The 112,126-nt window shown below is 67.5% G+C and carries 106 protein-coding genes and 5 pseudogenes (2 of these 111 running past the window's edge); 63 read left to right on the top strand and 48 right to left on the bottom strand.

Annotated elements, in window-relative coordinates; genetic code table 11:
* Window positions 1-1,437: the 3' portion of a YadA family autotransporter adhesin gene (locus ABD05_RS22945; protein WP_047902355.1), read on the top strand. Its footprint begins 291 nt before the window's first position; the window shows 1,437 of its 1,728 coding nt (coding positions 292-1,728); the start codon falls outside the window, past its left edge; it ends in the stop codon at window positions 1,435-1,437.
* A 361-nt stretch (window positions 1,438-1,798) separates the two neighbouring features.
* On the opposite strand, the gene ABD05_RS22940 is transcribed toward ABD05_RS22945, so the two are convergent.
* Genes ABD05_RS22940 through ABD05_RS22915 form a run of 6 tightly spaced genes read right to left on the bottom strand, consistent with a single transcriptional unit; the run spans window position 1,799 to window position 8,034 of the window.
* The gene (locus tag ABD05_RS22940; RefSeq protein ID WP_047902354.1) at window positions 1,799-3,010 is read right to left on the bottom strand and encodes an acyl-CoA dehydrogenase family protein; all 1,212 of its coding nucleotides are present in this window, start codon (window positions 3,008-3,010) and stop codon (window positions 1,799-1,801) included.
* On the bottom strand, window positions 3,007-3,858 hold the full coding sequence (locus ABD05_RS22935; RefSeq protein ID WP_047902353.1) for a hypothetical protein: 852 nt from the start codon (window positions 3,856-3,858) through the stop codon (window positions 3,007-3,009). Before ABD05_RS22935 ends, ABD05_RS22940 begins: the two co-directional genes overlap by 4 nt.
* Before the next feature lie 54 nt (window positions 3,859-3,912).
* Window positions 3,913-4,569, bottom strand: coding sequence for a methionine ABC transporter permease (locus tag ABD05_RS22930; protein ID WP_047902352.1), 657 nt, complete (start codon window positions 4,567-4,569; stop codon window positions 3,913-3,915).
* Window positions 4,562-5,740, bottom strand: coding sequence for a methionine ABC transporter ATP-binding protein (locus ABD05_RS22925; RefSeq protein ID WP_047902351.1), 1,179 nt, complete (start codon window positions 5,738-5,740; stop codon window positions 4,562-4,564). Before ABD05_RS22925 ends, ABD05_RS22930 begins: the two co-directional genes overlap by 8 nt.
* An 18-nt stretch (window positions 5,741-5,758) precedes the next feature.
* Window positions 5,759-7,171 carry an LLM class flavin-dependent oxidoreductase gene (locus ABD05_RS22920; RefSeq protein WP_047903742.1) on the bottom strand — a complete coding sequence of 471 codons (1,413 nt, stop codon included), beginning with the start codon at window positions 7,169-7,171 and terminating at the stop codon, window positions 5,759-5,761.
* A gap of 11 nt (window positions 7,172-7,182) precedes the next feature.
* Complete coding sequence (locus ABD05_RS22915) at window positions 7,183-8,034, bottom strand: MetQ/NlpA family ABC transporter substrate-binding protein (RefSeq protein WP_047902350.1); 852 nt, start codon at window positions 8,032-8,034, stop codon at window positions 7,183-7,185.
* Window positions 8,035-8,501: 467 nt separating this feature from the next.
* On the opposite strand from ABD05_RS22915, the gene ABD05_RS22910 reads away from it, so the two are divergent.
* The 5 genes from ABD05_RS22910 to ABD05_RS22890 all read left to right on the top strand — a co-directional run bounded on the left by ABD05_RS22910 (window position 8,502) and on the right by ABD05_RS22890 (window position 14,658).
* On the top strand, window positions 8,502-9,866 hold the full coding sequence (locus ABD05_RS22910) for a 2-hydroxycarboxylate transporter family protein (RefSeq protein WP_047902349.1): 1,365 nt from the start codon (window positions 8,502-8,504) through the stop codon (window positions 9,864-9,866).
* A gap of 103 nt (window positions 9,867-9,969) precedes the next feature.
* Complete coding sequence (locus tag ABD05_RS22905) at window positions 9,970-11,853, top strand: sensor histidine kinase (RefSeq protein ID WP_047902348.1); 1,884 nt, start codon at window positions 9,970-9,972, stop codon at window positions 11,851-11,853.
* Window positions 11,843-13,204, top strand: coding sequence for a sigma-54-dependent transcriptional regulator (locus ABD05_RS22900; RefSeq protein WP_047902347.1), 1,362 nt, complete (start codon window positions 11,843-11,845; stop codon window positions 13,202-13,204). Before ABD05_RS22905 ends, ABD05_RS22900 begins: the two co-directional genes overlap by 11 nt.
* A 25-nt stretch (window positions 13,205-13,229) precedes the next feature.
* Window positions 13,230-13,559, top strand: coding sequence for a DUF3579 domain-containing protein (locus ABD05_RS22895; protein ID WP_047902346.1), 330 nt, complete (start codon window positions 13,230-13,232; stop codon window positions 13,557-13,559).
* Between the two features lie 247 nt (window positions 13,560-13,806).
* A complete protein-coding gene (locus ABD05_RS22890; protein ID WP_047902345.1) occupies window positions 13,807-14,658 on the top strand; it encodes an alpha/beta fold hydrolase in 852 nt (283 codons plus the stop codon).
* A gap of 93 nt (window positions 14,659-14,751) precedes the next feature.
* On the opposite strand, the gene ABD05_RS22885 is transcribed toward ABD05_RS22890, so the two are convergent.
* Window positions 14,752-15,192, bottom strand: a complete 441-nt coding sequence (locus tag ABD05_RS22885; RefSeq protein WP_047903741.1) for a PACE efflux transporter — start codon at window positions 15,190-15,192, stop codon at window positions 14,752-14,754.
* A gap of 98 nt (window positions 15,193-15,290) precedes the next feature.
* Between ABD05_RS22885 and ABD05_RS22880 the strand changes: the two genes are divergently transcribed.
* Entirely contained in the window at window positions 15,291-16,181 is an 891-nt protein-coding gene (locus ABD05_RS22880; protein ID WP_047902344.1) for a LysR family transcriptional regulator, read from the top strand.
* Between the two features lie 153 nt (window positions 16,182-16,334).
* On the opposite strand, the gene ABD05_RS22875 is transcribed toward ABD05_RS22880, so the two are convergent.
* Entirely contained in the window at window positions 16,335-17,270 is a 936-nt protein-coding gene (locus tag ABD05_RS22875; protein WP_034181756.1) for a LysR family transcriptional regulator, read from the bottom strand.
* A 378-nt stretch (window positions 17,271-17,648) separates the two neighbouring features.
* Here ABD05_RS22875 and ABD05_RS22870 point away from each other — a divergent pair, with 378 nt between their 5' ends.
* From ABD05_RS22870 to ABD05_RS22860, 3 genes are read left to right on the top strand one after another with little or no spacing between them, the layout of a single operon-like run.
* Entirely contained in the window at window positions 17,649-19,085 is a 1,437-nt protein-coding gene (locus tag ABD05_RS22870; protein WP_047902343.1) for an NAD-dependent succinate-semialdehyde dehydrogenase, read from the top strand.
* 12 nt (window positions 19,086-19,097) lie between these two features.
* Window positions 19,098-19,475 carry a carboxymuconolactone decarboxylase family protein gene (locus ABD05_RS22865; protein ID WP_047902342.1) on the top strand — a complete coding sequence of 126 codons (378 nt, stop codon included), beginning with the start codon at window positions 19,098-19,100 and terminating at the stop codon, window positions 19,473-19,475.
* On the top strand, window positions 19,472-20,467 hold the full coding sequence (locus tag ABD05_RS22860) for an NAD(P)H-quinone oxidoreductase (protein ID WP_047902341.1): 996 nt from the start codon (window positions 19,472-19,474) through the stop codon (window positions 20,465-20,467). Before ABD05_RS22865 ends, ABD05_RS22860 begins: the two co-directional genes overlap by 4 nt.
* A gap of 93 nt (window positions 20,468-20,560) precedes the next feature.
* Here ABD05_RS22860 and opcM read toward each other — a convergent pair whose 3' ends face one another.
* From opcM to ABD05_RS22840, 4 genes are read right to left on the bottom strand one after another with little or no spacing between them, the layout of a single operon-like run.
* Window positions 20,561-22,096 (bottom strand): multidrug efflux transporter outer membrane subunit OpcM, encoded by a 1,536-nt coding sequence (gene opcM / locus ABD05_RS22855; RefSeq protein WP_047902340.1) that lies wholly within the window; start codon window positions 22,094-22,096, stop codon window positions 20,561-20,563.
* Window positions 22,097-22,106: 10 nt separating this feature from the next.
* Window positions 22,107-25,307: a multidrug efflux RND transporter permease subunit CeoB gene (gene ceoB, locus ABD05_RS22850; protein ID WP_047902339.1), complete on the bottom strand. Its 3,201-nt coding sequence runs from the start codon at window positions 25,305-25,307 to the stop codon at window positions 22,107-22,109.
* 45 nt (window positions 25,308-25,352) lie between these two features.
* Window positions 25,353-26,570, bottom strand: coding sequence for a multidrug efflux RND transporter periplasmic adaptor subunit CeoA (gene ceoA, locus ABD05_RS22845; protein WP_047902338.1), 1,218 nt, complete (start codon window positions 26,568-26,570; stop codon window positions 25,353-25,355).
* 32 nt (window positions 26,571-26,602) lie between these two features.
* Complete coding sequence (locus ABD05_RS22840) at window positions 26,603-27,463, bottom strand: alpha/beta hydrolase (RefSeq protein ID WP_047902337.1); 861 nt, start codon at window positions 27,461-27,463, stop codon at window positions 26,603-26,605.
* A gap of 174 nt (window positions 27,464-27,637) precedes the next feature.
* Here ABD05_RS22840 and ceoR point away from each other — a divergent pair, with 174 nt between their 5' ends.
* Window positions 27,638-28,642 carry a putative multidrug efflux transcriptional regulator CeoR gene (gene ceoR / locus ABD05_RS22835; protein ID WP_021156406.1) on the top strand — a complete coding sequence of 335 codons (1,005 nt, stop codon included), beginning with the start codon at window positions 27,638-27,640 and terminating at the stop codon, window positions 28,640-28,642.
* A 24-nt stretch (window positions 28,643-28,666) separates the two neighbouring features.
* Here ceoR and ABD05_RS22830 read toward each other — a convergent pair whose 3' ends face one another.
* Window positions 28,667-29,494, bottom strand: a complete 828-nt coding sequence (locus tag ABD05_RS22830; protein ID WP_148669128.1) for a hypothetical protein — start codon at window positions 29,492-29,494, stop codon at window positions 28,667-28,669.
* Window positions 29,495-29,625: 131 nt separating this feature from the next.
* Complete coding sequence (locus ABD05_RS22820) at window positions 29,626-29,928, bottom strand: H-NS histone family protein (protein ID WP_047902334.1); 303 nt, start codon at window positions 29,926-29,928, stop codon at window positions 29,626-29,628.
* 329 nt (window positions 29,929-30,257) lie between these two features.
* On the opposite strand from ABD05_RS22820, the gene ABD05_RS22815 reads away from it, so the two are divergent.
* Both ABD05_RS22815 and ABD05_RS22810 read left to right on the top strand, forming a co-directional pair.
* Window positions 30,258-30,944, top strand: coding sequence for a response regulator transcription factor (locus ABD05_RS22815; RefSeq protein ID WP_047902333.1), 687 nt, complete (start codon window positions 30,258-30,260; stop codon window positions 30,942-30,944).
* Window positions 30,945-31,409: 465 nt separating this feature from the next.
* Window positions 31,410-31,703: a DUF4148 domain-containing protein gene (locus tag ABD05_RS22810; RefSeq protein ID WP_047902332.1), complete on the top strand. Its 294-nt coding sequence runs from the start codon at window positions 31,410-31,412 to the stop codon at window positions 31,701-31,703.
* A gap of 208 nt (window positions 31,704-31,911) precedes the next feature.
* On the opposite strand, the gene ABD05_RS22805 is transcribed toward ABD05_RS22810, so the two are convergent.
* The 3 genes from ABD05_RS22805 to selD form a co-directional block, all read right to left on the bottom strand.
* Window positions 31,912-32,991: a purine-nucleoside phosphorylase gene (locus ABD05_RS22805; RefSeq protein WP_047902331.1), complete on the bottom strand. Its 1,080-nt coding sequence runs from the start codon at window positions 32,989-32,991 to the stop codon at window positions 31,912-31,914.
* Between the two features lie 288 nt (window positions 32,992-33,279).
* The gene (locus tag ABD05_RS22800; RefSeq protein WP_047902330.1) at window positions 33,280-33,870 is read right to left on the bottom strand and encodes a LysE family translocator; all 591 of its coding nucleotides are present in this window, start codon (window positions 33,868-33,870) and stop codon (window positions 33,280-33,282) included.
* A gap of 72 nt (window positions 33,871-33,942) precedes the next feature.
* Window positions 33,943-35,007: a selenide, water dikinase SelD gene (gene selD, locus ABD05_RS22795; RefSeq protein WP_082146274.1), complete on the bottom strand. Its 1,065-nt coding sequence runs from the start codon at window positions 35,005-35,007 to the stop codon at window positions 33,943-33,945.
* Between the two features lie 105 nt (window positions 35,008-35,112).
* On the opposite strand from selD, the gene ABD05_RS22790 reads away from it, so the two are divergent.
* Entirely contained in the window at window positions 35,113-35,949 is an 837-nt protein-coding gene (locus tag ABD05_RS22790; RefSeq protein ID WP_047902328.1) for a DMT family transporter, read from the top strand.
* Between the two features lie 79 nt (window positions 35,950-36,028).
* On the opposite strand, the gene pdxR is transcribed toward ABD05_RS22790, so the two are convergent.
* A complete protein-coding gene (gene pdxR, locus ABD05_RS22785) occupies window positions 36,029-37,540 on the bottom strand; it encodes a MocR-like pyridoxine biosynthesis transcription factor PdxR (protein WP_047902327.1) in 1,512 nt (503 codons plus the stop codon).
* A gap of 126 nt (window positions 37,541-37,666) precedes the next feature.
* Between pdxR and ABD05_RS22780 the strand changes: the two genes are divergently transcribed.
* Both ABD05_RS22780 and gabD read left to right on the top strand, forming a co-directional pair.
* A complete protein-coding gene (locus ABD05_RS22780; RefSeq protein WP_082146273.1) occupies window positions 37,667-38,950 on the top strand; it encodes a 4-aminobutyrate--2-oxoglutarate transaminase in 1,284 nt (427 codons plus the stop codon).
* A gap of 82 nt (window positions 38,951-39,032) precedes the next feature.
* A complete protein-coding gene (gene gabD / locus ABD05_RS22775; protein ID WP_047902325.1) occupies window positions 39,033-40,502 on the top strand; it encodes an NADP-dependent succinate-semialdehyde dehydrogenase in 1,470 nt (489 codons plus the stop codon).
* Between the two features lie 115 nt (window positions 40,503-40,617).
* On the opposite strand, the gene ABD05_RS22770 is transcribed toward gabD, so the two are convergent.
* Window positions 40,618-42,162 carry a methyl-accepting chemotaxis protein gene (locus tag ABD05_RS22770; protein WP_047902324.1) on the bottom strand — a complete coding sequence of 515 codons (1,545 nt, stop codon included), beginning with the start codon at window positions 42,160-42,162 and terminating at the stop codon, window positions 40,618-40,620.
* Between ABD05_RS22770 and ABD05_RS37825 the strand changes: the two genes are divergently transcribed.
* From ABD05_RS37825 to ABD05_RS22755, 4 genes and pseudogenes are all read left to right on the top strand, one after another.
* Window positions 42,161-42,343 (top strand): hypothetical protein, encoded by a 183-nt coding sequence (locus ABD05_RS37825; RefSeq protein ID WP_141685100.1) that lies wholly within the window; start codon window positions 42,161-42,163, stop codon window positions 42,341-42,343. The genes ABD05_RS22770 and ABD05_RS37825 overlap by 2 nt on opposite strands.
* A 144-nt stretch (window positions 42,344-42,487) precedes the next feature.
* A pseudogene (locus ABD05_RS22765) lies at window positions 42,488-42,769 on the top strand (SAM-dependent methyltransferase); the annotation flags it as partial.
* A 50-nt stretch (window positions 42,770-42,819) separates the two neighbouring features.
* Complete coding sequence (locus tag ABD05_RS22760) at window positions 42,820-43,380, top strand: GNAT family N-acetyltransferase (protein WP_047902323.1); 561 nt, start codon at window positions 42,820-42,822, stop codon at window positions 43,378-43,380.
* Window positions 43,381-43,481: 101 nt separating this feature from the next.
* The gene (locus ABD05_RS22755; RefSeq protein ID WP_422389499.1) at window positions 43,482-43,982 is read left to right on the top strand and encodes a 2-thiouracil desulfurase family protein; all 501 of its coding nucleotides are present in this window, start codon (window positions 43,482-43,484) and stop codon (window positions 43,980-43,982) included.
* 108 nt (window positions 43,983-44,090) lie between these two features.
* Here ABD05_RS22755 and pcaF read toward each other — a convergent pair whose 3' ends face one another.
* Window positions 44,091-45,293 (bottom strand): 3-oxoadipyl-CoA thiolase, encoded by a 1,203-nt coding sequence (gene pcaF / locus ABD05_RS22750; protein ID WP_047902321.1) that lies wholly within the window; start codon window positions 45,291-45,293, stop codon window positions 44,091-44,093.
* A gap of 311 nt (window positions 45,294-45,604) precedes the next feature.
* Between pcaF and ABD05_RS22745 the strand changes: the two genes are divergently transcribed.
* Window positions 45,605-46,393 carry an IclR family transcriptional regulator gene (locus tag ABD05_RS22745; RefSeq protein ID WP_047902320.1) on the top strand — a complete coding sequence of 263 codons (789 nt, stop codon included), beginning with the start codon at window positions 45,605-45,607 and terminating at the stop codon, window positions 46,391-46,393.
* 220 nt (window positions 46,394-46,613) lie between these two features.
* On the opposite strand, the gene ABD05_RS22740 is transcribed toward ABD05_RS22745, so the two are convergent.
* Together ABD05_RS22740 and ABD05_RS22735 are read right to left on the bottom strand one after the other, a co-directional pair.
* Complete coding sequence (locus ABD05_RS22740) at window positions 46,614-47,729, bottom strand: succinylglutamate desuccinylase/aspartoacylase family protein (RefSeq protein WP_047902319.1); 1,116 nt, start codon at window positions 47,727-47,729, stop codon at window positions 46,614-46,616.
* A 65-nt stretch (window positions 47,730-47,794) separates the two neighbouring features.
* The gene (locus ABD05_RS22735; RefSeq protein WP_047902318.1) at window positions 47,795-48,568 is read right to left on the bottom strand and encodes a transporter substrate-binding domain-containing protein; all 774 of its coding nucleotides are present in this window, start codon (window positions 48,566-48,568) and stop codon (window positions 47,795-47,797) included.
* 136 nt (window positions 48,569-48,704) lie between these two features.
* Here ABD05_RS22735 and ABD05_RS22730 point away from each other — a divergent pair, with 136 nt between their 5' ends.
* Complete coding sequence (locus ABD05_RS22730) at window positions 48,705-49,625, top strand: LysR family transcriptional regulator (protein ID WP_047902317.1); 921 nt, start codon at window positions 48,705-48,707, stop codon at window positions 49,623-49,625.
* Between the two features lie 78 nt (window positions 49,626-49,703).
* Here the strand turns inward: ABD05_RS22730 and ABD05_RS22725 are convergent, their stop codons facing one another.
* Window positions 49,704-51,035 carry an MFS transporter gene (locus ABD05_RS22725; RefSeq protein WP_047902316.1) on the bottom strand — a complete coding sequence of 444 codons (1,332 nt, stop codon included), beginning with the start codon at window positions 51,033-51,035 and terminating at the stop codon, window positions 49,704-49,706.
* A gap of 53 nt (window positions 51,036-51,088) precedes the next feature.
* Window positions 51,089-52,279 carry a M20 aminoacylase family protein gene (locus ABD05_RS22720; RefSeq protein WP_047902315.1) on the bottom strand — a complete coding sequence of 397 codons (1,191 nt, stop codon included), beginning with the start codon at window positions 52,277-52,279 and terminating at the stop codon, window positions 51,089-51,091.
* A 218-nt stretch (window positions 52,280-52,497) separates the two neighbouring features.
* On the opposite strand from ABD05_RS22720, the gene acuR reads away from it, so the two are divergent.
* The 5 genes from acuR to zwf all read left to right on the top strand — a co-directional run bounded on the left by acuR (window position 52,498) and on the right by zwf (window position 56,771).
* On the top strand, window positions 52,498-53,136 hold the full coding sequence (acuR, locus tag ABD05_RS22715) for an acrylate utilization transcriptional regulator AcuR (RefSeq protein WP_047902314.1): 639 nt from the start codon (window positions 52,498-52,500) through the stop codon (window positions 53,134-53,136).
* 45 nt (window positions 53,137-53,181) lie between these two features.
* On the top strand, window positions 53,182-54,165 hold the full coding sequence (acuI, locus tag ABD05_RS22710) for an acrylyl-CoA reductase (NADPH) (RefSeq protein WP_047902313.1): 984 nt from the start codon (window positions 53,182-53,184) through the stop codon (window positions 54,163-54,165).
* Window positions 54,166-54,252: 87 nt separating this feature from the next.
* Entirely contained in the window at window positions 54,253-54,831 is a 579-nt protein-coding gene (locus tag ABD05_RS22705; protein ID WP_047902312.1) for a peroxidase-related enzyme, read from the top strand.
* A 75-nt stretch (window positions 54,832-54,906) separates the two neighbouring features.
* Window positions 54,907-55,035, top strand: a complete 129-nt coding sequence (locus tag ABD05_RS39315) for a hypothetical protein (RefSeq protein WP_261309944.1) — start codon at window positions 54,907-54,909, stop codon at window positions 55,033-55,035.
* A 260-nt stretch (window positions 55,036-55,295) separates the two neighbouring features.
* On the top strand, window positions 55,296-56,771 hold the full coding sequence (zwf, locus tag ABD05_RS22700) for a glucose-6-phosphate dehydrogenase (protein ID WP_047902311.1): 1,476 nt from the start codon (window positions 55,296-55,298) through the stop codon (window positions 56,769-56,771).
* Between the two features lie 100 nt (window positions 56,772-56,871).
* Here the strand turns inward: zwf and ABD05_RS22695 are convergent, their stop codons facing one another.
* The gene (locus ABD05_RS22695; RefSeq protein WP_047902310.1) at window positions 56,872-57,816 is read right to left on the bottom strand and encodes a LysR family transcriptional regulator; all 945 of its coding nucleotides are present in this window, start codon (window positions 57,814-57,816) and stop codon (window positions 56,872-56,874) included.
* Between the two features lie 101 nt (window positions 57,817-57,917).
* Between ABD05_RS22695 and ABD05_RS22690 the strand changes: the two genes are divergently transcribed.
* The 7 genes from ABD05_RS22690 (at window position 57,918) to ABD05_RS22660 (ending at window position 64,302) form a co-directional block, all read left to right on the top strand.
* Window positions 57,918-59,120: an MFS transporter gene (locus ABD05_RS22690; RefSeq protein ID WP_047902309.1), complete on the top strand. Its 1,203-nt coding sequence runs from the start codon at window positions 57,918-57,920 to the stop codon at window positions 59,118-59,120.
* Between the two features lie 31 nt (window positions 59,121-59,151).
* Complete coding sequence (locus ABD05_RS22685) at window positions 59,152-59,475, top strand: MoaF-related domain-containing protein (RefSeq protein ID WP_047903739.1); 324 nt, start codon at window positions 59,152-59,154, stop codon at window positions 59,473-59,475.
* Window positions 59,476-59,488: 13 nt separating this feature from the next.
* Window positions 59,489-60,445 (top strand): LLM class oxidoreductase, encoded by a 957-nt coding sequence (locus ABD05_RS22680; RefSeq protein WP_047902308.1) that lies wholly within the window; start codon window positions 59,489-59,491, stop codon window positions 60,443-60,445.
* 150 nt (window positions 60,446-60,595) lie between these two features.
* Window positions 60,596-61,402 (top strand): 2,5-didehydrogluconate reductase DkgB, encoded by an 807-nt coding sequence (gene dkgB / locus ABD05_RS22675; protein ID WP_047902307.1) that lies wholly within the window; start codon window positions 60,596-60,598, stop codon window positions 61,400-61,402.
* Window positions 61,403-61,471: 69 nt separating this feature from the next.
* Complete coding sequence (locus ABD05_RS22670) at window positions 61,472-62,587, top strand: alkene reductase (protein ID WP_047902306.1); 1,116 nt, start codon at window positions 61,472-61,474, stop codon at window positions 62,585-62,587.
* A 20-nt stretch (window positions 62,588-62,607) separates the two neighbouring features.
* Window positions 62,608-63,612 (top strand): aldo/keto reductase, encoded by a 1,005-nt coding sequence (locus ABD05_RS22665; protein ID WP_047902305.1) that lies wholly within the window; start codon window positions 62,608-62,610, stop codon window positions 63,610-63,612.
* Between the two features lie 171 nt (window positions 63,613-63,783).
* Window positions 63,784-64,302 (top strand): DUF3455 domain-containing protein, encoded by a 519-nt coding sequence (locus tag ABD05_RS22660; protein ID WP_053059966.1) that lies wholly within the window; start codon window positions 63,784-63,786, stop codon window positions 64,300-64,302.
* Between the two features lie 140 nt (window positions 64,303-64,442).
* Here the strand turns inward: ABD05_RS22660 and ABD05_RS22655 are convergent, their stop codons facing one another.
* Window positions 64,443-65,108, bottom strand: a complete 666-nt coding sequence (locus ABD05_RS22655) for an O-methyltransferase (protein WP_047902303.1) — start codon at window positions 65,106-65,108, stop codon at window positions 64,443-64,445.
* A 48-nt stretch (window positions 65,109-65,156) separates the two neighbouring features.
* Between ABD05_RS22655 and ABD05_RS22650 the strand changes: the two genes are divergently transcribed.
* The 3 genes from ABD05_RS22650 (at window position 65,157) to ABD05_RS22640 (ending at window position 68,537) form a co-directional block, all read left to right on the top strand.
* Window positions 65,157-65,834 (top strand): TetR/AcrR family transcriptional regulator, encoded by a 678-nt coding sequence (locus ABD05_RS22650; RefSeq protein ID WP_047902302.1) that lies wholly within the window; start codon window positions 65,157-65,159, stop codon window positions 65,832-65,834.
* A gap of 530 nt (window positions 65,835-66,364) precedes the next feature.
* On the top strand, window positions 66,365-67,753 hold the full coding sequence (locus tag ABD05_RS22645) for an NCS2 family permease (protein WP_047902301.1): 1,389 nt from the start codon (window positions 66,365-66,367) through the stop codon (window positions 67,751-67,753).
* A gap of 190 nt (window positions 67,754-67,943) precedes the next feature.
* Window positions 67,944-68,537 (top strand): hypothetical protein, encoded by a 594-nt coding sequence (locus ABD05_RS22640; protein ID WP_047902300.1) that lies wholly within the window; start codon window positions 67,944-67,946, stop codon window positions 68,535-68,537.
* 9 nt (window positions 68,538-68,546) lie between these two features.
* Here the strand turns inward: ABD05_RS22640 and ABD05_RS22635 are convergent, their stop codons facing one another.
* Together ABD05_RS22635 and ABD05_RS22630 are read right to left on the bottom strand one after the other, a co-directional pair.
* On the bottom strand, window positions 68,547-68,948 hold the full coding sequence (locus tag ABD05_RS22635) for a CopD family protein (protein WP_047903738.1): 402 nt from the start codon (window positions 68,946-68,948) through the stop codon (window positions 68,547-68,549).
* Entirely contained in the window at window positions 68,945-69,253 is a 309-nt protein-coding gene (locus ABD05_RS22630; RefSeq protein ID WP_047902299.1) for a DUF3817 domain-containing protein, read from the bottom strand. Before ABD05_RS22630 ends, ABD05_RS22635 begins: the two co-directional genes overlap by 4 nt.
* 107 nt (window positions 69,254-69,360) lie before the next feature.
* Between ABD05_RS22630 and ABD05_RS22625 the strand changes: the two genes are divergently transcribed.
* The 4 genes from ABD05_RS22625 (at window position 69,361) to ABD05_RS22610 (ending at window position 73,720) form a co-directional block, all read left to right on the top strand.
* Window positions 69,361-70,308, top strand: coding sequence for a GlxA family transcriptional regulator (locus tag ABD05_RS22625; RefSeq protein WP_047902298.1), 948 nt, complete (start codon window positions 69,361-69,363; stop codon window positions 70,306-70,308).
* A 142-nt stretch (window positions 70,309-70,450) separates the two neighbouring features.
* Entirely contained in the window at window positions 70,451-71,371 is a 921-nt protein-coding gene (locus ABD05_RS22620; protein WP_047902297.1) for a LysR substrate-binding domain-containing protein, read from the top strand.
* A 225-nt stretch (window positions 71,372-71,596) separates the two neighbouring features.
* Entirely contained in the window at window positions 71,597-72,379 is a 783-nt protein-coding gene (locus tag ABD05_RS22615; protein WP_047902296.1) for an ABC transporter substrate-binding protein, read from the top strand.
* Window positions 72,380-72,604: 225 nt separating this feature from the next.
* Window positions 72,605-73,720, top strand: coding sequence for a succinylglutamate desuccinylase/aspartoacylase family protein (locus tag ABD05_RS22610; RefSeq protein WP_047902295.1), 1,116 nt, complete (start codon window positions 72,605-72,607; stop codon window positions 73,718-73,720).
* A 148-nt stretch (window positions 73,721-73,868) separates the two neighbouring features.
* Here the strand turns inward: ABD05_RS22610 and ABD05_RS22605 are convergent, their stop codons facing one another.
* Window positions 73,869-74,675, bottom strand: coding sequence for a MetQ/NlpA family ABC transporter substrate-binding protein (locus ABD05_RS22605; protein WP_047902294.1), 807 nt, complete (start codon window positions 74,673-74,675; stop codon window positions 73,869-73,871).
* 307 nt (window positions 74,676-74,982) lie between these two features.
* On the opposite strand from ABD05_RS22605, the gene ABD05_RS22600 reads away from it, so the two are divergent.
* The 10 genes from ABD05_RS22600 (at window position 74,983) to ABD05_RS22555 (ending at window position 84,581) form a co-directional block, all read left to right on the top strand.
* Window positions 74,983-76,137 (top strand): porin, encoded by a 1,155-nt coding sequence (locus ABD05_RS22600; RefSeq protein WP_047902293.1) that lies wholly within the window; start codon window positions 74,983-74,985, stop codon window positions 76,135-76,137.
* 206 nt (window positions 76,138-76,343) lie between these two features.
* Window positions 76,344-76,604: a DUF2866 domain-containing protein gene (locus ABD05_RS22595; RefSeq protein ID WP_011353838.1), complete on the top strand. Its 261-nt coding sequence runs from the start codon at window positions 76,344-76,346 to the stop codon at window positions 76,602-76,604.
* A 124-nt stretch (window positions 76,605-76,728) separates the two neighbouring features.
* Window positions 76,729-77,112, top strand: a complete 384-nt coding sequence (locus ABD05_RS22590; protein WP_047902292.1) for a DUF6232 family protein — start codon at window positions 76,729-76,731, stop codon at window positions 77,110-77,112.
* 210 nt (window positions 77,113-77,322) lie between these two features.
* On the top strand, window positions 77,323-77,550 hold the full coding sequence (locus tag ABD05_RS22585) for a hypothetical protein (RefSeq protein WP_034181704.1): 228 nt from the start codon (window positions 77,323-77,325) through the stop codon (window positions 77,548-77,550).
* 245 nt (window positions 77,551-77,795) lie between these two features.
* Entirely contained in the window at window positions 77,796-80,066 is a 2,271-nt protein-coding gene (locus tag ABD05_RS22580; protein WP_047902291.1) for a TonB-dependent hemoglobin/transferrin/lactoferrin family receptor, read from the top strand.
* A gap of 49 nt (window positions 80,067-80,115) precedes the next feature.
* Entirely contained in the window at window positions 80,116-81,207 is a 1,092-nt protein-coding gene (locus tag ABD05_RS22575) for a hemin-degrading factor (protein ID WP_047903737.1), read from the top strand.
* Window positions 81,204-82,121: a heme/hemin ABC transporter substrate-binding protein gene (locus ABD05_RS22570; RefSeq protein ID WP_047902290.1), complete on the top strand. Its 918-nt coding sequence runs from the start codon at window positions 81,204-81,206 to the stop codon at window positions 82,119-82,121. The genes ABD05_RS22575 and ABD05_RS22570 overlap by 4 nt, the downstream gene beginning before the upstream one ends.
* A gap of 15 nt (window positions 82,122-82,136) precedes the next feature.
* Complete coding sequence (locus ABD05_RS22565) at window positions 82,137-83,225, top strand: FecCD family ABC transporter permease (protein ID WP_047902289.1); 1,089 nt, start codon at window positions 82,137-82,139, stop codon at window positions 83,223-83,225.
* A 19-nt stretch (window positions 83,226-83,244) separates the two neighbouring features.
* A complete protein-coding gene (locus tag ABD05_RS22560) occupies window positions 83,245-84,078 on the top strand; it encodes a heme ABC transporter ATP-binding protein (protein WP_047902288.1) in 834 nt (277 codons plus the stop codon).
* Window positions 84,079-84,197: 119 nt separating this feature from the next.
* Window positions 84,198-84,581, top strand: coding sequence for a VOC family protein (locus ABD05_RS22555; protein WP_047902287.1), 384 nt, complete (start codon window positions 84,198-84,200; stop codon window positions 84,579-84,581).
* A 21-nt stretch (window positions 84,582-84,602) separates the two neighbouring features.
* Here the strand turns inward: ABD05_RS22555 and ABD05_RS22550 are convergent, their stop codons facing one another.
* Window positions 84,603-85,214: a trimeric intracellular cation channel family protein gene (locus ABD05_RS22550; protein ID WP_047902286.1), complete on the bottom strand. Its 612-nt coding sequence runs from the start codon at window positions 85,212-85,214 to the stop codon at window positions 84,603-84,605.
* 8 nt (window positions 85,215-85,222) lie between these two features.
* Complete coding sequence (locus ABD05_RS22545) at window positions 85,223-87,340, bottom strand: penicillin-binding protein 1A (protein WP_047902285.1); 2,118 nt, start codon at window positions 87,338-87,340, stop codon at window positions 85,223-85,225.
* A gap of 316 nt (window positions 87,341-87,656) precedes the next feature.
* On the opposite strand from ABD05_RS22545, the gene ABD05_RS22540 reads away from it, so the two are divergent.
* Window positions 87,657-88,889 (top strand): molybdopterin-dependent oxidoreductase, encoded by a 1,233-nt coding sequence (locus ABD05_RS22540; protein ID WP_053059965.1) that lies wholly within the window; start codon window positions 87,657-87,659, stop codon window positions 88,887-88,889.
* A 10-nt stretch (window positions 88,890-88,899) separates the two neighbouring features.
* Window positions 88,900-89,244 carry a c-type cytochrome gene (locus ABD05_RS22535; protein ID WP_053059964.1) on the top strand — a complete coding sequence of 115 codons (345 nt, stop codon included), beginning with the start codon at window positions 88,900-88,902 and terminating at the stop codon, window positions 89,242-89,244.
* Window positions 89,245-89,487: 243 nt separating this feature from the next.
* Here ABD05_RS22535 and ABD05_RS22530 read toward each other — a convergent pair whose 3' ends face one another.
* Window positions 89,488-90,921, bottom strand: coding sequence for an aldehyde dehydrogenase family protein (locus ABD05_RS22530; protein WP_047902284.1), 1,434 nt, complete (start codon window positions 90,919-90,921; stop codon window positions 89,488-89,490).
* 133 nt (window positions 90,922-91,054) lie between these two features.
* Between ABD05_RS22530 and ABD05_RS22525 the strand changes: the two genes are divergently transcribed.
* The gene (locus ABD05_RS22525) at window positions 91,055-91,966 is read left to right on the top strand and encodes a LysR family transcriptional regulator (protein ID WP_082146195.1); all 912 of its coding nucleotides are present in this window, start codon (window positions 91,055-91,057) and stop codon (window positions 91,964-91,966) included.
* 166 nt (window positions 91,967-92,132) lie between these two features.
* Here ABD05_RS22525 and ABD05_RS22520 read toward each other — a convergent pair whose 3' ends face one another.
* From ABD05_RS22520 to ABD05_RS22505, 6 genes are all read right to left on the bottom strand, one after another.
* Window positions 92,133-92,969 carry a bifunctional allantoicase/(S)-ureidoglycine aminohydrolase gene (locus ABD05_RS22520; protein WP_034181695.1) on the bottom strand — a complete coding sequence of 279 codons (837 nt, stop codon included), beginning with the start codon at window positions 92,967-92,969 and terminating at the stop codon, window positions 92,133-92,135.
* A gap of 223 nt (window positions 92,970-93,192) precedes the next feature.
* Entirely contained in the window at window positions 93,193-93,480 is a 288-nt protein-coding gene (locus ABD05_RS38370) for a hypothetical protein (RefSeq protein WP_158361647.1), read from the bottom strand.
* 369 nt (window positions 93,481-93,849) lie between these two features.
* The gene (locus tag ABD05_RS22515) at window positions 93,850-94,305 is read right to left on the bottom strand and encodes a hypothetical protein (protein ID WP_034181694.1); all 456 of its coding nucleotides are present in this window, start codon (window positions 94,303-94,305) and stop codon (window positions 93,850-93,852) included.
* A 376-nt stretch (window positions 94,306-94,681) separates the two neighbouring features.
* The gene (locus ABD05_RS22510; RefSeq protein ID WP_047902282.1) at window positions 94,682-95,341 is read right to left on the bottom strand and encodes a methyltransferase family protein; all 660 of its coding nucleotides are present in this window, start codon (window positions 95,339-95,341) and stop codon (window positions 94,682-94,684) included.
* Between the two features lie 152 nt (window positions 95,342-95,493).
* On the bottom strand, window positions 95,494-95,658 hold the full coding sequence (locus tag ABD05_RS38650; RefSeq protein ID WP_167347856.1) for a hypothetical protein: 165 nt from the start codon (window positions 95,656-95,658) through the stop codon (window positions 95,494-95,496).
* Window positions 95,659-95,916: 258 nt separating this feature from the next.
* Window positions 95,917-96,336 (bottom strand): HIT family protein, encoded by a 420-nt coding sequence (locus tag ABD05_RS22505; protein WP_047902281.1) that lies wholly within the window; start codon window positions 96,334-96,336, stop codon window positions 95,917-95,919.
* Between the two features lie 285 nt (window positions 96,337-96,621).
* On the opposite strand from ABD05_RS22505, the gene ABD05_RS22500 reads away from it, so the two are divergent.
* Window positions 96,622-97,797 carry a YncE family protein gene (locus ABD05_RS22500; RefSeq protein ID WP_175804824.1) on the top strand — a complete coding sequence of 392 codons (1,176 nt, stop codon included), beginning with the start codon at window positions 96,622-96,624 and terminating at the stop codon, window positions 97,795-97,797.
* Between the two features lie 191 nt (window positions 97,798-97,988).
* Window positions 97,989-99,389 (top strand): serine hydrolase domain-containing protein, encoded by a 1,401-nt coding sequence (locus ABD05_RS22495; RefSeq protein WP_047902280.1) that lies wholly within the window; start codon window positions 97,989-97,991, stop codon window positions 99,387-99,389.
* Window positions 99,390-99,472: 83 nt separating this feature from the next.
* On the opposite strand, the gene ABD05_RS22490 is transcribed toward ABD05_RS22495, so the two are convergent.
* From ABD05_RS22490 to ABD05_RS22465, 6 genes and pseudogenes are all read right to left on the bottom strand, one after another.
* The gene (locus ABD05_RS22490) at window positions 99,473-100,096 is read right to left on the bottom strand and encodes a glutathione S-transferase family protein (RefSeq protein WP_047902279.1); all 624 of its coding nucleotides are present in this window, start codon (window positions 100,094-100,096) and stop codon (window positions 99,473-99,475) included.
* Window positions 100,097-100,168: 72 nt separating this feature from the next.
* Entirely contained in the window at window positions 100,169-101,668 is a 1,500-nt protein-coding gene (locus ABD05_RS22485; protein ID WP_047902278.1) for a TIGR01777 family oxidoreductase, read from the bottom strand.
* Window positions 101,665-102,111: pseudogene (locus tag ABD05_RS22480) on the bottom strand (DUF393 domain-containing protein); the annotation flags it as partial. The pseudogene ABD05_RS22480 and the gene ABD05_RS22485, both read right to left, overlap by 4 nt.
* A 120-nt stretch (window positions 102,112-102,231) precedes the next feature.
* Complete coding sequence (locus ABD05_RS22475; protein WP_047902277.1) at window positions 102,232-102,702, bottom strand: DUF2269 family protein; 471 nt, start codon at window positions 102,700-102,702, stop codon at window positions 102,232-102,234.
* Window positions 102,699-104,018, bottom strand: a complete 1,320-nt coding sequence (locus ABD05_RS22470; RefSeq protein ID WP_047903732.1) for an SDR family oxidoreductase — start codon at window positions 104,016-104,018, stop codon at window positions 102,699-102,701. The genes ABD05_RS22475 and ABD05_RS22470 overlap by 4 nt, the downstream gene beginning before the upstream one ends.
* An 88-nt stretch (window positions 104,019-104,106) precedes the next feature.
* Entirely contained in the window at window positions 104,107-104,640 is a 534-nt protein-coding gene (locus ABD05_RS22465) for a GbsR/MarR family transcriptional regulator (protein WP_047902276.1), read from the bottom strand.
* Window positions 104,641-104,800: 160 nt separating this feature from the next.
* Between ABD05_RS22465 and fabV the strand changes: the two genes are divergently transcribed.
* Window positions 104,801-106,003 carry an enoyl-ACP reductase FabV gene (fabV, locus tag ABD05_RS22460; RefSeq protein WP_047902275.1) on the top strand — a complete coding sequence of 401 codons (1,203 nt, stop codon included), beginning with the start codon at window positions 104,801-104,803 and terminating at the stop codon, window positions 106,001-106,003.
* Window positions 106,004-106,058: 55 nt separating this feature from the next.
* Here the strand turns inward: fabV and ABD05_RS22455 are convergent, their stop codons facing one another.
* Entirely contained in the window at window positions 106,059-106,763 is a 705-nt protein-coding gene (locus ABD05_RS22455; protein ID WP_047902274.1) for an SDR family oxidoreductase, read from the bottom strand.
* 348 nt (window positions 106,764-107,111) lie between these two features.
* Here ABD05_RS22455 and ABD05_RS22450 point away from each other — a divergent pair, with 348 nt between their 5' ends.
* On the top strand, window positions 107,112-107,696 hold the full coding sequence (locus ABD05_RS22450; protein ID WP_047902273.1) for a TetR/AcrR family transcriptional regulator: 585 nt from the start codon (window positions 107,112-107,114) through the stop codon (window positions 107,694-107,696).
* Between the two features lie 41 nt (window positions 107,697-107,737).
* Here the strand turns inward: ABD05_RS22450 and ABD05_RS22445 are convergent, their stop codons facing one another.
* From ABD05_RS22445 to ABD05_RS22435, 3 genes are all read right to left on the bottom strand, one after another.
* A complete protein-coding gene (locus ABD05_RS22445; RefSeq protein WP_047902272.1) occupies window positions 107,738-108,316 on the bottom strand; it encodes a membrane protein in 579 nt (192 codons plus the stop codon).
* Window positions 108,317-108,590: 274 nt separating this feature from the next.
* The gene (locus ABD05_RS22440) at window positions 108,591-109,376 is read right to left on the bottom strand and encodes a YhfC family intramembrane metalloprotease (protein WP_047902271.1); all 786 of its coding nucleotides are present in this window, start codon (window positions 109,374-109,376) and stop codon (window positions 108,591-108,593) included.
* 34 nt (window positions 109,377-109,410) lie between these two features.
* Window positions 109,411-109,941 carry a GNAT family N-acetyltransferase gene (locus ABD05_RS22435; RefSeq protein ID WP_047902270.1) on the bottom strand — a complete coding sequence of 177 codons (531 nt, stop codon included), beginning with the start codon at window positions 109,939-109,941 and terminating at the stop codon, window positions 109,411-109,413.
* Window positions 109,942-110,134: 193 nt separating this feature from the next.
* Here ABD05_RS22435 and ABD05_RS36550 point away from each other — a divergent pair.
* The 5 genes and pseudogenes from ABD05_RS36550 to ABD05_RS22420 form a co-directional block, all read left to right on the top strand.
* Window positions 110,135-110,284, top strand: a pseudogene (locus tag ABD05_RS36550) (ArsR/SmtB family transcription factor); the annotation flags it as partial.
* A 216-nt stretch (window positions 110,285-110,500) separates the two neighbouring features.
* Window positions 110,501-110,962, top strand: a pseudogene (locus tag ABD05_RS36545) (RNA-guided endonuclease InsQ/TnpB family protein); the annotation flags it as partial.
* Window positions 110,963-110,980: 18 nt separating this feature from the next.
* Window positions 110,981-111,199: pseudogene (locus ABD05_RS36540) on the top strand (transcriptional regulator); the annotation flags it as partial.
* The gene (locus ABD05_RS22425; protein ID WP_047902269.1) at window positions 111,171-111,656 is read left to right on the top strand and encodes an SRPBCC family protein; all 486 of its coding nucleotides are present in this window, start codon (window positions 111,171-111,173) and stop codon (window positions 111,654-111,656) included. The pseudogene ABD05_RS36540 and the gene ABD05_RS22425, both read left to right, overlap by 29 nt.
* 119 nt (window positions 111,657-111,775) lie before the next feature.
* On the top strand, window positions 111,776-112,126 hold the 5' portion of the coding sequence (locus tag ABD05_RS22420) for an SRPBCC family protein (RefSeq protein ID WP_047902268.1). The gene runs 126 nt beyond the window's last position; the window shows 351 of its 477 coding nt (coding positions 1-351); its start codon is at window positions 111,776-111,778; its stop codon lies beyond the right edge, outside the window.

The raw sequence follows: 112,126 nt of genomic DNA, 5'->3' as shown, positions 1-112,126 counted from the left end.
GAAACCGTCGCGATCGGCCGCATGTCGGCCGCGACCGGTGCCTTTGCGACGGCCGTCGGCGGAAATGCCGTGGCAACCGGCGACCAGGCGACGGCGATGGGTGCGGCCTCGAGCGCAGTCGGAACGCAGGCGACGGCAGTCGGTAACGGAGCCATCGCGAACGGCGCGACGGCATCCGCCTTCGGCCAGGGCGCGATCGCCGTCGACCAGTCGACGGCGGTCGGGCAAGGCGCCAGCGCCACCGCGACATTTTCCACGGCCGTGGGCAAGGGCAGCATTGCAGCCGGCGGTACGGCGCTCGGCTTTCAGGCAAACGCCGGCGCGAACGATGCGGTAGCGCTCGGCGTCGACAGTTCGGCCTCCGCTGTCGGGAGCATCGCCATTGCCCGTGCGACGGCATCCGCGGTGAATGCGGTTGCGATCGGCGAAGGCGCGAACGCCGCCGATGCGAATTCCGTCGCACTGGGCTCGAACGCGTCCACGCGCGCTTTCACCACCGTCAACAGCGTGACGCTCAACGGCGTCAGCTACGGCGGCTTCGCGGGCACGCCGGTGGGTGTGGTCAGCGTCGGCAGCAAGGGCGCCGAGCGTCAGATCGTGAACGTCGCGGCCGGCGCGATCAGCGCGACCAGCACGGATGCGGTGAACGGCTCGCAGCTCTTCTCGATCGCAAACCAGGTTTCCACGTTGACGGCGAATCTGGCAACGCTCACGACGACCGTCGGCAAAATTTCGTCGAGCGTCCCGAGCGGCACGGTGACGAGCGATACGGGCACCGCAATCGGCAAAAATACGCTGGTCAGCGTGCCGAACGGGACCGCGGTCGGCAACGGCTCCAATGTCTCGGGCGACAACGGTACGGGCGTCGGCGTCAATTCCACCGTCACGGCGACGAACGGAACCGCCATCGGCACGAATTCGAAAGTCACCGCACCGAACGGAACGGCGATCGGCGCAGGGTCGAATGTGTCCGGCAAGGACTCTACCGCGATCGGCACGAACAGCCGCGCAACCGCCAGCAATTCGGTCGCGTTGGGGGCGAATTCGATCGCCGATCGGGACAACACGGTATCGCTCGGCGCGCCGGGCGCCGAGCGTCAGCTCACCAACATGGCCGACGGCACGGCGCCGACGGACGGCGTCAACGTGCGTCAGTTGAACGGCGCAATCAATTCGGTTCGCGAAGAAATGTCGAAGTACCGCAAAGACGCGAACGCGGGCACTGCAAGCGCGATCGCGATGGCGAACATGCCGCAAGCCGTGCTGCCGGGTGAAAAGGTGGTCGCGCTCGGCGGCGGGACGTATGGCGGTCAAAGCGCCATGGCGGTCGGTCTTTCCGTCGCGACGGCGAAATGGCTGGTCAAGGGTTCGGTGACGACGGCGGTTTCCGGCCACGGCTCGTTCGGTGCGGGCGCGGGCGTCGGCTACCGCTGGTAAGCGTGCTCGGCCCGTGAAGCGTCAAGAGACGGTTGCTTGACGCCGCAAGGCAAGCCATCGGCGCCATCGCGCCGATGGCGCCACGATCTCACGCGGCACGCCGGTTTCCCGGTCGCCGCAGCAGGCTACGCCGCCGTATCCAGAAACGTCTCGGCCCGCCCTGCCGGCTGCCCGTTCAGCGCGCCGTCGCGCACGGCGACCCGTCTGCGCACGACCGTATGCACGGGCCAACCCGTGACCACGAATCCGTCGTAAGGCGTCCAGCGGGCGGAACGAACGATGTGTCGGTATAGGCGGCAGGCACCGGCGCTTGCCGGTCGGCGCGGAGCCGCCACGAAGCGCCCCCGCGCCTGCTCCGTCGTCACGTATAGAGCGACGCCGGCGGCAATTCTCCCGTCAGCGCGAACCGGCCCACGTCGCGCAGCCGGTAGTCGAGCGGATCGTGCAGCGTATGCGTACGCGCATTTCGCCAGAAGCGGTCGAGGCCGAGCGACGCGGCTGTCGCGCGTGCACCGCATGCATCGAACAGCGCCTCGCCGTTGTCGAGCGCCGCGCGCTGCGCGACGATCTTCGCGTCCGATACCGCGAGCGCCACTTCGGCTCGCTCGTCCGCCGTCAACGCATCGTGCCGCGCCCATGCGTGCTGCAACGCGCCGGCCGCGCGATCGGCCAGCGCCGCCGCGGCAACAGCCCGCACGCGCATATCGCCGAAGCGCTGCAATGTGTACGGATCGTCGCTCGCCTGTGCCGCGTCCGAGTGAATCCACGGCCGGCCGTGCTTCAGCACATAATCGCGCGCCTCAACCAGCGCGCCTTCCGCGAGCCCGACGAACAGGTTCGTCAGCACGAGCTGCGACACGAGCGTGCGCAGCGTCGCGCGCGGCGTCGGCGGCGCCTCGGAACGGTGCAGCACCTCGTCCGGCGCGAGCGTCACGCCGTCGAAGCGCACGCTGCCGCTGTCGGTCTGGCGCTGGCCGATCGGATCCCAGTCGTCGTTGACTACGATCCCCGGACGATCGGTCGGCACCACACCGAACACCGTGCGGCCCGTTTCCGGATCGTGCGCGGACACCGTCATCCGCTGCGAGCCGCGCGTGCCCGAACAGAAGCCCTTCACGCCGTCGAGCCGGTAGCCGCCATCCGGCGTCGCGGTGGCCACGAGCCGCGCGTCGAGCGGATTGACCGCGTTGCCCCACCACCAGCGCTGCTCGACCGTGCCGCGCAGATAGCGTTCGCGCTGCGCGGCGCTGCCCCACACGTCGACGCTCACCACCTGCAGGCACTGGAACCCGACGAGATGCGCGAGCGCGCTGTCGACGCGCGCGATCTGCCGGATCGCGTCGTAGATTGCCGGCCACGCGGCTTCCTGCCCGCCGAACGCGCGCGGCACCGCAAGCGTCAGCAGGCCCGCGTCGGCGAGCCACAGCTTCTCCTGCGCCGCGTGACCGCCCGCGCGATCGCGTGCGGCGGCGGTTGCGCGCAGCGCGTCGATGACGCGCGCAAGTGCGTCCGGATCGATTGCCGAGACATCCGTTGCCGCGGCGAGCGTCGCCGGGCCGCGTGGATCGTTCATGCGACGGCTTCCTGTTCCTGGGTCGAGACGGCTTCCGACAACGGCACGAGTTTCCCGAGTTGGCGCCTGCCGGTCAACCGCGACAGGATCTCGCGCCGCCAGTCGTCGTAGATCGCGCGGTATTCGTCGATATCCGCGCCGAACACGCGCGCGGTATGCGCGTACTCGTCGTGCAGATAACCGTCGAGCCGCACCTGCGTTTCCTCGTCGGCCGCGATCACGCGATCGATCAGCGCTTCGCGCTCGGCAGCCGGCAGCGCCTTCAACGTGTCGAACCACCACTGGACGATCTGCACGCGATGCCACTCCTCGTCCGGCCGGATCCGGTTCTCGCCGTGCTCGCGCATCGCGCTGTCGCCGATACGGCCGGTCTTGCGCTGGATCCACAGCTTCGCGAGGATGTGCAGCTCGTAATGCCATTCGAACGCGAGAAAACCCGCGACATCGCGCACCGCGATATCGCCGATACGCGCCCAGTGCGCGGCGACGAGCCGGTCGACTTCCGGCAGCGGATCGCGCCCCGTCAGTTCGGTCACGCGCTCGCGGCCGATCACCGCGTGCGCGCCGTCGTCGCCGAGCTGGCGCGACAGGATCAGCTGGAAATGCGGATCGTCGCGGAACAGCGTGTCGATCGCCTTCGCGACGACCTGCACGATGAACAGGTCGTGCGACGCCATCTTCGTGTAGTAGTCGGCGACGGCGGCCAGTTCGTCCGCGTTGTGCGGCTCGCGCGGCGGCGTGGCGAGTTTGTCGGGAAAGCCGGGACGATGGCGTCGCGCTACGTCGAGAAACAGCGCTTCCTCGAATTGTCCGTTCCATTCGCGCGGCGCGCCGATGGGCAAGGTCATGGGTAGGGTTCTCTCAGGGTCATGAATGAAGCGAGCGGACGCTCGTGGCGTCGCTCAGGTACGCCGGGTCACACGTCGGACCAGGCGGTCGCCCGTGATTTGCACGGCCGAAACGAGTGCGATCAGGATCACGATCACGGTCACCATCACCGTGGTATCGAAGCGCTGATAGCCGTAGCGGATCGCGAGATCGCCGAGCCCGCCCGCGCCGACGGCGCCCGCCATCGCGGTCGAGCCGATCAGCGCGACGACGGTGATCGTGAAGCCGCCGAGCATGCCGGGCAGCGCCTCCGGCAGCAGCACGTGCCACACGATGTGGCGGCGCTTCGCGCCCATCGCGAGCGCGGCCTCGATCAGCCCGCGATCGACTTCGCGCAGGCTCACTTCGGCGATCCGCGCGAAGAACGGGATCGCGGCGATCGACAGCGGCACGACGGCCGCCCATACGCCGATCGTCGTGCCGATCAGCACGCGCGTGAACGGCAGCAGCGCGACGAGCAGGATGATGAACGGCGTCGAGCGGAACACGTTGACGAGCGCGCCGAGCACCGCGTTCACGCCGCGCCGCGCGTAGATGCCGCCGGGTGCGGTCGTCACGAGGATCACCGCAAGCGGGATGCCGATCAGCGCCGCGATCGCGGCCGACGCGGCGACCATCGACAGCGTGTCGCGGATCGCGTCGAGCAGCTCGGGCCACCAGAGCTCAAACATAGCCGAGCACCTCCGCGTGATTCGCGTGGCGGCGCGCACGTTCGAGCAGCGCGGCGACCGCGCCGCCGCGAGCCGACGAATGACCGACTTCATCCACGCGCGGCGAAGCCGCGATCACAAGCCGCCCCTGCGCACGCCCCTGGATGCGCTCGATCCCGCCGTGCAGGAAACGCACGGAGCCGCCGAGCGCCGCCGCGAGCGCGCCGACGTCCGGCTCGCCGCCGCTTTCGCCCGTATAACGAACGTCGAGCACGACCTGCGCGCCGTCCGGCAACGCGGCCTGCTCGGGCAGCGGCTGCACGCGCGCGGCCAGTTCGGCCGGCAGGTCGTGCACCAGCGTGCTGAGCAGCGCGCGCGTCGCGCCGTGGCGCGGATCGCCGAACACGCGCCACACGGGGCCCGTTTCGACGACTTCGCCCTGTTCGATCACCGCGACCGTGTCGCACACCGCGCGGATCACCTCCATCTCGTGCGTGATCAGCACGATCGTCAGCCCGAGGCGGCGGTTGATGTCGGCGAGCAGCGCGAGAATCGACTGCGTCGTCTCGGGATCGAGCGCCGACGTCGCCTCGTCGCACAGCAGCACTTCGGGATCGTGCACGAGCGCGCGGGCAATGCCGACGCGCTGCTTCTGCCCGCCCGACAGGCTCGCCGGATACGCGTCGCGCTTCGCGGTCAGCCCGACGAGTTCGAGCAGCGCCTCGACCTTGCGCACGCGCTCGGCCTTCGGCACGCCGGCGATCTTCAGCGGCAGCGCGACGTTCTCGAACACCGTCTTCGCGGACAGCAGGTTGAAATGCTGGAACACCATGCCGGTGCGGCGGCGCAAAACGACGAGGCCGTCCTCGTCGAGCGCGCCGACGTCGACGCCCTGCACGCGCACGCGGCCCGAGCTCGGCCGTTCGAGGCCGTTCACGAGCCGCAGCAGCGTCGACTTCCCGGCGCCGCTGCGGCCGATGATCCCGAACACCTCCCCGCGCCGCACGTCGAGCGTCACGTCGCGCAGCGCGGCGGCCTGGCCGCGCGGCGTCGCGAACACCTTGCCGACCTGCTCCAGCGACACGGCAACTCCGCCAGTCGGCGCGGCCGCCGCTTCATGCGCCGTTGCGGCGGCACCGGCGCGCGCGGCCGATGCGTCGATGAAACCCAGCGTATCGAACAATTGCGTCATCGCTTCGCTCCGTCACGTTCAGGCATGCGCGGGATGCGCGGGTTCAGGCACGGCGGCCGGCCGATGCTGCGCGCCGGTGTGCCATGCAGGCAGGCGCGGACCCGCGCCGAACAGTTTCTCGCGCAGCGTCGGCGCGGGATCGTAGTCTTCCTTGTAGACGCCGCGGTTCTGCAGCTCGGGCACGACCCTGTCGACGAAATCCTCGAACGACTCGGGCATCACGGTGCGCGTCAGGTTGAAGCCGTCGATGCCCGTCTCGTCGATCCACGACTGCAACTCGTCCGCGACCTGCGACGGCGAACCGACGATCGGCGCATAACGGCCCCCGAGCGACATCTGTTCGAGCATCCGGCGCACGGTCCATGTGCCGGTCGTGCTCTTGCGCGAGATCGCGTCGACGGCCGACTGGATCGAATCGGTCTTCACGTACGAGATCGGTTCGTCGAGGCCATACTTCGCGAAGTCGATGCCGGTCGAACTCGCGAAATGCGCGAGGCCGGCTTCCGGGCTCGCGTAGCGCCGGTATTCGTCGAACTTCTCGCGCGCGAGCCGCTCGGTCTCGGCCGTCACGACGCTCACGCCCGCGAAGATCCGGATCGACGCCGGATCGCGCCCCTGCCGCGCGGCAGCCGCGCGGATGTCGAGCGCCGCCGCGCGCGCGGCGGCCTTGCTCTGCCCGTTCACGAACACGCATTCCGCGTGACGGCCCGCGAACTCGACGCCGCGCGCGGACGAACCGGCCTGGTACAGCACCGGCGTGCGCTGCAGCGACGGCTCGCTCAGGTGGATCGCGTCGACCGAATAGAACGGCCCGTCGTGCTTCACGCGCCGCACCTTGCCCGGCTGCGCGAACACGCGCGCCTGTGCATCGCGGATCACCGCGTCGTCGTCCCAGCTCTGTTCCCACAGCTTGTAGACGACGTCCATGTAGTCGTCCGCGCGCTCGTAGCGGTCGTCATGGCCGATCTGCTGCGCGAGGCCCATCCCGCGCGCGGCGCTGTCGAGATAACCGGTGACGATGTTCCAGCCCACGCGCCCTTTCGTCAGGTGATCGAGCGTCGACATGCGGCGCGCGAACAGGTAAGGCGGCTCGTAGGTCAGGTTCGCGGTCACGCCGAAGCCGAGATGCCGCGTGACCTGCGCCATCGCGGGCACGAGCAGCAGCGGATCGTTGACGGGCACCTGCACCGATTCGCGCAGCGCGGCGTCGGGGCCGCCGCCGAACACGTCGTACACGCCGACGATGTCCGCGAGAAAGATCCCGTCGAACTTGCCGCGTTCGAGCGTCTTCGCGAGATCGGCCCAGTAGTCGAGATCGGTGTAGTGCGCGGAGCGGTCGCGCGGATGCGTCCACAACCCGTGATTGATGTGCCCGACGCAGTTCATGTTGAACGCGTTGAGCAGGATCTTCTTCCGGTTCGCCGTCGTCATGTGCGCCTCCGTCACCACGCGATCGCGTACAGCGAGCCGAACGCGTTGTCGAGCGCCTTGCGCACGGCCGGCGAGTGCTGGTAGATCGCGATGAACTTGCGAATGCGCGGATCGTTCACGCTGTCGGGCCGCACGACCCACTGGATCGCGAAGATCTTGTTTTCGGTGCCGTCGAACAGCAGCGCGCTGTTCGGGTCGGTCGTGCCGGCCAGCTTGATGAAGCTCGGATAGCCCTGCGCGAGATCGACGTCGTCGAGCGAACGCGCGAGCTGCGACGCTTCGAGCGGGATGATCTTCAGGTGCTTCGGGTTGGACACGATGTCGTGCGTCGTCGCGCGATAGTCAGCGCCCGGCTTCAGCGCGATCAGGCCCGCGCGCTGCAGCAGCAACAGCCCGCGCCCGCCGTTCACCGGATCGTTCGCGATCGCGACGCGCGCGCCGTCCTTCAGCTCGGCAAAGCTTTTCACCTTCTTCGAATAGAGGCCGATCTTCATGATCGTGCCGGGCGCGATCGACACGAAGTTGTAGCCGCCCTGTTTGTTCGCGTTCTCGAGAAACGGGATGTGCTGGAAGTAGTTGACGTCGATGTCCTTGTTCGCGAGCGCCGCGTTCGGCGTATTCCAGTCGGTGAACTCGACAATCCTCACGTCGAGCCCCTGCGCCTTCGCCTCCTTCGCGGCGATCTTCAGCGCTTCGATCTGCGGGCTGGTCGAAATGCCGACCTTCAGCGGCGCCGTATCGGCGCGCGCGCCGTTCAGCAGCCCGACGCCGAACAACCCGGCGAGCAGCGCGGCCGCCAGCAGGCGGGCCGGCCGCGCGAAGCGGCCGGAGGAAAAGCGGGCGGAAACAACGGCATGCAGCATGGAAACCACTCTCCTGTCCAAAGACGGTATCGACGGATGAACGACGCCGCGGCGAACGCGCGGGCGTTCTCCGGACAGTCGTCGTCGCATCGGAAAAGGATCAGCCGATGATAGAGAGCGGCGAAGGGACGGTCTACGAAGCGATTGTGCGAAGAAAATCGCGCGCGGCGATATGGCGCGCGATCGGGCACGGCGATACGGGGCGCGTACAGGGCGAGATCGGGGCGCGGCCAGGCTGACCGTGCGCCTGACGCGCCATCCGGCCGAAATCTCGGCCTGCCCGCCGCGCGAATTCCGAAATCTCGGAACGGCCTACGTGCCATTCTTTCCGCAGACGATATAAATCCCTTATGAATCAAAGATCTGCAAACAAGCCGACAGGTCTGCGCCTTGGCACGGAGGTTGCGTAATAGTCGGCACACGATGCCGCGAAGCAAAGCAGGCATTCCAACATCAGGAGACACGTCTTGCAGACCTCTATCCATACCCCGTCCCATCCCGAGCCGATTGCCGAAGCCGGTCCCGCCACGCGCGCACGCTTCTGGCCGGAAGGCTGGTGGAAGCTGATGGAAATCCGCATCGGCATCATCCCGCTGCCGGTCTACGTGATCCTGTTCGGGCTGATCGTCGGCTTCGCGGTGACGGGCAAGGTGCCCGGCGAGATCTCGATGGCGATCGCCGTGCTCGCGTTCTTCGGCTTCACGTGCGCCGAACTCGGCAAGCGCCTGCCGCTGCTGCGCAACATCGGCGCGGCCGCGATCTTCGCGACCTTCGTGCCGTCGGCGCTCACGTACTACCACCTGCTGCCGAAGCCGGTGCTGAACCTGACGGTCGAATTCACGAAGTCGACCAACTTCCTGTACCTGTTCATCGCGTCGATCATCGTCGGCAGCATCCTGAGCATGGATCGCCGCGTGCTGATCCAGGGCTTCGTGAAGATCTTCATCCCGCTCGCGGCCGGCTCGGTTGCCGCGGCGATCGTCGGCACGGCGGTCGGCACCGCGCTCGGCCTCGGCGCGCGCCACACGCTGCTGTACATCGTCGTGCCGATCATGGCCGGCGGCGTCGGCGAAGGCGCGATTCCGCTGTCGATCGGCTATTCGGAACTGATGCACCTGCCGCAGGGCGAGATGTTCGCGATGGTGCTGCCGCCGGTGATGCTCGGCAGCCTGACCGCGATCATCCTGTCGGGCGCGCTCGACATGCTCGGCAAGCGCCTGCCGCACCTGACCGGCAACGGCCGCCTGCAGGTCGGCGAAACCGGCGACATGACGCCGGAAAACGAAGAAATCCGCGGCCACGTCGACGTCACGCACATCGCGGGCGCCGGCATCACGGCGATCACGCTGTACCTCGTCGGCCTGATGGCGCACAAGCTGTTCGGCCTGCCCGCACCGGTCGCGATGCTGTTCCTCGCGGTGCTCGTGAAGCTCGCGCGCGCGGTGTCGCCGCCGCTGCAGGAAGGCGCGTTCGTCGTCTACAAGTTCTTCTCGACCGCCGTCACGTATCCGCTGCTGTTCGCGATCGGCGTTGCGATGACGCCGTGGGACAAGCTGACCGCCGCGTTCACGATCGTCAACGTCGTGACCATCGTGTCGACCGTCGCGACGCTGATGGGCACCGGTTTCGTGGTCGGCCGCCTGATGAAGATGTACCCTATCGACACCGCAATCGTGAACGCCTGCCATAGCGGGCAAGGCGGCACCGGCGACGTCGCGATCCTGACCGCCGCGAACCGGATGCAGCTGATGCCGTTCGCACAGATCGCGACGCGCATCGGCGGCGCAATCGTCGTCACGGTGACGCTGATCCTGGTCGCGCACTTCGGATGACGCGCCGCCGCGCGCATCGTCGCGCAGGCCGCTTCGCACGCGCCGCCGCCGGCTCTGCCGGCGCGCGGCGCGCGTCGTTCAGGCCGGCCGGTTGCGGGCTTCGATGAGGGCGAACGTGCAGAAGAGCTTCAAGGGAATCCCGTGGTGGGGCTGGGCGTCGGCCGCCGTGCTGTATGTCGGCGTGGCGGGCGCGGCCGTCGATTTCGCGTGGGAACGTGCGATCGACGCGCTCGAGGAAACCGGCGCGCACCGGCTCGACCTGTATGCGTCGAGCCTGAAGAGCGAGCTCGGCCGCTTCGAGATCCTGCCCGGGCTGGTCGCGCGGCAGGACGGCGTGCGCGCGATGCTGAAGGCCGCGCCGCACGACGCGCCCGAGCTCGTGCACACGGTGAACACGTACCTCGAAGCCGTGAACCGCGACGCGGGCAGCGGCGCGGTCGACGTGATCGACCTGCAAGGCGAGGTGATCGCCGCCAGCAACTGGAACGAGACGCTCAGCTTCGTCGGCACCAACGTGTCGTACCGGCCGTACTTCAAGGACGCGCTCGCGCGCGGCAGCGGCCGCTTCTTCGGCATCGGCACCAACACGGGCGTGCCGGGCGTCTACTTCGCCAGCGCGGTGCGCGACGACGGCGTGCCGATCGGCGTCGCCGCCGTGAAGATCAGCGTCGATTCGCTCGAATCGGCATGGCGCGCGCCGGGCGTCGCCGCGATGGTCGTCGACCGCAACGGCGTTGTCGTGATCTCGACCGAACCCGAATGGAAATTCACCGCGCTGCGCCCGATCACCGCGCAGCAGCAGCGCGACATCCAGGCGTCGCGGCAATACGCGGGCCGCACCGTCGACGCGCTGCCGTACCGCCGCATCGGCGACCGCAACGCGGCCGCGTGGTTCGGCACGTTCCCCGATCCGCGCCGCGCCGGCCACAACACACGCTATCTGGTGATGTCGCGACCCGCGCCGCAGGCCGGCGATTCGCTGATGGTGCTGCTCGACATCGCGGGCGCGCGGCGCCAGCAGCAGACGGCGTTCGTGTTCGTCACGGGCGCGTTCCTGATCGCCGCGCTGCTGGCCGGCTACGCGATCCAGCGCCGCCGCGCGATCGTCGCAAGGCTGAACGCGCAGGACGCGCTGCGCCGCGCGAACGACCGGCTCGAACTGACCGTCGCGCAGCGCACGGCCGCGCTGACGGCCGCGAACGAGCAGATGCAGCGCGAGATCGTCGAGCGCGAGCGCACCGAGCAGCGGCTGCGCGATTCGCAGCAGGAAGTCGTGCACGCGGGCAAGCTCGCGGTGCTCGGGCAGATGGCCGCCGGCCTCACGCACGAGCTGAACCAGCCGCTCGTCGCGATCCGCACGCTGTGCGACAACGCGCGCACGTTCTTCGAGCGCGGCCAGCCGGCGCCGGCGTATGCCAATCTCGAACGGATCGGCAAGCTCGTCGACAGCATGGCGGTGCTCACCGGCGAGCTGAAGACCTTCGCGCGCAAGCCCGACGTCGAGCGCGTCGCGGTGTCGCTGAACGAGGCCGTCGCGCATGCGCGGCTCATCTACGACGCGCGGATCCGCGACGAAGGCGTGCGGCTCGACGTGAACATCGCGCCCGGCACGGCGGTGTCGGCCGAATCGAGCCAGTTGCAGCAGGTGATCGTGAACCTGCTCGGCAACGCGCTCGACGCGGTGCACGACGCGCCCGTGCGCCGCATCGTCATCGAAGCGGCCGGGCCGGACGAAGCCGGCCGCGTGCGCTTCACGATCGCCGACAGCGGCGCCGGCATCGCGCCCGAGGTGCTGCCGCACCTGTTCGAGCCGTTCGTCACGACCAAGCCGCGCGGCCAGGGCCTCGGGCTCGGCCTCGCGATCACGTCGCGCATCGTCGAGGCGTTCGGCGCGAAGATCGCCGCGACGAACCGCGACGAAGGCGGCGCGCAGTTCAGTATCGAATTCGCGGCGGCGACGCTGCAAAGGACAGAGCATGGAAGATGAGATTCGGGTGCTGGTCGTCGAGGACGATGAAAACGTCCGGATCGGCGTCGAGCAAGCCGTCGCGCTCGCCGGGTTCCCGGTCGACGCGTTCGCGTCGGCCGCCGACGCGCTCGCGCACGTCGCGCCCGGCGCGCCGGTGGTGATCGTGTCGGACGTGCGGATGCCGGGCATCGACGGGCTGCAGTTGCTAGACCGCGTGATGGCTGTCGATGCGCAGATCCCGGTCGTGCTGATCAGCGGCCACGCGGATATCTCGACGGCCGTCGGCGCGATGCAGGTCGGCGCGTACGACTTCATCGAGAAGCCGTTCTCGTCGGACGTGATCGCCGGCCGCGTCGCACGCGCGGTCGAGAAGCGCCGCCTGACGCTCGAGGTGCAGGGGCTGCGCGCGGCGCTCAACAACTGGCAGGGCATCGAGGCGTTCGTGCTCGGGAAGTCGCCCGCGATGGCCGACGTGCGCAAGAAGATCCTGCGCCTCGCCGATACATCGGTGTCAGTGCTGATCAGCGGCGAAACCGGCACTGGCAAGGAACTGATCGCGCGCAGCCTGCACGACTTCGGCGGCCGGCGCGATGCGCATTTCGTCGCGCTGAACTGCGGCGGCCTGCCCGAGCAGATCTTCGAGAGCGAACTGTTCGGCCACGAGGCCGGCGCGTTCACCGGCGCGATCAAGAAGCGCATCGGCAAGATCGAATGGGCGCACGGCGGCACGCTGTTCCTCGACGAGATCGAGACGATGCCGATACCGCTGCAGATCAAGATGCTGCGCGTGCTGCAGGAGCGCGTGGTCGAACGGCTCGGCGCGAACGAGCTGATTCCGGTCGACTGCCGCGTGGTGGCCGCGTCGAAGGCCGATCTCGCCGAACTCGCGGCCGACGGGCGCTTTCGGGCGGATCTTCTGTATCGCCTCAACGTCGCGCAGATCGAGCTGCCGCCGCTGCGCGAGCGGCGCGAAGACGTGCCGCTGCTGTTCGAGCATTTCGTGCTCGCGGCCGCGCGGCGCTTCGGGCAGCCGGCGCCAGTCGTCACGGCTGCGCAGGTGTCCGAACTGATGACGCACGCATGGCCCGGCAACGTGCGCGAACTGCAGAACGTGGCCGACCGCTTCGTGCTCGGACTGACCGGCGACAGCCTGCTGTCGTCGGGCGACGCGCCGGCGGTGGGCGGCACGCTCGCGGAACAGCTCGCGTATTTCGAACGGATGCTGATCGAGGACATGCTGCAGCGTCACCACGGCAACGTTGCGGACGCAAGCGTCGCGCTCGGCATGCCGAAGAAGACGCTCTATCACAAGCTGCGCAATCTGCGGATTCCCGCGCGCGGCGACGCGGCGGCCGACGGCGGCGAATGACGCGAACGAGGACACGCACAACAGCATGGATCGCATCGAAGTCTCCGAACACGGCCGCATCCACGGCCACCTGATCCGCGGCGTCACGCGCGCGCGGAAGACCTTCCGCCCGAGCGACTGGCCCGAACGCCTCGCGGGCGTCATCACGCTGTTCGTCGGGGAACGGCGGCCCGGCTATCCGTGCGCGCTGTCGCGGCTTGCGATGCCGGTCGTCGACGGCGGCGCAAAATGCCTGTTCGTGTCGGACGAATTGCGCGGCGTATGCGCGGACGCGTTCGACTTCGCGATGCAGTTCGCGGCCGACAACGACCTCCCGGTCGAGGTTCAGACTGCGCCTGCGTTGGCGGTGCGTTGACGCGCAGCCCCTGCTTTCCCTCATTTTCCGGTGCGTTTGCGCATGCGCGCAGGCCGCCGCACGCCCTTTCGACGCCGAAACCAATCGTCAGATGATTGGAGGCTTCGACACATGCCCACGCTCCGACAGGGGTTTGCGGCGCAGCCATCAATAAAATTGATCGTCGCGATGAAAATTATGCGTTTTCCTTGCAGGTCGCCGTGATGCATAGTTGCGTCGTGTTGACGCACCTTTGAGTCTTTCAGTCATGAACATGCGAATCGAGCCGTCCGTGCTCGCGAACCCCGACCTGCAATTTGCGACGCTTTCGTCAGGCATCAGCCTGCCGTATGTCGAGCGGGGCAGCGGCGCGCCGATGGTGTTCGTGCACGGCTCGCTGTGCGACTACCGCTACTGGGATCCGCAGCTCGCGTCGCTGTCGGCCCACTACCGCTGCATCGCGCCGAGCCTCAGCCATTACTGGCCGGCCGTCGAAGCAGGCATCCAGGGCGAGTTCAGCTGGCAGAACCACGTTGACGAGCTCGCCGAATTCATCGACGCACTCGATCTCGGCCCCGTGCATCTGGTCGGCCATTCGCGTGGCGGCAGCGTCGCGTTCAACGTCGCGCGCCAGCATCCGCATCTCGTCGACACGCTGACGCTCGCCGATCCGGGCGGCCCGCTGCAGCAGCAGGGCGTGCGCGAAGCCGCGCTGCCGGCCGCCGCGCTCGCGCTGCGCACGAAGGCCGTGAACCTGATCGGGCAAGGCGACGTCGAAGCGGGCCTCGAGATGTTCGTCGATTCCGTGAGCCTGCCCGGCGCGTGGAAGAAAAGCACGTCGCGTTTCCGCACGATGGCGATCGACAACGCAAGCACGCTGCCGAAGCAGTTGCGCGACCCGCTGCCCGCGTACTCGCAGCACGCGGCCGGCGACATCGCGTGCCGCACGCTGCTGATCGACGGCCAGCGCAGCCCGAAGATGTTCCGCAACAACGTCGATACGCTGACGCAGTGGATCGGCAATGCGCAACGGCAGACCGTCGCCGGCGCATCGCACGGGATGAACGCGGCGAGCCCCGCCGTGTTCAACCGTTACGTGCACGAGTTCGTCGCCGCGTAACGCGAGCGGGCGGCATGCGCGCCGCCCGGCCTTCCCCTCTCTTGCGGAAGCGAAACGGCGCGGGCAATCCGCATCGTTTCACATCCCCCTGCATCACGCAGCCGATGCCGCCTTCCGCGTCACCGCATCCGGCAACCCGAACACGCTGTCGAACGACCAGTTGTACACGAACGTGAAGATCGGGAAGAACACGATCAGCACCGCGTCGAACAGGAACGCCTGCACCAGCGACACGTCGAGCCACCACGCGATCAGCGGGATCAGGAACGTCACGAGCGCGACCTGGAACCCGATTGCGTGCAGCACGCGCCGCCCGACGGTGCGCGTCGTCGCCGCACGCCGCCGCTCCCACGCCTCGAACGCGAGGTTGTACAGGAAATTGACGGTGACGCCCGTCGTCGAGATCATCACGCCCAGCAGGCCGCTCGTTTCGGCGCTCGCGCCGCTCAGCACGCCGAGCACCGTCGACGCGATCAGGATGCCGAGCACCTCGAACATCACGACGTAGACTATGCGTCGCTTCCAGCCTTGCATGACCATCCCCTTCGAATCGAACAAGGTGGCGAGACTAGCAGCGGGTACCCTGTCCGCCAAAGTCAGGTCCTTTCAATTTTTCTGACAGGAGGCCGCACGTGCTGACCAGCGATCACATCGACATGCTGCTGACCGTCATCGACGAAGGCTCGTTCTCGGCGGCCGCGCGTGCGCTCGGCCGCACGCCGTCGGCGGTCAGCATGGCGATCGCGAACCTCGAGGCCGAACTCGACCTCGTGCTGTTCGACCGCGGCACGCGCGAGCCGACGCCGACCGCCGCGATGGCCGCGCTGCTGCCCGACGCGCGCGCGATCGCCGAACGGCTGCATGCGCTGCGTGCGCATGCGCAGCACTTGTCGGAGGGTGTCGAGGACACGCTGCGACTCGGGCTCGCGGCCGAAATCGACGGCGCGCCGATTGCGCGCGCGCTGGCCGCCGTCGCCGCGAAATATCCGGCGCTCGCGGTCAGCGTCGTCACCGCACCGCAGGATGCGATCGTCGACGCGCTGCATCGCGGGGCCGTCGATCTTTGCGTCGCGTACGGCGGGCTCGATCTTCATCCGCAGGAACAGATTCACGCGCTGTGGACCGAGACGCTGATCGCGGTCGCCGCGCCCGGCCATCCGGCGATTGCCGAAGCCGCGCATCCGGAGGCGATCGAGCGCTTGTCGGGGTTTCGGCAGATCGTGATCGCCGATCCGGAGCGGCCGCTCACCGACGTGCGGCCGCTTATCGGCACCCGCACGTGGAAGGTGACCGACATGGCGACCGCGATCGCGCTCGTGAAGGCCGGTCATGGCTGGGCGAACTTGCCGGAATCGATCATCGACCGGTATGTGGCGGACGGCGAACTCGCACCGCTCGTGTTCGCGAACATTCGCAACGGGCTGCCGCTGCCTGTGTATTTGCGGCGGCCGAAACATACGGGGCTCGGCAAGGCCGCCGGGGAACTCTTGCGGGCACTGCGGGCTGAAGACAGTCCGCATTGAGCGGTGCGGCGATGGCGTCGCCACACCGTCCGTCAACGTCGGACGGCTTGACCGTTAGTTGCAATCAATGGGCCACCCTCGCGCGCGTTCGGCGCCAGAAACGCGTTCCCGGTCATCGCTCGACTTGTCCGATCATGCCGACCGTGAGGCGGGTCATACGACCGTGATGGCGAGCTCCTCCGCATACGCCTCCAACCGGTCGCCTACCCGCAACTTAAGGACATCGATGAACCGTTTGATCTTCGCGTCGACGAACTGACGGGACGAATACACCGCATAGACGTTGCGCTGAGCGGTGTGGAATTCAGGCAGCACGCGAACGAGCGATCCCTTACGCAAATCGTCGATTGCCGAGAAGGCGGCGATCAGCCCGATCCCCGCGCCCTCGCGCAGTACCGTGGACATCGCATCCATGTCGTTGACGCTGAAGTGCGATCCCGCCGGACGATACACCGCCTCGCCGACCCTGCCTTGCAGACGCCATTCGTCGGGCGCGTAATCGACCGTGCTCAGGAGCACACATGTGTGGTCGACGAGGTCTTCCACACACGCGGGAGCCGGACGATGTGCCAGATAATCGGGCGACGCCGCCAGAATGCAATGGCTGACGCCGATCTTCTGGCTCACATACGCCGAGTCCGGCAGCGTGCGCGCAATCACGATCGCCACGTCGAGTTGCTCTTCGAGCAGGTTCGGCATCCGCTGCGACAGCATGAGATCGACCGATACCTCCGGGTATGCGTTCCGATAGGCAAGCACGGCTTGCGAAACGAGTTGACGGCCTAATCCCGGCACCGCATGCACGCGCAATACGCCGCGCGGCTCCAGCAGCGCATCGCGCGCTTCCGCTTCTGCCCGTTCGATGTCCGAGAGGATCGCAACGCTGCGCTCGTAAAAACGTCGCCCCGCATCGGTGACGACGAGCCGTCGCGTCGAGCGCTGCAGCAACCGCGTGTTGAGATTGTCCTCGAGTACCGAGACCGCTCGGGAAATGTTGCCGACCGTCGTATCGAGGTGGTTTGCGACAGCCGTGAAACTGCCCATCTCGACCACCTTCGCAAACACCGACATGGTGTGAACCTTGTCCATTACGCACCTTGGTTTTGAATTGATCGCCGAATCGCTGCGTTTCGGCCCGCGCGAGCCTGTTGATCATAGGGCCCGCGCCTGCTTCGTGCAGTCAGCGCGCAATCCCCTGTCGTTTTCGCGCATCCTTTCAATGTGCTTTCATGCTGGCAGGGGGATTTTCTCTCCCGAGACAAGATTCATTCTTTCCGGCCCCTCTAAGTTGCCGCCCGCTTCACGCCTAGACTGGGTCCCGAAGTCAGGCAATCAGAACGCGGAAGTATCAAACCCGAGCTCGGCCCGCCACGGCGAATCATCCAGACACGGCGTGGCGCAGGTTCCCCTGTCCGGCTCGTGGCGAACACATATTTAATCGCAATCCTAACCATAAAGGCTACTACCATGGACATCAGTTACGACGCGCTTCATCTTTTCATCAACGGCGAATGGATCGGTGCGAGCGAACGCGAAACGGCGCCGGTGATCAACCCCGCCACGCAAATCGAGATCGGGCGCGTCCCGCTGGCGACGGCAGCCGATCTGGATCGCGTCCTGCAGGCCACCGCACCGGCTTTTGACGTCTGGCGCAACACCGTGCCTGCCGAGCGCGCGCGCATTCTGAAGCGTGCGGCGGAACTGATGCGCGAGCGCGCCGAGCACATCGCTACCGTCATGACGCTCGAGGAAGGCAAACCACTGGCAGAAAGCCGCGACGAAGTCCTGCGTGCCGCCGACTATTTCGAATGGTTCGCCGAAGAGGCTCGCCGTATCGACGGCCGCGTGGTGCCATCCAACCGCCCGGGCGTGCAACAGCTCGTGAAAAAACAGGCGATCGGGCCCGTCGCCGCATTCACGCCATGGAATTTTCCCGCGATCACCCCGGCGCGCAAGCTCTCCGCCGCACTCGCCGCCGGATGCAGCGTCATCATCAAACCCGGCGAGGAAAGCCCCGCAACGGCGCTCGCGCTGGCACGTGCACTGGACGACGCCGGTTTGCCGAAGGGCGTGCTTCAAGTCGTATTCGGCGTGCCCGACCAGGTGTCGAAGCATCTGATCGCTTCCCCGGTAATCCGGAAGGTGACGTTCACGGGCTCGGTACCGATCGGCCGCCTGCTGTCGGCGCGTGCCGCCGAAGGCGTCAAACCCATCACGCTGGAGCTGGGCGGCCACGGGCCCGTCCTCGTATTCAACGACGCGGATGTCGAGAAGGCCGCGGTCGACGGTGCGGCGAACCGCTTTCGCGGTACGGGCCAGGTCTGCATCTCGTCGACGCGCTTCCTGATCCAGCGCGAAGTCTACGACGCGTTCGTCGGGCACTTCGTGCGCGCCACCCAGGCCCTCAAGGTCGGGAATGGCATGGATGCCGGCACGCAGGTCGGGCCGCTGGCCAATCCGCGCCAGCTTGCCAAGATGGAAGAACTCATCGCCGATGCGGTGGAACGTGGCGCAAGGGTCCTCGCCGGCGGAAAGCGCATCGAGGGCGAAGGATATTTCTTCGAACCCACGGTCCTCGCCGACGTACCGAAGGACGCGCGCGTGATGCATGAAGAACCGTTCGGCCCGATCGCGGTGCTGATGCGCTTCGATGCCCTCGCCGACGGGCTCGCCGAAGCGAACCGGTTGCCGTACGGGCTCTCCGCCTATGCGTTCACGCGCAGCGCGCGCACGGCCATTGATGTCGCGGACGGTCTCGAAGCCGGGATGATCGGCATCAACCAGTACCGCATCGTGTCGACCGAACTGCCGTTTGGCGGCATGAAGGAAAGCGGTCACGGCTCGGAAGGCGGCACCGAGGGCATCGAGTACTACCTCACGCACAAGTTCATCAGCCAGGCTTGAAGGAGTATCGCCATGTCTCATACGCATTTCGACAGTCCGCGCGAGGCCGCGCGGGCCTTCACGCCGACGCTCTCGGCATTCGTCGACGACACGCTCTATCCGCGCATCTGGAGCGATCCGTCGCTCGCGCCGCGCGACCGCAGCCTCGTGACCATCGCCGCCCTGATCGCGGGGGGCCATCTCGACGAGTTGCCGGCGCACCTGCGGCGCGCGTTGACGAACGGCGTAACCCGCGAAGAGCTCTCCGCGGCAATTACTCACCTCGCGTTCTACGCCGGGTTTCCCGCAGCGATTTCCGCTTCGGCCGTGGCGCAGGCAACGCTGGGCGCACAACCTCGGTCCGACGATCTCGCCGGTCATTCAGCTCCGGCACAGGAAGGTGTGAAATGAAAGCCATCACATTCAAGGAATTCGGCGAGGCCGAGGTTCTCCAATTGGCCGAAGTCCCGGCACCCGAGGTTCGCCCCGACGATCTACTGGTACGCGTTCATGCCGCGGGCGTGAATCGCGCGGATCTGACACATCGGCGAGGCGGATACGGTCGGCCCAATTTCGGCGACTCCACCCTCATGGGGCTCGAAATCGCCGGCGAGGTGATCGAGACGGGCAGCGCCGTGCAGGGCTACAAGGTGGGTGATCGTGTAATGGGCGTCGTGGGCGGCGGGGCCTATGCGGAACTGGCGCGCATCGACTGGAGAATGGCGATGCCCATTCCGGCAACGATCGACTACGTGCACGCGGCTGCCATACCGGAAGTTTTCGTCACTGCGCACGAAGCGTTGTTGCATCTGGGCCGCTTGCAACGCGGCGATTCGGTGCTGATTCACGCAGCGGCGGGCGGGGTGGGTTCCGCGGCGGTCCAGCTCGCCTACGCAACCGGCGCGACGATATTCGCGACCGCCGAAGCCTCGAAACTGGAACGGATCGTTCAACTCGGCGTGGACCATGCGATCGACTACAAGGCGCAGGATTTTTCGGAAGTCGTCGCAAGCAGGACAGGCAAACGCGGTGTCGACGTCGTCATCGACTTCGTGGGCGCGCCGTATTTTTCGCGGAATGTCGCGTCATTGGCAAACGGCGGCCGGCTGGTGCAGGTCGGCATACTCGGCGGCGGCGGTGACGTGAGCGTTGCGCTCGATCAGATCCTGTACCGTCATCTGCAAATCATCGGCACGGTGATGAAGTCGCGCGACCCGCGCGAGAAACACGCGATGGTTCGGCGATTTCGCGAACATTGGCTGGACCGCTTTGCGGGAGGCGCGGGTCTCGAACCGGTCGTCGACAGCGTGTTTCCTCTCGCCGATGCCGCGGCGGCTCATCGACGGATGGAGTCGGCCGTGAACGTAGGCAAGATCATCCTGACGATGAGCGAAAACGCCTGACGCCATAAAAAACCCCGGCATGCAGCCCTGAGCCTGCATGCCGGGGTTCTTCGCTTCACTGCCGACGAGCGACGAATCGCCCGCCGTTCGCACTCAACGCGCGGCGACTTCCGCCTTGACGGACGCCGCATCGCCGACCGCCGTCGGCGCATTACCCCACCCGCCGCCCAACGCACGGATCAGGTTCACGGTCGACACGGCCTGCGCGCCGGTCAACTGGTTCGCCTGCAACTGCGACAACAGCACCGACCGCTCGCTGTCGATCACGTCGAGATAGGCGACCTCACCCTCCTGATACTGCGTGCGCGACAGCGTCGCCGCGCGGCGCGACGCATTGACGGCCGCATCCTGCGCGCGGATCTGGTCGTCGAGCAGGCGCAGATCGGCGAGATTGTCCTCGACCTCGCGGAACGCGACGAGCACCTGCTGCCGGTAGTTCGCGACCTGCTCGTCGTACTGCGCACGCGCCTGCTGCACGCCGGCCGCACGGCGCCCGCCGTCGAACAACGGCAGCGTCAGCGCGGTGCCGGCGAACGGCCCGAGCAGGAACGTGCGGCTCGACCACAGGAACAGGTTGCCGAGCGTCGACGCCTCATAACCGAACGCGCCCGTGATATCGAGCTTCGGGAAATACGCCGACTTCGCGAGGCCGATCCGCGCGTTCGCGGCCGCCATCGCGCGCTCGGCCGCCGACACGTCCGGACGGCGCTCGAGCAGCGCGGACGGCAGGCCCGCCGGAATCTTCACGCCGACCGGCACGATCGGCGTTTCCTTGAACGCGAAATCCGCGGGCGCCTTGCCGAGCAGGATCGCGAGCGCATGCTCGGAGGCCGCGCGCCGGCGCGCAACGCCGACCGCATCGGCCTGCGCAGTGGCCAGCTCGTTCTTCGCCCGCGACACGTCGAGCTCGCTGATGTCGCCTTCGTTGAAGCGACGCTGCACGAGCTTCAGCGCCTGGTCGCGCAGTTCCACCGTGCGGCGGTACAGGTCCTGGTCCGAGTCGAGCTGGCGCAGTTCGAAGTAGTTCTGCGCGACGTCCGCCTGCAGCGCGAGCTGCACCGAACGGAACAGCGCTTCGCTCTGCGCCTGGTCGGCGCGCGACGCCTCGACGTTGCGGCCGACACGGCCGAACAGGTCGGCCTCGTACGACACCGTGCCCTGCGCGCGCCACAGCGTCGCGTTGGTCGGGCCCGTGCCTTGCGGCTGGAACTGCGACGCCGACGACAGCCCTTCGCGCGTCGGCCCGAAACCGGCGCCGATCTGCGGGAACCATTGCGAGCGCGCAGTACGTGTCGCCGCGCGCGCTTCCTCGACACGCGCGGCCGCGGCCTTCAGGTTCTGGTTCGCGGCGAGCGCCTGCGTCTCGAGCGAATCGAGCACCGGATCGCCGAACACCGTCCACCATTCGCCGCGATGCGCGCCGTCCGACGGCTCGGCCGTCTTCCACGTACCGGCCTGTTCGCCCGCGGCGAGCGTCGGCGCTTCCTTGAACGCGGCGGGCGTCGACACATCCGGGCGCTTGTAGTCGGGGCCCACCGCGCACGCGGCGAGCAGCGTCGCGAGCAGGGTGCTCGCGGCCGCCACCTTCGCGAAGCGCATCAGGCCATTCGTGTTGTGCATGTTGTCCATCTTCTTATCCTCAAGCATCCGAAGCCGGTACGCCCGGGGGCGTCACGCCGTAACCGGCCGAGTCCTTGCCCGCGACGTGGATCTTGCCGCCCGCGAGCGTACGCAGCACGACGTAGAACACCGGCGTCAGCATCAGCCCGAACAGCGTCACGCCGAGCATCCCGAAGAACACCGCGACACCCATCGCATGGCGCATCTCCGAACCCGCACCCGTCGACGTGACGAGCGGCACGACGCCCATGATGAACGCGATCGACGTCATCAGGATCGGGCGCAGCCGCAGCCGGCTCGCCTCGATCGCAGCCTCGAGCGGCGTCCTGCCGTCGTGTTCGAGCTCGCGCGCGAATTCGACGATCAGGATCGCGTTCTTCGCCGACAGCCCCACCAGCACCATCAAGCCGATCTGCGTGAAGATGTTGTTGTCGCCCTGCGTGAGCCACACGCCCGTCAGCGCCGACAGAATGCTCATCGGCACGATCAGGATCACCGCGAGCGGCAGCGTCAGGCTTTCATACAACGCGGCGAGCACCAGGAACACGAGCAGCACGCTGATCGGGAACACATACATCGCCGAATCGCCCGCGAGGATCTGCTGGTACGTGAGGTCGGTCCACTCGAACCGCACGCCGCGCGGCAGCGTCTCGTGCGCGATCCGCTCGACCGCGGCCTGCGCCTGCCCCGACGAGAAGCCCGGTGCCGGGCCGCCGTTGATGTCGGCCGCCGTGTAGCCGTTGTAGCGCACCACCATTTCAGGGCCGAACGTCGGCGTCACCGTGACGAGCGACGACAGCGGCACCATCTCGCCCTTGTCGTTGCGCGTCTTCAACTGCAGGATGTCGTCCGCACGCTGGCGGAACGGCGCATCGGCCTGCACGCGCACCTGGTACACGCGCCCGAAGCGGTTGAAGTCGTTCACGTACAGCGAGCCGAGATACACCTGCATCGTGTTGAACACGTCGGTGACCGGCACGCCGAGCTGCTTCGCCTTCACGCGGTCGAGATCGACGTTGAGCTGCGGCACGTTGATCTGGTAGCTGGTAAACAGCGGGCCAAGCTCCGGCGCCTGCTGTGCGCGCTTGATGAAGTCGTTGGTCGCATCCGCGAGCCGCGCATAACCGACCGCGCCGCGATCCTCGATCTGCATCTTGAAACCGCCGAGCGTGCCGAGGCCGAGCACCGGCGGCGGCGGGAACACCGCGACGAACGAGTCCTTGATCGCGCCGTACTGCTGGTTCAGCGCGCCGGCGATTGCGCCGGCCGACAGCGCCTTGCCGTGCCGTTCCGAGAACGGCTTCAGCGTGACGAACACGATGCCTGCGCTCGAACTGTTCGTGAAGCCGTTCACCGACAGCCCCGGGAACGCCACCGCGCTCTCGACACCCGGCTGCTTCAGCGCGATCGAGCCCATGTCGCGGATCACCTTCTCGGTGCGGTCGAGCGATGCACCGTTAGGCAATTGCGCGAACGCGATCAGGTATTCCTTGTCCTGCGCCGGCACGAAACCGCCCGGCACGACCTTCGTCACCAGCACGGTCGCGCCCACCAGCACGAGGTACACGCCCAGCATCAGCGTCTTGCGCGACAGCACGCCGCGCACGCCGCGGCCGTAGTTCTCCGCACCGCGATGGAACACCTTGTTGAAGCCGCGGAAGAAACCGCCGAGCACGCGGTTCATCACGCGCGTGAGCCAGTCTTCCTTCTCGCCGTGCCCCTTCAGCAGGATCGCGGACAGCGCCGGCGACAGCGTCAGCGAGTTGAACGCCGAGATCACCGTCGAGATCGCGATCGTCATCGCGAACTGCTTGTAGAACTGGCCGGTCAGGCCCGACATGAACGCGAGCGGCACGAACACGGCGACGAGCGTCAGCGCGATCGCGATGATCGGCCCGCTCACTTCCTGCATCGCCTTGTAGGTCGCCTGCCGCGCGTTCATCCCGCTCTCGATGTTGCGCTCGACGTTCTCGACGACGACGATCGCATCGTCGACCACGATCCCGATCGCCAGCACCATCCCGAACAATGACAACGCGTTGATCGAATACCCGAACGCGAGCAGCAGCGAGAACGTGCCGATGATCGACACCGGCACCGCGATCAGCGGAATCAGCGACGCGCGCCAGGTCTGCAGGAACACGATCACGACGATCACGACCAGCGCGATCGCTTCGAGCAGCGTGTGCACGACGGCCTTGATCGACGAACGCACGAACTGCGTCGGGTCATAGACGATCTTGTAGTCGACGCCCGCCGGCATGTCCTGCTTCAGCTCGGCCATCGTCTTGCGCACTTCGTCCGAGATCTGCAGCGAGTTCGCGCCCGGCGACTGGTTGATCGCCATCGCGACGGCCGGCTTGTTGTCGAGCAGCGAGCGCAGCCCGTACTCGGACGCATCGAGCTCGATCCGCGCGATGTCGCGCAGGCGCGTGACGCCGCCGTCCGGCGTCGTCTTCACGACGATGTCGCCGAATTCGTCTTCCGTCTGCAGACGGCCGCGCGCGTTCACCGACAACTGCAGCGGCGTGCCGGGCAGCGACGGCGACGCGCCGATCACGCCGGCCGCGACCTGCACGTTCTGCTCGCGGATCGCCTGCACGACGTCCTCGGCGGACAGCCCGCGCTGCGCGACCTTCTGCGGATCGAGCCACACGCGCATCGCGTAGTCGCCCGAACCCCACAACTGCACCTGGCCGACGCCCTGGATCCGCGACAGGCGATCCTTCACGTTGATCAGCGCGTAGTTGCGCAGGTAGGTCATGTCGTAGCGGTTGTCCGGCGAGATCAGGTGGACGACCATCGTCAGCGTCGGCGAGCTCTTCACCGTGGTGATGCCGAGCCGCTGCACATCTTCCGGCAGGCGCGGCAACGCCTGGTTCACGCGGTTCTGCACGAGCTGCGTGGCCTTGTCCGGATCGGTGCCGAGCTTGAACGTGACGGTGATCGTCATGTTGCCGTCGCTGTTCGCCTGCGACTGCATGTAGAGCATGTCCTCGACGCCGTTGATCTGCTCTTCAAGCGGCGACGCGACCGTCTCGGCGATCACTTTCGGGTTCGCGCCCGGGTACTGCGCCTTCACGATCACGGAAGGCGGCACGACTTCCGGATATTCCGAAATCGGCAGCAGGAACATCGCGATCACCCCGCCGAGCAGGATGATCACCGATAGGACTCCTGCAAAGATCGGTCGGTCGATAAAGAATTTGGAAATGTTCATGTGTGGCTCTGTCTGGTTGAACGCGGATGCGAAGCGGCGTACCGCTTACGAATCCGCCTTCGCCGGTGCGGCCGGCTTCGCGGTGCTCGCGATCGGCGCGGACGGCGCATCGCCGCCCGTCATCGGGACCATGTGCGGTTTCACCTGCTCGCCGGGCCGTACGCGCTGCGTGCCGTTCACGACGACGCGGTCGCCCGCGGAAAGCCCGCTCACGATCACGCGCCGGTTGCCGTGCTGCATCCCTTGCTGCACTTCGCGGTACGACACGCGGCCCTGCTGGTCGACGACGAACACGAACTTCTTGTCCTGGTCGGTGTTGATCGCCGCGTCGTCGACGAGCAGCGCCTCGTGCGGCGCGCTGCCGCCCACCTTCACGCGCGCGTAGAGGCCCGGGACGAGCGCGCCGTCGGCGTTGTCGAAGCGCGCGCGCACGCGGATCGTGCCCGACGACGTGTCGAGCCGGTTGTCGACCGAATCGATCACGCCGCTGCGCGAGTAGCCGGTTTCGTTCGCGAGGCCGAGCTCGACCGGCACCTTGCGGCCGTCGCGCGCGCCGTTGATGTATTGCAGGTAGGTCTGCTCGTCCGCGTCGAACGACGCATAGATCGGCGACACCGACACGAGCGTCGTCAGCGGCGCGGCCGATGCGCCGGCCGACACGACGTTGCCGACCGTGATCTCCGCGCGCGACACGCGGCCCGACACGGGCGCGGTGATCCGCGTATAGCCGAGGTTGATGCGCGCCGTTTCCAGCGCGGCATCGCCCGCCTTCACGTTCGCCGCCGCCTCGCGGGCCGCGTTCTGCTTCTCGTCGTAATCGCGCTTCGCGATCGCGTTGTCGCCGATCAGCCGCTGCGCGCGCTGCCAGTCGGTCTGCGCATAGCCGTTGCGCGCCTGGGCAGCCGCGAGCTGTGCAGCCGCGCGGTCGACTTCGGCCTGGTACGGGCGCGGGTCGATCACGAACAGCACGTCGCCCTTCTTCACGAGCGCGCCGTCCTTGAAATTCACCGCGACGATCGTGCCCGACACCTGCGGGCGTACGTCGACCTTCTCGATCGCTTCGAGGCGGCCCGAATAACCTTGCCAGTCGGTCACGGTCTGCGGCACGACGGTCGCGACATCGACTTCGGGCAGCGGCGCGGCCGCCTTTTCGGGTGCGTTTGCGTTCACGCGCATTGCGCCGAACGTTCCGAGGCCGACGACGGCGAGCGTCACGATCGCCGCTGTCGCGATTCGGGAACGGGAGGTGCGTAGGATGGCCATGTGGATCTCCAATAAACGTGGATTGGTTCTGGTTATTCGGAACGGTTCGGCTGGCGCGCCTGGAAGCGGCACTGGAAGAAGCGCACGGCTTCCTCGAATGCGGCTTCGTGCGTCGCGAGCGCGGCATGCGTGATATCCGGATAGCGGATCACCTGCGTGAGCACGCCCGACGAAATCAGGCAGCCCGCATATTTCTCCGCTTCGACGTGCAGCACGTCGTTCTGCGCGGTGACGACGAGCGTCGGCGGCAGCCCCGCGAGGCGCACCGATTCGAGCGGCGCCGCGTACGGGTGCATGCGCTGCGCGGCCTGCGGCAGATATGCGCGATAACATGCCGCGCATTCGCGCGCGGTGATGTCCGACGCGAGGCGCTCGGCGTCGCCGATGCGCGTCATGCTCGGGTCGAGCATCGGCCCGAACAGCGCTTGCGCGGCGATCGACACTTCGCCGCGGTCGCGTGCGATGAAGGCCAGACAGTTCGCAAGCTGGCCGCCCGCGTCGTGGCCCGCGACACCGATCTTCTTCGGGTTGCCGCCGAACGCGCGGGCACGTGTCGCGGCCCACACGGCCGCGCGATACGCATCCTCCGGCGCGGCCGGAAAAGGAAAGGCCGGTGCGAGCGAATAATCGACCGACACTACGAGAGCTGGTAAGCGTTCTGCTAAAAAACGCGCGGCGAAATCGGCGTCTTCGAGCGAACCGCGGACGAAACCGCCGCCGTGGAAATAAAGCACTACTGGCAGCCCGGTCTTGTCCGGGCGGCGGTAGAGGCGCAGCACGATGTCCTGCGCGTAGCCGGGAATTTCCACTTCGGCGACCGTCAGCGCCGCGCCCGCCAAGGCTTGAGCGGGCAACGCGGCTTTCAGGAATTTGCTGAATTCAGAAGCGTCCATGACGATGCAGCATCCATTTCGAGATGGAACGAATTCTGGGTCCGGCAGACATTGGGATAAATGCCTATAATCCGGCAACACAATTCAACGCCCCCGAACAATCCGAGGCTGCGTTCACCCACGAGGTAGCGCAGCCTTGTTGTTCCGGCGGCAAATTAGATTGCGGAGGTTGTGATGGACCGGCTTCAGGCCATGCAGGTGTTTACTCGCGTCGTCGATACAAGCAGCTTCACCAAGGCAGCAGAAACGCTCAGCTTGCCGCGGGCGTCCGTCACGACGATCATCCAGAATCTGGAGGCGTTCCTCGGCGTGCGGCTGATGCACCGGACCACGCGCCGGCTGTCGCTGACGCCGGACGGCGCCGCGTACTACGAAAGATGCGTGCGGATCCTCGCGGACGTCGAGGAAACCGAAGCGAGCTTCCAGGCCAACAACCGGAAGCCGCACGGAAAGTTGCGTATCGACATGCCGGGTTCGATCGGGCGGCTGCTCGTGATTCCGTCGCTGTGCGAATTTCACACGCGCTATCCGGACATCGACCTGCAACTCGGGCTGTCCGATCGCCCGGTCGACCTGCTGCAGGAAGGCGTCGACTGCGTGATCCGCGTTGGTGCATTGCAGGACTCGTCGCTCGTCGCGCGCCGGGTCGGCCTGTTCGAATGCGTGACGGTCGCGTCGCCCGACTATCTCGAGCGTCACGGCGAGCCGAAGACGATCGACGACCTGAGCCAGCACAAGGCCGTCAACTACTTCTCGAGCCGCACCGGCCGCACGATCGACTGGACGTTCCTGACCGACGGCCAGGAAGTCGAGATGAAGATGGAGGGCATCGTGTCGGTGAACGATGCCGATGCGTACGTGACCTGCGGGATCGAAGGCTTCGGGCTGATCCAGCCGCCGCTCTTCATGGTGCTGCCGCATCTGCGCGAAGGCCGGCTCAAGGAAGTGCTGCCCGGCGTCAAGCCGCTGCCGATGCCGATCTCCGTCGTGTATCCGCACAGCCGCCATCTGTCGCCGAAAGTGCGCGTATTCGTCGACTGGATCGCCGAGGTGTTCGACCGTTGCCCGCTGCTGAGCGGCAAGGGCAGCCTCGACGCGACGTGCAGCAAGCGTACGTTCGAGGAAGCCGAACGCGCGCCGGTGCTCGACACGCCGGTCATCAACGAATGGGTCGCGTAGGTCCGGCGTACCCGGGCGCCTTTTTCACTTCGCTCGCCACGCACGCATGAATTCCGCGGCCCCCATGCCGGGTGCGCCGCGGCCGGGCCGCTTCGCGCGTGCCATCGCCCGTGCCAGTTCGGCGCGCTGCGCGCTCACGTGCCGCGCGCAATAGCGGTCGATCACGCCGATCTGGTTTTCCAGGAACGCGATCGTCTGCTCGATGCCGCCGCGCACGTTCGCCTGAGAGTACGTAAGCAGTTGATACTCCGCGATCAGCGTGCGCGCGAGTTGCCGGCGGCGCTGCACCAACGCCTGCAAGCTCTGTAGTTGCGGGTCGGACAACGGCTCGACGAGCCGGGCGCACGACGGATGCTGATCGAACTGGCGAGCCAGTTCCGTCAGCAAACGGGCTCGCGCCCCTTTTCGCTCGAGCGGAATCTCGACCGCGCCCGCGAGGAAATCGCGGGCCTGATGCGGATAGGCAACGGCCACCGCCAGTCGCGCGGCCTGCAGCGAGCAAGCCGCCTCGAATTCGGCGCCGCCGGACGACTCCAGCACGACGCGCGCAGGAGCCAATCCGGCTATCGCATCGGTCAGCGACTCGATGCCGAACGTCTCGTTCCGGTAGCCGAGAATCACGCTCAGCGACGAGATGCCGACCTCGACCGTCTCCCGCGTCACGCTGATGCCGACAAACACGCGCTCGGGCGCCAACGCCTCGTCGTGCTGTTGCGCTGCTTGATCGCTCATACGAATTCGCTCCTGATCTCGCCCTTCGGTCCGGCCGGCGAAAAAGAAATTGGGGCACCGGTGTTCGCCACTAGAACTGTCATAATCGAAATGTAATATTCCAGGTGGAACTGGTTCCACCCGCTTCGCTCAGTCACCCCGGTGTGACCGATCGATCTTCCGAACGCGTCGCGACGCCGATGACAGGCCGCCGCGTCGAAGCTCCCCGAGACCGACATGACGAATCTTCAACAATCAAATGATCAGGAATCCTAAGATTTATTCGGCGACATGACGTCGATCAGGAACCGGTCGCGATCCTGACCACGCAACCACACCGGCTCCCGCCCCACGCCGGACCACGTCTGCCCGGTGCGCGGGTCGAAATACTTTGCCCGGCGCTTCCTCCCGGAGCCGATCGCACCGGCCGGAAACACCTCCTTGTGGGTGAACCCGAATTCCTCGATACAGCGCCGGACTTCGAGCAGCACGGCCTCCGATATGGCAAGACGCTCGCGTTCCAGTTGCTCTTCGAGCAAGGCCTTCTTTTCCATGAACGACTTGTATATCAACATGCGACGCTCCTTAAGACTCGCCTCTACGCCGGTCCTCCACCAAGGCGGTGCCGGTACATCGGAGCGTAATCGCGCCGCCGTTTCATATTGACAACCTTTGTCAACAATATGGACTACAAATCGACCTCACATGCCCCGATGAAAGCAATTTCGACGCTATAACAACGGCTTAACGCGTTCAAAATCGTTGACAATCACACGCGCGTAACGATGCGAACATGCGCGGCAATTCGCCGGTCGCCACTCGGTCTCACACGGATCACAAGAATCCTTCCATCCATGCTCGACGCAGTACGATCGACCTGCTCGCTAACAAAGGAGTGCAAAACATGAATGTTCTATATCTCGAGGACGACAGCGCATACGTCGAAATGATCACCGCAATACTGGAGAAATCGGGGCACCGCATACATGCGGTCGGCAACGGCCACCAGGCGATCCGCCATCTGGAGAACGCGGTTGTCGACCTGCTGATTCTCGACTGGCAAGTGCCGGGCCTGTCGGGGTTCGAGGTGCTGAAATGGACCCGGGAACGCATCGGCGGGGGCCTGCCGATCCTGTTCCTGACGAATCGCGCGCAAAAGGACGAGATTTTCTCCGCGATCAACGCCGGCGCCGACGATTACATGGTCAAGCCGATCAACCATTTCGAACTGCTGGCGCGCACCAACGCGTTGCTGCGGCGCGCGTATCACGGCGGCGGTGCGCCGCTGGAGACCCTCGATATCGGCTGCTACCGGATCGATACAAAGGCACGGACGGTGCGGCTCAACGGCACGCAGATCGTGCTGACGCCACGCGAATTCGATCTCGCCGTGCTGCTGTTTCGTAACCTCGGGCGCATCATGCCACGCGACGCGCTGATCCTTTCGCTGTGGGGCCGTGACATGACCCGCGTATCGCGCAGCCTCGACACGCACATCTATCGATTGCGGATAAAGCTGGCACTCCAGCCGTCGAACGGCATGCGGCTCAGCGCGGTCTATTCGCTCGGCTATCGACTTGAGGCGATCTGACGCCCCCTATCCGTGGCAACGCGACCATGCCCATTCCACCGTCGCACTGCATCGCCAGGCTGCCGCGCCCGCCGGCCAACGCACGGAGGAACGGCGCTCGTGACGCGCGGCATCCCGTCATCGCGTGCAGAAGACTATTGCGCCGATTGGATTGATCGCTGCGCGACATGCTCCGCCCGATCCACCGCATCTCGCTGCCAGCGCCAGCCAGCAAGGCTTTCCGCATTCCCCCATTGCGTGTGCGGATTCCGATTGTTCCTGTACGGCGACAATTCAATTCGCGGCTGCCGCATTTATCGCGCCGGAACAGACACCTAGAGTAAACCCTGTCGCGCACCTCGTTGCGCATCGAACAGATCCCGCTTGATGGGACCGGAGCAAGCGCCAACGCGCCAACTCCGAAATGCCAAGCATGGGATCTGAGTAAGCGCTGAAGCGCTAACTCGTATCGACAGGAGTCATGCCATGAACCGCCGCCACCTTTTCTCCGCTCTCGCCCTCGCACTCGCCGTGTCCGCACCGGCCTTCGCCGATTCGGGCACGCCGCACGCCGGCGACTACGGCAATACGTCGTGGTACTCGCAGCACTACGGCCCGCGCACGCGCGCCGAAGTGAGCGCGGAAGTCGAGCAGGCCCGCAAGGACGGCACGCTCGCGTACCTGCGCAAGGCAAATTCATACCCGCAAGGGCTCGAACTCGCGCAAGGCCCGTATCGCTCGTTGCCGGAAAGCAACCAGCTCGCCGGCGGGGGCCGGTAAACGTGCAACGCCGCGCAGCGGGGTGCCCCGTGCGCGGCATCGCGACACACCTATCGACGACTCGCCGAGTCAGTTAGTTGCAGGAGCACATGATGAACGACCAACTCCCTTCGCCGCTCGATCACTGGGACGACACCACGCCGGTCTGGACGCCTTTCCGTTCGGCCCCGCACTCGCATTGACCGCCGACTGAGCCGTCGCCTGGCCCTCAACGGCGCGGCACCCCGTCGCGCCACTCGCCCCAGTGCGTCACGATGTCCTGCACGAGCGGGTTGCCCGCGCGGTACAGGTTCTCGGTCGCCGGGGCGAAGCCGCCCTGGTCCGCGTAGTTCAGCAGGTTGTCGGTACTCGTCTGCCCCGCATACGGCCGGTCGAAATCGGACCCCGTGCGCAGCACCGCAACGCGCGACAGGTCGACCCGCTTCACGCTCGCCGCGCGCTTGAGCGCTTCGTACGTCGCGTTGTCTTCCTGCGCGGTCATGCAGTAAGTGCCCTTGCCGTCCGTCAGGATCTTCGTCCACTGGCGCGCGCGCTCGCCGATCAGCGTGCCCGAGAACCACGTGTTGCCCGACGACGTATCGCACTGGATCACCGTCGGCGGCCGGTTCGCCGGCGCATACGTGAACTTCGCGCGCGCGGCCTGCGCCTGCGCGCTGTCGGCGAGCACGACGTTGCGCGACAGCGCGACAGCGGCGTCGGTCAGCTGCGGGTTGAGCTGGAACACCTCGGTGCGATAGTCGAGCGGCGGCTTGTCGTTCGGGCTCTTCGTGTTGATGCCGAGAAAGCCGGTATTCCAGCCGGCCGGAATCTCGCGTGCATCGAGCTCCCACTGCAGGCTGAAATCGACGAGATATTTCGACCACGCGGCGGACCCGACCGTGCCTTGCGCGGGGTCGACGCCCGCGATGCCGGAGATCAGGAAATACGTGCGACGCAGATCGAAGCGCTGCGAGAACGTGAGCGCCATGATCGTCGCCGACGCGTTCGCATAGCCCATGCCGGTCGTCACCACGCACACGTCCTGCTTGTTGCAGTGAACGGCCGGATAGTCGGGCGACAGGCCCGGCACGGTGATGTCGCGCCACGGGCCGATCCGGTCGAGCCAGGCCTGGCCCTCCGGACCGAACATCGTGATGATCATGACCTTGACCGGGCGGCCCTGTGCACCGGTCTCGGCAAATGCAGCGTTGCCCGCGTTGTTGCCCTGGTTGTCCTGCGCGATCGACGGCGCGGTCGCACAGGCCGCGAGCGAGAAGGCGGCGGCGGAAAGAATGGAGCGAGTCAGCATCGGCGTCCCTTGTTTCGATGATGTTGGGTGAGAACGGCTCTCGGAGACTGCGCGAGGGAGTATAGAACGGGCCCGTGCGATGCGGAACCCGACTACGAAACGACTACCTTGTTTCGTGCGACCGTGCGCGTGTTGCGCAATGCGATGTGCGTCGTTGGTTTCGCACCGTCGCCGTGCATGAAAACCATCAGGAATGCTATCCGGTTGGCAGGAACGAACGCCTGCCGACATACCGCTGCGCATCGCACCCGTCGACGTCGCCTTCTACTTCGGCCAGCTCCCGAACCGCTACACGCGCACGAGCCCCGCGACGCCGTAACCGAGCACGACCAGCGCGGCGACCACATGGCTCGCCGCGAGCCACCCCGGCGATTTCACGATGCGCCCGATCGTGCTGCCGCCGAACGCGAACACGAGCTGCCCCGCGAGGCTGCCGGCGAACACGCACGCGGCGCCGAACAACCAGTGCCGATGCGCACCGGCTGCCGCCGTCGCATAGCCATAAAACAGCAGGATGGTGAGCGGGTTCGCGAGCGTGACGAAGAACATCGACGTGAACGGGCGAGTGCCCGGCGGCTGCGCATCGCCGTCGAGCGTGCGGCGCCGATCCCGCAGCGCGTGCCACAGCATCCGTGTGCCCATCGCGAGCAACACGAACGCGCCGACGACACGGAACAGCGACAGGTGCGACGCGAGCGTGCTCGCGAGCATCGCGCCGATCGTGAATGCGACGACCGCATAGCAGCCGTCGGCAGCGGCCACGCCCACCGCCGCGCGCACGCCGGTGGCGGTGCCGGCGCGCATGCCGTAGTTCGCGATCATCAGCGCGACGGGCCCGACCGACAGCGCGATCATCAGCCCGAACAGGAAGTCGTTCATCGGTCGTCGACGCCTTCGAGGGAAGGCATCGATTCTAGCGACCGCACCACGATCCGGCGTGGAAAATCCGCGTCAGGCGACGTCGACGCGCGCGGGCCCGTCCACCATCTCGCCGATCACGGCCGCGCGGTCGAAGCCGTCGGCGCGGAAGCACGCGAGGACTTCGTCGACCGTTTCCGGCGCACACGCGACGAGCAGGCCGCCCGACGTCTGCGGATCGGTCAGCAGCGCCTGCGCGACGGGCGGCAGGCCGTCGGCGAGCCGCACGTCCGTGCCGTACGCGGCCCAGTTGCGACCCGATGCGCCGGTGAACACGCCGTCGGCGACGAACGCCTCGACACCCGCGAGCCACGGCAGCGATGCGTAGTGCACGCGCGCGGTGAGATGCGCGCCGCGCGCCAGTTCGAGCGTATGGCCGAGCAGCCCGAAGCCCGTGACGTCGGTCAGCGCATGAACGCCCGGCAACGCGGCAAGCTCGGTGCCCGGCCGGTTCAGCTTGGTGGTCGTCGCGACCATCTGCGCGTAACCCGCGGCATCGAGCTGGTTCTTTTTCAGCGCGGCCGACAGCACGCCGACGCCGAGCGGCTTGCCGAGCACGAGCACGTCGCCCGCACGCGCGGCCGCATTGCGCTTCACGCGCGACGGATGCACGACGCCGATCGCCGCGAGCCCGTAGATCGGCTCGACCGAATCGATCGAATGGCCGCCCGCGACCGGAATGCCGGCGTCCGCGCACACCGCTTCGCCGCCGCGCAGCACGGCCGCGATCGTCTCGTGCGGCAGCACGTTGATCGGCATCCCGACCAGCGCGAGCGCGAGGATCGGCTTGCCGCCCATCGCATAGACGTCGGACAGCGCGTTGGTCGCCGCGATGCGGCCGAAGTCGAACGGATCGTCGACGATCGGCATGAAGAAGTCGGTGGTCGCGACGATCGCCTGCTCGTCGTTCAGCCGGTAGACGGCCGCATCGTCGGACGTCTCGGTGCCGACCAGCAGGTCCGGAAACAGCGCGGGCGGCGTCGCGCGCTTCAGCAGCTCGGACAGCACGCCCGGCGCGATCTTGCAGCCGCAGCCGCCCCCGTGCGACAGGCTCGTGAGGCGCGGAACGGCAGGCTGGGCTTGAGTGGCTTCGGTCATCGTCGGCATCCGGTGAATAACAACACTCCATTATCGACAATTCCGCGCGAGCGCGCCCGATACCCACATAATCGTCGGCGCCCGCCCTCGTCCGCCCCCTCATTCATGGATCACCTGTTCATCGGCCTCGTGCTGTGCTCCGCGCTGCTGCACGCCATCTGGAATGCGTTCCTGCACGTCAGCGAAGACCGGCTCGTCCAGCTCGGCACGATGTCGCTGCCGTATCTCGCGTTCGGCGTCGCCGGCGCCGCACTGCTGCCCGCGCCGGCGCCCGCCGCGTGGCCGTACGTCGCCGCGTCGGCCGCGCTCGAGGTCGCGTACTGCTTCACGCTCGCGCGCGCCTACCGCAGCGGCGAGTTCGGGGAGATCTATCCGATCGCGCGCGGGATGTCGCCGCTGCTCGTGTCGGTGCTCGCGTTCGCGGTGCTGCACGAGCGGCCGACGCCGTTCGGCTTCGCCGGCATCGCGCTCGTATCGTTCGGCATCATGTCGCTCGCGCTGCGCCGCGGCTTCCGGTTCTCCGGGGAAGGCGTGCCGTATGCGCTGCTCACGGGCGTGTTCATCGCCGCGTATTCGATCTGCGACGGGATCGGCTCGCGCGTGTCCGGCAGCGCGCTCGGTTACATCGCGTGGGTGTACCTGCTGTGGAGCGTGCCGCAGCTCGTGCTCGTCTGCGCGGTGCGCGGCGGCCCGCGCGCGGTGCTCGGCTCGCGCGCCGCGCTCACGCAGGGCGCGATCGCCGGCACGATCTCGCTCGCCGCGTATGCGATCGTGATCCTCGCGTACCGGCACCTGCCGGTCGCGACCGTGTCGGCGCTGCGCGAAACGAGTTCGATCTTCGCGGTCGCGATCGGCTGGTTCGTGATGCGCGAGCGACCCGGCGCGCAGCGGCTCGCCGCCTGCGCGCTGGTGGTCGCGGGCGCGGCGTTGATCCGGCTTTAAGCGCGACCGGTACCGATATCCGCCGAGCGAATCGCGCATCGACGGCACCGCAGCGCGGCAATACCGTCGCACGCCGTCATCAGGCGGCGACCATATCGGAGCGCAGAAACGCCCGCTCGTCGATCGCCTCGGCAAGCGTCGCGAACGCCGTCGCGATCTCGTCCTCCGGCACGCACGCATAACCGAGCAGCAACCCCGGCGCCGCGCGCTCGCGATCCGCGTAATAGCCGGACAGCGGCCGCACGACGATATTGCGTTCGAGCGCGGCCTGCGCGACCGCGCGATCGTCGACGCCTGCCGGCAATTGCGTGACGAGATGCAGCCCCGCGTCGCTGCCGAGCGCCTGCAGCGTGTCGCCGTAGCGGCGCGCGACCGCATCGAGCAGCACTTCGCGGCGCTGCCCGTACAGCGTGCGCATCTTGCGGATATGCGACACGAAGTGCCCTTCCGCGATGAATTCGGCGAGCACGGCCTGCTGCAGCAACTGTCCTTCGCGATACAGCTCGGCGCTCGCGGTCGCGAAGCTTTCCGCGAGCGGTTCCGGCGCGACCAGGTAGCCGACCCGCAGCCCGGGGAACAGCGTCTTGCCGAAACTGCCGACGTAGATCACCTGCCCGGCCGTGTCGAGACCCTGCAGCGACGCGAGCGGCCGGCTGCCGTAACGGAATTCGCTGTCGTAATCGTCCTCGATGATCCAGCAGCCGTGCTGGCGCGCGTATTCGAGCAGCATCCGGCGCCGCGCGAGACTCATCACCATCCCGAGCGGATACTGGTGCGACGGCGTGACGAGCATCAGCTTCGGCGGTTCGGCGAGATCGGCGGGCGACGGCGCGATGCCTTCCTCGTCGACCGGGATCGGCCGCGTGGTCAGCCCCGACACGTTCAGCACGCTGCGCACGCCCCAGTAGCACGGGTCCTCGGTCCAGATCGCGTCGCCGGGATCGGTCAGGAGCCGCACCGCGAGGTCGATCGACTGGTGGATGCCGGTCGTAATCACGATCTGCTCGGGCGTGCAGCGCACCGAGCGCGACGTGCGCAGGTAGTCGGCCAGCGCCTCGCGCAGCAGCGCGAGCCCGCCGCCCGGCGCATAGGTCAGCAGGTCGGGGCGCAGGCGCCGCCAGTACTTGTTGTGCAGCCGCGTCCACACGCGCGCCGGAAATCGCGACACATCGGGCACGCCCGGCATGAACGCGCCGCCCTGGCGCTTCGACACGCCGGCCCCTTCGACGAGCCGCGTGCCGCGCGCGGACAGCCGCCGCGCGGACGGCATCACCACGGCCGGGCCGGCCGCCGCGTCGGGCGGCGCGCCGACGATCTCGTCCGGCGCGCTGTCGGCGACGAACGTGCCGCGGCCCGTCGCCGAGTTCACATAACCTTCGAGCGCAAGCTGTTCGTAAACCTGCGTGACCGTGTTGCGCGCGATCCCGAGCTCGGCGGCCAGGAGCCGCGACGACGGCACGCGCGTGCCGGCCGGCAGTTCGCGCGACAGGATCGCCTGTTGCAGCAGCCGGTGAAGCTGCCGGTAGATCGGCTGTTCGCCGCCGCGCACGAGGCGCTGCGCCAGCCAGTCCGACAACACGCTCGCGCGCATGATTGGCTCCTGAATATTTATTGAAATGGCTCTGATTGTCAGAGCCAAATGTGATTATAGTCGCCTCCATGGGCTGCCAACGCGCCCGATTTTCTACCCACCGGACAGAACATCAAGGAGATGACCGTGAAGAATGCCGACCTGCAGGCCCGCAAGAACGCCGCTACCCCGCGCGGCGTCGGTGTGATGTGCGATTTCTACGCAGCCCGCGCCGAGAACGCGGAACTGTGGGATGTCGAAGGCCGCCGCTTCATCGATTTCGCCGCCGGCATCGCGGTGCTGAACACGGGCCACCGCCACCCGAAGATCGTCAAGGCGATCGCGGATCAACTGAACAACTTCACGCACACCGCTTACCAGATCGTCCCGTACGCGTCGTACGTCGAGCTGGCCGAGAAGATCAACGCACGCGCGCCGGGCGATTTCCCGAAGAAGACCGCGTTCTTCACGACCGGCGCCGAAGCCGTCGAGAACGCGATCAAGATCGCGCGCGCCGCGACCGGCCGTCCGGGCGTCATCGCATTCTCGGGCGGCTTCCACGGCCGCACGATGATGGGCATGGCGCTGACCGGCAAGGTCGCCCCGTACAAGCTGAACTTCGGCCCGTTCCCGGGCGACGTGTTCCACGCGCCGTACCCGAACGCCGTACACGGCGTGACGACCGCCGACTCGATCAAGGCAATCGAGATGCTGTTCAAGGCCGACATCGATCCGAAGCGCGTCGCCGCGATCATCTTCGAACCGGTCCAGGGCGAAGGCGGTTTCTACCAGGCGCCGGCCGAATTCGTGCGCGCGCTGCGCAAGATCTGTAACGAACACGGCATCCTGCTGATCGCCGACGAAGTGCAAACGGGCTTCGCGCGTACCGGCAAGCTGTTCGCGATGCAGCACTACGACGTGCTGGCCGACCTGATCACGATGGCGAAGAGCCTCGCGGGCGGCATGCCGCTGTCGGGCGTCGTCGGCCGTGCGGACGTGATGGACGCGGCAGCGCCCGGCGGCCTCGGCGGCACGTACGCGGGCAACCCGCTGGCCGTCGCATCGGCGCACGCGGTGCTCGAGATCATCGACGAAGAGAAGCTGTGCGAGCGCGCCACGCAACTCGGCGACGTGCTGAAGGCGAAGCTGAGCGCGCTGCAGGCCGACGTGCCGCAGATCGCCGACGTGCGCGGCCCGGGCGCGATGATCGCGGTCGAGTTCCTGAAGCCGGGTTCGGGCGAGCCGGATGCGGAATTCACGAAGCGCGTGCAAACGCGCGCGCTCGAGCGCGGCCTGCTGCTGCTCGTGTGCGGCGTGTACTCGAACGTCGTGCGCTTCCTGTTCCCGCTGACGATTCCCGAGGCCGTGTTCGACGAAGCGCTCGTGATCCTCGAGGAAGTGCTGAAGGAAACGGTCGGCGTGCCGGCCTGAGTTCCCGTCCACTGAATGCGCCGCCGCCGTCGTCGAGACGGCGGCGGCCTTTTCATCCGTCATCTTCAAAGCAGACACCGGCATGAGCACTGTTCAAGAAACCCTGGCACTGAAGGATCCGTCGCTGTTCCGCCAGCAGGCGTACGTCAACGGCGAATGGCAAGGCGCAACGAACGGCGAGACGTTCGAAGTCCGCAACCCGGCGACGGGCGGCCTGCTCGGCACCGTGCCGGCGATGGGCACGGCCGAGACGCGTCACGCGATCGACGCCGCGAACGCCGCATGGCCGGCGTGGCGCAAGAAGACCGCGAAGGAACGCGCGGTCATCCTGCGCAAGTGGCACGACCTGATGATGGAAAACGCCGACGACCTCGCGCTGATCCTGACGACCGAGCAAGGCAAGTCGCTGGCAGAGGCGAAGGGCGAGATCGGCTACGCGGCGTCGTTCCTCGAATGGTTCGCGGAAGAAGGCAAGCGCGTGTACGGCGACACGATCCCGACGCCGGCGAGCGACAAGCGCATCGTCGTGACGAAGGAAGCGATCGGCGTGTGCGCGGCGATCACGCCGTGGAACTTCCCGGCGGCGATGATCACGCGCAAGGTCGGCCCGGCGCTCGCCGCAGGCTGCCCGATCGTCGTGAAGCCGGCCGAGGCGACGCCGTTCTCCGCGCTCGCGATGGCCGTGCTGGCCGAGCGCGCGGGTGTGCCGGCCGGCGTGTTCAGCGTCGTCACGGGCGACCCGAAGGCGATCGGCGGCGAACTGACGTCGAACCCGATCGTGCGCAAGCTGTCGTTCACCGGCTCGACGCCGGTCGGCCGCCTGCTGATGGCGCAATGCGCGGCGACGGTCAAGAAGGTCTCGCTCGAGCTCGGCGGCAACGCGCCGTTCATCGTGTTCGACGACGCCGATCTCGATGCGGCCGTGCAGGGCGCGATCGCGTCGAAGTACCGCAACAGCGGCCAGACGTGCGTGTGCACGAACCGTTTCTACGTGCATGAAGCCGTGTACGACCAGTTCGCGCAGAAGCTTGCGGCGGCGGTCGGCCAGCTGAAGGTCGGTCGCGGCACCGAGCCGGGCGTCACGCAAGGCCCGCTGATCAACGAAGCGGCCGTGCTGAAGGTCGAGGCGCACATCGAGGACGCGCTCGCGAAGGGCGCGACCGTCGTGACGGGCGGCAAGCGCCACGCGCTCGGCCACGGCTTCTTCGAGCCGACCGTGCTGACGGGTGTCACGCCGGCGATGAAGGTCGCGAAGGAAGAAACGTTCGGGCCGCTCGCGCCGCTGTTCAAGTTCGGCAGCGACGACGAGGTGATCCGCCTCGCGAACGACACCGAGTTCGGTCTGGCCGCGTACTTCTACAGCCGCGACATCGGTCGCGTGTGGAAGGTCGCCGAGGCGCTCGAATACGGGATGGTCGGCGTGAACACGGGCCTGATCTCGAACGAAGTCGCGCCGTTCGGCGGCGTCAAGCAGTCGGGCCTCGGCCGCGAAGGTTCGCACTACGGCATCGACGACTACGTCGTGATCAAGTACCTCTGCCTCGCCGTCTGACGGTTCAGGGCCTGCCGCTTCGGCGACAGGCCCTGACCGCCCGGCCGGAACCGGGCGGTCCGACGCGGGCCGGCACCCCTCTCCGTCGCGCCCGCGTCACCTCGCGCCCCCTCAATCAGCGGAACACGTTCACCGCATCGACAAGCCGCGTTGCCTGCTGTTGCAGGCTCTCCGACGCCGCCGTACTCTGCTCGACGAGCGCCGCGTTCTGCTGCGTGATGTTGTCCAGGTGCACGACCGCCTGATCGACCTGCGCGACACCCGTGCTCTGCTCGGCCGTCGACGAACTGATCTCCGCGATCAGGTCCGATACGCGTTTCACCTGCGTGACGATGTCCTCCATCGTCTTGCCCGCGCCGTCGACGATCCTCGCGCCCGATTCGACCCGCTCGACGCTCGCGCCGATCAGCGTCTTGATCTCCTTCGCCGCATTCGCGCTGCGCTGCGCGAGCGCCCGCACTTCGCCCGCGACCACCGCGAAGCCGCGCCCCTGTTCGCCCGCACGCGCGGCTTCGACCGCCGCATTCAGCGCGAGGATGTTGGTCTGGAATGCGATGCCATCGATCACGCCGATGATGTCCGCGATCTTGCGCGAGCTGTCGGTGATGTCGTTCATCGTCGTGACCACTTCGCTCACCGCCTTTCCGCCGCGCTCGGCCACATCGCTCGCCGATACCGCGAGCCGGTTTGCCTGCAGCGCGGTTTCCGCGTTGCTGTCGACCGTCGCTGTCATCTCGGCCATCGACGCGGCCGTCTCCTGCACGCTCGACGCGGCCTGCTCGGTGCGCGCGCTCAGGTCGTTGTTGCCCTGCGCGATCTCGTTGCTCGCGCGCTGCACGTTGTGCACCTGTTCGCTGACGTCGTCGACGAGCCAGCGGAACATCAGCCCGAGCTGGTTGATCGTGCGCAGCGTCATCCCGATCTCGTCGACGCGGTTCATCCGCACGCCGCGCCGGCTCTCGCCGGTCGCGACGTTCAGCGCCTGGTCGTGCAGCCGCTTCAGCGGCTGCACGATCTGCGCGTCGAGCCATAGTCCGGCCGTAGCCGTCACGCCGACCGTCACGCCGGCAAATGCCGCGAGCCCGCCGCCGGCCAGCCCGCATGCCCAGCCCGCGCCGACGACAACCGGCGCCAGCACGCACAGCGCCGCATGAACGCGCGCACGCACCGACATCGTCTGCGACAGCGACGCGATGCGCAGCAGCCCGGTGCGGATAACGAGCCCCTTGTGGAACCGGCGCTGGCCCGCCTTGCCTTCGCGAAACGCGCGATACAGCGCGTCGGCAGTCTCGGACTCGTCGCGCGGCGCCCTCGTGCGCACCGACATGTAGCCTTGCGGCTCGCCGTTGCGCATCACCGGGATCGCGTTCGCGCGCACCCAGTAATGATCGCCGTTCTTGCGGCGGTTCTTGACGAGCGCGGTCCACGGCTCGCCGCGCCGGAGCGTCGCCCACATGTCGGCGAACGCCTCGCGCGGCATGTCCGGGTGGCGCACCACATTGTGCGGCTGGCCGACGAGCTCCTCGTTCGAGAAGCCGCTCACCTGCGCGAACGTCGTGTTCGCGTACGTGATGGTGCCGTCGGCATCGGTCGTCGACATCAGCGTGACGTCGTCGGGAAAATCGAATTCTTGTTGGGTAACAGGCTGGTTGTTGCGCATGCAAGGCTCCGAAAGGCGGATCTGTCGTCCGCGCCGCGCTGAAATCACGCTCAGTAGCCGAAAAACGGTTGATCGCTTTACGACGGTCTTCGTCTTTACTGTCGGCAATCCGGCCGAAAACCTTACCCTTGCCGCGCATAAAATATGCAATTCGGCCGCCGCCATGATTTCGATCAAATAATCCGGCGATAATCGCCGCGCGCGTTTATCCGGATGTCACAACGCGCTGTCCGGAAACGCCGCATGACGCGCCAATACCGGCAGTCATTGCGCGCGGCGAAACGATTCGATCTATCCTGCTCCATTCAACCGGTATTCGAATTCGATGAAAAAGGCATTGCACGAACTGAATCGGCTGTCCTGGAATACGGCGACTGCCGCGCATAACAGCCATAAAGGCGATCAGGCCGCCTTTTTCCGCGATGGCGGCTCGATGCTGTTTCCGGAAGCACGCGAACTGCCCGGCGACGTCACGGGCCTGCGGCTTTTGCACCTGCAGTGCAACGCGGGGCAGGACACGCCGAGCCTCGTGCGCGACGGCGCGGATGCGACGGGCGTCGACATCTGCGACGAAGCGATCGGCTTCGCGCGGTTCGAGCACGCCGACATGCCGCGCCTGCCGCTGATGCATGCGATCGCCGCGCACCGGGTGGCCGCATGACGCGCCGTACCGCCGCCGAACGCGACGCGCTTTGCGCACGCACACTCGCGCGCGACGAGGTGCCGCTCGTGTGGACCATCGACCGGCGCGAGATCATCGAGCACCTGTATGTGCTGCGCGACGGCGCGCTGCATCTCGTTCCGGAGTTCTACGATGTCGACGGCTGGCCCGCCGGCGAAGCCGATCACTACACGCCGATCCTGCTCGACTGCCACGATCGCGGCGGCTGGTTCCTCGGCATGTTCGACGGCGCGCGGCTCGTCGCGACGGTCGTCGTCGACAGCCGCCCGCTCGGCCCGCGACACGACATGCTGCAGTTGAAGTTCCTGCATGTGAGCCGCGACTGGCGCGGCTGCGGGCTCGGCGAACAGCTCTATCGCGCGGCCCGCGCGCAGGCGCGCGCGATGAGTGCCGAACGCCTGTATGTGTCGGCGACGCCGTCGCAGCGCACGATCGACTTCTACCTGCGGCTCGGCTTTACGGTCAGCACATCGCCCGACCCGGCGCTGTACGCGCTCGAGCCGGAAGACATTCATCTGGAAGGACCGACGGCCTGACGCACCGGCACGCGTGCGACGCGTAGAATTTCCCGCTTTGCCACAGCTGCCATCAGCGATCACGGAGAGCGAAATTGCAGAACGAACCGCAGCCGCAGGCCATGCCGAAGATCCTCGTCAGCATGTGCGTGGTCGGTCATCCGGTGCGTTACAACGGCTCGGCCAAGGCCGCCGCGCACGACGCGCTCGAACGGTGGCAGCGCGAAGGGCGTCTCGTGCCCGTCTGCCCCGAACTGGCTGGCGGCTTCAGCGTGCCGCGCCCGCCCGCCGAAATCGCGGATGGCGAATCGGGGCAGCGGGTTCTGTCGGGCGCCGCACGCATCGTCGACGTGAACGGCACCGACGTGACGGCGCCGTTCGTCTCCGGCGCGCAAACCGCGCTGGCACTCGCGCGCGCGCACGATTGCCGCTTCGCGATCCTGGCCGACGGCAGTCCGTCGTGCGGCAGCACCTTCATTTATGACGGGAGTTTCGCGAACCGGCGGCATGCGGGCGCCGGTGTCACGGCGGCGTTGCTGCGCGAGCACGGCATCGAGGTGTTCGCGGACACCGAGATCGACGCGCTCGACGCGCGCCTCAGGCAGATATCGCAGGCCGGTTAACGACAATGCGCGGCACGACGATTGTCGTGCCGCGCATCGTTCGGGGAGCGGTGAGGCGGAAAAACAGCGAAGCGGCGCAGGTCCGGCCGCTTCTCCGCGTCACGCGTATCAGACGCGTTCGATCGCGATCGCGATGCCCTGGCCGACGCCGATGCACATCGTGCACAGCGCAAAGCGGCCGTTCGTGCGATGCAGCTGATACATCGCGGTCGTCACGAGACGCGCACCCGATGCGCCGAGCGGATGGCCGAGTGCGATCGCGCCGCCGTTCGGGTTCACGCGCGGATCGTCGTCGGCGACGCCGAGCATGCGCAGCACCGCGAGACCCTGCGACGCGAACGCCTCGTTCAGCTCGATCACGTCGAACTGGTCGATCGTCATCCCGAGCCGCGCGAGCAGCTTCTGCGTAGCCGGCGCGGGGCCGATGCCCATCACGCGCGGTGCGACGCCGGCCGTCGCGATGCCGAGCACGCGCGCACGCGGCGTCAGGCCGAAGCGCTTCGCGGTTTCCTCGTTCGCGAGCAGCAGCGCGGCGGCGCCGTCGTTGACGCCCGACGCGTTGCCGGCCGTCACCGAGCCGTCCGGGCGCACGACGCCCTTCAGCTTCGCGAGCGTTTCGAGCGACGTCTCGCGCGGATGTTCGTCGCGCGACACGACCACCGGATCGCCCTTCTTCTGGGCAATCGTGACCGACACGATTTCCTCGGCGAGCGTGCCGTCCTGCTGCGCACGCGCGGCCTTCTGCTGGCTGCGCAGCGCGAACAGGTCCTGGTCGGCGCGGCTGATGTTGTAATCGACCGCGACGTTCTCGGCCGTCTCCGGCATCGAATCGACGCCGTGAAGCTGCTTCATCAGCGGATTGACGAAACGCCAGCCGATCGTCGTGTCGAAGATGTCGGCCTGACGCGCGAACGCGCTCGCGGCCTTGCCCATCACGAACGGCGCGCGCGTCATGCTCTCGACGCCGCCCGCGACCATCAGCGCGGCCTCGCCCGACTTGATCGCCCGAGCGGCTACGCCGACCGCATCCATCCCGGAACCGCACAGCCGGTTGATCGTCGAACCCGGCACGCCCTGCGGCAGGCCCGCGAGCAGCGCCGACATGCGCGCGACGTTGCGGTTGTCTTCGCCGGCCTGGTTCGCGCAGCCGTAGATCACGTCGTCGATCGCCGTCCAGTCGACGTCGCGGTTGCGCTCGACGAGCGCCTTGAGCGGCACCGCGCCGAGATCGTCGGCGCGCACGCCGGACAACGCACCGCCGTAACGCCCGATCGGCGTACGGATCGCATCACACAGAAAAGCTTCGGTCATCAGTGTCTCCAGTCGGCCGGAGGTGGCGCTTCGGCGCTTACTCCGGTCCCATGGCTTCGCGGTCGGCCGGCGTGGGCGCGCTAGCGCTGGCTCCGGCCACATGCAAGGCTGGGAAATGAACGGGGCGCGCCCCTTGCATTGCCCGCCGGGATGCGCTTAAATGTTCTATATACGAACATAAGATCGTGTATCGAACGCTCAACGCATCATAGGGAGTGCGGGGACGACCTGTCAAGCGCCCGGTCCGCCGTGCGGTTGGCGTGTCAGGCCCCATGCGCTATCTTCTCGGCTGCACGATATTCCAACCGCTCATGACACCCGAAGACACTCAGACGAAACCCGGCGACTCCTATGTGCAGTCGTTCGCGCGCGGCCTCGCGGTGATCCGCGCCTTCGACGCGGCACGCCCGGAGCAGACGCTCACCGAGGTCGCGTCGGCTACCGGCCTGACGCGCGCGGGCGCGCGCCGGATCCTGCTCACGCTGCAGACGCTCGGCTACGTCGACGCCGACGGCCGGTTGTTCCGGCTCACGCCGAAGATCCTCGAGCTCGGCTTCGCGTACCTGACGTCGATGCCGTTCTGGAATCTCGCCGATCCCGTGATGGAGCAATTGTCCGCGCAGATTCACGAAAGCTGCTCGGCCGCCGTGCTCGACCGCACCGAGATCGTCTACGTGCTGCGCGTGCCGACGCACAAGATCATGACGATCAACCTGTCGATCGGCAGCCGGCTGCCCGCGTACTGCACGTCGATGGGCCGCGTGCTGCTGTCCGCGCTCGACGACGCGGCGCTCGACGAAACGCTCGCGCAGAGCAGCATCCGCGCACATACGCCGCGCACGATCACGGACCTCGGCGAACTGAAGGCGACGATCGCGCAGGTGCGCCAGCAGGGCTGGGCCGTGGTCGACCAGGAACTCGAAGTGGGCCTGATGTCGATCTCCGCGCCGATCCGCAACCGGCGCGGGCAGATCATCGCGGCGATGAACATCAGCGGCAACGCGCAGCGGCATACCGCGAAGCAGATGGTGAAGGAGTTTCTCGGGCCGCTGCAGCAGGCCGCGCAGACGGTGTCGGAGCTGGTGGCGCGGCGGGGGTGAGCGTCCAGCTCGATTGTCGTATCAGCGATACGACAATTCACTCATGAAAAAAGGCGGACAGCGCAAGCTGCCCGCCAACTCTGACTCTGTTGCAACGTTCTTCTCACGGAACACGGAGCAAACTCCGCGCCGCACAATTTAGTGACGCGCGGAAGCCTGGTCAATTTGACAAGAACGAAATTACACGGCGCCTATCGGCACACGGTGCCCGTCGCACCCGTCACGCGCCGAGCAACATCCCCGTGCGCACCGGCACCGTGCCCGTCACGCGGCCGAGCGGCGCACCGGCCGTCACGAAACGGATCGCGCGGCGCATATAGAACACCCCATCGGTCCCGCTCGAGATTGTCGTGATCGCATCCGTCAGCGGATCGACGATGTCGAACAGCGGATCGCCGGCGCGGATCGTCGCGCCGATCGCCGCACGGTGCACGAGAATCCCGCTCACCGGCGCGTAGAACTGCTCGCTGCCCGCGAGCGGCGTAGCCGGCGCGGCAAGCGGCGGCAGCGGCGCGCGTTCGCGCTGCACCGCGCCGCGCCACACCAGATAGTCGACGAGCGCATCGGCATCGCGTTCCGCATATTCATACGTCACGTCGCGCTGGCCGCGGCACTCGACTGTCACGGCCACGGTGCCGGCCGCCATCGGCGTGCCGTCCGGCAAGTGCTGCCGCAACTGCGACCACAGCAGGTGATGCGCATCGTCGAACGCATGGCCGCCGGAATCCTCGGCGAGCAGCGACACGTCCGCGCCGAGATAGCGCGCCAGCGGCTCGACCTCCGGCCACGCGGTGTCGCTCGTGTACACGTGCATCACCGCTTCGAGCGAACAATGCAGGTCGATCACGACATCGGCGTCATGCGACAGTTTCAGCAGCGCGAGCTGCAGCGCGTCGAATTCGGTGCGCGGCGCGATCTCGTCGAGCGCCGCGCCGACGCATTCGCGCACGATCGCGCGATTGCGTTCGGGGTCATCGCCGAGCCGGTCGCGCGCACGCGCGGCAATTTCCGCGAGCGGCAGGAAGCCGCGATTGAAGTTGCGGCCGCTCGCGAGGTCGAAACGGCCGATGAATTGCCCGAGCAGATGATGATTGAGGCCGACCGGGTTCGCGACCGGCACGAGCACGATCTCGGCCGCGAGCCGGCCTTCGGCGTCGAGCTGCGCGAGACGCTGCTTCAGCACGAACGCCGCGAGCATCGCAGGCGTCTCGTCCGCGTGCAGCGCGGCCTGCAGGTAGATCTTGCGGCCGGTATCGGCCGGCCCGAAATGAAAGCTCGTCAGCGTGCGCTGCGTGCCGATCGACGGCGACAGGAGCGGCGTGGTGCGAATCTGCATCGATGGTCTCGAACGGATGAAAGCGGAGGAATCGGAGGAGTCGGGGAACCCGGCCTGCACGGCGCTCAGTCGCCGTACGGGTTGAAATCGAAGTACTGCTTCGCGATCCTGTCGTAGGTGCCGTCCTTCAGCATCGACGCGATCGCGCCGTCGATCGACGCCTTGAGCGCCGTATCGGACTGCCGCATGCCGATGCCGACACCGCGATCGCCCAGGTCGAGCGGCGCGCCGACAAACGCGAAGCCCTTGCCGCGCGGCTGGCGCAGGAACCCGTAATCGGCTTCCACCGCGCCGAGCAGCGCGGCGTCGAGCCGGCCGTTGACGAGATCGGCGAACACGTCGTCCTGGCTCTTGTACGGCACCACGCCGACGCTGGCCGGCGCCCAGTGCGCGAGTGCCCACGATTCGAACTGCGTGCCCGACTGTACGCCGACGCGCTTGCCGGCCAGCGACGCCGCCGCGCTGCCGAGCCCGCTCCCGGGCCGCGCGACGAGCCGCGACTTGAAACGGAACAGCTTCGACGAGAACAGGATCTGCTTCTCGCGCTTCTCGGTGATCGCCATCGACGACAGGATCGCGTCGATCTTGCGCGCCTGCAGCGCGGGGATCATCCCGGAGAACTCGAGCTCGACCCACTGGCAGCGCAACTGTGCGCGACGGCAGATCTCGTTGCCGAGATCGACGTCGAAGCCCTTCAGGCTGCCGTCGGGCGCCTTCGCGTCCATCGGCGGATAGGTCGGATCGATACCGACGCGCACGACATGCGTGTCGAGCGCGCTGGCGGACGTGGCCGCCAATCCGAGGCACAGGGAAACGAGCGGGACGAGGAAGCGTTTCATGGTCGACGGGAGGCAGGAAGAGGGGCAAGCGGCATGAGCCGGACTGCCAGCGATCGTAGTGCGCACGCGCCGCCGCCGGAATCATCGGCTGCCTTATCATGATCACTCTTTCCGATCACCGGCATCGCGCTTGCCCATGGCGTTCACGCTGTCCCAGCTTCGCATCTTCCAGGCCGTCGTCGAGCACGGCAGCCTGCGCGCCGCGGCGCGTGCGCTCGATCTCGCGCAAAGCGGCGTCACGCAGCAACTGCAAAGCCTCGAGGCGACGCTCGGCGCGACGCTGTTCACGCGCACCAATCGCGGCATCGTGCCGACGGCCGTCGGCCAGCGGCTGCTCGCGCGCTCCGGTTCGATCCTCAGCGAATGCGAGCAGGTCGAGCGGGAAATCCGGCAACTGAGCGGCGCATACGAAGGCACCGTCACGCTCGGTCTCGTCACCGAACCGCTGATCGACGCGTTCGCGCCCGTGCTGACCGCGTTTCGCGCGCGCTTCGACAAGGTCGACGTGCACCTGCGCACCGGCACGTCGCGCATGATGATCGGCTGGCTGCGCGAAAGTGCGATCGATTTCGCGATCTCGCACGTCGCGAAGCAGACCGACACGACCGACCTTGCGGTCACGCCGCTGCATGCGTCGGCGCCGGTGGTCGTGTGCCGCACCGGGCATCCGGCGATGCACGCGCAATCGCTCGCCGAACTGGCCGGCTACGCGTGGGTGTCCACGCGCTCGCCGAACCTGAGCGCCGACCCGGTCGTCAACCGGCTGCTCGCGTACTTCGACGCGCACGGCCAGCCGCCGCCGAAGATCCTCGCGACCGTCGAAGGGATGTTCGAGACGCTGCAGCTCGTCACGCAAACCGATTGCCTTGCGCTCGAAACCGAAGCCATCACGCGGCACGGGCCGTTCGCCGGCGCGCTCGCCAAGGTGCCGGTGCGCGAGCACGCGGAATCGCAAGACGTCTGCCTGCTGCAGCGCGCGGCCGTGCCGCTGGCGCCGGCCGCGCAGGAACTCGCGACGATGCTCGCGTCGTACTTAAGGATGGTGCGCGGACGGTAGACGCGCGTTGCCGCCTGCCGCCCGTCGCCGGCAACCTGTCGCCGGCAACCTGTCGCCGGCTGCCCGTCGCACCGCCCGTCAGTCCATCGACTCCTGAGCCGTCTCGCGCAGCATCGCGACCGCAATCAGCGACAGCACCACGCACGCGGCCACGTAGCCGGCCGGCGCGAGCTTGCTGCCGGTCGTCTTCACGAGCCAGGTCGCGATCAGCTGCGCGGTGCCGCCGAAGATCGTCACCGCGAGCGCATACGCGATCGAGATGCCCGTCGCGCGCACATGGCGCGGCAGCGACTCGCACATCAGCGCCATCTCCGACGCCGAGCCGAGCGAATAGAACAGCAGCATCAGCGCGGTCAGCGGCAGGATCACCGACAGCGTCGGATGATGGTTCATCAGCCAGAACGCCGGGAACAGCAATACGACCAGCACGCCGCGGCCGACGAAGATCGGCACGCGCCGGCTGCCGATCCGGTCCGACAGCAAGCCGAACAGCGGGCACGTGACCAGCATCACGCAGCCCGATGCGACGCCGACGAACATCGACAGCTTCATCGGCAGGCCGAGCGTGTGGATCGCGTAAGTCGGCATGTAGAAGGTCAGGATGTAGGTCGACACCGTGCCGCCCATCACCGTGAGCATCAGCAGCAGCACCGTGCGCGTGTGCTTCGAGAACAGCTCGTGCAGCACGCCGCGCTCGATGCCGTGATGGCTGTCGCCGGGCGCATCGTCCGCGAGCCGGCGGCGCAGATACATGCCGACCGGCGCGATCAGCACGCCGACGAGGAACGGCAGCCGCCAGCCCCAGCTTTCGAGCGCATCCTTGGTCATCGTGTTCGACAGCAGCGCCGCGAAACCGGAGCCCATCAGCGCGGCGCCGCCCTGCGTCGCGAGTTGCCAGCTTGCGCGGAACGCGCGGCGCGACGTGCCGCCCTGTTCGAGCAGCGTCGTGGTCGCCGCGCCGAATTCGCCGCCCTGCGAGAAGCCCTGCATCAGCCGTGCGAACACGACGAGCAGCGGTGCGGCCATGCCGACCTGCGCATACGTCGGCGCGATCGCGATCAGGCCCGTGCCGAGCGCCATCAGCATGATCGTCAGGTTCAGCGCGGCCTTGCGCCCCTTGCGGTCCGCGTAGACGCCGAGCACGACGCTGCCGAGCGGCCGCGTGAAGAAGCCGGCGGCGAACGTCGCGACCGACAGCAGCAGCGACGTGGTCGGATCGCTCGACGGGAAGAACAGCTTGCCGATCAACACCGCGAAAAAGCCGTACACGGTGAAATCGAAGAATTCCAGCCAGTTGCCGATCACGGCCGCCGCGATCGCACCGCGCCGCGTGACGGCGGGCGCGCCGGTTGCGCCGGCTTCGGCGGCCCCCGCCGATGCGGGGTGCAGCGCGAGATGGTCTTTCTGCATCGTTTTATTCTCCTCTCAATGCGGCCGGAAGCGCCGGCCGCGCGCCACCGCGATCACTGCCCCAGGTAACGCTCCACGAGACGCGTCCAGAACGCCGCGCCGATCGGCAGGTTGCGATCGTTGAAGTCGTATTTCGGGTTGTGCACCATGCAGCCGTCCTCGCCTTCGCCGTTGCCGAGCCGCACGAACGAGCCCGGCCGCTGCTGCAGCATGAACGCGAAATCCTCGCTGCCCATCAGCAGGTCGGTCTGCTCGACCACGTGCGCGTCGCCGACGAGCTCGCGCGCGACCTGCGCGGCGAAATCCGTTTCGGCATCCGTATTGACGACGACCGGGTAGCCTTCGATGTACTCGACGTTCGCGCTCGCGCCGTAGCTCGCGGCCTGCGTTTCGGCCAGCTCGACGATGCGGCGCTTGAGCAGCGCGCGCACGTCGGGGCTGAACGAGCGCACGCTGAGCTCGAGGCGTGCGCCGTTCGGAATCACGTTGTTCGCGGTGCCCGCGTGCATCGAGCCGACCGTGACGACCGCCGGCTGCGCGGGGTCGACGTTGCGCGCGACGATCGTCTGCAATGCCATCACGATGCTCGCCGCGACGACGACCGGGTCGACCGTCAGGTGCGGCCGCGCCGCGTGGCCGCCGACGCCCTCGATCGTGATGATCGCCTTGTCGCCGGCCGACATGAACGGGCCGCGCCGCGTGAGGAAGACGCCGGGCGCCGCGCCCGGATGGTTGTGCATGCCGAACACGGCGTCGCACGGGAAGCGTTCGAACAGGCCGTCGTCGATCATCTTCTTCGCGCCGCTGTCGACGCCGTGCTCTTCCGCCGGCTGGAAATACAGGTGCACGGTGCCGGAGAAGTTGCGCGTCTTCGCGAGATGCTGCGCGGCGCCGAGCAGCATCGTCGTGTGGCCGTCGTGGCCGCACGCGTGCATCTTGCCGTGCGTGCCGCTCGCATACGGCAGGCCGGTCGCCTCGACGATCGGCAGCGCATCCATGTCGGCGCGAATGCCGATGCTGCGCGTGCCGTCGCCCACGCGCAGCGTGCCGACGACGCCCGTCTTGCCGACCCCGCGCGTCACCTGCCAGCCCCACTGTTCGAGCTTCTCGGCGACGAGCGCGGCCGTGTCGTGCTCTTCGTATGCAAGCTCGGGATGGTGGTGGATGTGGTGACGGATCTCGCGCAACCCGCCGGCGGCGGGCATCAGATCCTCGATTTCGGTGAATCGGGTATCGGTGGTCATCAAGGGGCTCCTGCTGTTTGTCTGCACACGCAACCGGTGCGTGCGGGAAAGCGAGCCACTATATCGAGCCGATATCGGTTCAATAAGATGCGGAATTTTTCACCGCGATAAGGTTTGTTAATCAGGGTTAATACGGGCGTCGCTCGCCGTCCGTGCCTCATCGGATGCGATCGACACGCGCCCGTTGATTTTTGAGACAAACGGTCTATTATTCGCGCATGGACGTTCGAACTGATCCGCCTCGCCGTCGCGGCAGGCCACCGAAGCAGCATGAAGACCTCGTCGCCACGCGGGACATGCTGTTGCGCACGGGGCTGGAAGTGCTCACCGAGAAGGGGTTTTCGGCCACCGGGCTCGACGAGATCCTCGGGCGCGCCGGGGTGCCCAAGGGCTCCTTCTATCACTACTTCGACAGCAAGGAAGCGTTCGGCCTCGAACTGATCGACCGTTATGCCGACTTCTTCGCGCGCAAGCTGGACCGCCATTTCAGCGACGCGGCGCGCTCGCCGTTGCAGCGCGTGCGCGCGTTCGTCGACGATGCCCGGGACGGCATGGCCCGCTACGAATACGGCCGGGGCTGCCTGATCGGCAACCTCGGGCAGGAAATGGGCGCGCTGCCCGAAAGCTTCCGCGCACGCCTGCGCATCACCTTCGAGGACTGGCAACGCCGCCTCGCCGATTGTCTGGCCGCCGCGCAGCAAGTCGGCGAACTGGCCGGCTCGGCCGACCCTGCCGAACTCGCCGCATTCTTCTGGATCGGCTGGGAAGGCGCCGTGCTGCGCGCGAAGCTGGAGCGCAGCGATACGCCGCTGGCCCTGTTCGCGCAGTTCTTCTTCAACGGGCTGCCCCGCCGCTGAATTTTTTTGCCATTAACTAGACGATCGGTCTAGAAAGGAGGACGCATGTTTCAAGGCATCGTGATCGACAGGCATGAAACCGGCCAGCAAGCGCGGCTCGAGACGCTGGACGACGCGCAGCTGCCGGCCGGCAACGTGACGGTACGCGTGGGCTATTCGACGCTGAACTACAAGGACGGGCTGGCGATCACCGGCAAGAGCCCGGTGGTCCGCAAGTTCCCGATGGTGCCCGGCATCGATCTGGTCGGGGAAGTCGAGGACAGCACGCACCCCGACTATCGCCCAGGCGACCAGGTCGTGCTCAACGGTTGGGGCGTCGGCGAAACGCACTGGGGCGGCCTGGCGCAGAAGGCGCGCGTCGATGGCGACTGGCTGGTGCCGCTGCCGTCCGCCTTTTCGCCGCAACAGGCGATGGCCATCGGCACGGCGGGCTACACCGCGATGCTGTGCGTGATGGCACTGGAGCGGCATGGCGTGCGCCCGGACGACGGCGAGATCGTGGTGACAGGCGCGGCAGGCGGGGTAGGCAGCGTCGCCACGGCCCTCCTCGCGCGGCTGGGATACCGCGTCGTCGCCGTCACCGGCCGCCCCGCCGATGCCGACTACCTGCGGCAGCTCGGCGCGGCGGAGATCCTGGAGCGGGCGCAATTCAGCGAGCCCGGCAAGCCGCTGGGCAAGGAACGATGGGCGGGCGCGGTCGACGTGGCGGGCAGCCATGTGCTCGCCAACGTGTGCGCGACCACGCGGTACCGCGGCGTCGTGACGGCCTGCGGCCTGGCCGCCGGCATGGATTTCCCCGCGACCGTCATGCCGTTCATCCTGCGCGGCGTCACGCTCGTCGGGATCGACAGCGTCATGTGCCCGCGCGCCGACCGCCTGGAGGCGTGGCGCCGGCTCGCGTCCGATCTCGACGTCGGGAAGCTGGGCGAGATCAGCCACCAGGTCGGCCTGGGCGACGTCATCCCGCTTGCCGGGGAGTTGATCGCCGGCAAGGTTCGCGGCCGTATCGTCGTCGACGTCAACGCGTAACGTCGTCGCCGACCACCGGCGCTTCATTTTTCGGACGGCCGCGCCCGCGCATCGAGCGCGCCCGTGCCGTTTTATCCAGGAGACCTCATGACCGCCGCAAACACCGCCCCCATCAGCCGCTTTCCCGTGCCCGCGCTCGAAGACCTGCCCGAGGACATTCGCGAACGCATCGCGGCCGTCCAGGAAAAGTCGGGCTTCATCCCGAACGTCTTCCTGACCCTCGCGCATCGCCCGGACGAGTTTCGCGCGTTCATGGCTTACCACGACGCGCTGATGGACAAGCCGGGCAACCTGAGCAAGGCCGAACGGGAAATGATCGTCGTGGCCACCAGCAGCGTGAACCAGTGCCAGTACTGCGTGATCGCGCACGGTGCGATCCTGCGCATTCGCGCGAAGGATCCGCTGATTGCCGACCAGGTCGCCACCAACTATCGCAAGGCCGACATCACCGCCCGGCAGAAGGCGATGCTCGACTTCGCGATGAAGGTGTCGCAGGCCGCGCACCAGGTCGGCGAAGCGGATTTCGACACGCTCAAGTCGCAGGGCTTCGTCGAAGAAGACATCTGGGACATCGCGGCGATCTCGGCTTTCTTCGGCATGTCCAATCGCATCGCGAACGTGACGAACATGCGGCCGAACGCGGAGTTTTACGCGCTGGGGCGCTGAGCGCTCGGCGGGCAGTCGTGCGGTCACGCGGGCGGGACGGCCACCGGGCTGCCGAGCTTCGCAGCGTTCTTTCATGTGCCGAGCCTGACGCTCACGCGGCATGACCCGATTCCGGCCGACGGTTTCGCGACCGTCTGTACGCTCGCGATCCAGGCCGTGTCGCTGTACCGGATGCGTATGCCGGGCACCGTACCGATCGAGTGAGGCGACGCGGCTCGCAGGCCGGCGGCGCCACACCCTGCCGGCGAGCCGCCGCCCGACGACCGCCCATGCCGCTCGCCCGCTCCGGCAGCGGCCCGGCTCCTTCAGCGCCCGCACCGCCTGCGACCCATCCACCAGTTGCGCGACAGGAAACGGACACACACGCGATCCATCAAATGCGTGCACTATTAGGGTTTTGCCGTACCGGCGCCCGGCGCCTTCGACGTTCGTTCCACGCTCACCGTTTCAGACGCGAACCTCCCATGACGAATCAGCCTACCCAGACCGCGGCCGACCGGCCCGTCGACATGATCATCTTCGGCGGCGGCGGCGACCTGGCCGCCCGCAAGCTGTTGCCCGCGCTGTACATGGCGCACCTGCACTGCAACCTTCCGCCCGAGACGCGCATCATCGCCGTCGGCCGCCGCGACTGGGGCATCGACGGTTATCGCAAGTTCATGGACGAGCAGTCGCGCCCGTTCATCGACGAGAAGGCGTTCAACGCCGACGCGTGGAGCCGTTTCCTCGACCTGTTCAAGTACGTGCTGATCGACGTGAGCGCGCCGGACGACTACCTGCGGCTCGCCGAAGCGGCGCGCGGCGATGCGATCCGCGTGTTCTATCTGTCGACGTCGCCGGAGCTGTTCACGACGATCTGCGACAACCTGTCGGCCGCGCACCTCGTCGATGCGCGCTCGCGCGTCGTCCTCGAAAAGCCGCTCGGCCACGATCTCGCATCCGCGAAGGCGATCAACGATGCGGTCGGCAAGCACTTCGAGGAATCGCAGATCTATCGGATCGACCACTATCTCGGCAAGGAAACCGTGCAGAACCTGATGGTGCTGCGCTTCGGCAACCCGATCTTCGGGCCGCTGTGGCAGGGGCCGAACATCCGCAGCGTGCAGATCACGGTCGCGGAAACGGTCGGGGTCGGCAGCCGCGCGGGCTTCTACGACCATACGGGCGCGCTGCGCGACATGGTGCAGAACCACCTGCTGCAGCTGCTGTGCATCGTCGCGATGGAGCCGCCCGTGTCGCTCGACCCGGACGCGGTGCGCGACGAGAAGCTGAAGGTGCTGCGCTCGCTGCGGCCGATGGCGCTGTCGGACGTCGCGCGCGACACGGTGCGCGGCCAGTACACGGCCGGCGCGGTCGACGGCCAGCCGGTCAAGGGCTATCTCGAGGAAGACAACGTGCCGGCGGACAGCCGCGCGGAAACCTTCGTCGCGCTGCGCGCGCACATCAACAACTGGCGCTGGGCGAACGTGCCGTTCTTCCTGCGCACGGGCAAGCGGCTGCAGCGCCGCCAGTCGGAAATCGTGATCGAGTTCGCGGACATGCCGTTCTCGATCATCCCGACCGGCCCGCGCCATTACGGCAACCGCCTCGTGATCCAGCTCCAGCCGGAAGAGTCGATCCAGTTGCAGATGCTCGCGAAGGAACCGGGCAGCGGGATGAACATGGTGCCCGTGAGCCTGAACCTCGACCTGCAGCAGGCGATTCCGGAGCGGCGCGCGGAAGCGTACGAACGGCTGCTGATCGACGTGATCCGCGGCCGCCTCACGCACTTCATGCGCCGCGACGAGCTCGAAGCCGCATGGTCGTGGGTCGAGCCGATCCTCGACGGCTGGAAGCAGCTCGGCGACCGGCCGCGCCTGTACACGTCCGGCACGTTCGGGCCCGCGGCCTCGTCGGCGCTGCTCGCGCGCGACGGCATGTCCTGGTCCGAAGAGGCGTAACCGCAGCACGACGGCGTGCCGCCGCGCGGCACGCCGGGCCAATCGGGGCGCATGCCCGCCCCGCTTTCCTCCGTCTTCCCCCGCAAGCCGCCCGCCGCCGCTACCGCGGCTCCAGCCACGCGGCCTTGCGCCGCGCCGGCGCATCGCTGCCGCTGCTGCCGCCGCCCAGCACCTCGATCATGTAGTCGACGAACGACGCGATTCGTGACGAGATCGCGGTATTGCGGTAGTACACCGCATGGATCGGCTGCTCGACATCGAGCGTCTGGCGCGCGAGCACCTGCACGAGCCGCCCCGCTTCGCGATCCTGCGCGGTCATGAAATCCGACAGGCAGACGATGCCCGCGCCGTCCAGCGCGAGCTGCCGCAGCGTCTCGCCGCTCGACGACCAGATGCCCGGCTCGATGCGGCACGGCTCGCCGTCGGTGCCGAGGATCGGCCACACGTTCAGCGATTCGGGCTGCGTGAAGCCGAGCAGCGTGTGCTTGCCGAGATCCTCGACCTTGCGCGGCTGGCCGTGCGCTTCGACATACGCGGGGCTCGCGAGGATGCGCAGCCGGCTGTTGCCGATGCGCCGGCTGTGCAGCGTCGAATCCTTCAACCGGCCGATCCGGATCGCGACATCGGTGCGCCGCTCCAGCAGGTCGATGATCCCTTCGTTGCTGTTCAGCTCCAGCTCGACCTTCGGGAAGCGTTCGCGGTAGCCGCGCACCAGCGGCACGATCACGTGCAGCATGAACGGCGTCGCGGCGTCGACGCGCAGGCGCCCCGACGGCATCTCTCGCCGTGCGAGCATCTGCTCCTCCGCGTTCTCGACCGATTCGATGATCGCGCGCGCGTCCTGCAGGAACGCGCGCCCCTCCTCGGTCAGTTCGAGCCGCCGCGTGGTCCGGCGCAGCAGCGTGGTCTTCAGCTTCTCCTCGAGCCGCGCGAGCGTGCGGCTCGTCGCCGACACCGTGAGGTCGAGCTGCTGCGCGGCAGCGGTGATCGAACCGGTGTCGACCACGGCTGCAAAGGCCTGGAGTTCGTCGAGCGTGACTTTCATTGTTGATTTGAAATCAAAACAATTTGGTTTATAGACCAGTTTTTCCGCAAAAGTAAAGTCGGCACACTGCGATCCATCCTTACTGGAACCAGGATCCCATCATGCCACTCGCCCTGCTTGCGCTGACCATCAGCGCCTTTGCCATCGGCACCACCGAATTCGTGATCGTCGGGCTGATTCCGACGATCGGCGCCGACCTCGGCGTCAGCCTGCCGTCGGCCGGCCTGCTCGTCAGCCTGTACGCGCTGAGCGTCGCCATCGGCGCGCCGCTCCTCACCGCGCTCACCGGCCGCGTGCCGCGCAAGACGCTGCTCGCCGCGCTGATGGCGCTGTTCACCGTCGGCAACCTCGTCGCATGGCAGGCGCCCGGCTACGAATCGCTGATCGTCGCGCGCATCCTCACCGGCCTCGCGCACGGCGTGTTCTTCTCGGTCGGGTCGATCATCGCGACCACGCTCGTGCCGAAGGACAAGGCGGCCAGCGCGATCGCGACGATGTTCAGCGGGATGACCGTCGCGTTCGTCGCCGGCATTCCGCTCGGCACCTTCATCGGCCAGCACTTCGGCTGGCGCGCGACCTTCCTGATCGTCGCGCTGTTTGGCCTGGTCGCGTTCCTTGGCGCGGTCGCATTCGTGCCGCGCGCGCTGCCGCAAACGCCGCCGGCGCCGCTCGCCCGCCAGCTCCGCGTGCTCGCGCAGCCGCGCCTGCTGCTCGTCTTTGCGATGACGGCCGTCGGCTACGGCGGCTCGCTGATCGCGTTCACGTACATGGCGCCGCTGCTCGAACAGATCGCCGGCTTCACGCCGTCGCAGGTCAGCCTCGTGCTCGTCGGCTACGGCGTGTCGGTCGCGTTCGGCAACGTGTGGGGCGGCAAGCTCGCGGACGCCGTCGGCCCCGTGAAGGCGCTCAAGCGGATCTTCCTGCTGCTCGCGATCGTACTGCTCGCGCTGACCTTCACGATCCACGTCAAATGGCTCGCGGTGCTGACGATGCTCGCGTGGGGCGCGGTCGCGTTCGGCAACGTGCCGGGGCTGCAGGTGTACGTCGTCAAGCAGGCGCGCCACTTCGCGCCGGACGCCACCGACGTCGCATCGGGCTTCAACATCGCCGCGTTCAACCTGGGCGTCGCGGGCGGCTCGTCGCTCGGCGGCCTGATCGTCGCGAACGTCGGCCTCGGCCACACGCCGTGGATCGCCGCGGTCGTCACGCTCGGCGCGTTCGCGCTCACCGCGCTGAGCGGCCGTCTCGACCGCCACCACGGGCTGCCGGAACGCACGGCCGAACCCGTCGAACTCGCCCATTGAACGTCACACCTTTTTGCAGGAGCTGATCAGCATGAACGCATCGACCCGGCGTCCGCCGTTCGCCGGCAAGACATTCGAAGTCCGTTACGACGGCCTCACCGCGCTCAACGCGTATGACGAGGACGGCCGCCGCATGCGCTACGAGATCACCGAAGGCGCGTACGCCGGCGCGACGGGCGAAGTCGCCTGCACGTGGCAGCACATCGCCGGCGAGACCTACGCGATCTCGTGGCAGGAAGCCGACCGCGCGACGGTCGTGCATATCGACGATTTCGCCGCCGGCACGTCGCGCTCGTTCTTCACCGCGTCGTCGCTCGATTTCCACCGCCTCGAAGGCAGCCTGCGCGCGGTCTGAACGGAGCCCGACCATGTCCACTTCTCTCGACACACTCGCCGACGGCGGCTTCAGCGTCGGCATCGAACTGCCGCTCGACAACGACTGGTCGCCGGCCGGCGACGCAAGGCGCCAGCATGACGGCCGCCGTCCCGGCGTGCCCGACCTCGCCATCCACGCGGAGCTCGCGCAACTGGCCGACACGCTCGGCTTCCGCGCGCTCTGGGTGCGCGACGTGCCGGTGTACGACCCGTCGTTCGGCGACGCCGCGCAGGTGTTCGAAACGTTCTCGTATCTCGGCTACCTCGCCGGCATCACGCGCGACATCCTGCTCGGCACGGCGGCCGTCGTGCTGCCGCTGCGCGAACCGCTACTGACGCTGAAATCGGCCGCGACGATCCAGGAGCTGAGCGGCGGCCGCCTGCTGCTCGGCGTCGCGAGCGGCGACCGTCCCGTCGAATATCCGCTGTTCGGCCGCGATTTCGCATCGCGCGGCGCGAATTTCCGCGACCAGATCGCACTGCTGCGCGACGGCGCGCGCGGGCACCTGCCGCCCGGCCTCGACGTGCTGCCCGCCGCCCGTTCGCCGGTGCCGCTGCTCGTCGCGGGCCTCGCGCAGCAGACGCCGGCATGGATCGGCGAGCACATGGACGGCTGCCTCGCGTATCCGGGCACGCCGGCCGACCATGCGCAGCGCGCCGCGAACTGGCGCGCCGTGGCAGGCGACAAGCCGTACGTGAGCTTCATCCACCTCGACCTCGCGGAAGACCCGCACGAACCGCTGCAGCGGCACCGCTTCGGCGCCCGCGCGGGACGCATCGCGCTGACCGAAGAACTCGCGGCGATGCGCGACGCCGGCGTGCGGCACATCGGCCTGCATTTCCGCCGCAACCGCCGCCCGCTCGACGAAACGATGGCCGAAATCGCGGCGGAGGTACTGCCGGCGTTCCATGCGAATGCGAGCGCGAGCGCGCAAACACACGTCGCATAAGGCCGGCAACGTTCCGCAGCGGGCCCGGCTCACGACCGATATTTGAATTCAAATCAAATATTTTTGACCTCTAAAGGCGTTTATCTCATCAGTCCCAAGCGCCAGAATGACTCGCATACCGCAACCGTTCCCCTCTCCCAGGAGCACACGATGAGCAAGATTCCCGCATTCGGCCTCGGCACTTTCCGCCTGCAAGGCCAGGTCGTCATCGACTCGGTCCGCAACGGCCTCGACGTCGGCTACCGCGCGATCGACACCGCGCAGATCTACGGCAACGAAGCCGAAGTCGGTGAAGCGATCGCCGCATCGGGCGTGCGCCGCGAAGACCTGTTCCTCACGACGAAGATCTGGGTCGACAACTACGCGCCGGGCAAGCTCGTTCCGAGCCTCGAAGAAAGCCTGCGCAAGCTGCGCACCGACCATGTCGACCTGACGCTGATCCACTGGCCGGCCCCGGACAACGGCGTCGCGCTCGACACGTTCATGACCGCGCTGGCCGATGCGAAGGCAAAGGGCCTCACGCGCCGGATCGGCATCTCGAACTTCAACATCGCACTGACGAAGGAAGCGATCGCGGCCGTCGGCAAGGATGCGATCGCGACGAACCAGATCGAACTGAGCCCGTACCTGCAGAACCGCAAGCTCGTCGAGTTCCTGAACGGCGAAGGCATCCACGTGACGTCGTACATGACCCTCGCATACGGCAAGGTGCTCGGCGACCCGGTGATCGGCGCGATCGCGCAACGTCACAAAGCGACGCCCGCGCAGGTCGCACTCGCGTGGGCGCTGCAGCTCGGCTACTCGGTGATTCCGTCGTCGACGAAGCGCGAGAACCTCGCGAGCAACCTGCTCGCGCAAACGCTGCGCCTGACCGACGAAGACATGGCGCAAATCGCCGCGCTTGACCGCAACGGCCGCGAAGTCGACCCGGCCGGCCTCGCGCCGAAGTGGGACTGACACGCCGCCCGCCATTCGACATTCGACCCGTCCGCGGCCAGACGGCCGCGGCACCGACAGGAATTCATCATGACCCAGGACCCGCTTTTCCAACCGCTGCGACTCGGTGCACTGACGCTGCCGAACCGCATCGTGATGCCGCCGATGACGCGTTCGCGCGCGAGCCAGCCCGGCGACGAAGCCAACGAACTGATGGCCGCGTACTACGCGCAGCGCGCGAGCGCGGGCCTGATCGTCAGCGAAGGCACGTATATCGCGCCGCTCGGCAAAGGCTACGCATGGACGCCCGGCATCCACACGCCGTCGCAGGTCGCCGGCTGGCGCAAGGTGACGGACGCGGTGCATGCCGCGCATGGGCGCATCTTCGCGCAACTCTGGCACGTCGGCCGGCTGAGCCACACGAGCCTGCTCGGCGGCCGGCAACCCGTGTCGTCGTCGCCGATCCAGGCGAAGGGCGTGAACGTGTTCGTCGCCGCTGAAGACGGCAGCACGCCGGGCTTCGTGCAGGCGTCCGAGCCGCGCGCGCTGACGATCGACGAGATCCGCGAGATCGTCGGCCAGTACCGCGCCGCCGCACGCCACGCGATCGAGGCCGGCTTCGACGGCGTCGAACTGCATGGCGCGAACGGCTATCTCGTGAACCAGTTCATCGACTCGAACGCGAACACGCGCACCGACGCGTACGGCGGCTCGCTGGAAAACCGGCTGCGCTTCCTGCGCGAAGTCGCGCAGGCGCTGATCGAAGGCACCGGCGACGCGTCGCGCGTCGGCATCCGCCTCGCGCCGCTGACGACGCTGAACGGCTGCGTCGACGACGATCCGGAAACGACCTACCTCGCCGCCGCGAAGCTGCTCGGCGAACTCGGCGTCGGCTACCTGCACATCGCGGAAGCCGACTGGGACGACGCACCGCTGATGCCGGTCGAATTCAAGCAGCAACTGCGTGCCGCGTACCCTGGCGTGCTGATCTATGCCGGCGCCTACACCGCCGAGCGCGCGCGCGAAGCGATCGCCGCCGGCTGGGCCGACCTCGTCGCATTCGGCCGCCCGTTCGTCGCGAACCCCGACCTGCCCGAGCGCCTGCGCACCGGCGCCGCGCTCGCACCGCACGATCGCAACACGCTGTTCGGCGGCGGCGCACCGGGCCTCACCGACTATCCGACGCTCGCGCAAGCCGCCGCGTGAACGATCCACAGGAATCCGACATGAGAATCACGCTTCCTTCCCGCCTGGGTTTCGGCACGGCGCCGCTGGGCAACATGTATCGCGACATCCCGAACGAAGAAGCATTGGCCACGGTCGACGCGGCGTGGGAAAGCGGTATCCGCTACTTCGACGCGGCACCGCTGTACGGCGCCGGCCTCGCCGAGCTGCGCCTCGGCGAAGCGCTCGCCGGCCGTCCGCGCGACGAATATTCGCTCGGCACCAAGGTCGGCCGGCTGGTCCTCGACGAACACGAGGATGCGTCGCAACGCGATCTCGGCGAAAAGGGCGGCCTGTTCCGCCATGGCCTGCCGAACAAGATCGTCTACGACTACACCGAGGACGGCACGCTGCGCTCGATCGAAGCGAGCCTGAAGCGGCTGCGTACCGACCGGCTCGACACCGTGTGGATCCACGATCCGGCCATCGACTTTCACGGCGAGCGCTGGCTCGACGTGTTCGACGTCGCGATGTCGGGCGCGGCCAGGGCGCTCACGCGGCTGCGCGACGAGAAGGTCATCAAGGGCTGGGGCCTCGGTGTGAACCGGATCGAACCGTGCGAGCTCGCACTCGAACGCTCGGATCCGGACGGCTTCCTGCTGGCCGGCCGCTACACGCTGCTCGACCATGCGGGCGCGCTCGAACGGCTGATGCCGGCAAGCGCCGCACGCGGTCTCGGCATCATCGTCGGCGGTCCGTACAACTCCGGCGTGCTCGCCGGCGGCACCCACTTCGAGTATCAGCCGGCGACGCAGGACATGCTCGACCGCGTCGCGCGCATCCGGCAGATCAGCGAACGATTCGGTGTCGACGTCCGCGCGGTGGCGCTGCAGTTCTCGCTCGCGCACCCGGCCGTCGCGGCCGTGATCCCCGGCGCGAGCCGGCCCGATCGCATCGACGAGAACCTCCGGCTCGCGTCGGCGCCGATTCCGGCCGCGCTGTGGGACGCGCTGAAGGCCGAGCGCCTGATCGCGGAACACGCGCCGACGCCGGCCGGCGCGGCCTGAGGCGCTTGCGCGCGGCCGCCGCGACGAGCGGTCGCGCACAACCATTGCGTGGCAATCGTGGCGACTATCGCCGCGATTGCCATTTCCGAATTGCAGCCTGCGCAATCGCCGTCTAACGTTTACGGGTTCGACTCCGCACGACCGTCACCCGACCTGAAAGGACGCCCCGCGATGCCAAGCCGCTCCCCGAAACGCGACATGCTGCGGGCCCTCGCGGCCGGCCTTTCCTTCGCCGCTTGCGCCGCGTCGGCCTACGCCGACGATGCGGCCAGTCTCGCGCCGCCCCAGCCGGCGTCGCCGGTGCTGTCGACGACCGCGACCGGCGTGCAGATCTACGCATGCGAATACGACGCCGGACACCGGCTCGCGTGGGCGTTCCAGCGCCCGGAAGCGATGCTGTTCGACGCCAGCGGCGCGCTCGTCGTCCGGCACGGCGCGGGGCCGTCGTGGGAAACGCTCGACGGCAGCCGCATCACCGGCAAGAAGCTCGCGGAAGCGCCGAGCGCGCGCCCGGGCAGCATTCCGCAGCTCCTGCTCGCCGCGACGCCGGCCGCAACCGGCACGCTCGCCGGCGTGCGTTTCGTACAGCGGCTCGATACCGCGGGCGGCACGCCGCCGGAAGCGACGTGTGCGACCGAGCATGCGATCGGCCGCTTTCCGTATTTCGCGCGATACGTGTTCTTGAAATAACGCGCGGCGGCGTCCAGAAGCGTGGACGCCGCTGTCAGGCTGCTCGCAGCGCTTCCATTTGATCAGTTATCCTGCATTTTCCGATCGGATGCCCGGCGTCTTCATCGTCATCGTTCCGGCCAGGACACGATGCGCGCGCGTCAGCGCGTGCGCATCGACAGTTCGACGTCGCCGCCGAACGGGACCGACAGATAGCCGTTTTCCGGCGCGCGCACGTAGGCGAGGTAGTCGGGGCTGTATTCCGCGTTGTCGGCGATGACAAACGCGCCGGGCCGCAGCCGGCGCTCGACCAGCGCGAGCACGTCGGGATACAGCGCCTTCGCGCCGTCGAGCAGCAGCAGGTCGACCGTTTCGGGCAGATCGGCGGCCAGCGTGCGCAGCGCATCGCCTTCGCGGATCTCGACGAGATCGGCCAGCCCGCCGGCCGCCAGGTTCTCGCGCGCCCGCGCGACCTTCGACGCTTCGAACTCGCTCGTGATCAGCCGGCCACCGCCGTTGTCGCGCAGCGCGGCCGCGAGATGCAGCGTCGAGATGCCGAACGACATGCCGAATTCGACGATCGCGCGTGCGCCGCTGCTGCGCGCCAGCATGTACAGCAGCGTGCCCGTGTCGCGCGACACGGCAAGCGGAAAGTCCTTCAGGCGCGCATAGAAGTCGACGTAGTCGGTCTTGCTGCGCATCAGCCGCGCATGCTCGTCATGCGTCATGCCGGCGAACGCCGGGCTCGTCGCGGGCGACGACGCGTCGGCCTCTTCGAACAGGCGGTCCAGCAGCGAGGCGAGCGGGTCGAGAATCAGGGTGGTCATGCGAATCTCCTGGATCGGGTTGAGTGCGTCGTTGCACCCGACTAGAATATGACGAACTATTCAGGTTTTACTATTCGCATTGGCAAACCGCTCATGACCGACCGCCGAAACGCCCGGATCGCCACGCGCAAACAGCCCCGGCAGGCGCGTTCGACCCGCCTAGTCGAAGACGTCCTGCAGGCCGCTGTTCAGGTTTTGGCGAGCGAAGGCGCGCAGCGCTTCACGATGGCGCGCGTCGCCGAGCGGGCCGGCGTGAGCGTCGGCTCGCTGTACCAGTACTTTCCGAACAAGGCGGCCGTGCTGTTCCGGCTGCAGCACGACGAATGGCGGCAGACGTCCGAGATGCTGCGCGCCATGCTGGAGGACGCGAGTCAAACGCCGCCCGAGCGGCTGCGCACGGCCGTTCACGCGTTCATCCGTTCGGAATGCGACGAGGCGCGCATGCGCATTGCGCTCGACGACGCCGCACCGCTCTATCGCGACGCGCCCGAGGCGCAGGAAGCGAAGGCGGCCGGCAACCGGATCTTCCAGACGTTCATGCGTGAGGCGCTGCCCGATGCGCCGGACGCCACACGCATGCTCGCGTGCGACCTGATCACCACCACGCTCGCGACAGCCGGCAAGGCGTTTTCGGAAAGCGAGCGGACGCCCGCGGAAATCGACGCGTATTCGGCGGCCATGAGCGACATGTTTTGCGCGTACCTCGAGCGTCTCGCGCACAATTGATGCCTGGACGGGAGCGTGAACCGCGCACGCGCGACGGCCGTATCGTCCGGATGCAGGTTGCGCACCGCGCGCGAACGACCACATGCGCAGCCGCTTCCGCCAGCCTTCCCGGCCACGATGAAAGATTTTCGTAATACCCGATGCACCACCCGCTGCCGCCCTGCCCGCCGACCCCGCATTCAAATAGTTGCCTTAACGGATTCGAACTAGGCGTATACACGCGTTCCGGCACGACGGAGCCCCGTTGCACGCCGATATAAGCGCTGCGACATGCGCTGCATGCTCTTCCCCCAATGGGACGTGATGGGCGGTTCGCCTAACCTTCGCTACGGCAAAGCACACGTGACGGGGTCGACCACACCACGCGTCGTACGACGCGACACACTCGCGATCGTTTCGATTCGCGCGTAACGACACGGATCACGCGTCATTCGTCCCCACGACGTTGCCGACAATCCCAACCAGATACGAGACACCCTGACGACGGCTCGCTACGGGCCGTTTCAGCATGCTGATAAAGGAGCAAGCTCATGAGTGATACCCCGGTGCAGCCGACGGTCGGCGTCGGCGCGGAAGAAACTGACTTTGGCACCAAGGGAGTCATCGACCGGTACTTCGACATTTCGTCGCGCGGCAGCACGCAGCGCCGCGAAATCATTGCGGGCGTGACCACGTTCCTCGCGATGGTCTATTCCGTGTTCGTCGTGCCCGGCATGTTCGGCAAGGCCGGCTTCGACACGAGCGCCGTGTTCGTCGCGGTCTGCCTCACCACCGCGTTCGGCTCGCTGCTGATGGGCCTGTGGGCGAAGCTGCCGATCGCGATCGGCTGCGCGATCTCGCTGACCGCGTTCACCGCGTTCGGCCTCGTGCTCGGCAAGGGGCTGCATCCGACGGTCGCGCTCGGCGCCGTGTTCCTGATGGGCCTCGTGTTCACGGGCATCTCGGTCACCGGCGTGCGTTCGTGGATCCTGCGCAACCTGCCCGCGGGCGTCGCGCACGGCACCGGCATCGGCATCGGCCTGTTCCTGCTGCTGATCGCGTCGAACGACGTCGGCCTCGTGATCAAGAACCCGGGCGCCGGCCTGCCGGTTTCGCTCGGCCAGATCACCGCGTTCCCGGTCATCATGTCGGTCGTCGGCCTCGCCGCGATCTTCGGCCTCGAGAAGCGTCGCGTGCCGGGCGGCATCCTGCTCGTCGTGATCGCGATCTCGGTGTTCGGCCTCGTGTTCGATCCGGCCGTGAAGTACCACGGCATCTTCGCGCTGCCGTCGCTGAGCGCACCGGGCCATGCGTCGCTGATCGGCGCGATGGACATCAAGGGCGCGCTGTCGATGGCCGTGCTGCCGAGCGTGCTGGCGCTGGTGATGACCGCCGTGTTCGACGCGACCGGCACGATCCGCGCGGTCGCCGGGCAAGCCGGCCAGCTCGACGAAAACGGCCGCATCATCAACGGCGGCCGCGCGCTGACCGCCGATTCGCTCAGTTCGATCTTCTCCGGCTTCCTCGGCGGCGCGCCGGCGGCGGCCTACATCGAGTCGAGCGTCGGCGTGGCCGCCGGCGCGAAGACGGGCCTCGCGGCAGCCGTGGTCGGCCTGCTGTTCCTCGTCGTGATGTTCTTCTCGCCGCTCGCGGGCCTCGTGCCGTCGTACGCCACGGCACCCGCGCTGATGTACGTCGGCCTGCTGATGCTCGGCAGCGTGAGCAAGCTGCACATGGACGACATGGTCGACGCGATGTCGGGCCTCGTGTGCGCCGTGTTCATCGTGCTGACCGCGAACATCGTGACGGGCATCATGCTCGGCTTCTCGACGCTCGTGATCGGCCGCATTGCGAGCGGCGAATTCCGCAAGCTCAACGTCGGCACCGTGCTGATCGCGGCCGTGCTCGTCACGTTCTATCTCGGCGGCTGGGCAATCTGACCGCGGATCGTGCGCGACGTCGCCGGCAGAAGGACGGCGCGCATCGGGACGACAACGTCTCCTCCACCATCATCGTTGATGGTCTCCAGGCCTGGGAACGCGAGTTTCCAGGCTTTTTTTGTCGATGCGGCGCGGTGCGGCGCGAATCCGCGCCCGGTGCTACGATCGCATTTTGCCTTCAGGAGCCGCCATGAACGCGCTCGGCATCGTCTCCGAATCGAGTACCCGGACCTCGGCGCGCAAGCCGCCGTTCATCCCGTCGTTCGGCTTCCACGAAGTGCATGAATCGCAGCCGATCGATACAGAGCCGGCCCGCATCATCGATGCGGTCGCGTCGCTCGACATGCGCGCCGATCCGGTCATCGATGCACTGATGAGGGTGCGCGAATTCCCGGCGGCCGTCGTCGACGCGCTTCGCAACGGGCCGGCCCGAAGCGGACGCGAGCGTTTCGGTTTCCACACATTCACGCTGCTTCACCGCGACGACACGTCGCTGTCGCTCGGTCTCGTCGGACGCTTCTGGCGCCCGACGCCCGACGTGCGCGCCATCGCCGACGCAACGGCCTTCGTCCACCACGACGACCCGCGCGACGCAAAGCTGGTGCTCCGGTTCGAGGTCGTCGGGCGGGCATCGGGTGCGCACATCCTGCGCACCGAAACCTTCATCCACTGCCCGACCGCACAGACGCGGTGGCTGTTCACGCCGTACTGGCTCGCGATCCGGCTGGGGAGCGGCTGGATCCGGCGCCGCATGCTGGCGACGGTCGAAACGGCGCTGGCGTAGGTCCACGCATCAAAACGGCTTGATCACGACCAGCCCGACGACGATCCCCGTCGCGACCACGACAGCGCCCGCTGCCTGACCGAGCCATTGCGCCGGCACGACGACGAGATCGTCGCGTTCCATCCGCCGCAACGTGCCGGCCAGCATCCCGTGCAGCGCCGACAGCGCGGTGACGACCGCGAGCTTCACCGACAGCCACGCGGCGCCGAACCAGTGTCCGCTCAGCGCGATCGCAATCCCCGTGATCCAGACGAGCGCGAGCGCGGGCGCCGTCACCGAGCGATCCCAGCGCCGCACCGCGCGATGCACGGCGAGGTTGGCGATACGGATGCCGACGGACAACATCAGCAGTCCGCCGACGAACGTGACGACGGCGACGACATGCGCGGCCTTGAGCAACAGGTAGATCATTGCGCGCGCCTCCTGCGTGCGATCCATCCGGCGCTCGCCAGCCCCGCAAACGGCACGACGGCCGACAGCACGAGCCGCGCAACGTCGCTCTTGCTCCACAGCCCGCTCGACGCAGTGCCGACGACCGCCCACACGTACATCGCGAACGCGATGCCGTGAATCGGCCCCATGATCGACACCGCAGCCGGATAACCGGCCAGATGCTTGAGCGGCACGGCGATGCACACCAGCACGACGAGCGTGGTCGCCTCCAGCAGCGACAGGTACTGCAGGTTGCGCAACGCATTGCGATCGTCTTGTTTCATCGATGGGCCCCAAGGTTGGTCAGCCGCAATTATGGCGTGTGGTACCGGCCCGATCCATTGGCTAGAATGCCATCTTTAAACGGATTCTGGCCACGGCCTCGAACGCCATGCATACGGTCGCCGTCCTCGCTTTGCCCGATGTCGTCCCGTTCGATCTGGGCGTCGCATGCGACACGTTCGCGCGCGTGCGTTCTCCCGGCGTCGAGCCTGCGTACCGCGTGCGCGTGTGCAGCGAGCATGCGCGCGTCGCCGGCGACCTGTTCGAACTGCGGTCCGCGTTTCGACTCGATGCGCTCGCCGACGCCGACACGATCGTCGTCCCCGGCACGTCCGTGCCGCTCGCGCCGACGTCGCGCCGCGTGATCGCGGCACTGTGCGCGGCGGCCGCGCGCGGTTGCCGGATCGCGTCGATCTGCAGCGGCGCGTTCGTGCTCGCGGAAGCCGGGTTGCTCGACGGCCTGCGCGCGACGACGCACTGGCTGGCGGCCGGCGAACTCGCGCGCCGCTACCCGAACGTGACGGTCGACCCGAACGTGCTGTTCATCGACAACGGGCAGATCCTGACGTCGGCCGGCGCAGCGGCCGGCCTGGATCTGTGCCTGCACATGATCCAGGCCGACTACGGCGCGGCGGTCGCCGTCGACGCCGCACGCTACGCGGTCGCGCCGCGCGTCCGCGAAGGCGGTCAGGCGCAGTTCATCGCGCCGGAATGGCCGACCGGCACCGACGGGCTGCAAGGCCTGATGGACTGGCTGCAGGCGAACCTGCGCAAGCCGCTTACGCTCGACGCGATGGCCCGCCAGGCGTCGACGAGCGTGCGCACGCTGACACGGCGCTTTCAGGAGCAGACGGGCACGTCGCCGCGGCAATGGCTGCAGACCGCGCGCGTCAGGCATGCGCAGCAGTTGCTGGAAGTCACGGAGCTGTCGATCGAACATGTGGCAACGGAGGCCGGGTTCGGCTCGGTCACCGCGTTTCGCGAGCGGTTCGCGCGCATCGTCGGCACGTCGCCGCAGCGCTATCGTCACGCGTTCCGTGCGCGGTCCGGCGCATGACGTGCGCTGCGCATCGGCACCCGATGCCTCGCCCCGACGATGTGAATCCATGCGCGCACAATCGTCAGGATCGCTACCGAAAACCGCCGCCGCCCCGCCTCGCCGGCCCAAGCCACACCTTCGCGCCAACCGGACCCGACCGATGACCCGCATCCGCAATCCCCTGAACATCGCGCAGCTCCAGGCGTTCGTCTCCGCCGCGCATCACAAGAGCCTGCGCGCCGCCGCGCGCGAACTCGGCGTCACACAGCCCGCGATCACGCACATGATCCGCGAACTCGAAACGGCGCTCAACGCGGAGCTGCTCGCGCGCAGCGTGCGCGGCGTCGAGCTGACCGCGTGCGGCCATGCGCTGCTGCCGCGCGCCGAGCAACTGCTCGGCGACATCCGCCGCACGGTCGAGGCCGTCGAGCAGGTGAAAGGCGAGATGTCGGGGCGCGTCGCGGTCGGCACGATGCCGTCGATCGCGCTGACGGCGCTGCCGCATGCGGTGACGGCGTTCCGCCGGTCGATGCCGAACGTCAGCCTGCATCTCGAGGAAGTGACGGTGCCCGACGCGCTCGCGCAGTTGCGCAACGGCACGCTCGACATCGCGGCGATGCACCATGTGCCCGCGCTCGACCGCGATTTCACGCAATCGCCGCTGCTGTCGACCGAATTCACCGTCGTGATGCGCGAAGGCCACCCGCTCGCGCATGCGCGCCGTTTAGAGGAATTGCTCGACGCCGAGTGGATCGTCACCGTCGGCGCCGAGCAGTTTCCGCACAGCGTGATGGTCGGGATGTTCGAGGCGCGCGGGCTGCCGCTGCCGAAACGCCTGCTGCGATCGCCGATGTCGTTCGCGGTGACGCTCGGGCTCGTCGCGCGCTCGGACGTGATCGGCTGCTTCACGCGCCCGCTCGCCGCGATGGTCGCGCCGCTCGGCATCCGCACGGCCGAACTCGACGAAAGCATGCCGCGCTTCGACCTGTCGATCATCGCGCGGCGCGACATGCTGCCCACGCCCGCCGTTTCGCAATTCGTCACGTGCCTGCAGCGGGCGGTCAACGAAACGCTCGGCTGAACCGTTCCTGTGTCTGAAACGGCGGCGCACCCGACGCGCCGCCGCCGGGCCCGGTATCGGGGCTTGTCCTAGGCGCCCTGCCGGTATTTTGTCTTGATAATCTCCGCACGTCGCGCGCCCCCATCGGGCGGGCGAAACGGACAGTCCGGCGCGAAGCCGTGCCGGACCGAAGGCTTACGGCGCGGCACAACCGCGCACCCATCGAACAAAACGAGGAGTCACCGAGTGAAAAAGATTCTTGCGGCTGTGACCGTGGCCCTGCTTGCCGTATCGGCCGGCAGCGCGTACGCGAAGGACTGGACGACCGTGCGGTTCGGCGTCGACGCGAGCTATCCGCCTTTCGAATCGAAAGGCCCTGACGGCAAGGTGGTCGGCTTCGACGTCGACCTCGGCAACGAAATCTGCCGCCGCATGAACGCGAAGTGCGTGTGGATCGAAAACGACTTCGACGGGATGATCCCGGCGCTGAAGGCGCGCAAGTTCGACGGCGTGCTGTCGTCGATGTCGATGACGCCGGCGCGTCAGGAACAGATCGCGTTCTCGGCGAAGCTGTTCAACACGCCGACGCGCCTCGTCGCGAAGAAGGGCGCGGGCCTGCTGCCGACGGCCGAATCGCTGAAGGGCAAGTCGATCGGCGTCGAACAGGGCACGATCCAGGAAACCTACGCGAAGACCTACTGGGCGGCGAAGGACGTGAAGGTCGTCCCGTACCAGAACCAGGACCAGGTCTATGCCGACCTGATCGCGGGCCGCCTGGACGGCGCGCTGCAGGACGCGGTGCAGGCCGAGATCGGCTTCCTGAAGACGCCGCGCGGTGCGGGCTTCGATTTCGCCGGCAAGGATATCGACGATCCGAAGACGCTCGGCAACGGCGCCGGCATCGGCCTGCGCAAGGAAGACACCGACCTGAAGGCGAAGATCGACGGCGCGATCGCCGGCATGCGCAAGGACGGCACGTACGACAAGATCGCGAAGAAGTACTTCGATTTCGACGTCTACGGCAAGTAATACGGCAAGCAAGCGAGCAATTCGCTTCGACGCAAACGGGCTCCGCAAGGAGCCCGTTTTTTTTGCGCACGGCGCCGGAAACGTTATTTTTTCCGAGCCAACCCGATGATTCTCAACGGAAAATTACGTGTTCCGGTACCGGTTTGATGGCGGCGACGCAGGCAACGTACAATCGATCTTCCACGCACACCGGATCATTCGCGGCTGCGCCGCACTCCCCTCATCATGCAAACGCAGACCCATCCGCTGATTTCCCCCGCCGTCGGCACCGAACGCCAGATCACGAGCTTCCATTACGGCCCTCGCGGCGGCAAGAAGGTCTACATCCAGTCGTCGCTGCACGCGGACGAACTGCCCGGCATGCTGGTCGCCGCGCTGCTGCGCCGCAAGATCGCCGCGCTCGAGACGGCCGGCAAGCTGCGCGGCGAAGTCGTCATCGTGCCCGTGCCGAACCCGATCGGCCTGTCGCAACACGTGTTCGGCGATCACCTCGGCCGCTTCGAGCTCGGCTCGATGCAGAACTTCAACCGCAATTTCTACGATCTCGCGGCGCTCGTGCTGCCGCGCGTCGAAAGCCGGCTCACGAAAGACGCGCAGCACAACCTCGTCGCCGTGCGCGCCGCGATGCGCGAAGCGCTCGACGAACAGAAGCCGCGCACCGAGCTCGACTCGCAGCGCCTTGCGCTGCAGAAGCTGTCGTTCGATGCCGATATCGTGCTCGACCTGCACTGCGACAGCGATGCGGTGATGCACCTCTACACGAATCCCGATCTGTGGCCGGACGTCGAGCCGCTGTCGCGCTATCTCGACGCGCAGGCTTCGCTGCTCGCGCTGAATTCGGTCGGCAACCCGTTCGACGAGATCCACAGCTTCTGCTGGTCGGATCTGCGCAGCCGCTTCGGCGACCGCTTCCCGATCCCGAACGGCGCGATTTCCGTCACGGTGGAACTGCGCAGCGAACGCGACGTGTCGTACGAGTTCGCCGAAAAGGACGCGCAGGCGATCGTCGAATACCTGACCGAGCGCGGCGTCGTCGACGGCACGCCGGCGCCGCTGCCGCCGCTCGCGCACCCGGCCACGCCGCTCGCGGGCACCGATCCGCTCGTCGCGCCGGTATCGGGCGTGATCGTGTTCCGCACGCCGGTCGGCGCGATGATCGAGGCCGGCCAGGAAGTGGCCGACATCGTCGATCCGCTGACCGATCGCGTCGTCACGCTGAAGAGCAGCGTGTCGGGCGTGCTGTACGCGCGCCAGATCGTGCGCTTCGCGACGGCCGGCATGGAAGTCGCGCGGATTGCCGGCGCGACCGCGATCCGCACGGGTTCGCTGCTGTCGGCCTGAGCGATCGGCCCGCGCGCCGGCTAACGGCGCGCATCGACACGCATCGACGCGTATCGACATGCATCAACGAAATCGCCCGCTTGCGCGGGCGATTTGCTTTCCGGATCGCCGGGTGCCGACGATTCGGCCGTCCGGTACGCGTGGATGTTCAGAACGCCGGCACGATCGCGCCGCCGAACCTCTGGTCGATGAACTTGCGCACGTCGTCCGATTCATAGGCCGCGACGAGCTTCTTCACCCACGGCTTGTCCTTGTCCTGCGCGCGCACCGCGATCAGGTTCGCGTACGGCCCGCGCAGATCCTCGATCGCGATCGCATCCTTCACCGGCGTGAGCCCCGCCTTCACCGCATAGTCGGTGTTGATCGACGCGGCATCGACATCCGGCAGCGCGCGCGGCAACTGCGCGGCATCGAGCTCGACGATCCTGATCTTCTTCGGATTCTCGGCGACGTCGAGCGGCGTCGCGTTCACGCCGTTCGTGCCGGCACCCGGCTTCAGCTTGATCACCCCGTATTTCTGCAGCAGCAGGAGCGCGCGATTGCCATTCGACGGATCGTTCTGGATCCCGACCTTCGCGCCCGCCGGCAAGTCCTTCAGCGACTTGATCTTCTTCGAATAGAAGCCCATCGGCGCCGTATAGGTCAGCCCGACGTTGACGATCCTGTAGCCGCGCTGCTTGATCTGGCTGTCGAGGAACGGCTGGTGCTGGAAGCCGTTCGCGTCGAGGTCGCCCGAATCGAGCGCCGCGTTCGGCTGCACGTAGTCGTTGAATTCGATGACCTTGATCGCGAGGCCTTCGCGCGCGGCCACTTTCGTCACTTCGGTCCAGATCTGCGCGTCGGGGCCGCTCATCGTGCCGATCTTCAGCGTTTGCGGGTCGGCGTGCGCGCCGGGCGCCGCGATTGCCAGCGCCGCGGCGAGTGCGCCGAGGCCGGTCAGGATCGAACGTCGCATGGTGTCCTCTTGTCCCGTGTCGTTGTTGAAGCACGGATCGTGGCACGGGGCCCGAACACCACCAACCAAGCTTATTTCATGTGCATATTCCTGACCCTGATCGAATCTCAGCCGAATTCGGTATAACCCCCAATGGCGCAACCGGGCAGAATTCAGTGTCGCATCGACGCCACACATTCTTCATATGACAGTCGCTGTCATATTCATTACGTGGCCCGCCGATAAAGTTGCCGCCGGTACGTGAAAGCGCCCAGAGAGAGCGCCTGAACCGCAACTGGACACGCCTTTTATTCGCTCGGAGAATCCTTTGAACAAGAAACTGTTGACCATCGCCGCCCTGGCAGCAACGGCCGGCACGGCACATGCACAAAGCAGCGTGACCCTGTACGGCGTCATCGATGCCGGTATCAGCTACGTGAACCACAGCAAGACCGCCACGGGCGGCTCGGGCAAGCTGTTCAAGTACGACGACGGTGTTGCCCAGGGCAGCCGTTGGGGCCTGCGCGGCACCGAAGACCTCGGTGGCGGCCTGAAGGCGATCTTCGTGCTCGAAAACGGCTTCAACAGCGGCAACGGCACGCTCGGCCAGGGCGGCGCGATCTTCGGTCGCCAGGCTTACGTCGGCCTGAGCCAGTCGCAATACGGCACGGTCACGTTCGGCCGTCAGTACTCGTTCTCGACCGACATCCTCGGTTCGAACTACTCGACGGGCGGCAACACGGTCGCGGGTAACTACGCGTACCACGTGAACGACATCGACCAACTCACGTCGAGCCGCATCAACAACTCGGTGAAGTTCCAGAGCGCGAACTACGCCGGCTTCACGTTCGGCGCGTTGTACGGCTTCTCGAACTCGACCGACTTCGCAGGCGCACCGGGCACGGGCGCCACGAACACGGGCGGCTCGTCGCGCGCGTACAGCTTCGGCCTGAACTATGCGAACGGCCCGTTCTCGCTCGGCGCTGCCTACACGGACATCCGCTTCCCGAGCCAGTCGACGCCGCCGTTCTCGACGTCGATCGCGAACATCGCGCTGACCAACATCCGCGATCTGCGCACGTACGGCGTCGGTGGCCGCTACGTCTTCGGCCCGGCAACGGCATGGCTGCTCTGGACGCGCACGCAGTTCACCCCGATCGCGAACGGCGCGTCGGGCACGTTCTACAACGCGTATGAAGCAGGCGTGAAGTACGCGATCACGCCGGCCCTGTCGGCAGCAGCCGGCTACACGTACACGAACGCCACGCAAAGCGGCAGCTCGGCGCACTGGAACCAGGGCGACCTGGGCCTCGACTACGCGCTCAGCAAGCGTACGGACGTGTACGGCCTGGTTATCTACCAGAAGGCGTCGGGCAACAACGTGCAGGCGCAGATCGGTTCGAGCACGAGCTACTTCAGCACGTCGGGCAACGGTTCGTCGAACCAGCTCGCCGCTCGCGTCGGTATCCGTCACAAGTTCTAAAGCATCCGCTTAACTCGCGGATCACGACGGCAAGAAGCGCCCCGCTCCACGCGGGGCGCTTTTTTATGTGCTTTTAAGTTTCGCTTAATTCTGGGCTGAGAGGATGCTCTCACCCCCCCTGTTGGCCGCCTGAACATCGGCGGCTTTTTTTTTAAATGCCGACGGCGCCGCCATCGATTGCCAACAAGACAGGATCGGAGGCCATGATGATCGAAGATACCGTTTTCAGCCATCTGCACGCGATTCTGACGTGCCAACACTCGATGCCGGTCCAGAGCTGCCGCGTATCGGTCGAAATGCAGCGCCCGTGGGGCCGCCCGTACCGGCTCGTCGAATGGACGATGCATCTCGACGCGCCCGCGCGGCGCCAGATCGTGCCGGCCGAATCGACCGACGAAGAGATCGCCGAGGTCGTCGCATCGCACGTGCCGGGCCGGCTTTACGGCGACGGCCGGCTGCAGTTCTGAACGCCTCCCCGTTCCACCCGCTTCCCGTATTCCGGCCGCGCCGCACGCATCGTGCGGCAGTCGGTCTCGTTTGACGCGGCAACGAAACCTGCTACGCTGCGCGTTTTCGTCCACGCACCACACGATGGAAAACGCATTCAACGAACGCGGCGTCATGATCACGCGCAACGGCCTGTCGGCCGCCGGGCAGGTATTCGCACTGCGTGACATCCGCCACGTCGACGTCGTCAAGATTCCGAAGAACCGCCTCGTTCCGTTGCTGATCTCGCTGATCGGCGCGGCCGTCGCCATCGCAGGCGGCATCGGCGCATCGAGCGCCGCGCTCGTCGTCGGCGTGATGCTCGCCGTCGTCGGTTATCTCGCATGGACCACGCAGGACGTCACGTATCGCCTGATGGTCGAGATGCCCGACGGCAAGCGCGAAGCGCTGTCGAGCGTCGACGCCGAGTTCGTCGAACGCGTCGCGCAGGTCGTGCGCGATGCGCAGGCCGCGACGGCTGCCGGCTGATTCCGTTCGCATCCCTGCACGCCTCGGCTTGCAGTTTGCAGATGCGCGTGGCGCGTTTCGGCTCGCGCGGTGCATCGCTACAGCGGGCCGACGCGTCTTCATCGAATCGCATTCCCGCCGCATCCTCGCAAGCCCCGCGCCTGCGCTGCGTACGCCGACCGCCTAGTATGGAAAGAGCGGCCTGCCGCCGCATCGTCCGAGGAGGTCGGCATGAACGTTCAATTGCTGTCCGGCATGCTTCGCGCGCAGGAACTGCTGCTCGTGTCGATGATCCGCGCGCTTCCCCTTGACGAACGCCGTGCGCTCGTCGACCTCTACACCGAACAGATCGCGTTCGCCGAACAGGCGGGCCTCGAAAGCCACAGCGATCGCGCGACGCACGATGCGTTCATCGCGCATGCGCGCAACCTGCTGATCCGCATCGAAGCGCTCGCCTAGCGCTGGCGCGCCGGCGCGCTTCTCCCGAATTCCCCGCCGCGACTCGCCCGAGCCGCGCAGGTAAGCGCTCGCCCACATGGGCCGCTTTCCTTTCTTGTATTGATAATCATTCTCATTTACACTGGTAAAGTTATCAGTTGCCTTTCAATTCGCCGTTCGCCGCATGCCGCGCGCGGACGGGCCAGCCAGGTGAACGCGTCACCCAGCCAGCCTTCGGGCTTGTTTTCGTCAATGGGAGACCACCTGTGCATTGCTATCCGCTGGCGCGGCGGCCGATCTGCGCCGCGCTGTTCGGCGCGTTCGGCCTGTCCGCCGCCCCGGCTCACGCCGATTCGTCGCCGCAAGGCGCCACCCCGCCTCCTGCCGTCCTCGTCGCCGCGTCCACGCGCGGCGACGCGGCGCTGCTCGACCCCGTCACCGTCACGGCCACCCGCACCGCCACCGCTGCGAGCCGCACGGCGGCGTCCGTGTCGGTGATCACCGACGAGGATCTCGAGGAGCAGCAGGCCACGAACATCAAGGACGCGCTGCGCTACGAGCCGGGCGTCACGGTGCGCCGCACCGCGTACCGGCCCGGCAGCGCCGCGCTCGGCGGCGGCCGCGACGGCGATTCGAGCATCAACATCCGCGGCCTCGAAGGCAATCGCGTGCTGCTGATGGAGGACGGCATCCGCCTGCCGAACGCGTTTTCGTTCGGTCCGCTCGAAGCAGGGCGCGGCGACTACGCCGATCTCGATACGCTCAAGCGCATCGAGATCCTGCGCGGGCCGGCCTCCGCGCTCTACGGCAGCGACGGTCTGACCGGCGCGGTGAACTTCATTACGAAGGATCCGCGCGACCTGCTGTCGATCTACAACAAGCCCTATTACTTCTCGTTCCGGCCGAGCTACGACTCGGCCGACCGCAGCATCGGCGCGACCGTGTCGGCCGCGGGCGGCAACGATCGCGTGCAGGGGATGATCATCGCCGACGGCCGGCGCGGCCACGAGGTCGATACGCGCGGCAGCAACAATTCGGCAAGCACGCTGCGCACGACGTCGAATCCGCAGGACGTCTATTCGGAATCGCTGCTCGGCAAGCTCATGCTGACGCCCACCGCGCGCGACACGATCAAGTTCACCGCCGAAACGGTGCAGCGGCGCGTGAGCACCGACGTGCTGTCCGCGATCAATCCGCCGACCACGCTCGGCCTCACGACGAACGACCGGCTCGAGCGCAACCGCTTCAGCGTCGACTACGACTTCCGCGACGACGCGTTCCGCTGGTTCCAGACCGCGCACGTGCAGTTCTACTACCAGGACGCGAAGCAGGACCAGTACGCGTTCGAGACGCGCGGCACACCGCTGAAATCGCGCTCGCGCGACAACCAGTACAAGGAACGCACGTTCGGCGGCTCCGCGTTCGCCGAAAGCGGCTTCGCGACCGGCCCGCTCGCGCACAAGCTGCTGTATGGCGTCGACGGCAGCCTGTCGCGCGTGACGAACAGGCGCGACGGCACGGTGCCGGGCGTCGGCGAGGCGTTCCCGAACAAGGCGTTCCCCGACACCGACTACACGCTGTTCGGCGCATTCGTGCAGGACCAGATCGGCTACGGCCGCCTGCTCGTCACGCCGGGCCTGCGCTTCGATACGTACCGGCTGAGCCCGACCGAAAACGATCCGCTGTTCACCGGCAAGACCGTGTCGACGAGCGCGAACGAACTGTCGCCGCGCGTCTCGGTGCTCTACGAGATCACGCCCGCGCTGATTCCGTACGTGCAGTACGCGCACGGCTTCCGCGCGCCGACGCCCGACCAGGTAAACAGCAGCTTCTCGAACCCGGTGTACGGCTACACGTCGATCGGCAACCCGAACCTGAAGCCCGAGACGAGCGACACGTTCGAAGCCGGCCTGCGCGGCAAGGCCGGCACCGGCTACGGCGTCGTGCGCTACAGCGCGGCTGCGTTCACGGGCCGCTACCGCAACTTCATCTCGCGCACGACGATCGCGGGCAGCGGCCGGCCGGCCGACCCGTTCGTGTTCCAGTACGTGAACTTCGCCGACGCGCGCATCCACGGCCTCGAAGGCCGCGCCGAATGGGCGATGCCGAACGGCATCACGCTGAAGACGGCGATGGCGTTCACGAAGGGCTCGACGCAGAACAACGGCGCGGCCAGCCAGCCGCTCAACACGGTCAACCCGTTCTCGGCCGTGTTCGGCGTGCGCTACGAGCCGGGCGAGCGCTGGTTCGTGCAGACCGACCTGCTGTTCCAGGCCGCGAAACGCGACAAGGACATCGACAAGTCCGACTGTTCGAACAAGGCGTGCTTCGCGCCGCCGTCGTCGTTCGTCGTCGACCTGCGCGGCGGCTACCGCTTCAACAAACATGTGAGCGCAACGATCGGCATCCGCAACCTGTTCGACCGCAAGTACTGGAACTGGTCGGACGTGCGCGGCATCGCCGCCGATTCGCAGGTGCTCGATGCATATACGTCGTCCGGACGCACGGTCGCCGTCAGCATGAAAGTGGATTTCTGATGCGCGCCATCCGCGCTACCACCCCAACCGTTTCTTGAAGGAGTCCGACATGATGCAATCCGCCCTTCCCGGTCAACCGGCCGGCCCGGCCCGCGCGGCCGCCGCATTGCGCGACGCGTTCATCAAGCTCAAGACCGAGCGCCAGTTGCGCAACCGCGACGTCGCGCAGGCGCTCGGTATCAGCGAAGGCGAGGCGCTCGCCGCGTTCGTCGGCGAGCACGTCGTGCGGCTCGACGCGCGCTTTCCGGCGATGTTCGAGGAAATGCCGCGCCTCGGCCGCGTGATGGCGCTCACGCGCAACGACACGGCCGTCCACGAAAAGGACGGCGAATATGCGCAGATGAGCCATGACGGCCCCGTCGGCCTCGCGCTCGGCGACATCGACCTGCGGATCTTCTATCGTCACTGGGTGTCGGCGTTCGCGGTGCGCGACGAGACCGCGCACGGCCCGCTGAAGAGCCTGCAGTTCTTCGACGCGCAGGGTCACGCGATCCACAAGGTCTACCTGCGCGCACACAGCGACCACGCCGCGTACGACGCATTCGTCGAACGCTGGCGCGCGCCGTCGCAGGAGCCGGGCCTCGACGTCGCGCCCGCCGCGCCGAAGACGCCCGAGCGCGCCGACACCGAGATCGACGTCGCGGGCTTCCGCGCCGCGTGGGATGCGATGACCGATACGCACCAGTTCTTCGGCATCACGCAGCGCTTCGGCGTGAGCCGCATGCAGGCGCTGCGCCTCGCCGATCCGCAATACGCGTATCCGGTCGAAACCGCGCATGCGCTGCGCCACGTGCTCGAACGGGCTGCGCAGAGCGGCCAGCCGATCATGGTGTTCGTCGGCAACGCGGGAATGATCCAGATCCATACGGGCCCCGTCGCGAACGTACGCGAAGTCGGCGCCTGGATCAACGTGCTCGACCCGGGTTTCAACCTGCACGTGCGCGAGGACCTGATCGCCGCCGCATGGGTCGTGAAGAAGCCGACGAGCGACGGCATCGTCACGTCGCTCGAACTGTTCGACCGGCAGGGCGACCACGTCGCGCTGCTGTTCGGCGAGCGCAAGCCCGGCAAGGTCGAACGCGACGACTGGCGCGCACTCGTCGCGACGCTGCCGCCGGCCGCACGCGGGGGCGCGCGGTGAGCGCGCGATCGTTCGATCCGCGGCGCCGCGCGGTGCTGGCGGGCGCGGCCGCCGGCGCGCTCGTGGGCGCGCTGCCGGGCAGCGTGTTCGCACAAACTGCGCAGGCCGCACCGAAGCGCGTGGTCGTGATCGGCGGCGCGCTCGCGGAAACCGCGTTCGCGCTCGGCGGTGCCGAGACGCCCCGCTACCGGCTCGTCGGCGCCGACACGACCTGCACCTACCCCGACGCCGCAAAGCGTCTGCCGAAAGTCGGCTACCAGCGCGCGCTGTCGGCAGAGGGGCTGCTGTCGCTGCGGCCCGATCTCGTGCTCGCGTCGGCGGAAGCCGGCCCGCCGACCGCGATCGCGCAGGTGAAAGGCGCAGGCGTCGCGGTGACGACGTTCGAAGAACGCCACGACGTCGAGTCGGTGCGCGCGAAGATTACCGGCGTCGCGCAGGCGCTCGACGTGCGCGATGCGGGCACCGCGCTGCTGCAGCGCTTCGATCGCGACTGGCAGGCCGCACGTGACGCGGTCGCCGCGCGCGCACCTGGCGGCGCGCAGCCGCCGCGCGTGCTGTTCGTGCTGAACCATACCGGCAACCAGGCGCTCGTCGCCGGCCAGCGCACGGCCGCCGACGCGATGATCCGCTACGCGGGCGCGCGCAACGCGATACAGGGCTTCGATCACTACAAGCCGCTGACGACCGAGGCGCTCGCGGCCGCCGCACCCGACGTCGTGCTGATCTCCGACGAAGGGCTCGCGGCCGTCGGCGGCCGCGCCGCGCTGCTCGCCACGCCCGGCTTCGGTGCGACGCCGGCCGGCCGCGCGCAACGCGTGGTATCGCTCGATGCGCTGTTCCTGCTCGGGTTCGGCCCGCGCCTGCCGCTCGCCGTCACGACCCTGCACCGACGCCTGTCGGATGCGCTCGCCTGATTCCGGACTGCCCCGATGCCCGCTCACGCTTCACCTTTCCCCGCGCCGTCGCCCGCCTCGCGCTCCGGCGCCGCGCGCGTCGGCAGGTCGCGCCGCTTCGCACCGTTCGCGCTGGCCGCGCTCGCGTGCCTCGTGTGCGCGATGTCCGTCGTCGCGCTGTGCGTCGGCGCATACCGCATTCCGCTCGCGCAAGCATGGGCCGCGTTGACCGGCGACGCGGCCGCGCAGCAGGCGCGCGCGGTGCTGCTCGACATCCGTGCGCCGCGTGTCGCGCTCGCGCTGCTGGTCGGCGGAGGCTTCGGCGCGACCGGCGCCGCGATGCAGGCGCTGTTCCGCAATCCGCTTGCCGATCCGGGGCTCGTGGGTGTGTCGAGCGGCGCCGCACTCGGCGCGACGACGATGATCGTGCTCGGCCCCGCCCTCTTTGCCGCACACGTGAGCGCGGCCGCATTGCCCGTCGCGGCCTTCGCGGGCGCACTCGCGGTCGCGGCGCTCGTCTACCGGCTCGCCGCATCGCGCGGCCGGCTCGCGCTGCCGCTGCTGCTGCTCGCCGGCATCGCGATCAACGCGCTGGTCGGCGCGGCGATCGGGTTGCTCACGTTCGTCGCCGACGACGCGCAACTCCGCTCGCTGACCTTCTGGAGCCTCGGCAGCCTCGGCGGTGCGCAATGGTCCGCGCTGGCGGCCGTTGCGCCGTGCGTCGCGATCGGCTGCGTGCTGCTCGCGCGCGAACGCGATGCGCTGAACGCGCTGCAGCTCGGCGAAACCGAAGCGCTGCATCTCGGCGTGCCGGTGCAGCGGCTGAAGCGGCGCGTGCTCGTCGCGGTCGCACTCGCGGTTGGCGCGCTCGTGTCGTGCGCGGGCATCATCGGCTTCATCGGGCTCGTCGCGCCGCATTGCGTGCGGCTCGCGTGCGGCCCCGACCAGCGCGTCGTGCTGCCCGGCGCCGCGCTGCTCGGCGCGTTGCTGACGCTAGCCGCCGATCTCGCCGCGCGCACGATCGCCGCGCCCGCCGAAATCCCGCTCGGCGTGCTGACCGCGCTGCTCGGCGCGCCGTTCTTTCTCGCGCTGCTGTGGAAGAACCGCGGCGCGCTCGGCGGGTAACCCTTCCGTCACGACGACCATGCTGACCGCCCACCATCTCGACGTCGCCCGCCGACACAACGCCATCCTTCGCGACCTGTCACTGTCGATCGAACCCGGCCGCGTGACCGCGCTGCTCGGCCGCAACGGCGCGGGCAAGAGCACGCTGCTGAAGACCTTCGCCGGCGAGTTGACCGGCAGCGTCGCGCCGAACGGCGTGCGCGTGACGGGCGACGTCACGCTGAACGGCGAACCGCTCGCGCGTATCGACGCGCCAAGGCTCGCGTGCCTGCGCGCGGTGCTGCCGCAGGCCGCACAGCCGGCCTTCCCGTTCAGCGTCGACGAAATCGTGCTGCTCGGCCGCTATCCGCATGCGCGGCGCAGCGGTGCGCGGCACGTGATCGCGCACCGCGATCGCGACATCGCGTGGCGCGCGCTCGAACGCGCGGGTGCCGACGCGCTCGTCGGCCGCGATGTCACGACGCTGTCGGGCGGCGAACTCGCACGCGTGCAGTTCGCGCGCGTGCTCGCGCAGCTGTGGCCGGACGACGACGACGGTATCGCAAGCGGCCCGCGCTACCTGTTGCTCGACGAGCCGACCGCCGCGCTCGATCTCGCGCATCAGCACCGCTTGCTCGATACCGTGCGTGCAGTCGCACGCGAATGGCGGCTCGGCGTGCTCGCGATCGTCCATGACCCGAACCTCGCCGCGCGGCACGCGGATACGATCGCGATGCTCGCCGACGGCACGATCGTCGCGCACGGGACGCCGCGCGACGTGATGACGCCCGCGCATATCGCGCAGTGCTACGGATTCGCGGTGAAGATGGTGGACACCGGCGACGGTACGCCGCCGGTGATGGTGCCGGCATAGCGCAGACGCGTCCTGCACGGTCGTCGTGTCGCTCGATGTCCTGCCTTGCCGTCAACAGCGACTTTGACCTGACATCATTCGTGCATCGCCTTCGAGGAGACCCACATGAGGAAACCCACATGCCGCTTCCGATGACCCGCATCATCCTGTACGTTCGCGACGTCGCGTTGCTGAAGGCGTTCTACCAACGGTATTTCGACCTGCCCGTCATCGAGGAAATCGACGGTGAATGGGTCGTGCTCGACGCCGGCGCGGTCGAACTGGCGCTGCATCAGGCGGGCCCTGCGTTTCGCCAGGCAGCGTCGTCCGCGCATGCGAATGCCGACGCAAGCACCGTGAAGCTCGTCTTCTCGATCGACGCCGATATCGACGCGCATCGCGACCGGCTCGCCAGCGATGGCGTGACCGTGCGCGATCTCAAGCGCTACGACGGCTTCGCGTACCGGATGGTTGACGGCCTCGATCCGGAGGGCAATGTCTTTCAGGTCATGCAGCCAGACTGAATGTCGGTGCGCGTGCCGGGCTCAATGCTCGACATCCGCCGCACCGAAGGTCCGCATCTTCCACCCGAGCCGTACCGCAAGCATCCGCATCGAGAATCCGGCCGCGAGCGCGACCACCGTCGCGACACCCGCATCGATGCCGAGATGCTGGATCCCGACATACAGCGTGCCCGTGACGATCGCGACGCTCGCGTACAGCTCCTCGCGCAGGATCAGCGGCATCTCGTTGCACAGCAGGTCGCGCAGCATTCCGCCGCAGACGCCCGTGATCGCGCCGGCCAGCACGACGATGATCGGCGCCGTGCCGGTCGACGCGCCGATGTCGCAGCCGATGATCGTGAACGCCGCGAGGCCGATCGCGTCGACGGTGACGAACAGCGTCTTCATCCGCGCGACATGCCGCGCGACCCACGACGCGACGGTCGCCGCGACGAGCGTGATCACGAGGTATTCGGGATGCGCGATCCAGCCGAGCGGGTAGTGGCCGAGCAGCACGTCGCGCACGGTGCCGCCGCCGAGCGCCGTCACCGCGCCGACGAGCGCGAGCCCGAAGCGGTCCATGCCGCGCCGCATGCCCATCAGCGCCCCCGACATCGCTTCCGCGACGATCGCAATCAGATAGAGCGTATGCATGGCGCGCGTCAGTCGTCGGTCCGGAACAGATCGAGCACGCGTTCGCGCTCGGCCGCATCGACCGCGGCGGGCATCGGCTCGTCGGGCTTGCCGTGGTCGGCAGGCACGTCCGACGCATCGGTCGCGTGCGCACCGCCGCATGCGAAGCGGCTGCGGATGTACGACGGCACGTCGGCCGTGCACGAACCGCGCGTGTATTCGGCGTAGACGAAGTCGCCATCGACCAGCGCGACGTCCTGCGGCGGCGAAGCATCGACCGGCGTGCGCCCGTCGACGGCGGTCTTCATGTAGTCGAGCCAGACCGGCAGCGCCAGCGTCGCACCGGTCGCGCGCCCCATCGGGCGCGGTGTGTCGTAACCGAGCCACGCGACCGCGACGATGCCCGACGAGTAGCCGGCGAACCAGACGTCCTTCGAGCCGTTCGACGTGCCCGTCTTGCCGGCCGCGTCGTCGCGGCGCAGCGCGAGCGCGCCGCGCGCGGTGCCGGAGCGCACGACGTCGCGCAGCATGCTGTCCATCACGAACGCGTTGCGCGACGACACGACACGCTCGCCTGCCGGTGCGGTCGCCTCGTACATCGCGCCGCCGTGACGCTGCTTCACCGACAGGATCAGGCGCGGCTCCATCCGCGTCCCGCCGTTTGCGAACACGCTGTACGCGCTCGCGAGTTCGAGCGGCGTCACCGCGCCCGCGCCGAGCGCGAGCGGCAGCGATGCCGGATTGCGCTGCGCGTCGAAGCCGAAGTGCACCGCGTGCTGCTGTACGTAACGCGCATCGGTGGCCTGCATCAGGCTGACCGCAACCAGGTTCTTCGAGCGCACGAGCCCGCGCCGCACCGGGATGAAACCCTCGTAGCGGTTGCCGAAATTGCGCGGACGCCACGGTCGCGCGCCGGTTTCCTCATGCGTGAGCGTGCGCTGCGTATCGTCGACGAGCACGCCCGGGAAATAGCCCTTCTCCAGCGCCGCCGAATAGACGAACGGCTTGAAGCTCGAACCCGGCTGGCGATACGCCTGCAGCGCATGATCGAACACGTTGCGATTGAAATCCGCGCCGCCGACGAGCGCGAGCATGTCGCCGGTGGCTGCATCGAGCGACACGAGCGCGCCTTCGAGTCCGTTGCGCGCATCGCGCTTCGCGCGTGGCTGCCGGCTCAGCGTCCGCTCGAGCGCGGCTTCGGCCGCGCGCTGGTCGCGCATCGAGACCGTCGTCGTCACGTCGAGACCGAGCGTATAGGCGTCGTCGTGAAAACGCTCGACCATCATGCGGCGCGCGCGCTCGGCGACGTACGGCGCGGCGACGATCCCGGGCGGCGGCGTGGTCGCCAGCGCGATCGGCGCGTCGACGGCCGCGCGGTACGTCGCGTCGTCGAGCTGGCCGAGCGCATGCATCCGGCCGAGCACATAGTTGCGTCGCGCGGTCGCGCGCGCCGGATTGACGACCGGGTTGAACGCGGACGGCGCCTTCGGCAGCCCCGCGAGCACAGCCGCCTCGCCCGCGCTCAGCGCGTCGAGCGGCTTGCCGAAATACACGTTCGCGGCGGCCGCGAAACCATATGCGCGCTCGCCCAGGTAAATCTCGTTCATGTACAGCTCGAGCAGCTTGTCCTTGCTGTACTCGCGTTCGAGCTTGGTCGCCATCAGGATCTCGGCGAGCTTGCGGCTCAGCACCTTGTCGCGCGTCAGGTAGAAGTTGCGCGCGACCTGCATCGTGATCGTGCTGCCGCCCTGCCCCGGCTGCCCCGTCACGACGTTCGCGAACGTCGCGCGTGCGAGGCCGCCGACATCGATCGCGCCGTGCTGATAGAACTTCGCGTCCTCTGCGGCGAGCAGCGCCTGCCGCATCAGCGGCGGAATGCGTTCGAGCGGCACGAACTCGCGCCGCTCGACGCCGTATTCGGCCAGCAGGTCGCCGTCGCGCGAGAAGATCCGCAGCGGCAGCGCAGGACGATAGACAGCCAGGTGCTCGACGGACGGCAACTGCGTCCAGATGCGCTGGATCGTCCAGGCGCAGATGCCCGCGCATGCGAGCGTCAGGCCGAGCAGCGCGCCCGCGAGCGTGCGCCACACGCGTCGGCGGCGCGGCGGCGCGGGTTGCGGCGGAGGGGATGCGGTGTGGTCGGTCATGTCGGGCTCCTTCTTCGATGCCGCGACGGCCGGTGCGCGATAGGCGCCGACCGGTCACGGAAGGCGCGCATTGTCGAAGGGATGGCGCGATACCGGAACATTCTTTAGCCAAAGTTTGGCTGGCTAAATTTTATTTAGGAAAGGGCGCCGGAGTCGTTGCTGCACCGCTTCCACGCGTGAACCCCATCCGGCCCGATGTCGCGCCGGATTGCGCCTATCATGAAATCTCGGGTCATCGGCCGCGCATGATCCGGCATTTTGGCAGCCGCGCGCGATCGCGGGTTCGGCAGACAGATCGGCAAACGAGGGAGTCGTCATGGCAGACCCACATGATCCACAGCGCCGTCACCTGATGCAGGCCGCCGCCGCTGGCGGCCTGCTGGCCGTCGGCGCAAGCTGGCATCGCCGCGCATGCGCGGCCGACGCGGTCACGCTGCCGTTCGAGAACGGGCTGCGCGAGCTGACCCACGACTTTCCGCAAAAGGGCGAAATGCTGCTGGTGCGCGTCCGCCCCCCGCTGCTCGAAACGCCTTTCTCCGTGTTCGATGACGGCGTGTTCACGCCGAACGACCGGTTCTTCGTGCGATGGCACCTCGCCGACATCCCGGCGCGGATCGACGCCGGCGCGTTCCGGCTCGCCGTGCACGGGCTCGTCGACCGCCCGCTCGAACTGAGCCTGCGCGACCTCATGAGCGGCTTTCCGCGCGTCGAAGTCGCCGCCGTCAATCAGTGCGCCGGCAATTCGCGCGGCTTCTTCAAGCCGCGCGTCGCCGGCGGCGAATGGGGCAACGGTGCAATGGGCAACGCGCGCTGGACCGGCGTGCGCCTCAAGGACATCCTCGATCGGGCGGGCGTGAAGGCAGGCGCGGTACAGGTCCGCTTCGACGGCCTGGACAAGGGCGTGCTGCCCGCCACGCCGGCCTTCATCAAGGCGCTCGACGTCGACCGTGCGCGGGACGGCGAAGTGATCGTCGCGTTCGGGATGAACGGGCAGCCGCTGCCGCTGCTCAACGGCTTCCCGCTGCGCCTCGTCGTGCCGGGATGGTATTCGACGTACTGGGTGAAGATGCTGAACGACATCGAGGTCATCGACCGGCGCGACGACAATTTCTGGATGGCGAAGGCCTATCAGATTCCCGACACGCCGCACGCGAGCATTCAGCCCGGGCAAGCCGGCGTCAAGACCGTGCCGATCAGCCGGATGGTGCCGCGATCGTTCATCACCAACCTCGACGACGGCGCCGTGATCGCGCTGGACCGGCCGCAGACGGTCCGGGGCATCGCGTTCGGCGGCGACACGGGCGTGCGCAAGGTGCTGTTCTCCCATGACGGCGGCGCGTCCTGGGCGACGGCGCGCCTCGGGAAGGACTACGGCAAGTACAGCTTGCGGCGCTGGGAAGCGCAGTTCACGCCGCACCGCGCCGGACAGGCCGTGTTGCAGGTCAAGGCGATCAACGACGTCGGCGTCGAGCAGCCGGACACGCCGAACTGGAACCCGGCCGGCTACATGCGCAACGTGGTCGAAACGACGAACGTATTCGTCGCGTGAGGAGCCGATCATGATGAAGACGTGTGCCGCGCTCCTGCTCGCAGCGGTGACCTGCGCGGGCAGCGCCGCGATGGCGCAAACGGGCAAGACGGCGCGCGCCGCGCCGACCGGAACGGTCGAGGTCGCGTTGCCCGGCGATACGCAGAAGTTTCCGCCCGGCCCGGGCGCCGATCTCGCGAACCTGCATTGCCTGATCTGCCATTCGGTCGACATGGTGACCCGGCAACCGCCGCTGTCGTTCCAGGAGTGGAAGGCGGAGGTCATCAAGATGCGCGCGGTCTATGGCGCGCCGCTGCCGCCTGAGGCGATCGACGACCTCGCGCGATATCTGACCGCGATCAACGGGAAGCCGTGACGTGTCGCAGCGGGCGTCGCACGCGCGACGAACGCGCCGCGCACGCACTCGGCGTGCAGGCGTGTGGCGCCGCCGTGTTCGGCGGCGGCCCGGCATGGTCCGAACGCACCGCATTCGCCCGTTCCGACCCGGGCACGCGATCGCCGGCGACACCCTGGCACATGCGATGCGGTGCCGCGCAGCGGCTCGCGATGCGCAAACGCCCCCGCACGGCATACGGGGGCATCGGACGGGAACGCTTGCTCAGGCAACCCGGCTTGCGCTGCCGATCAGGGTCTTGGGTTCCAGGTACGCGCTGATGCCCCACCGGCCCATTTCGCGCCCCAGTCCCGAATGCTTGAAGCCCCCGAACGGCGCAAGCGGCTCATGGGCCAGCGTATTGACGAGCACGCGGCCGGCATCGATCTGCAGCGCCACGCGCTCGCAACGTTCGGGATCCGTGCCCAGCACCACCGCACTCAGGCCATAGCGCGTATCGTTGGCAATGGCGATCGCATCGGCGTCGTCTTCGTAGGGGATGATGGTCAGCACCGGGCCGAAGATTTCCTCCTGCGCGATCCGCATCCGGTTGTTCGCACGAGAAAAGATCGTGGGCCTCACGAACCACCCGGCTTGCAAGCCTTCAGGCCGCCCTTCGCCGCCCGCCAGCAGCACCGCACCTTCTTCCTGCCCGATGCGGATGTAGTCTTGCACCCGCTCCCATTGCTTCGCGCTGACCATCGGCCCGATGTCGGTATCGGCGTCGCGCGGGTCGCCGGAGCGGATCAGTGCAACCGCATGCTTGATCACGTCCTCAAATTCCGCGAGCCGGTGGCGCGGCACCAGCACGCGCGTACCCGCGATGCACGCCTGGCCGCTGTTGGCAAATCCCGCCTGCAACACGAGCGGCATGATGCTCGCGAAATCCGCATCGTCGAGCACGACCGTGGGCGACTTGCCGCCAAGCTCCAGCGTCACGCGCTTCATCGTGGCCGCGCCCGCGCTCACCAGATGCTGGCCCACCGCGGACGAGCCGGTGAAGGAAATCTTCGCGACGTCGGGGCTGCGCGAGATCGCGTCGCCCACCACGTCGCCGCGCCCGTTGACGATATTGAAGACGCCGTTGGGCAGGCCCGCCGCATGCAGCGCTTCGGTGACGATCTGCGTCTGCATTGCGCTCATCTCGCTGGGCTTGATGACCGCGGTGCAGCCGGCCGCCAGCGCGGTGGCCAGCTTGTTGCAGATGAATCCCGCATCGCTGTTCCACGGCGTGATCAGGCCGGCCACGCCGACGGGCGTCATGATCACGCGGGCCGAGCCGGCCTGTTCCTCGAACGCGAACGACTCCAGCGCGGCGATGGCCTGCCGGATGGTATCCGCCGGATAGGTCGCCATCCAGCGGCCGCGCACGAGCGGCGCGCCGTATTCGGTCAGGATCGCCTGCATCAGGTCGTCTTCCCGCGCGACGACGGCCTCGTGCATGCGCGTGAGCGCGGCGATGCGCTCTTCCCGCGTGGTGCGCGACCAGCCGGGGAACGCGGCCTTGGCCGCGGCGATCGCCCGCTCGGCATCCTGCGCGTCGCCGAGGCGGACCTGGCCGATGACCTGCTCGGTGCTCGGGTCGTGCAGGTCGAACCATTCGTGGCCGTGCGGCGTCACGAATTCGCCGTTGATGTAGATGTGTTCGATGCGTTGCATGGTGCGTGCTCCTTTGCGCGTGTCCGACAAGCTGTCATGACACGCAGTCTAGGAATACATTACTGTTCTGATAAGCCGCTTTATGGCTGATGACGCATCCCGAAAATCAGGACAATCGATGCACCGCACCGGAATGACCGAACTGGAAGTAGTCCTGGCCGTCGCGCGCCGCAGCAGCTTTCGCGGCGCGGCGCTGGAGCTGGGCATGTCCACGACGGCGGTAAGCAGCGCCGTGGCCGGACTGGAAGCACGCCTGAAGGTGCGGCTGTTCAACCGCTCGACACGGAGCGTGTCGCTGACCGATGCAGGCCAGCGCTATGTGGAGCGCATCGCGCCCGCGCTTGCCGAGATCAGGAGCGCCGGCGAAGAAGCCGGCACCGGGCCCGACACGCCGAGCGGCACGCTGCGCATCAACGCGCCGCAGGGCGCCGCGCACATGTTGATGGAACCGCTGTTTTACCCGTACGCACAGCGCTACCCCGACGTCCGGATCGACATCGTGAGCGAGTCGCGCCTGATCGACATCGTCGCCGAAGGGTTCGACGCCGGCATCCGCCTGGCCGAATCCGTGCCGCAGGACATGATCGCCGTGGCGCTCTCGCGCGATATCCGCATGCTGGTGGTGGCGACACCCGAGTATCTGAAGCGCCACGGCACGCCCCGTCATCCGCGCGACCTGCTCGAGCACCAGAGCATCGGCATGCGCATGTCCCACGGCGGCATCTATCACTGGGAGCTCGAACGCAAGGGGCAGAAGCTGCAGATGGACCTGCCCGTGCGGTTGGCGCTCAATGAACTGTCCGCCATCAAGCAGGCGATCCTGCTCGGGCTAGGCATCGGCTTCATCTCCGAATGGTTCATCGAGGAAGAACTGAAAACCGGCGCGCTGGTGCCGGTGCTGGTCCCGTGGTGCCCGTCGTTCGGTGGACTGCGGCTCTACTATTCGGGCCATCGCTTCGTGCCCGCGCGGTTGCGCGCGCTGATCGGCCTGGCGCAAGAGCTGCGCTTGACCGGCGCGCCGTTGCGCGATGGGCAGGCGGGATGATGCGCGGGACTGCATCCACGTTTCCGGCGCGGGCCAGGTCACGGGTCTTGCCGTCGAAATGCGCGTCCCCGGCCGCCTGCATGCGCTCGCCCCGTCAGACCGCGACATGAAAAAAGCCCGCCGGCATCCGCCGGCGGGCTTTCGCATTCGACTGCTGACGCGGCGCTTAGCGCGCGGGGTTCAGCGTCAGGTTCATGTGACGGTTCACATCCTTGTACAGCAGGTAGCGGAAACGGCCGGGGCCGCCCGAATAGCACGCCTGCGGGCAGAACGCGCGCAGCCACATGAAGTCGCCCGCTTCCACCTCGACCCAGTCCTGGTTCAGGCGATAGACGGCCTTGCCTTCGAGCACGTACAGGCCGTGCTCCATCACGTGCGTTTCGGCGAACGGAATCACGCCGCCCGGCTCGAACGTCACGATGTTCACGTGCATGTCGTGGCGCATGTCGCTCATGTCGACGAAGCGCGTCGTCACCCACGCACCGTTGGTGCCCGGCATCGGGATCGGCTCGACGTCCTGCTCGTTGGTCACGAAGGCTTCGGGAAGCGGGATGCCGTCGACGGCCTGGTAGTGCTTGCGAACCCAGTGGAAACGCACCGCGGCATCGCTGACGTTGTGCAGCGTCCAGTCCGCGCCCGGCGGAATGAACGCATAGCCGCCCGGCTTCAGCACGTGCTTCGAGCCCTGCAGCGTCAGCTCGGCTTCGCCTTCGACGACGAACAGCACGGCTTCGGCGTTCTTGTCCTGCTCCGGCTTGTCGCTGCCGCCGCCCGGGTTCACTTCGACGATGTACTGCGAGAAGGTTTCGGCGAAACCCGACAGCGGGCGGGCGATCACCCACAGGCGCGTGTTCGTCCAGAACGGCAGCCAGCTCGTGACGATGTCGCGCATCACACCCTTCGGGATCACCGCGTACGCCTCGGTGAACATCGCGCGATCGGTCAGCAGATCGGTCTGCGGCGGGTGGCCGCCATGCGGCGCGTAATACGTTGTCTTAGACATAGTGCATCCAGGCAATGGGTTGGTCCGGCCCCGGGCGCTAACGGCATCGGGCGGCACGCCTGCGCGTGGGGCGCGCAGGCGGCGGCGGGACATCGTTGCCGGGGTGGCTTGAAAGCGCATGCGCCTTCGTTCGGTCGGCCAGGCTTCGCGACGGATCCGTCCGGTTGACCGGACGCGACGACCCATGCTGGCGGGTGCGGCGGCCGGGCCGCGGCGCTCGCGATCATGCGGCAAGGCGAGACGCGGCGGACGGCTCGGTTCGATTCCGTACGCGGGCATCGTTGACGATAGCGAAGTCGATCGCAATCGACCAATTAAATGTTGCGATGGAATCCATTCGATTTCCCACTACTCGCCGGCACCCGCGATGCACGATGAAACGGCTTGGCGCGGCGGCCTGCATATCAGGGAAATCCTGACGGCCGGCGCATTGCCGACGAAGCGCCGGGACAATCGATGCGGCGCCTCCGATCGCAGCCAGTCCGGTGGCGCGATGCAGGTCGCGATACATCTGGTTACGCGGCTGGCAGACGGTCGATGTGCGGTCGGTTGCAGGCGGCTCCGCTCCCGTTGCAAACCTTCGTCATGCCGGAACGGATTGACGCGACGAACGCGAACGGAACGTAGATGGCGTTTGCCAATTCTGCGCAGACGCATTCAGGCGCGGCAGACCGTGAAGTCGGGAAGCGGGGAAATACGACGAGGGGGAAATGGCCGGCCCGTCGATCGGGCGCATGGCAGCGGCGGATGAAGCCGGAAAGGGTCGCCGGGCTGGCCGGCGATGGCGGCCCGGCAGGCCGCCGGGCCGATCTTCGCGTCGGGTGCCGACGCCGTCGGCGCGACGGTGCGCAGGTCGCGCACCGTGCCGCGCCAGCGGCGATCAGTCCCAGTCGCGGTGGTGATGATGCTTGTGGCGACGATAGCCGCGATCGCCGCGATAACCGCGATCGCCGTAATCGCGCTCGTACGAGCTGCGCGACATGTTGCCGCCGAGCGCCGCGCCCGCGCCGCCGCCGACCGCCGCGCCCAGCAGGCCGCCCGTGCGGCCGCCCATCGCGTTGCCTGCCGCGGTACCTGCGCCGCCGCCGAGTGCGCCGCCGATGATCGCGCCGGTGCGCTCGCGCCGGTTCGACGTCACCGCGCCACCCGCGCCGCCGCCGATGGCGCCGCCGATTACCGAGCCGGTGCTGCCGCCGACCGCGCCGCCGACCGCTGCGCCGGCAACCCCGCCGAGCGCGCCGCCAAGCGCGTTGTTCAAATCACCGGCCAATGCCGGCAGTGCAGTCGTGCCGGTCAGCGCGGCGACGACGAGAGCGGGGGCAATTTTCTTCCACATTCCCGTATTCTTCCTTGTTCGCAATCTGGTTATCGAAGGTCCGCTCGGTACGACGATCTGAATCGATTGACGTCGATTCAGGCATTGTGCCGAACCCCGGACCAATTCATTTCATTGAGCTTGCGGCGAAGAATAGCACCGGTCCCGCCCCCCTGCCGTGGACATTCTGGTAACAAGTTGTTTGCGAATAACGGACGTGGAACGCGATCTCACAAATCGCTTGGAACCCGCGCCGGTATTGGCTTCAGCGACGATCAGGCCCTGCGGAACGGCAGACCTGACACATGCGCCGCCGCACGTTCGAGACACACGTGGCAACACATCGGGCACGTGTCGTGAGCACGCGCCGAAACGACAGTCGGTGTGGGATGAGGGGTCAGTACACGCCGGGCAGCAGCCGCCAGGTCCGCGCGCAATACGCGTCGTAATCGGCGCCGAATTGCGAACGCAGCAGCGCTTCCTCCGAGCGGATGCGCGCGACCAGCGGCACGATCATCAGCGCGACCAGCAGCACGCCGACGCCCGAGCGGAACGCGAGCGCCCAGCCGACCGAATTGACGAGCAGGCCGAGATAGCTCGGATTGCGGATGCGGCGGTAGATGCCGTCGGTCACGAGCGTATGGCCCGGCTGGATCGCGACGAGCCCGCTGAAGCGCTTGCCGAGCACGAACACGGGCCAGATGCGCAGCGCTCCGCCCGCGATGTACAGCGCGACGCCGAGCCATCGCACCGTATCGCCGCCGAAGGTCCAGACATCGAGCCGGTCGGTCAGCGCGGGCAGATACGCGAGCAGGAAGCCGCTCACCGCGAATGCCGCGAGCACCCAGCGGTTGTCGCGGTTTTCGCGCTCGCCGGTGCTCAGGTTGCCTTCGGTGAACATCGCGACGACGGCCATCGCGAGTGTCGCGACGACGATGACGGTCAGCGGCGGATGCGAGAAAAAGGCGGCGAACCCGCCGAAACCGAGCACGGCGAGCCCGAGATAGACGAGCGTGGCTACGCCCGACAGCACAGCGACCTTGCGTGTGACCGACATGGCTACCTCACCGGAGATGCGCTTTCCTGTGAAGTATAGGAACCGTGCGCACGATGCGACGCGCGCCGTCGTCATGCGGCGCGCGAATTCGCGCGAATCGTCCGGCGAAGGGCAGCGAACCGGTGCGGGCGGCGCCCGCGCCGGGGGCCCGATCAGCGAATGCGGAAGTTGCCGCCGATCCCGATGCTGACGGGCGGCGCGTAATACGCCGGCGCGTAGCCGTAGTAGGCCGGCGCGGGCGCGTAACCGTACGGCGGCGCGACATAGCAGCCGGACAGGCCGCCGATCAGGGCAAGCGTGATGAGAAGTCTGGACATGGCTCGATTCCCGGCGCGAAAGACGAATGACACCTTGCGGAGACCACGCCGCCGCGAGGGGCGGCGGCCGGCACGAAGAGGCGATCCGCTCTTCCTGTCGCTCGATGAAGTAATGCGCGGAGTCTAGCGCCGGGCTTGCCGAGCCGAGTTTCGCCGGCGGTTACACGTGTTACTTCGCGTGACCGCCGAAACAGGCGATGGCGGCGCGGCGGCCGGCCGGTTCTCACCCGCCGTGCCGTGCCGCGTGCCGTCGATCCGTTACACGAAACGCGCGCGAATACGCTCGGCGATCGATTCGAGCGTCGCCGCATCGGCGATGTCGCGTGCATGCATCCGCAATTCGGCGCCTTCCCAGCGCGGGATCACGTGGAAGTGCACGTGCGGGACCGTCTGGCCCGCCGCCGCGCCGTTGAACTGGCCGATGAACACGCCGTCCGGCTCGAGCGCCGCGCGCACGGCCGCCGCGACGCGCTGCGTCATGCGGATGCCGGCCGCGGCCGCGTCGCCGGACAGTTCGAAGATCTGCGCGGCCGGCTCCTTCGGGATCACGAGCACGTGACCGTCGGCCTGCGGCATCAGATCCATGATCGCAAGGGTTGCGTCGTCTTCCGCGACCTTCACGCATGGCAGTTCGCCGCGCAGGATTCTGGCGAACGGGTTGTTGTTGTCATAGGACATGGCGGTTTCCGATAACGGTTGGAATGGGTGAGCGTTCGATTCCCGACGATTATCGGCCGACGGCGGGCAGGATTTCAACGTGTCAGGTCGTGTCGCCATTGCAGCGAACAATGACTGCCGGCGCGCATGCAACGTGCGCAACCGGATGGAATAAGCAACCGTCGCCATCCGTTTATTTCGAGCGTGGGCTCGCGCGGCAAGATCGCGGACCCGTGCCGGACACCCGTCGGCTGCGCTGGCCGGCAGCCGGGATGACTGCTCGCGTTCATCAACCGGAGTCATGCCATGGACCCTCTCCCGTCCTGTCGTTCACCCGCCCCGACCGTCTTCGCCTTGCACCCGCCGGTGTTCGCGCACGCGTCGCACGCGATCGCGCGCACGTTGCGCCGCGCGGCGTGCGCCGCCGGGCTGGCCGCCTTGTCGTCGACGTTCGCGTGGGCCGGCGGCAACGACATCATCCTGCCGCCTTCGTCGGTCACCGCATCGACCGTGCCGGCCAACGGCGATCTCAATCCGTACGGCATCGCGTTCGTGCCGCGCGGCGTGCCGACCTGGAGCACGCTGAAACCGGGTGACGTCGTCGTGTCGAACTTCAACGCGGCGTCGAACCTGCAAGGCACCGGCACGACGATCGTGAAGCTGTCGCCCGGCAATACGCCGGCAACGTTCTTCCAGGGCCAAAATCTGGGCCTGACGACCGCGCTCACGGTGCTGCGCAGCGGCTTCGTGCTGGTCGGCAACGTGCCGACGCCGGACGGCAAGACCGTCGTCGCGCCGGGCTCGCTGCTCGTCATCAATCCGGCGGGCAATCTCGTCACGCAACTGGTCAGCGCCACGCTGCTCGACGGGCCGTGGGACATGACCGTGATCGATCGCGGCCAGCGCGTGACCGCGTTCGTATCGAACGTACTGAACGGCACGGTCGCACGGATCGAACTGGCGATCGGCAACGACGGCGTCACGATGCTGCCGGGCTCGCGCATCATCGCGTCGGGCTACGTGAACCGGACCGATCCCAGTGCACTCGTCGTCGGCCCGACCGGCCTCGCGTACGACCCGAACATCGACGTCCTGTATGTCGCGTCCACGGGCGACAACGCGGTGTTCGCGATCCAGAACGCCGCGTCGACGAACCGCAACGGCGGCGTCGGACGGATGATCTACTTCGACGCCAAGCACCTGCACGGCCCGCTCGCGCTGGCGCGCGCGCCGAACGGCCATCTCGTGACCGCGAACGGGGACGCGGTCAACCCCGATCCGCTGCAACCGAGCGAGATCGTCGAATTCACGGTGGACGGGCGCTTCGTCGCGCAGATGCAGGTCGATACCGCGCCGGGCTCGGCATTCGGCCTTGCGTTCGGGCATGGCAGCAAAGGCCAGCTGCAATTCGCGGCCGTCGACGACAACACGAATACCGCGACGGTCTGGGCACTGCGTTCTGACAACAACGACGCGCAATGACGCACCGTGTGAACGGGCCGCATGCGGCCCGTTCACCTGCGCGATCGACACATACGATTCACACCCGCCGGGCAACCTCCGACCGACCGACGCCACCCGGCGTCGCAAGCACCCGCGATTGCCACCGCTTGCCCGAACCTGCGACACTGCCGGTTCATGGCCCGCCCGCAGACAACCGAGGACGCCCGCGCATGACGACACCCATCAAGCCGTTGATCCGACGGGGCGCCGCCCTGGTGCTGCTGGCCGCGCTCGGCTATGCGGGATACATGCTGTCGCGGCTCGCGCCGATCGCGACCGGCTATGCGGCGAAGGCGCTGTGTTCCGGCGTGTACGTGTCGGGCCGCCCGTCCGCGTCCGTGATCGACGTCGACATCATGGCCGGCGTACATCCGCTGCTGAAACTGGTGCGCCCGTCGCTCGATCCCGACCATCATCGTGCGGTGGCTACCTTCGCCGGCTTCGCCGAGCGCGAAGCCGACTTCCGGCCCGGACTCGGCTGCACGCTCGCGCTCGGGCCGTCGCCCGGCGCGTTGCCTGCCACATTGCCTGCCCTTCCCGATCCACCGCCCGCGCAGCCGGCACCCGTCGCGCCACCCGCCGGCATCGACGCGCACAGGCTGCAGACCGCGCTCGACCGCGCATTCGACGAACCCGACCCGGCGCGGCCGCGGCGCACGCGCGCGGTCGTCGTGATGTGGCGCGGCCAGGTGATCGCCGAACGCTATGCGCCCGGCTTCACGGCCGACACGCCGCTGCCCGGCTGGTCGATGACGAAGACCGTGACGGCCGCGCTGGTCGGCATGCTCGTCGCGCAGCACAAGCTGTCGCCCGATGCATCGGCGCTGCTGCCCGAATGGCGCGGCAGCGGCGACCCGCGCGCGGCCATCACGCTCGACGAGCTGCTGCGGATGACGAGCGGCCTGCAATTCAACGAGGACTACGACGACCCGCTGTCCGACGTGGCCGTGATGCTGTTCACGCAGCCGGATACCGCGCGGTTCGCGTCGGCGAAACCGCTCGCCGCGACACCCGGCAAGCAGTGGTCCTACTCGAGCGGCACGAGCGCGATCGTCGCGCGCGTGATGCGCACAGCGATGGGCGGCAGCGAGGACGACTACCTCGCGTTTCCGCGCCGCGCGCTGTTCGCGCCGCTCGACATGCGCAGCGCGGTGTTCGAGCCCGATGCGTCCGGCACGCTCGGCAGCCCGTCGTACATGTATGCGAGCGCACGCGACTGGGCGCGCTTCGGGCAGCTTCTGCTGCAGGACGGCGAGTGGAACGGGCAGCGGCTGCTGCCGGAAGGCTGGGTGCGCTACCTGACGCGCGCGACGCCGTTATCGTCGCGCCAGGAGTTCGGCGCGCATCTGTGGGTCAAGGTGCCGGAGCCGTTCAACGATCGCGATCCGCATGCGAGCGCGATGCCGGCTGATGCGTTTCATGCGGTCGGCCATGAAGGCCAGTTCGTGAGCGTAGTGCCGAGCCGCCAGCTGGTAGTCGTGCGGCTCGGGTTGTCGCGGCCGGAATCCGCGTGGAATCACGAGACGTTTCTCGCGCGCGTGCTCGACGCGATGCCGGCACCCGGCGCGTGACGACGGGCCCGCGGGCCCGTGCATGCCGGTGGCGACGCGGCGGCGATTGCAACGCCGCCGCGCCGCGCGCTACCTGCGAAGCGTCACGGATTCGCGCTGCCGGCGTAGGTCTTGAAGCCTTCGCGCGTCGCGAGACGCTCGATATAGCGCGACACCGCCGGGAAATCCGGATGCTCGAACGGCGTGCCGAACCAGCGGTTCACCGACAGGCCGATCGGAATGTCCGCGAGCGTGAAGGTGCCGCCAGCCACGAACGCGCCGGTCGATTCGAGCTGCGCATTCAGCACGCGCATGTGCTTCGTCCAGCCCGCGATCGACTGCGCGATGCCGTCCGGATCCTGATGATCGGGCGATTTCCGCACGAGGCCGAGGAACGCGCCGACCCACGAGCGGTTCAGGTCCGTGCCCTGCCAGTCGATCCATTGATCGACCCGCGCGCGGGCCCGCGGCTCGGCCGGATAGAGCGCGTCGTCGCCATAGCGGTTCGCGAGGTAGCGGATGATCGTGTTCGATTCCCAGAGCACGAAATCGTCATCCTTGATGACGGGCACGAGCGCGTTCGGATTCAGCGCGAGATAGGCCGGATCGTTGGTCGTGCGGAAACCCGCGCCCCAGTCTTCCTGTTCGAATGGCAGGTTCAGCTCGGTGCACAGCCACAGCACCTTGCGGACGTTGATGGACGGGATCTTGCCGAGGATGTGCAGCATGCAGTCTCCTTGTGAGGTCGGATGCGGAGCGCCCGGGACGCACGACACGTCCCGAACGCGGTCACGTCGAATTTATACACGACTGCGGGGCAAGCGACAGGCCGGGTGTGCAAAATCGCCATGCGGCCGATTCGTCAGGTCGCGCAGCGCGTGCTCGGCGGTCGGGAACCTGAACATGAAGCCGTCGTGATGCAGCCGCGCCGGCATCACCCGCTTCCCATCCAGCAGCAGCTCGGCCATCTCGCCCATCGCGCAGCGCAGCGGCGCGGCCGGCACATGCAGCCATGCGGGGCGGCGCAGCACCTTCGTCACGACCTGCACGAACTCGCGCTGGGTCAATGCGCCGGGCGCCACCGCGTTGTAGACGCCGTGCATGCCCGCGTTCGACATCGCGCGCGCGATGATCCGCAGCACGTCGTCCCGGTGGATCCAGCTCATGACCTGCGCACCGTCGCCGAATCGTCCGCCCATCCCGAAGTAATGCGGCAGCAGCATCGGGCGCAACGCGCCGCCGGGGCCGAACACGATGCCCAGCCGCAGCACCACCGCGCGCACGCCATGGCGCTCCAGCGGCTGCGAGGACCGTTCCCACTGCCGGCACAGCTCGGACATGAAGCCGGTGCCGGCGCTGCTGCCCTCGTCGAGTCGTTCGTCGGCCGGCCGCACGCCGTAGTAGCCGATCGCGGAAGCCTGGATCCACGTGCGCGGCTTGACCTGGGCGGTCTCGACCCAGCGCATCAGCGACTGCGTGACGCCGACGCGGCTGGCGAGCAGCAGCGCTTGCCGGCGCTTGCTCCAGCGTGCGCCCAGCACCGGCGCGCCCGCAAGATTGATCACGGTGTCGAAGCGCTCATGCGGCTGCAACTGTTCGACGGACGTCACGCTGCGCACGCGTCCATGAAACTGGTAGGCCGCGCGCAGCGGATCGCGCGCCAGCAACGTGACCGTATGCCCCGCATCGAGCAGCTGGTTCACGAGGGTTTCGCCGATAAAACCCGTGCCGCCGGTGACGAGCACGTTGCCGGCCGGCTGCCCCGCGAACGGATTGGCAACCGGAGCGTGTCGCGCGATACGGCACGCGGCAATCCCGTCGCGGATACCCGACACCGTCACGCCGACGGCGAACAGGCTGAGCAGCCAGCCGCGCCAGCCGACGTCGATCGCGTGCAGCGCGGTCGGTTCGTGCGCCCAGACGGCCAGTTGCATCGCGAGCATCCCGAACAGCGCGCCGCCGTTGACGGCCAGCAGCGTGTGCAGCACGCGCTCGGTCGCCGGCAGCTTGCGGCTTTGGTCCTCGACGACGAAATCCCACAACGTCAGCACCACTTCGACAAGCACCACCGCCGCGATGGCCGCGACCCAGGCGCCGTGAAACGCGACGTTCGCGATCGATGCGAACACGAGGCCGTAGAGCACGGAACGCACCGCATGAATCGCCAGCTCGAGCCGCGCGCGCGGGCTGTTAGGCAGGTCCTGCGTGAGTTCGTGGTGATAAAGCGTATCGAATGCGCCCATCGCGCCCTGCACGATCAGCAGGTTGAGCGCCCAGTCGAAGGCAGGCAAGGTGTTCATACGGTATCCCTCCTCAACAGCCAGACAAGCGGCGGAACCATCGCGACGAGTGCGGCCGCGTCGAACGCCACGTGGCCCCACACACGGGCCTGCAATGAAAACAGCATGTCCTGCGGCGCCCAGATCAACAGGCCGGCCAGCAGCCATCCCCACACTTCCCGCCTGCGCAACCGGTTGCCGAGGTGGACGAGCGCCAGCATCCAGACCGACGCGCACTGCACCGTCGCGCCTATCAACGACATCCACCATATCTGCTGGGCACGCGCCGGTTCCGGTGCCGCGCCCGCCCAGAAATGCAGCTCGATGCCGCGGTGATACGCATCGACGAACGGTGCGCCGGCGAGCCACGGAACGGCCACGCCGACGAGCAGATGCACGATCGCCGCGGCATACATCCAGCTCACGACGATGCGTCGCGCGTTGTCGGGCGCAGGCCGAGGTGCAACGCGTCCTGCAACGTCGCCGATGGTCGGCACCGCTTCATTGATGTTCATGATCTGCACTCCTTCCTTTACCGAAAAAATCATGAATCGATCGGTCGACTGTTTTCAGGTACGACGCGCTTACGCCGGCTTGATCACCATCAGGAAGTAGACGGACAGCATCGCGAAGAACGACGGATAACCGAGCAGCTCCCAGCGCTTCGCATAGCGCCAGTAGCGCTCCGGCAATGCGCCGTCGCCGTTCACGTAAGCGAGCTTCGCCATCGCGGCGAGTTCGACCTGCAGCCACACGACCGGCAGCCAGCACGCGCCGGCGATCGCGTACAGCACGATCGACGCGACGAGCCACGGCGTATGCCACGGCCAGCCGGCCGTATGCGCGAGCCACAACCCCGACGCCGGCTGGAAGATCACGGCCGGTGTCGTAAACCACCAGTCCGCGCGCACCACGAGCCGCGACACGGCCGCGATCGCGGGCACCGACCGCGTGCGGTTCGCGAAGAACAGATAAAACGCGGTGCCGAACCCCGTGCCGACCAGCAGCACCGAGGACAGGATATGCAGCGCCTTGACGACGAGATAGGTATTCATGGTTGTTCTTCTTCTGAAAACAGGATCAACAGGATCGCGAGAATCGGCACGTTCTTGAGCACGGGGCCGAACGGTTCGGCCAGCAGGCCCGGCATCGTGACCGCGATGACGGCCGAGTACGCGACGATCAGCACGGCTTGCGCAACCCACAGGCGGCGCGACGGCGCGGCGACGGTCGCGATGCCGAACGCGAAGTCCAGCGCGCTTGCCGCGTAGAGCGCGACCAGCGCAGGCAGCCCCGTCAGGTGCGCATGCGCGAGCAATGCGAGGCTCGCGTGCAGCGGATGGATGAACGCGCTTGCGATGGCCGTCCAGATCCACACGATCGCGAGCGCGCCCAGCAGCAACGGGCGCCGCCACATCGCGAGCGCGTCGCGACGCAGCGCGGCCGCGTCCGCGCCGATGAAACCGCCGATGCCGCGTGGCGGCCGGCCGAGCACGGCCGCGGCAGCCGCCGGATCGCCGGTGTTTCCGCCGCGCAGCATCGTCCACGAGTCGCGAGTGAGCATTGCGCCCGGCAGCGTGCCGAACAGCGCGGCCGCCGCGCCGACCAGCGGGCCCGGCAGCGTCACGCCGGCGGCCGGCGGAAACCCGAGCGCGGCGCGGTAGCGGGCCAGCATCTCGCGGTATTCGACTTCGTCGTTGCCGACCACGTCGATCACCGCGCTGCCGGCCGCTGGCGCATCGAACGACTGCGCGACGAGCCGCGCGACGAGTTCGGCGAGGTCGTCGACGTGCACGGGACGCAGCCGTTGATGGCCGCCCGCCGGCAGTGCATGCACGGGCAGGCTCGCGAGCATCCGGAAAAACCGCGCCGACGTGCCGGCCGCACCGTAGACGAGCGCCGGACGCACGATCCGGAAATCGATCGGCAGCGTCTGCAGGAAGCGGTCGGCTGCGTGCTTGCTTGCGAAGTACCGCGTATCGCCGCGCTCGACGCCGAGCGCCGAGATCTGGATCACACGCCGCACACGCGCACGGCAGCACGCGGTGAAAAGCGCGCACGGCGCGGCGCGATGCACGGCGTCGAGCGTCGCGCCGCGTCGATCGGCGAGGATGCCGACCGCATTGATCACCACGTCGACGCCCTCCAGCCGCGCGAGCCACGTGTCGGGATCGACATCCTTCGCGAAGTCGATCCCGACGTCGCGCGGGCCGGCCGCATCGCGCACGCCATGCAGCACACGATGGCCGCCGGCTTCGAGCTGCGCGCACAGTGCCCGCCCGATGAAGCCGTTCGCGCCGCAGACGAGGACGGTCATGCTGCGTTCCCCGGTGTGGCCGCCCTGGCCGGTCGACGGCAAGACTGCGTTCATTTTCATCCTCTCTTTACAGTTATTTCTGTACAGACAGAAATATCAACCCCGAAAAAAGCGGGCTGCCTGCCCGCACTTCCGCTACCGCTTACTTCGACGACTTGCGCCTGACCGTCTGGCTGATCTTCGCGCCGATGCCGAGCGCCTTCATCAGCGTATCGGGCTTGAGCCGCAGCATCTCGTCCGACCAGGTCGTGAGCGTCTCGACGAACTGCAGCGTGTCGCGGATGCGCTGTTCGGTCTCGCGGCTCTCGTTGGCGATCTCCGGGCTCGTCAGGCAATCGCGCAGCACCGTGAGCGTCGGCTCGATCTCGCGCTGCCGCCGCCCTTCGACGATCAGCTTGAACAGTTCCCAGATGTCGGTCGACGTCTCGAAATGGTCGCGGCGATCGCCCAGCACATGCACGACCTTCGCGAGCCGCCACGCCTGCAGTTCCTTCAGGCTCGTGCTGACGTTGGAGCGCGCGACGTTGAGCGTCTCGGCGATCTCGTCGGCCGCGACCGGCCGGCCGGCCAGGTAGAGCAGCGCGTGAATCTGCGAGACGGTTCGGTTGACGCCCCACCGCGAGCCCATTTCGCCCCAGTGGAGAATGAATCGTTCGGCAATCGGTGTGAGTTCCATGTCGGGAAATTTATTCATTTCAGTTATTTCTGTCAAGAGAGAAATAACCGGATGATCCGGCACCTTCCGGCCGCGCCCGCCCGCGATCGGCCGCTTCCTTTACAATGCGCGGGATTTTTCCGATTTCAGGCCGTTTCCGCCTTTCTGAACAGGGGTTTCCATGATCATCAAACCGCGCGTGCGTGGCTTCATCTGCGTGACGACTCATCCCGTCGGCTGCGAAGCCAACGTCAAGGAACAGATCGACTACGTGACTTCGCACGGCCCGATCGCCAACGGCCCGAAGAAGGTGCTCGTGATCGGCGCGTCGACCGGCTACGGCCTCGCCGCCCGGATCTCGGCCGCATTCGGCTCGGGCGCGGACACGCTCGGCGTGTTCTTCGAGCGCGCCGGCAGCGAATCGAAGCCCGGCACGGCCGGCTGGTACAACAGCGCCGCGTTCGAGAAATTCGCCGCCGAAAAGGGGCTCTATGCGCGCAGCATCAACGGCGACGCATTCTCCGACAAGGTCAAGCAGGTCACGATCGACACCATCAAGCAGGATCTCGGCAAGGTCGATCTCGTCGTCTACAGCCTCGCGGCACCGCGCCGCACGCACCCGAAGACGGGCGAAACCATCAGCTCGACGCTCAAGCCGATCGGCAAGTCGGTCACGTTCCGCGGCCTCGACACCGACAAGGAAGTGATCCGCGAAGTCGCGCTCGAACCGGCCACGCAGGAAGAGATCGACGGCACCGTCGCCGTGATGGGCGGCGAGGACTGGCAGATGTGGATCGACGCGCTGGATGAAGCCGGCGTGCTGGCCGACGGCGCGAAGACGACCGCGTTCACGTATCTCGGCGAGCAGATCACGCACGACATCTACTGGAACGGCTCGATCGGCGAAGCGAAGAAGGATCTCGACAAGAAGGTGCTGTCGATCCGCGACAAGCTGGCCGCGCACGGCGGCGACGCACGCGTGTCGGTGCTGAAGGCCGTCGTCACGCAGGCCAGCTCGGCGATTCCGATGATGCCGCTGTACCTGTCGCTGCTGTTCAAGGTGATGAAGGAAATCGGCACGCACGAAGGCTGTATCGAGCAGGTGTACGGGCTCCTCAAGGACAGCCTGTACGGCGCGACGCCGCACGTCGACGAAGAAGGCCGCCTGCGCGCGGACTACAAGGAACTCGATCCGCAGGTGCAGGCGAAGGTCGTCGCGCAGTGGGACAAGGTGACGAACGAGAACCTGTACGAGCTGACCGACTTCGCCGGCTACAAGACCGACTTCCTGCGACTGTTCGGCTTCGAGATCGCAGGCGTCGACTACGACGCGGACGTGAACCCAGACGTGAAGATTCCGGGCATCATCGACACCACGGCCTGACGGCACGGCCCGCCGCGCGCGCAGCGCGGGCGGCGGGTCGTGCTTCCCGGCGGCGTCAACGCGGCGCCGGTTCTTCCAGATAGACGCCCGACGACAGCGTGGCTTTCACGTGCCGCGTGAACTCGTCGGTCGACACTTCCTCCGCTCCCGCTTCGATCGCGTCGTAGGCCTGGCGCACGACGTCGTCCGGCGTTGCCTTCGGCACGTCGAGGCCGCGCGTCAGGTCGGTATCGATGAAACCGGCATGCAGCCCGACGACCTGCGTGCGCTGCTCGCGCAGCGAATGGCGCAGCCCGTTGGTCAGCGCCCACGCGGCCGATTTCGACACGCCGTAGCCCGCCAGGATCGGCCGGTTCACCCAGCTCGCGACCGACAGGATGTTCAGGATCGCGCCGCCGCCATGGCCGGCAAGGGTTCCGGCAAACGCCCGCGACATCGCCAGCATCCCGAACACGTTGGTTTCGAAGTGCTCGCGCAGCGCGTCGGGCGCGCCGTCGTCCGTCAGGCTGCCGAGCCGCGCAATGCCCGCGTTGTTGATCAGCAGCGTGACGTCGCGCGCCGCGTCGGCCGCCGCGGCGACGGCCGCCGGATCGGTCACGTCGAGCTTCACGGGCACGACGCCCGGCAGCGTCACGGTGGCCGGATCGCGCGCCGCCGCATAGACCTTCCGCGCCCCTCTTGCGAGCGCCTGCTTCGCAAACTCGAGCCCGAGCCCGCGGTTTGCGCCCGTCACGAAAACGACTGCACCTTCGATCTTCATGATCGTTCCTTTCGCATGATGAATCGCATGCGCGCCGGCTCGTCGCGCGCGTGAGATCCGGTGGAAAACGAGGCTGCCATTACGTACCGAACCGTTGCGCCGCCAGATGACGGGCAGCAGACGGTGAGCCGTCCGCTTCCGGTCACCCTGCGGCGCCAAAGACCTCGACCGATTTCCATCCGTGTTCCCGCCGTGGCTTCGCACTGCCCGCCAAGTCGGCTACACTCGATATCAATGTCGATCACCATTGTCTTTGCGGTGCATTGTGTTCGCGCCGCCCGGGCATGTCAATTGTGACCGCCATTGTGTTTTTCAATCGACGCGATCAGCAGAATCAGGGAGGGATCGATGGGCGTATCAAGACAGCAGGCTGCCGAGAACCGGAGCGCGATCGTCGCGGCCGCCGAGCGGCTGTTCCGCGTACGCGGCGTCGACGCCGTCGGGCTGACGGAGCTGATGAAGGAAGCCGGCTTCACGCAGGGCGGCTTCTACAACCACTTCAAGTCGAAGGATGCGCTGGTCGCCGAGGTGATGGAAAAGGCGATGCAGGACCGCGCGGATTCGCCGAACGCCGGCAGTCTCGCCGCGCAGGTGGCGTTGTATCTGTCGGCAGCGCATCGCGACAATGTCGAGGCCGGGTGCCCGCTGTCCGGCTTCGCGGGCGACGCGCCGCGACTGACCGATGCGGCGCGCGCGCGCTACGCGCACGGCCTGACAGCGTATCTCGACCGGCTGGAACGGATGGTGGCGACCGAAGGCGCGACGCCTGAACAGACGCGCCGCGATGCGCTCGCAGTCTTCAGCCAGATGGTCGGCGCGCTCGTGCTGTCGCGCGCGATCGCCGGCACCGATCCCGCGCTGGCCGACGAGATCCTCGACGCGGGACGGGATGCGCTCACCGACGGACGCGACGGTCCGGTCGCGCCGGCGTAACGAAGCGCGCAGCGGCGCGCTGCGCTTCCCGCGCTCCCGCGCTATTCCACCGCTCGCGCGGCATCCCACAGCGGTTGCCCGCCCAGCGCCGCATGCCACGCATCGAAACGCGTGCGCCACGATTCGAACGGCTCCGTCAGCGGATGGCGCGGATCTTCGCTGAGCGAATACGCCATCCCTTCGATCAGCCAGCGCGGCTTGATCGCGACGGCCAGGTTGCCGAGCACTTCGGCCTGGCGGTGATGGATCAGCTCGTGCGCGAGAAAGTAGGTCTGCCAGCCGCGCGGCGCCACGGCCACGCCGAAATTGCCGAGCGTCAGTGCCGCGCGCTGGCCGAGGCCGAATGCGTCGGCGCACGCGAGCGTCGAGCAGAACACGACGCGCGGCGCGGCACGGAACCCGCCGACGGCCGCCGCCGCGCGCGCATAGCCGTCGCGATAGAGTTGCTGCGCGTCGCCGAGCTTCGCGGCATCGTCCGTGCAGATGTCGGCGCTCGGGCAGGACACGCCGGGGATCAGCGCGGGCGCGACGATGCGCAGCGGCTTGACGAGCGCGTACGCGGCAATCGGCAGTGCGACGAGCAGGCCCGCGAGGGCGAGAGCGACATGGGAGCGTTTCATCGAGGCGGCGGGTCCGTAGCGTCTTGTTGGCGTTCTTCCTGCGTGAATATATCGGACCGGCGACGCCTCCGGCCCTGCTTTTCGTTCCGGCCGGCTTCCGGCGCGGCCCGGCGCTCGACGCTCAGCGAGACCGGGGACACGTCCCTGCGCTCGCCGGCATCGTCATCGTCACGGCCGGCATGGCCTTGAACCTCGCCAGCCGGTGGCGATCCGGAGAGCGGCCGGCCACCCGGCTACCGCCCCCGCCGCGCACGGCTGAAACGGGCGACGCGCGTCACGCTGCGTGCCCAGAGCGCGTGTCGCCGGCGCCCGTCCCCCATCGGCTCCAGCGAATGCCAAGCCACAGGAGCACGGCGCTGCACGCGAACAGGATCGCTTCGACCAGCACGGTACCGACATGCCAGTACCGCGTCAGCAACACGACGGCGAGGTCGATCACGAAATGGATCGCGATCGCATACGCGAGCCAGCGCTTCGTGCCGCGCACGAATGCCTGCAGCACGATCAGCGACAGCCCGACATGCGCGGCCAGCGCGCTCGTGCGTTCGAGCAGCGCGAGAAACGGCGACGCGAGCGTCATGCCCGCGAACTGCGACCCGATCAGCGACTGCACGCCCTCGGGCACGACGACGCCCGCGTGCGCGAGCAGGTAGCCCGTGCCGAGCGCGAGAAACCCGACGCCGACCAGCAGCATCGCCTCCAGCCCGCCGTGCCCGAGCCCGAGCATCACGGCCGTCTGCGCGTCGCGCCGCTTCGGCAGCAGATACCGGAACGCGACCCAGCGCCCGCATTCCTCGAACAGCCCGGCCGTCAACGCCGCGAACACCAGCATCGGCAGATGCCAGCGCGGGTCGTGAGCGAGCCAGCGGTACAGCGGAACCTGCCACGACATGCGCAGCACTGGCTGGAACACGAGGAAGGTCAGCATGCCGTAGAAAAACACGCGCAACGGCACCTGCGTGCGGCGTCGCCACGCGGCCGCGAGCAACGCAGGCGCGAGCCACGCGACGACACCGGCCGCAAGCGTGACGAACAGGAGCGCGGGGGCGACGGGATGCATGGCGGATGCCGATGAGCGACGTGGACGCGCGCCGTTACGCGAGCTGCTTGTGGAAGAACGTCGTCGCGCAAAGCGCGCCATCGGGCATCAGCGCAAAGTTCGGCACGACGCCGACGCGCTGCCAGCCGGCCCGCTCGTACAGCCGCTCGGCGTCGCCGCCCGTCACGGTGTCGAGCACGAGCACGGTCTTGCCGGCGTCGCGCGCGGCCGCGTCGGCCGCCGCCATCAGCCGCGCGGCGACACCCTGCCGACGCGCATGCCGCGACACCAGCATCTTCGCGATGTCCGCGCGATGCGGCTGGTTCTCGGGCTGCTCGGTCACGACCTGCACGGTGCCGACGATCCGGCCGGCCGCGTCCTCGGCGACGAGCAGGATGCGCTCGCCGTTCTGGACGCCATCGGCCACGCGCGTCCAGAACGCGACGGCGGTCGAGCGCTCGATCGGCAACATGAAACTGACGGATGCGCCGCCCTCGACGCAGTCAATCAGCACATCGGCCAGCGCGTCGACGCAAGCTGTCGCATCGCTCGCGCCGACGCGGCGGACAGTAACAGGTTCGGTCATGCTATCTCCGGTAGTCAGGCGTGCCGCACCGCGTGAGCGCGGCGTATGCCTGGATCAAAAGGAACACCGGCCGATCGTCGCGGCTCACGCGACGGCGGCAGGCTTTCGGCAACGGGGCGCCCGGTCGGCGCGTGTTACCGCCCCATCATCCTACGCGACGAAAATTCCCGCTGCATCGCCTTTGCTTCGCCGCATGGCAAACTTTCAACTCGGTATCGACGACGTATTCCAAGCACTGGCCGATCCGACACGCTGCGCGATAGTCAGCGCACTCGGCGGCGGCAGGCGAACCATCTCTGAACTGGCCGCGCCGTTCGACACGGCGCTGCCATCGTTCATCAGGATTTGCTCCGGTAAACCCGGCCATTGATGGTGGGAAAGAAAGGAGTGCTGTTGACAGGCCGCTTCTTCCACGGGTTAGCATCACCGGTATGATTCTTGTCTACCGCTACCGGGTGAAGTCGCTCAACGGACTGCTTAACAAACAGAGCCGTGCGGTGAACTACGTCTGGAACTTCTGCAATGACACGCAGAAACACGCGCTCAAGTGGCGCAAGTGGCGAAAGTGCAACGGGCACGAAAGCACAAGCGACATATCGCGAAGCTGCACGCGAAGGTGGCGAATGCCCGCGCCGATTTCCAGCACAAGCTCGCGCTCGATCTGGTGCGGCGCTTCGATTACATCGCGGTCGGCAACGTGTCGGCCGTCAAACTCGCCAGAACCAGGATTGCGAAGAGCGTCTACGATGCATCTTGGTCCTCCTTTCGGAACAAGCTCCGTTACAAAGCGATGGCGCACGGGGCCACGTTCGAGGAAGTGGACGAAAGCGGTTCTACCCAGTCCTGTTCGGCGTGCGGGTCGAAAGACAGCACGACGCGGCCGAAAGGTATCGCGGGGCTGCGAATAAGAGAGTGGGCCTGCAGTGGCTGTGGTGTCTTGCATGATCGCGATACCAATGCTGCGTTGAACATTCTCCGATGCGGACGTGCATCGCCAGTAGTGGGAATCCTCCGCCTTTAGACGGACGAGGACGTCAAGAAGCACGTCGCCGTGCTCGAGCGCAGCGGCCTCGTCCAGACCCGGAAAACCGGCCGCTCGCGCACCTGCGCGCTGGTCGGCAGCCGGCTGACCGAGGCCGAGGAATGGCTCGCCGCGCAGCGCGCGCTGTGGGAAGCGCGATCCGATCGTCTCGTCGAATTCGTCGAACGCCGTCACCAGGAGGAGCAAGATGTCAGCAAGCGACGTCGAACCCGCTGAAGCCCACGATCTCGTCATCACACGCACGCTGCGCGCGCCGCGCCACGCGCTGTGGCGTGCGTGGACCGACCCCGAACTACTCAAGGAATGGTGGTGCCCGAAACCGTGGACCACCGAGGTGCGTGCGTTCGACCTGCGGCCGGGCGGCACCTTCCACACGTTCATGCGCGGCCCCGATGGCGGCACGAGCGACAATCCCGGCTGCTTCCTCGAAATCGTGCCCGAAGCGCGCATCGCATTCACGTCGATGCTTACCGGCGGCTGGCGGCCGCAGGTGCCGTGGCTCGGCTTCACGGCGATCGTCACGATGGCCGACGACGCCGCGGGCAGCCGCTACGAGGCGCGCGTGATGCACCCCGATGCCGCGACGCGCGAGCGCCACGAAGCGCTGGGTTTCTTCGAGGGCTGGAACACCTGCATCACGCAACTCGACGCATTCGCGGCCACGCTGCGCTGAACGCGGACGCGTGCGCGGTCATTGCATGCCGCCCCGCCCGCGCCTACGATTCCTGAAGGAAGCATGACGACACGCCGGCATCCGGCGTGCACCGTCGCGCGCGCTCCGCGGGAGGCGACATGTTGCACACGCACACGCATTCGACCCGGGTCAGCCGGCACCTGAACGCACCGCGCGGGCGCGTCTACCGCGCGCTGCTCGATCCGCACGCGGTCGAACAATGGAAGGTGCCCGACGGCATGACGTGCCGCGTGGACGCGTTCGATGCGCGCGAAGGCGGCGCGCTGCGCGTGTCGCTCAGCTACGACGTGCCGTCAGCCGGCACCGGCAAGACCACCACGCACACCGATACCTATCACGGCCGCTTCGTCACGCTCGTGCCGGACGAGCGGATCGTCGAGATCGACGTGTTCGAGACCGACGATCCGATGCTGCGCGGCGCCATGACGATCACGATCACGCTGTCCGAC

Origin of the sequence: Burkholderia pyrrocinia, from assembly GCF_001028665.1 — a bacterium.
GTDB classification, from domain to species: domain Bacteria; phylum Pseudomonadota; class Gammaproteobacteria; order Burkholderiales; family Burkholderiaceae; genus Burkholderia; species Burkholderia pyrrocinia.
The sequence above is the reverse complement of the archived record's forward strand: the minus strand, read 5'-3'. Positions and strand labels throughout refer to the sequence as shown.

Excerpts from the sequence above, each read along its gene's own strand:
- ABD05_RS22940 (WP_047902354.1), bottom strand. The coding sequence starts at position 3,010 with ATGAACGATCCACGCGGCCCGGCGACGCTCGCCGCGGCAACGGATGTC.
- ABD05_RS22935 (WP_047902353.1), bottom strand. The coding sequence starts at position 3,858 with ATGACCTTGCCCATCGGCGCGCCGCGCGAATGGAACGGACAATTCGAG.
- ABD05_RS22930 (WP_047902352.1), bottom strand. The coding sequence starts at position 4,569 with ATGTTTGAGCTCTGGTGGCCCGAGCTGCTCGACGCGATCCGCGACACG.
- ABD05_RS22925 (WP_047902351.1), bottom strand. The coding sequence starts at position 5,740 with ATGACGCAATTGTTCGATACGCTGGGTTTCATCGACGCATCGGCCGCG.
- ABD05_RS22920 (WP_047903742.1), bottom strand. The coding sequence starts at position 7,171 with ATGACGACGGCGAACCGGAAGAAGATCCTGCTCAACGCGTTCAACATG.
- ABD05_RS22915 (WP_047902350.1), bottom strand. The coding sequence starts at position 8,034 with ATGCTGCATGCCGTTGTTTCCGCCCGCTTTTCCTCCGGCCGCTTCGCG.
- ABD05_RS22905 (WP_047902348.1), top strand. The coding sequence starts at position 9,970 with ATGAGGGCGAACGTGCAGAAGAGCTTCAAGGGAATCCCGTGGTGGGGC.
- ABD05_RS22900 (WP_047902347.1), top strand. The coding sequence starts at position 11,843 with ATGGAAGATGAGATTCGGGTGCTGGTCGTCGAGGACGATGAAAACGTC.
- ABD05_RS22895 (WP_047902346.1), top strand. The coding sequence starts at position 13,230 with ATGGATCGCATCGAAGTCTCCGAACACGGCCGCATCCACGGCCACCTG.
- ABD05_RS22890 (WP_047902345.1), top strand. The coding sequence starts at position 13,807 with ATGAACATGCGAATCGAGCCGTCCGTGCTCGCGAACCCCGACCTGCAA.
- ABD05_RS22885 (WP_047903741.1), bottom strand. The coding sequence starts at position 15,192 with ATGCAAGGCTGGAAGCGACGCATAGTCTACGTCGTGATGTTCGAGGTG.
- ABD05_RS22875 (WP_034181756.1), bottom strand. The coding sequence starts at position 17,270 with ATGGACAAGGTTCACACCATGTCGGTGTTTGCGAAGGTGGTCGAGATG.
- ABD05_RS22870 (WP_047902343.1), top strand. The coding sequence starts at position 17,649 with ATGGACATCAGTTACGACGCGCTTCATCTTTTCATCAACGGCGAATGG.
- ABD05_RS22865 (WP_047902342.1), top strand. The coding sequence starts at position 19,098 with ATGTCTCATACGCATTTCGACAGTCCGCGCGAGGCCGCGCGGGCCTTC.
- ABD05_RS22860 (WP_047902341.1), top strand. The coding sequence starts at position 19,472 with ATGAAAGCCATCACATTCAAGGAATTCGGCGAGGCCGAGGTTCTCCAA.
- opcM (WP_047902340.1), bottom strand. The coding sequence starts at position 22,096 with ATGGACAACATGCACAACACGAATGGCCTGATGCGCTTCGCGAAGGTG.
- ceoB (WP_047902339.1), bottom strand. The coding sequence starts at position 25,307 with ATGAACATTTCCAAATTCTTTATCGACCGACCGATCTTTGCAGGAGTC.
- ceoA (WP_047902338.1), bottom strand. The coding sequence starts at position 26,570 with ATGGCCATCCTACGCACCTCCCGTTCCCGAATCGCGACAGCGGCGATC.
- ABD05_RS22840 (WP_047902337.1), bottom strand. The coding sequence starts at position 27,463 with ATGGACGCTTCTGAATTCAGCAAATTCCTGAAAGCCGCGTTGCCCGCT.
- ceoR (WP_021156406.1), top strand. The coding sequence starts at position 27,638 with ATGGACCGGCTTCAGGCCATGCAGGTGTTTACTCGCGTCGTCGATACA.
- ABD05_RS22820 (WP_047902334.1), bottom strand. The coding sequence starts at position 29,928 with ATGTTGATATACAAGTCGTTCATGGAAAAGAAGGCCTTGCTCGAAGAG.
- ABD05_RS22815 (WP_047902333.1), top strand. The coding sequence starts at position 30,258 with ATGAATGTTCTATATCTCGAGGACGACAGCGCATACGTCGAAATGATC.
- ABD05_RS22810 (WP_047902332.1), top strand. The coding sequence starts at position 31,410 with ATGAACCGCCGCCACCTTTTCTCCGCTCTCGCCCTCGCACTCGCCGTG.
- ABD05_RS22805 (WP_047902331.1), bottom strand. The coding sequence starts at position 32,991 with ATGCTGACTCGCTCCATTCTTTCCGCCGCCGCCTTCTCGCTCGCGGCC.
- ABD05_RS22800 (WP_047902330.1), bottom strand. The coding sequence starts at position 33,870 with ATGAACGACTTCCTGTTCGGGCTGATGATCGCGCTGTCGGTCGGGCCC.
- selD (WP_082146274.1), bottom strand. The coding sequence starts at position 35,007 with ATGACCGAAGCCACTCAAGCCCAGCCTGCCGTTCCGCGCCTCACGAGC.
- ABD05_RS22790 (WP_047902328.1), top strand. The coding sequence starts at position 35,113 with ATGGATCACCTGTTCATCGGCCTCGTGCTGTGCTCCGCGCTGCTGCAC.
- pdxR (WP_047902327.1), bottom strand. The coding sequence starts at position 37,540 with ATGCGCGCGAGCGTGTTGTCGGACTGGCTGGCGCAGCGCCTCGTGCGC.
- gabD (WP_047902325.1), top strand. The coding sequence starts at position 39,033 with ATGAGCACTGTTCAAGAAACCCTGGCACTGAAGGATCCGTCGCTGTTC.
- ABD05_RS37825 (WP_141685100.1), top strand. The coding sequence starts at position 42,161 with ATGCAAGGCTCCGAAAGGCGGATCTGTCGTCCGCGCCGCGCTGAAATC.
- ABD05_RS22770 (WP_047902324.1), bottom strand. The coding sequence starts at position 42,162 with ATGCGCAACAACCAGCCTGTTACCCAACAAGAATTCGATTTTCCCGAC.
- ABD05_RS22760 (WP_047902323.1), top strand. The coding sequence starts at position 42,820 with ATGACGCGCCGTACCGCCGCCGAACGCGACGCGCTTTGCGCACGCACA.
- ABD05_RS22755 (WP_422389499.1), top strand. The coding sequence starts at position 43,482 with ATGCCGAAGATCCTCGTCAGCATGTGCGTGGTCGGTCATCCGGTGCGT.
- pcaF (WP_047902321.1), bottom strand. The coding sequence starts at position 45,293 with ATGACCGAAGCTTTTCTGTGTGATGCGATCCGTACGCCGATCGGGCGT.
- ABD05_RS22745 (WP_047902320.1), top strand. The coding sequence starts at position 45,605 with ATGACACCCGAAGACACTCAGACGAAACCCGGCGACTCCTATGTGCAG.
- ABD05_RS22740 (WP_047902319.1), bottom strand. The coding sequence starts at position 47,729 with ATGCAGATTCGCACCACGCCGCTCCTGTCGCCGTCGATCGGCACGCAG.
- ABD05_RS22735 (WP_047902318.1), bottom strand. The coding sequence starts at position 48,568 with ATGAAACGCTTCCTCGTCCCGCTCGTTTCCCTGTGCCTCGGATTGGCG.
- ABD05_RS22730 (WP_047902317.1), top strand. The coding sequence starts at position 48,705 with ATGGCGTTCACGCTGTCCCAGCTTCGCATCTTCCAGGCCGTCGTCGAG.
- ABD05_RS22725 (WP_047902316.1), bottom strand. The coding sequence starts at position 51,035 with ATGCAGAAAGACCATCTCGCGCTGCACCCCGCATCGGCGGGGGCCGCC.
- ABD05_RS22720 (WP_047902315.1), bottom strand. The coding sequence starts at position 52,279 with ATGACCACCGATACCCGATTCACCGAAATCGAGGATCTGATGCCCGCC.
- acuR (WP_047902314.1), top strand. The coding sequence starts at position 52,498 with ATGGACGTTCGAACTGATCCGCCTCGCCGTCGCGGCAGGCCACCGAAG.
- acuI (WP_047902313.1), top strand. The coding sequence starts at position 53,182 with ATGTTTCAAGGCATCGTGATCGACAGGCATGAAACCGGCCAGCAAGCG.
- ABD05_RS22705 (WP_047902312.1), top strand. The coding sequence starts at position 54,253 with ATGACCGCCGCAAACACCGCCCCCATCAGCCGCTTTCCCGTGCCCGCG.
- zwf (WP_047902311.1), top strand. The coding sequence starts at position 55,296 with ATGACGAATCAGCCTACCCAGACCGCGGCCGACCGGCCCGTCGACATG.
- ABD05_RS22695 (WP_047902310.1), bottom strand. The coding sequence starts at position 57,816 with ATGAAAGTCACGCTCGACGAACTCCAGGCCTTTGCAGCCGTGGTCGAC.
- ABD05_RS22690 (WP_047902309.1), top strand. The coding sequence starts at position 57,918 with ATGCCACTCGCCCTGCTTGCGCTGACCATCAGCGCCTTTGCCATCGGC.
- ABD05_RS22685 (WP_047903739.1), top strand. The coding sequence starts at position 59,152 with ATGAACGCATCGACCCGGCGTCCGCCGTTCGCCGGCAAGACATTCGAA.
- ABD05_RS22680 (WP_047902308.1), top strand. The coding sequence starts at position 59,489 with ATGTCCACTTCTCTCGACACACTCGCCGACGGCGGCTTCAGCGTCGGC.
- dkgB (WP_047902307.1), top strand. The coding sequence starts at position 60,596 with ATGAGCAAGATTCCCGCATTCGGCCTCGGCACTTTCCGCCTGCAAGGC.
- ABD05_RS22670 (WP_047902306.1), top strand. The coding sequence starts at position 61,472 with ATGACCCAGGACCCGCTTTTCCAACCGCTGCGACTCGGTGCACTGACG.
- ABD05_RS22665 (WP_047902305.1), top strand. The coding sequence starts at position 62,608 with ATGAGAATCACGCTTCCTTCCCGCCTGGGTTTCGGCACGGCGCCGCTG.
- ABD05_RS22660 (WP_053059966.1), top strand. The coding sequence starts at position 63,784 with ATGCCAAGCCGCTCCCCGAAACGCGACATGCTGCGGGCCCTCGCGGCC.
- ABD05_RS22655 (WP_047902303.1), bottom strand. The coding sequence starts at position 65,108 with ATGACCACCCTGATTCTCGACCCGCTCGCCTCGCTGCTGGACCGCCTG.
- ABD05_RS22650 (WP_047902302.1), top strand. The coding sequence starts at position 65,157 with ATGACGAACTATTCAGGTTTTACTATTCGCATTGGCAAACCGCTCATG.
- ABD05_RS22645 (WP_047902301.1), top strand. The coding sequence starts at position 66,365 with ATGAGTGATACCCCGGTGCAGCCGACGGTCGGCGTCGGCGCGGAAGAA.
- ABD05_RS22640 (WP_047902300.1), top strand. The coding sequence starts at position 67,944 with ATGAACGCGCTCGGCATCGTCTCCGAATCGAGTACCCGGACCTCGGCG.
- ABD05_RS22635 (WP_047903738.1), bottom strand. The coding sequence starts at position 68,948 with ATGATCTACCTGTTGCTCAAGGCCGCGCATGTCGTCGCCGTCGTCACG.
- ABD05_RS22630 (WP_047902299.1), bottom strand. The coding sequence starts at position 69,253 with ATGAAACAAGACGATCGCAATGCGTTGCGCAACCTGCAGTACCTGTCG.
- ABD05_RS22625 (WP_047902298.1), top strand. The coding sequence starts at position 69,361 with ATGCATACGGTCGCCGTCCTCGCTTTGCCCGATGTCGTCCCGTTCGAT.
- ABD05_RS22620 (WP_047902297.1), top strand. The coding sequence starts at position 70,451 with ATGACCCGCATCCGCAATCCCCTGAACATCGCGCAGCTCCAGGCGTTC.
- ABD05_RS22610 (WP_047902295.1), top strand. The coding sequence starts at position 72,605 with ATGCAAACGCAGACCCATCCGCTGATTTCCCCCGCCGTCGGCACCGAA.
- ABD05_RS22605 (WP_047902294.1), bottom strand. The coding sequence starts at position 74,675 with ATGCGACGTTCGATCCTGACCGGCCTCGGCGCACTCGCCGCGGCGCTG.
- ABD05_RS22595 (WP_011353838.1), top strand. The coding sequence starts at position 76,344 with ATGATCGAAGATACCGTTTTCAGCCATCTGCACGCGATTCTGACGTGC.
- ABD05_RS22590 (WP_047902292.1), top strand. The coding sequence starts at position 76,729 with ATGGAAAACGCATTCAACGAACGCGGCGTCATGATCACGCGCAACGGC.
- ABD05_RS22585 (WP_034181704.1), top strand. The coding sequence starts at position 77,323 with ATGAACGTTCAATTGCTGTCCGGCATGCTTCGCGCGCAGGAACTGCTG.
- ABD05_RS22575 (WP_047903737.1), top strand. The coding sequence starts at position 80,116 with ATGATGCAATCCGCCCTTCCCGGTCAACCGGCCGGCCCGGCCCGCGCG.
- ABD05_RS22565 (WP_047902289.1), top strand. The coding sequence starts at position 82,137 with ATGCCCGCTCACGCTTCACCTTTCCCCGCGCCGTCGCCCGCCTCGCGC.
- ABD05_RS22560 (WP_047902288.1), top strand. The coding sequence starts at position 83,245 with ATGCTGACCGCCCACCATCTCGACGTCGCCCGCCGACACAACGCCATC.
- ABD05_RS22555 (WP_047902287.1), top strand. The coding sequence starts at position 84,198 with ATGCCGCTTCCGATGACCCGCATCATCCTGTACGTTCGCGACGTCGCG.
- ABD05_RS22550 (WP_047902286.1), bottom strand. The coding sequence starts at position 85,214 with ATGCATACGCTCTATCTGATTGCGATCGTCGCGGAAGCGATGTCGGGG.
- ABD05_RS22545 (WP_047902285.1), bottom strand. The coding sequence starts at position 87,340 with ATGACCGACCACACCGCATCCCCTCCGCCGCAACCCGCGCCGCCGCGC.
- ABD05_RS22540 (WP_053059965.1), top strand. The coding sequence starts at position 87,657 with ATGGCAGACCCACATGATCCACAGCGCCGTCACCTGATGCAGGCCGCC.
- ABD05_RS22535 (WP_053059964.1), top strand. The coding sequence starts at position 88,900 with ATGATGAAGACGTGTGCCGCGCTCCTGCTCGCAGCGGTGACCTGCGCG.
- ABD05_RS22530 (WP_047902284.1), bottom strand. The coding sequence starts at position 90,921 with ATGCAACGCATCGAACACATCTACATCAACGGCGAATTCGTGACGCCG.
- ABD05_RS22525 (WP_082146195.1), top strand. The coding sequence starts at position 91,055 with ATGACCGAACTGGAAGTAGTCCTGGCCGTCGCGCGCCGCAGCAGCTTT.
- ABD05_RS22520 (WP_034181695.1), bottom strand. The coding sequence starts at position 92,969 with ATGTCTAAGACAACGTATTACGCGCCGCATGGCGGCCACCCGCCGCAG.
- ABD05_RS38370 (WP_158361647.1), bottom strand. The coding sequence starts at position 93,480 with ATGTATCGCGACCTGCATCGCGCCACCGGACTGGCTGCGATCGGAGGC.
- ABD05_RS22515 (WP_034181694.1), bottom strand. The coding sequence starts at position 94,305 with ATGTGGAAGAAAATTGCCCCCGCTCTCGTCGTCGCCGCGCTGACCGGC.
- ABD05_RS22510 (WP_047902282.1), bottom strand. The coding sequence starts at position 95,341 with ATGTCGGTCACACGCAAGGTCGCTGTGCTGTCGGGCGTAGCCACGCTC.
- ABD05_RS38650 (WP_167347856.1), bottom strand. The coding sequence starts at position 95,658 with ATGTCCAGACTTCTCATCACGCTTGCCCTGATCGGCGGCCTGTCCGGC.
- ABD05_RS22505 (WP_047902281.1), bottom strand. The coding sequence starts at position 96,336 with ATGTCCTATGACAACAACAACCCGTTCGCCAGAATCCTGCGCGGCGAA.
- ABD05_RS22500 (WP_175804824.1), top strand. The coding sequence starts at position 96,622 with ATGGACCCTCTCCCGTCCTGTCGTTCACCCGCCCCGACCGTCTTCGCC.
- ABD05_RS22495 (WP_047902280.1), top strand. The coding sequence starts at position 97,989 with ATGACGACACCCATCAAGCCGTTGATCCGACGGGGCGCCGCCCTGGTG.
- ABD05_RS22490 (WP_047902279.1), bottom strand. The coding sequence starts at position 100,096 with ATGCTGCACATCCTCGGCAAGATCCCGTCCATCAACGTCCGCAAGGTG.
- ABD05_RS22485 (WP_047902278.1), bottom strand. The coding sequence starts at position 101,668 with ATGAACACCTTGCCTGCCTTCGACTGGGCGCTCAACCTGCTGATCGTG.
- ABD05_RS22475 (WP_047902277.1), bottom strand. The coding sequence starts at position 102,702 with ATGAATACCTATCTCGTCGTCAAGGCGCTGCATATCCTGTCCTCGGTG.
- ABD05_RS22470 (WP_047903732.1), bottom strand. The coding sequence starts at position 104,018 with ATGAACGCAGTCTTGCCGTCGACCGGCCAGGGCGGCCACACCGGGGAA.
- ABD05_RS22465 (WP_047902276.1), bottom strand. The coding sequence starts at position 104,640 with ATGGAACTCACACCGATTGCCGAACGATTCATTCTCCACTGGGGCGAA.
- fabV (WP_047902275.1), top strand. The coding sequence starts at position 104,801 with ATGATCATCAAACCGCGCGTGCGTGGCTTCATCTGCGTGACGACTCAT.
- ABD05_RS22455 (WP_047902274.1), bottom strand. The coding sequence starts at position 106,763 with ATGAAGATCGAAGGTGCAGTCGTTTTCGTGACGGGCGCAAACCGCGGG.
- ABD05_RS22450 (WP_047902273.1), top strand. The coding sequence starts at position 107,112 with ATGGGCGTATCAAGACAGCAGGCTGCCGAGAACCGGAGCGCGATCGTC.
- ABD05_RS22445 (WP_047902272.1), bottom strand. The coding sequence starts at position 108,316 with ATGAAACGCTCCCATGTCGCTCTCGCCCTCGCGGGCCTGCTCGTCGCA.
- ABD05_RS22440 (WP_047902271.1), bottom strand. The coding sequence starts at position 109,376 with ATGCATCCCGTCGCCCCCGCGCTCCTGTTCGTCACGCTTGCGGCCGGT.
- ABD05_RS22435 (WP_047902270.1), bottom strand. The coding sequence starts at position 109,941 with ATGACCGAACCTGTTACTGTCCGCCGCGTCGGCGCGAGCGATGCGACA.
- ABD05_RS22425 (WP_047902269.1), top strand. The coding sequence starts at position 111,171 with ATGTCAGCAAGCGACGTCGAACCCGCTGAAGCCCACGATCTCGTCATC.